Raw genomic sequence first — 113854 nt, forward strand, 5'->3', positions numbered from 1 at the left:
GGTCTCGCTGGCGCTGAACAGCAGCAAAGATGCAGAGACGAAGCAGCTGGCTTAAGCTTTTCATTATTCCCGGATGGCGACGTAAACGTCTTATCCGGGCTACTTGTCCGCAGACGACGGTAAACCCGTAGCCCGGCTAAGCGCAGCGCGAGCCGGGGATATGGCAGAATTGCGACGACGATCTTATTCGGGTAACAGGATCAAAAAGGCCGGTAAGCATGGCTAACCGGCCTTTTTATCCTCAACCGATGCTAATCGTGGCGGGGATAATCAGGGCTATTGATCCACGCGTGATCCTCTTCCCAGGTAAACATCCATTTGCGATCCGGGCCGGCCATCACGTTCAGATAGTAGCTGTCATATCCGGCAATCGCCGCCACCGGATGATAGCCGCGCGGCACCATGACCACATCGTGGTTGTAGGGAGCCATGCATGCATCAAGGCTGCGGTCATCGGTATAGACGCGCTGGAAGGCAAAACCCTGCGGCGGATCGAAACGGTGATAGTAGGTCTCTTCCAGCTGGGTTTCCTGTCCCGGCAGCGCCGTGTCGTGCTTGTGCGACGGCCATGAGCTGGTCGCCCCTTCGTCGGTGTAAACCTCCACCACCAGCAGGCAGTCCGCCTGCGCGCTATCCGGCAGAATATTGTGCACCAGCCGCTGGTTACGCCCTTTACCGCGATGCTCTACGCCCACGTCCTGCGGGGAGATAACCCGTGCAGGGAAGGTTCCTTTACCCGGGGCGCTGCATACGGCCAGCTCGAGGTCTGAATCCGCAGTCACTTCGACTTTATCCTGCGGCGGCACGTAGACTGACCAGGGCGGCGTCCGCTCAAACGGCGACATACGCTGGCCGAGGTTCGGAAAATCCGCCTGCGTGGTTTTTACCGAAGCCAGGCCGGCAACCAGCACCAGGCACAGTTCGCGATCGCCGCTTTCCAGGGTGACGGTTTGCCCTTTCTTTAACATCCAGACATCAAAACCAATGTACTTCCACCCCGCGCTCTGCGGGGTGATGTGCTGAATCTGCCCTTCTTTTTTTGCTTTAGCCAGTAAAGACATGGCGCTCTCCTTCGCCGATTAGCCTAACGTCGGCATACTGAATTCAGATACGGTTTGCTGACCCTGCGGCCAGCGGACGGTGGCGGTTTTCATACGCGTATAGAAGCGCACGCCGTCCGGGCCATGGACGTTCAGTGCGCCGAATACGGAGCGTTTCCAGCCGCCAAAGCTATGGAAGGCCATGGGAACGGGTACCGGTACGTTGACCCCAACCATTCCGGCCTGGACATCATGGACAAATTCTCGCGCGGTGTGGCCGTTGCTGGTAAAGACGGCGCTACCGTTGCCGAACTCATGGCTGTTCACCAGCTCCAGCGCGCTGTGGTAATCCGCCACGCGAACAATCCCCAGCACCGGGCCAAAAATCTCTTCGCGCCAGATAGTCATCTCCGGCGTGACGTTGTCGAACAGCGTTCCGCCGACATAGTATCCCTCTTCAAACCCGGGCACCTGCGGCTTGCGTCCGTCAACCACCAGCGTCGCCCCCTCGCTGACCCCTTTATCAATATATCCCAGCACTTTTTTCTGATGGGTATCGGAGACGACCGGCCCCATTTCGTTCTCTTCTTTTCCGCGCATACAGCCCGGCCCAACCTTCAGGGATTCCACCAGCGGCTTCAGGCGCGCAATCAGTTTATCCGCCGTTTCATCACCCACGGCGACCACCACCGGCAGCGCCATGCAGCGCTCGCCCGCCGAGCCGAACGCGCCGCCCATAATGGCATTCACGGTGGCATCAAGATCGGCATCCGGCATCACAATCGCGTGGTTTTTCGCCGCGCCAAACGCCTGTACCCGCTTGCCATAAGCGCTGGCGGTTTTATAAATATGCTCCGCCACGCCGGAAGATCCGACAAAGCTTACCGCCGCGATCCGCGGGTCCCGGTATAGCTGCTCGGCATCTTCGTTGCTGCAGTGCACGACGTTAAAGACGCCATCCGGCAGACCCGCTTGTTTCAGCAATTCCGCCAAACGCACCGCGGCAGTAGGCGCCAGCGCTGGCGGCTTCAGGACAAAGCTGTTGCCGCAGGCCAGCGCCAGCGGGAACATCCACATCGGTACCATCGCCGGGAAGTTGAACGGCGTAATGCCCGCCACCACGCCCAGCGGCTGCATCAGAGAATAGCTATCAACGCCGGTGCCGACATCCGATGAGAACTCCCCTTTGATCAGGTGCGGAATACCGCAGGCAAACTCAACGACTTCCATGCCGCGCGTCAGCTCCCCCATCGCGTCGGAAAACACTTTACCGTGTTCGCTGACGATAATCCCCGCCAGCTCTTCAGCGTGCTGTTCCAGTAACATTTTAAAATTGAACATCACGCGGGCGCGGCGCAGCGGCGTGGTGCGCGACCAGCTTTCAAAAGCATCACGCGCCACCTGAATGGCGTCAGAGACTTCCTGCGCGGTCGATAACGTGACTTCGCTGACCACTTTGCCCGTCGCGGGGTCGAAAACCGGCATTGTTTTGCTGCTGCCGCTGGTAACGGTTTTCCCGCCAATAAAGTTTCCTGTGATAGTCATGCTCTCGCCTCATCTGTATGGGGTATCGGGGGCCAACGCAGTACGGCCCATTACTGGATCTGCTGTGCTGTAACCGTAGTAAAATGAAATTAATATTTCAATATTGATAGCTAGTGAAATTCTATTTTGGTGATGATGGTCGCAATTTCGTGTAAGAAATTGCCGGCTTGCGGACTAAAGCACGATAAAAAGAGTTGAGATTTAGCACCACCTGCAACCCGTGCTCTTTAAAACGCAGCAGAAAAATATTTTGCGAGTCGGCTCAAAAAATCACCATTTCATACATTGCTAATTTTGGAATAAATGTTTTGACTATGAGGCATTCGAACGAATCCGATCCCTACATTTCTGGAGAGTCAAAATGGCTATTGCATCGCAACGTTTCTGCATCAACCGCAAGATCGCCCCGTCACTCAGCATTGAGGCCTTTTTCCGGCTGGTGAACAGCCTGGGGTTGAACAAAGTCGAGCTACGTAACGACCTCCCCAGCGGAAAAGTAACCGACGACCTGAGCCACCAGCAGGTGCGAGAGCTGGCTGACCGCTACCATATTGAGATCCTCACTATCAATGCGGTCTACCCCTTCAACTGCCGCACCGCAGAGGTTCGTAGCCTGACGGAGTCATTGCTGAAAGAAGCCAAAGCCGTTGGCGCCAAATCGCTGGTGCTGTGCCCGCTGAACGATGGTACCGAGGTTCCGGCGAGCGAAACCCTTAACGCCCTGCGTGACCTGGCGCCGCTATTCGCCTTCTACGGTATTCAGGGGCTGGTGGAGCCGCTCGGTTTCCCGCAGAGCTCGCTCCGCTCCTCGGCGCAGGCGCAAACGCTGATCCACGACGCGCGGGTGCCGTTTAAGCTGCTGATAGATACCTTCCATCATCATCTTTATCCGCAGGCGGAGCAGGAGTTTAACCAGGTGGATATCGGCGAAATCGGTCTGGTCCATCTTTCCGGCGTAGAGGATACCCGCCCGCGCGAAGCCCTTACCGACAATGAGCGCATCATGCTGAGCGCAAAAGACCAGCTGCAAAGCTGCGAGCAGGTCAAAAACCTGGAGGCGCGCGGCTATCAGGGCGTGTATGCGTTCGAACCCTTCGCGCCGGAATTGGCAAACTGGAGCGAAGACGATATCCGCCGCGAAATCGAACAGAGCATCGCGTTAATTCAGCGCCACTGCGCCTGACGTGAATAAGCGAAGGTGCGCGTGATTTCCCTCCTTTTGCTATCAGGTTGCCTATACTCGCAGCAGGATAAATGGAGAAATCGCTCATGAGCTCACCTCTGCTGATTGCACGCACGCTGGATAAACAGCTGCATTTACTGCCCGCTATGGCCAACCGCCACGGCTTGATTACCGGCGCCACGGGGACCGGTAAAACCGTCACTCTGCAAAAGCTGGCGGAGTCTTTCTCGGAAATCGGCGTTCCGGTATTTATGGCCGATGTGAAAGGCGACCTCACCGGTATCGCCGAGTCGGGCCAAAGTTCGGAAAAGCTGCAGGCGCGTCTGGAAAAAATCGGCGCAACGGACTGGCAGCCGCACGCCAATCCGGTGGTGCTATGGGATATTTTTGGCGAAAAAGGCCACCCGGTTCGCGCCACGGTTTCCGATCTCGGGCCGCTGCTGCTGGCTCGCCTGCTCAACCTCAATGAGGTTCAGTCCGGGGTGCTGAATATCATCTTCCGTATCGCCGACGATCGCGGGCTGCTGCTGCTCGACTTTAAAGACCTGCGCGCTATAACCCAATACATTGGCGACAACGCCAAAGCGTTTCAGAACCAGTACGGCAACATCAGCAGCGCCTCCGTTGGGGCGATTCAGCGCGGATTATTAACCCTGGAGCAGCAGGGCGCGGAGCACTTTTTCGGCGAACCTATGCTCGATATCCAGGACTGGATGCGCGTCGACGCTGAGGGTAAAGGGGTGATTAATATCCTGAGCGCCGAAAAGCTTTACCAGATGCCGAAGCTGTACGCCGCCAGCTTGCTGTGGATGCTCTCCGAGCTTTACGAACGCCTGCCGGAGGCCGGTGACCAGGAGAAGCCAAAGCTGGTCTTTTTCTTTGATGAAGCGCATCTGCTGTTTAACGATGCGCCGCAGGTGCTGCTGGATAAAATCGAGCAGGTCATTCGCCTGATTCGTTCTAAAGCCGTCGGGGTCTATTTTGTTTCACAAAACCCGGCGGACATTCCCGATGCGGTTCTCGGTCAGCTGGGTAATCGCGTGCAGCACGCCCTGCGCGCCTTCACGCCGAAAGACCAAAAAGCGGTAAAAACCGCCGCGCAGACCATGCGCGCGAATCCCGCGTTCAGTACCGAACAGGCGATCCAGGAGCTGGGCACCGGCGAGGCGCTGATCTCCTTTCTTGATGAGAAAGGCAGCCCTTCGATAGTGGAACGCGCGATGGTTATCGCCCCCTGCTCGCGTATGGGGCCGGTCACCGATGACGAACGTAACGGGCTGCTTAACCACTCGGCGCTGTACGGAAAATATGAAGAAGAGATCGACCGTGAATCGGCCTTTGAAATGCTGCAACAGGGCGTTCAGAGCACAACGGAGCAGCAGCAATCACCGCCCGCAAAAGGCCAGCAAAACGGCGATGACGACGGTCTGCTCGGCGGGCTCAAAGACATTCTGTTCGGCACCACCGGGCCGCGCGGCGGCAAACGCGACGGCATTGTGCAAACGGCGGCCAGGAGCGCGGTGCGTCAGGTCACCAACCAGATAGTCAGGGGAATGCTGGGAAGCTTACTTGGCGGGCGGAAACGCTAAAAAAAGCCCCCTTTCTGACTTCAGGAAGGGGGCGCGTGACGTCAGGTTTTACGCATCATCAGCCAGAGGCTCAGCAAGAAGAAGCTGGCGCTCGGCAACAGCGCGCCGATAATCGGCGGAATGCCGTACACCAGGGTGAGCGGGCCGAAAATCTGGTCCAGCACGTAGAAGATAAAGCCGAAGCTGATCCCGGTCACCACTCTGACGCCCATCGGTACGCTACGCAGCGGGCCGAAGATAAACGACAGCGCCATCAGCATCATCACCGCCACCGACAGCGGCTGGAAGATTTTGCTCCACATATTGAGCTGATAGCGGCCCGGATCCTGACCGCTGGACTTCAGATAGGTAACATAGTTGTGCAGGCCGCTGATGGACAGCGCGTCCGGGTCCAGCGCCACCACGCCGAGCTTGTCCGGCGTCAGGTTGGTCTTCCAGGTCCCGCTGACCGTCTGCGTTCCGGTGACCTGTTTCGGGTCAGTCAGGTTGGATTCATCCACCTGCGACAGTCGCCAGAGCTTATTCTCGGTGTCGAACTTTGCCGAAGCGGCATAGCGAACGGACTGCAAGCGGCGCTGGTCGTTAAAGGCGTAAATGCTCACCCCGCCCAGCTCATCGTTGCCTTTTACCCGCTCGATATACACAAAGTTATGGCCGTCTTTCGCCCATAGCCCCTGCTGAGTGGAAAGCAGCGAACCGCCGTACATCTGCTGAGCACGATAGTTACGCGCCATCTGCTCGCCCTGCGGGGCAACCCACTCGCCCATCGCCATGGTCAGCAGCACCAGCGGAATCGCGGTTTTCATCACCGACAGCGCCACCTGCAAACGGGTAAAGCCGGAAGCCTGCATCACCACCAGTTCGCTGCGCTGCGCCAGCATCCCCAGCCCCAGCAGCGCGCCGAGCAGCGCCGCCATCGGGAAGAAGATTTGGATATCTTTCGGCACGCTGAGAATCGTGTAGATTCCGGCCCCCAGCGCATCATAGTTGCCCTGCCCGGCCTTTTTCAGCTGGTCGACAAACTTGATGATGCCCGAGAGGGAAACCAGCATGAACAGGGTCATCATGATGGTATTGAAAATCGTCTTACCGATATAACGGTCAAGTACCCCAAACGCCTGCATCACGCCGCTCCTTTGTTAAAACGGGCACGGAAGCGGCGCATCGGCACCGTATCCCACAGGTTCAACAGCACGGCCAACGCGAAATAGAGCAGGTTTACCGCCCACATCCAGACCATCGGATCCATTTTGCCTTTACCGCCGCTCGATTTAATCGACGTTTGCAGCAGGAAGAACACCAGATAGAGCAGCATCGCCGGCAGCATCGACAGCACGCGGCCCTGGCGCGGGTTCACCACGCTGAGCGGCACCACCATCAGGGCCATGATGAACACCGTTGCCACCAGCGTGAAGCGCCAGTGCAGCTCCGCCCGGGCGCGATCGGTATCGGTATGCCACAGGGTGCGCATATCCATCTGCTCGGTATCGTTCGGGTCGGAAGCCACCGCCTGATGGCCGACTATCGCCTGATAGTTTTTGAAGTCGGTAATGCGGAAGTCGCGCAGCATCGCGGTGCCTTCAAAGCGGGTGCCCTGATTCATGGTCACCACCTGCGAGCCGTCTTTACGCAGCGAGAGCTCGCCGGTATCCGCGACCACCACCGACGGGCGCGCGTTGCCTCGCGGCCGCAGCTGAGCAAGGAAAACGTCGCTGAAGCGGTTGCCGTTGACGTTCTCAATAAACAGCACCGCGCTGCCGTCGCTGGCCTGCTGGAACTGGCCCTGAGCCAGCGCCGCCATGCCGGGGTTCGCTTTCGCTTCCGCCAGCACTTCATCCTGGTGACGAGAAGACCAGGGGCCGGCCCACATCACGTTGACCGCCGCGACGACGCCCGTAAAGAGCGCCAGGATCATGGCGGCTTTCACCAGCACGGCTTTACTCAGGCCGCAGGCGTGCATCACCGTAATTTCGCTTTCGGTATACAGTTTGCCCAGCGTCATCAGCAGCCCGAGGAATAAACTCAGGGGCAGAATAAGCTGCGCCATTTCAGGTACGCCCAGCCCTAACAGCGAGAGCACCAGATTTGTCGGGATATCGCCATCAACAGCCGCGCCGAGGATCCTGACCAGTTTCTGACAAAAGAAAATGAGCAGCAGGATGAATAGGATCGCCAACTGGCTTTTCAGCGTCTCACGAACCAGATATCTTATGATTATCACTATAAATACGCCCGTAAAAACCCGTTTTATTGCAGGAAAATTGCTTGTTTCATGGCTTAAACGTCATTTATTCTCTTTGGTCGTCGAAAACATCGCTAAGATTAAATGACTCGCTGGTTCTGCGTATCAGGATCTTTTCTGACGAACCAAGGCCGTAATAACGTTAAGATTAACACGAAGTCACCACAACAGCGGACATGAGTTACGAAAGCTTTCAATTTCTATACTCTATGGATTTCGAGTTGCAGGCAGGCGGCAAGACTGTGAAGCCCCGGAGCTTACATCAGGTAAGTGACAGGGGTGAGCAGGCGCAGCCAACGCATCTGCAACTTGAAAGACGACGAGTATATCTGTAGCCACCACTGTTGTCTTTAAGATTCAGGAGCATAGTGCATGGAGTTCAGTGTAAAAAGCGGTAGCCCGGAGAAGCAGCGGAGCGCCTGTATCGTGGTCGGCGTCTTTGAACCACGTCGCCTCTCCCCCATCGCCGAACAGCTTGATAAAATTAGCGACGGTTATATCAGCGCCCTGCTGCGTCGCGGCGAGCTGGAAGGCAAACCTGGCCAGACTTTATTGCTGCACCATGTGCCGAACATTCTGTCAGAGCGCATTCTGCTTATTGGTTGCGGCAAAGAGCGCGAGCTGGATGAACGTCAGTACAAGCAGGTCATTCAGAAAACAATCAATACGCTGAATGATACCGGCTCAATGGAAGCCGTCTGCTTCCTGACCGAGCTGCACGTCAAAGGCCGCAATAACTACTGGAAAGTGCGTCAGGCGGTCGAGACCGCCAAAGAGACGCTGTACAGCTTTGACCAGTTGAAAACCAACAAAAGCGAGCCGCGTCGCCCGCTGCGTAAAATGGTCTTCAACGTCCCAACCCGTCGCGAGCTGACCAGCGGCGAACGCGCTATTCAGCACGGTCTGGCGATTGGTGCCGGCATCAAAGCGGCGAAAGATCTCGGCAATATGCCGCCAAACATCTGTAATGCCGCCTATCTGGCCTCTCAGGCGCGCCAGCTGGCCGATACCTACAGTAAGAACGTCATTACCCGCGTTATCGGCGAACAGCAGATGAAAGAGCTGGGAATGAACTCTTATCTGGCGGTCGGCAACGGTTCGCAAAATGAATCGCTGATGTCGGTTATCGAATATAAAGGCAACCCGGCGGAAGACGCGCGCCCTATCGTGCTGGTGGGTAAAGGTCTGACCTTTGACTCCGGCGGCATCTCCATCAAGCCTTCCGAAGGCATGGACGAGATGAAATACGACATGTGCGGCGCGGCGGCGGTGTACGGCGTGATGCGTATGGTTGCCGAACTTCAGCTACCGCTGAACGTTGTCGGCGTGCTGGCCGGATGTGAAAACATGCCGGGCGGCCGCGCCTATCGTCCAGGCGACGTGTTGACCACGATGTCCGGGCAAACGGTGGAAGTGCTGAACACCGATGCCGAAGGGCGTCTGGTGCTGTGCGATGTGCTGACCTACGTTGAGCGCTTCGAGCCGGAAACCGTTATCGACGTGGCCACGCTGACCGGCGCCTGCGTGATTGCGCTGGGCCATCACATCACCGGTCTGATGTCGAACCACAACCCGCTGGCCCACGAGCTGATCGGTGCGTCCGAACTGGCGGGCGATCGCGCATGGCGTCTGCCGCTCGGCGACGAGTTCCAGGAGCAGCTGGAGTCTAACTTTGCGGATATGGCCAATATCGGCGGCCGTCCCGGCGGGGCGATTACCGCGGGCTGCTTCCTGGCGCGCTTTACCCGCAAGTACAACTGGGCGCACCTGGATATCGCCGGTACCGCGTGGCGTTCCGGGAAAGCCAAAGGCGCGACCGGTCGTCCGGTGGCGATGCTGTCGCAGTTCCTGCTCAACCGCGCCGGATTTACCGGCGAAGAGTAATTGCCGTCTGATGCCCGGCGGCGTTACGCTTGCCGGGCCAACGAAAAGATGCCGTTTATAGGCCGGGTCAGCGTAGCGCCGCCCGGCTTAAGCATTTAAAGTCACCACAAGAAGCCCCATATATGAAAAACGCAACGTTCTATCTTCTGGACAATGATACGCAACAAGACGGCCTGAGCGCCGTTGAACAACTGGTGTGTGACATTGCCGCAGAACGTTGGCGCAGCGGCAAGCGGGTACTCATCGCCTGTGAAGATGAGCAGCAGGCCATTCGTCTGGACGAAGCGCTCTGGGCTCGACCCGCGGAAAGTTTCGTTCCGCATAATCTGGCGGGAGAAGGTCCGCGCGGCGGCGCGCCGGTGGAGATTGCCTGGCCGCAAAAGCGCAACAGCAGCCCGCGGGATATTCTGATTAGCCTGCGGCTAAACTTTGCAGATTTTGCCACCGCTTTCACAGAAGTGATAGACTTCGTCCCTTATGAAGATTCTTTGAAACAACTGGCGCGCGAACGCTATAAAGCGTACCGCATGGCTGGTTTCAACCTGAACACGGCAACCTGGAAATAATGGAAAAGACATACAACCCCCAAGATATCGAACAGCCGCTTTACGAGCACTGGGAAAAGCAGGGCTATTTCAAACCCAATGGCGACGAAAGCCAGGAAAGTTTCTGCATCATGATCCCGCCGCCGAACGTCACCGGCAGTTTGCATATGGGTCATGCCTTCCAGCAAACCATCATGGATACCATGATTCGCTACCAGCGCATGCAGGGTAAAAACACCCTGTGGCAGGCCGGTACCGACCACGCGGGTATCGCTACCCAGATGGTGGTTGAGCGTAAGATTGCCGCCGAAGAAGGTAAAACCCGCCACGACTACGGTCGCGACGCCTTTATCGATAAAATCTGGCAGTGGAAAGCGGAATCCGGCGGCACCATTACCCGTCAGATGCGCCGCCTGGGCAACTCCGTGGACTGGGAGCGCGAGCGCTTCACCATGGACGAAGGCCTGTCCAACGCCGTAAAAGAAGTCTTTGTCCGCCTGTACAAAGAAGATCTGATCTACCGCGGCAAGCGCCTGGTCAACTGGGACCCGAAACTGCGCACCGCCATCTCCGATCTGGAAGTGGAAAACCGCGAGTCTAAAGGCTCGATGTGGCATATCCGCTATCCGCTGGCCGACGGCGCGAAAACCGCTGACGGTAAAGATTATCTGGTCGTCGCCACCACCCGTCCGGAGACCGTGCTGGGCGATACCGGCGTGGCCGTTAACCCGGAAGATCCGCGCTATAAAGACCTTATCGGCAAATTCGTGATCCTGCCGCTGGTTGACCGCCGCATTCCGATTGTGGGCGATGAACACGCCGATATGGAAAAGGGCACCGGCTGCGTGAAGATCACCCCGGCACACGACTTTAACGACTATGAAGTGGGCAAGCGTCATGCGCTGCCGATGATCAACATCCTGACCTTTGACGGCGACATCCGCGAAACCGCGGAAGTTTACGACACCAAAGGCAACGAGTCCGATGTCTACTCAAACGCCATCCCGGCGGAGTTCCAGAAGCTGGAGCGCTTTGCCGCGCGTAAAGCGGTGGTTGCCGCTATCGACGCCCTGGGCCTGCTGGACGAGATTAAACCGCACGATCTGACCGTTCCGTACGGCGACCGCGGCGGCGTGGTAATTGAGCCGATGCTGACCGACCAGTGGTACGTCCGCGCCGACGTGCTGGCTAAACCGGCGGTTGAAGCGGTGGAGAACGGCGACATCCAGTTCGTGCCGAAGCAGTACGAAAACATGTACTTCTCCTGGATGCGCGATATTCAGGACTGGTGTATCTCCCGCCAGCTGTGGTGGGGTCACCGCATCCCGGCATGGTACGACAACGACGGCAACGTCTACGTTGGCCGCACCGAAGACGAAGTGCGTCAGGAAAATAACCTGGGCGCCGACGTGGCGCTGCGCCAGGACGAAGACGTTCTCGATACCTGGTTCTCCTCCGCGCTGTGGACCTTCTCCACCCTCGGCTGGCCGGAAAACACCGATGCCCTGCGTCAGTTCCACCCGACCAGCGTGATGGTTTCCGGCTTCGACATCATCTTCTTCTGGATTGCCCGCATGATCATGATGACCATGCACTTCATCAAAGATGAAAACGGCAAGCCGCAGGTGCCGTTTAAAACCGTCTATATGACCGGTTTGATCCGCGATGACGAAGGCCAGAAGATGTCCAAATCGAAGGGCAACGTTATCGACCCGCTGGATATGGTCGACGGCATTTCCCTGCCGGAGCTGCTGGAAAAACGCACCGGTAACATGATGCAGCCGCAGCTGGCGGAAAAAATCGCTAAACGCACCGAGAAGCAGTTCCCGAACGGCATTGAGCCGCACGGTACCGACGCCCTGCGCTTTACCCTGGCGGCGCTGGCCTCTACCGGCCGCGATATCAACTGGGATATGAAGCGTCTGGAAGGTTACCGTAACTTCTGCAACAAGCTGTGGAACGCCAGCCGCTTTGTGCTGATGAATACCGAAGATCAGGATTGCGGCTTTAACGGCGGCGAGATGACCCTGTCGCTGGCGGACCGCTGGATCCTGGCGGAATTCAACCAGACCATCAAAGCCTACCGCGAGGCGCTCGACGGCTTCCGCTTCGATATTGCCGCAGGCATTCTGTACGAGTTCACCTGGAACCAGTTCTGCGACTGGTATCTGGAGCTAACCAAGCCGGTAATGAACGGCGGTTCCGAGTCTGAGCTGCGCGGCACCCGTCACACGCTGGTGACCGTTCTGGAAGGTCTGCTGCGCCTGGCGCACCCGATTATTCCGTTCATCACCGAGACCATCTGGCAGCGCGTGAAGGTCATTTGCGGTATCACTGCCGATACCATCATGCTGCAGCCGTTCCCGCAGTACGATGCGTCTCAGGTTGACGAAGCGGCGCTGGCCGATACCGAATGGCTGAAGCAGGCGATCGTCGCCGTGCGTAACATCCGTGCGGAAATGAACATCGCCCCAGGCAAGCCGCTGGAGCTGCTGCTGCGCGGCTGCAGCGAAGCCGCGATTCGTCGCGTGAACGACAACCGCAGCTTCCTGCTGAACCTGGCGCGTCTGGAGAGCATCACCGTACTGCCTGCCGATGATAAAGGTCCGGTTTCCGTGACCAAAATTATCGACGGCGCCGAGCTGCTGATCCCGATGGCTGGCCTCATCAATAAAGAAGATGAGCTGGCGCGCCTCGCTAAAGAGGTGACCAAAATCGAAGGCGAGATTGGCCGCATCGAAAGCAAACTCTCCAACGAAGGCTTTGTGGCGCGCGCGCCGGAAGCGGTGATCGCCAAAGAGCGTGAGAAGCTGGAAGGTTACGCGGAAGCAAAAGCGAAGCTGATTGAGCAGCAGGCGATTATCGCCGCGCTGTAATTCACTCGCCCCTTATCCATTCGGATAAGGGGCGTTTTCTGTGAAAGATCCTCGCTTGCACTCTCCCCTCCCGCAGTGTTATTAACAACATTATCCGTCATTATTTTGCAATGAGTCTTCACATGAATACGAGCGCAACCCTACCGCTAACCCTGCGCCGCATCACGGCTAATGATAATCCGGCGATTGCCGCTGTTATCCGCCAGGTCTCCGCTGAATATGGTCTGACCGCCGACAAAGGCTATACGGTAGCCGATCCGAATCTGGATGAACTCTATGAGCTTTATAGCCAGCCGGGTTCCGCCTATTGGGTCGTTGAGCAGAATGGTGAAGTGGTGGGCGGCGGCGGCGTGGCACCGCTCTCCTGCAGCGAGCCCGATATCTGCGAACTACAAAAAATGTATTTTATGACCTCCGCGCGCGGCCAGGGGCTGGCGAAAAAGCTGGCGCTGATGGCCCTTGATTACGCCCGCGAGCAGGGATTCAAACGCTGCTATCTGGAAACCACCGCCTTCCTGAAAGAAGCGGTCGGTTTATATGAGCACCTCGGCTTCGAGCATATTGCTGAGCCGCTGGGCTGCACCGGCCATGTTGACTGCGAAGTCAGGATGTTGAAAGTGCTGTAGCGCCCGCAAAACGGCGACGTTGATTAATCGAAAAAATGCATGGTTTTCATGCAAAAAGAGCGTTATTCACCGCACGTTTTCGCTAATACACTCTTCGAGCATTGGATCTTTTCGCCTGCCGCCGCGGCAGGCTTTGCTCAGGATAGAACATCATGAAAAAACTCCCCCTCCTGCTCACCGGCGGCCTGCTGCTTGCCGGCATGGCTTCCTGCGTTAACGCCGGCGAACTTGCTGGCAATACCGAAGGCGCTCAGGTCATTCGCGTGGAAAAAACCCGGGGCCGTATCGATGCGCTCAACGATATCGTTTATAGCCAGGTAAAAAGCACCGTCGCCGTTCGTCAGCTGCATATGTCTTTACTGGTACCGCGTAACGGCGATCTGAAACCGGCAATCATCTATTTCCCCGGCGGCGGTTTCACCAGCGCGACCTGGAATAAGTTTATCGAGATGCGTATGGCGCTGGCGGCGGCGGGATTCGTCGTCGCGGCGGCGGAATACCGTACGGTTCCCGACACCTTCCCGGCCCCGGTTATCGATGGTAAAGCCGCCGTACGCTATCTGCGCGAACATGCCGCGGAATACGGTATAGACCCGTCGCGTATTGGCGTGCTGGGGGATTCCGCAGGCGGCTATATGGCGCAGATGCTGGCGCTCACCAACGGCGACAAAATGCTCGATCGTGGCGATAACCTGGCGCAATCCTCGGACGTGCAGGCCGCCGCCACGCTGTACGGTATTTCGAACCTGTTGAATATCGGCGAAGGTTTTCCGCAGGCGATTCAAAAAGTGCACCAGTCGCCGGCGGTCACTGAAGCACTGCTGGTACACGGTAGCGCCTTTCGCGACTGGCCGGGAGCGACGATTGACAGCGATCCGCAAAAAGCCCTGGCGGCCAGCCCGATGGGCCATATCAGCGGTAAAAAGCCGCCGTTTTTAATTATGCACGGCAGCGCCGACACCCTGGTTTCACCGGTACAAAGTCAACAGCTCTATCGCGCGCTGAAAAAGGAGGGCAACCCGGCCGATTACGTGTTGCTGGCGGGCGCGGAGCACGGCGATGACAGCTGGTATCAGAAGCCGGTTATTGAACGGGTGGTGAACTGGTTTAAAGCGACCCTCGGCGCGCCCAAAGCCGCCGCGACGGCAGAGAAAGACAAAAACGCCAATCTGTAATGCATCGTCAGGCCGCTGCGGTGAAGCGGCGGCCTGACGTTCAGGCGGGCACGCCGCTGTGAAAACGAAACTCCGCTTCAGGCGCGTTAATAAGCGCCGCTTCCGCTTCGCCAAGCTGGCGCACGCGTTCGCTGATATCGTCCTGGGCGATTCTCTGCGCCAGGTCCAGATAGTCCTGATAGTGGCGCGCTTCGGAACGCAGCAGCGACAGATAAAACTTCTGCAGATCGTCATCCAGCCATGGCGCCAGCGCGGCAAAACGCTCGCAGGAGCGGGCTTCAATATAGGCTCCGCAGATGAGTTTATCGATCAGCATGACCGGTTCGTGAGAACGCACTTCCCGGCGCAGCCCGCGGGCATAGTTGCTGGCGGTGATTTTGACGTACGGGATTTCGCGGGAAAGCATGATTTCCCTCACCTGCCAGAAGTGATGCAGCTCCTCTTTGATCAGCAGAATCATGCTGTCGAGTAGCTGACGTCCCCAGGGATCGTCGGTCTGCGGCATGGCGCTTTTATTTATCTGCTTATGCAGCGCGACGAAATCCGGCTCCGGCCCCCAGCGGTAGGTGAAGTCCTCATACGGCTTCAGGCAGGCCAGCAGCTCATCCGCGTCCGCTTTATCCGCGACGTATCGACGCACCAGCAGCATAGCGTTTTGCGCCGCTTTCAGCTCGCACACCATATGGTCGGTCAACAGCAGCGGGAGGTTTTCCGGTTTACGGGCTTCATCAATCCACGCCTGAGGAGTTGGGCAATGCAGAAAGCTTAAAATCGGGGCGAGTATTTGCGGGTAATCCATTAAAATTCCTTGCTATACGGCGGCATATCGCACCGCCGTATACCTCTGCTACTTAGTGGCGAACGCCGTCGTCGTCTTCATCAACCAGATCTTCGTCGTCGTCACCTTCTTCGTCTTCCCCGTTCGGATCTTCGTAGTAGGTGCCCCAGCCGTCGTACTCGACGTCGTATTTTTCCGCCAGGGTCATCAGCTGCTCAACCTGGGCGTCAATCAGCTCGGCATTCAGCGCGGATTCGCTGAGGATATCGCAGCAAATCACGGTATCGCCCTCTTCGACTTCCAGCTCTTCCGGCTCAGTCACTTCGTAGCCCAGCTTGAAGGCCTCGACCGCCACTTTCTCCAGCGTTTCGAAATCATCGGCAGAGAGATGATGCTCAATGGTGTACAGCGCGTCAGGATCGCTGCCGTCTTCGAGCAGCTCTTCAATAATCAGGCGCGTTTCTTCACGCTGTTCTTCCAGTAATTCCGGGTTTGCCATGGCTCGTTCCTCATAATGTGTCGCGGATGCTTCTATTGTCACATACCGCCGTGATTGCCTCCACCTTCTGAGCGAAAGATTTATGACACGGGGTTGCAAATGAATATTCATACATATAAAGTGAATTTTAATTCAACAAATGGCTTGAGCCATGTGAGGGAACCATGTCCGCGTTTTATCAGAAGCATTTTTTAAAGTTGCTCGATTTTACCCCCGCCGAAATCACCGCTCTGCTTGAGCTGGCGGCCAGGCTTAAAGCTGATAAGAAAAACAATATTGAAATTCAGCATCTCACCGGCAAAAACATCGCGCTCATCTTCGAAAAAGACTCTACCCGCACCCGATGCTCTTTCGAAGTTGCCGCATTTGACCAGGGCGCTCGCGTCACCTGGCTCGGCCCCAGCGGCAGCCAGATTGGCCATAAAGAGTCGATTAAAGACACCGCCCGCGTGCTGGGGCGCATGTACGACGGTATTCAATATCGCGGCCACGGCCAGGAAGTGGTTGAAACCCTGGCCGAGTATGCCGGCGTTCCGGTATGGAACGGCCTGACCAACGAATTCCACCCCACCCAGCTGCTGGCGGACTTACTGACCATGCAGGAGCATCTGCCAGGCAAAGCCTTTAATCAGATGACCCTGGTCTACGCCGGCGACGCGCGGAATAATATGGGCAACTCCATGCTCGAAGCCGCCGCGTTGACCGGGCTGGATCTGCGTCTGGTCGCGCCAACCGCCTGCTGGCCGGAAGAGAAGCTGGTCGAGCAGTGCCGGGCGCTGGCGCAGAAAAACGGCGGCAATATTACGCTGACCGAAGATATTGCGGCGGGCGTGAAGGGCGCGGACTTTATCTATACCGACGTCTGGGTATCGATGGGCGAAGCCAAAGAGAAGTGGGCGGAGCGTATCGCGCTGCTGCGCGGGTATCAGGTAAATAGCGAGATGATGGCGCTGACCGGCAATCCGCAGGTGAAATTCCTCCACTGCCTGCCCGCGTTCCACGACGACCAGACCACGCTCGGCAAACAGATGGCGGCGGAGTACGGCCTGCACGGTGGTATGGAAGTGACCGACGAGGTATTTGAATCCGCGGCGAGCATCGTTTTCGACCAGGCGGAAAACCGCATGCATACCATCAAAGCGGTGATGGTGGCGACGCTGGGTAAGTAAGCGTTCTCGCGATATTCCCCCGGATTGCGCTGCGCTTATCCGGGCTACCCGCCCCCAAACCGCGCGGATCTGTAGCCCGGGCAAGGCGCCAGCCGCAGCCCGGGGTATTTTTTACGCCATCAGCATCTTCACTACCGCTTTGCGCACCTTCGCCGGCGTGCCCACGGCGCACAGCGGCTTATGCACTTCACCGGGATAGAACACCACAAAGTCGCCTTCGCTGAGGATGACGGTTTTTTCCTGCGCCCCCTCCGCCAGGAAAGCGATGTCTTTCTCCGCCAGCCAGTCGATATCCGGCGCGCCGGCAGGGAGAACGCTAAAGGTCATTCCTTCCTGGCCTTTCAGTACAATCTGGATATCCAGGTAGCGGGCGTGATACTCGGCGCGGCGGTCGGCCATCGGCTCGGTGGTATCTTCGGAAATGAGATAGAACAGGTTGTTGCCGTCAATATCATGTTTACCCAGCGGCGTCGCGTCGGTGACATGCGCTTTAACATGTTCGATCGCCTCACGCAGAGACGCCGGCAACCCGCTTTGCAGATGGTGAATATTTCCAACGATCATAATAGCCCTCAAATATAAAACAGCTTTTCATTTCGCGTTTATACCCCCCATCCGACTGCCATACCACCTCTTTTTGCGGGTTTTTTGCGTTAACGCATGATTCCCCAGGCAAACGTTTACCTGTTTGTGGATTAATCGCTTGATCCGAAATATGAGCTGCGTATAATGCCACCCGTTTTGCCGGGAGGAATTATGGTTCAGTGTGTACGACATCGCGTCTTACCGCGTCTGAAAACAGACGCTGGCCTGCCGTTTTTTCTTTCCGTTGCATCCGTATTCGTAAAGCCCCTTATTTAAGGGGCTTTTTTTTTGCCCAGGCGTCAGGAGATAAACATGGCTAACCCGCTATATCAAAAACATATCATTTCCATAAACGATCTCAGCCGCGAAGACCTTGAACTGGTACTGGCAACCGCAGCAAAACTCAAAGCCAATCCGCAGCCGGAGCTGCTCAAGCATAAAGTGATCGCCAGCTGCTTTTTTGAAGCGTCGACCCGCACCCGCCTGTCGTTTGAGACCTCCATGCACCGCCTGGGCGCCAGCGTGGTCGGTTTCTCAGACAGCAGCAACACCTCGCTGGGCAAAAAAGGCGAAACCCTGGCCGATACCATCTCGGTCATCAGCACCTATGTCGATGCCATCGTCATGCGCCACCCGCAGGAGGGTGCGGCGCGTCTGGCGACCGAGTTCTCCGGCGGTATTCCGGTACTCAACGCCGGCGACGGCGCGAACCAGCATCCGACGCAGACCCTGCTGGATCTGTTCACCATTCAGGAGACCCAGGGTCGTCTGGAAAATCTTAACGTGGCGATGGTGGGTGACCTGAAATATGGCCGCACCGTCCACTCCCTGACCCAGGCGCTGGCGAAATTTAACGGCAACCGCTTCTACTTTATCGCCCCGGACGCGCTGGCCATGCCGCAGTACATCCTCGACATGCTCGATGAAAAAGGCATTGCCTGGAGCCTGCATAGCGCCATTGAAGAGGTGATGGAAGAGGTGGACATTCTGTATATGACCCGCGTGCAGAAAGAGCGTCTCGACCCGTCGGAATATGCCAACGTGAAGGCGCAGTTCGTCCTGCGCGCCGCCGACCTGGAAGGCGCACGCGCGAACATGAAGGTGCTGCATCCGCTGCCGCGCATTGATGAAATCACCACCGACGTCGATAAAACGCCGCACGCCTGGTACTTCCAGCAGGCGGGCAACGGCATCTTCGCGCGCCAGGCGTTACTGGCGCTGGTACTGAATAGCGATCTGGCACTGTAAGGGGAAAAGAGATGACACACGACAATAAATTACAGGTAGAAGCCATCAAACGTGGCACCGTTATCGACCATATCCCGGCGCAGGTCGGCTTTAAGCTGCTGACCCTGTTCAAACTGACCGAAACGGATCAGCGCATCACCATCGGCCTGAACCTGCCGTCAGGTGAAATGGGCCGCAAAGACTTGATCAAAATTGAGAACACCTTCCTGACCGACGAGCAGGTCAACCAGCTCTCCCTGTACGCGCCGCAGGCCACGGTAAACCGCATTGATGAGTATGAAGTCGTCGGTAAATCCCGACCGAATCTGCCGGACCGTATTAACAACGTGCTGGTATGCCCGAACAGCAACTGTATTAGCCACGCCGAGCCGGTATCCTCCAGCTTTGCGGTGAAGAAACGCGAAAACGATATCGCGCTGAAGTGCAAATATTGTGAAAAAGAATTTTCACATCATGTCGTGCTGGCAAATTAAATTCGCCAGCTTTTATCCGGAGCAGCCCCATAAACGGGACTGCTCCTGAACGATAATTTAAATCATCCGCACGGCCGTCAACTCACTGACCTCGGGTCAGATAATCAACATTCATCAATTTCTCATCAACACGTCTCATGATTAAAAATAACAAACAATGAGATTAATCATTAAATATCACTGCTATTGAACCTGAATTTTTCCCTTCATACACTCCAGTGCGTTTTCTATTTTTTTAATCAATGTTCACAGGATGAATTATGAAAGTGAAAAAAATATCGTTATATACAGCAACATTATTATTTACCTCCTCAGCATTGGCTCACGGCTATGTGGAATCGCCGCCAAGTCGGGCGTACCAATGTCATTTAGGGAAAAACACCGACTGCGGTTCGGTGCAGTGGGAACCGCAAAGCGTCGAGCAAGCGAGCGGTTTTCCTGAAGGGGCAATGCCGCCTGATGGTAAACTGGCCAGCGCGGGTAAAAGCAACTTCTCGCAGCTGGATAGCCAGAGCCCGACTCGCTGGGCGAAAACCACGATAAAGAGCGGTAAAAATAATTTCGTCTGGCACCATTCTGCGCCGCATAGAACGACTAACTGGCGTTATTACATTACCAAACAGAACTGGGATCAAAATAAGCCGCTGACGCGCAGCGATTTTGAAACTAAGCCATTTTGTCAAATCGACGGAAATGGCGCGACGCCGGCTGTACAGGTCACGCACTCCTGTAATGTACCCGATCGCACCGGCTATCAGGTTATTTATGCCGTCTGGGAAATTGCCGATACGGCAAATAGTTTTTATCAGGCCATTGACGTTGATTTCGGCGGCTCCAGCGATGAAACGGAGAATGAATCCCTCTGGACTACGCAGCTTGCAGGCCAGCTTAGCGGGAAAGATCTCCATGCGGGAGATAAAGTCATTGCCCATTTCTTTAACGCGAGCGGTGAAGTTCATTCTCTGCAAACGGAATTGACCATCTCCAGCGAAGCGCAAGGAAAAAGCAGCCAGTGGTCTTACGATCTGGCTGAAGCTATTAATACCGCGCACCAGGGCAAGCTGCGCGCCGGGGTAAAAGGGAGTGATGGCAACATTACCCCCCTCCACGGCGTTAACCAGGTGTATGTGCCAAAAGACAGCACCGTTCAAAGCGTTACGCTGACCTACGCCGAGTCGCAGTCAGACGATATCGTGGAAGAATCCCTGAGCGTCGCCAACGTTAACGCAACCAAAATCGCCAACGGGAAAGCGACGGTGACGTTCAACGCCACGGCCAGCGGCAAAATGCATCTCACCGCCACCGTCAACGACCATGCGGGCACGCAGAAAGGGAGCATTCAGCAGACGATAGATAATCGCTCCCTGACGGTATCTATTCCGCTGACCAACGTTCAGGCAGGTCATCATATGCTGCGCTACTCTGCCAGCAATGCGCAGGGCGCCACCCTCAGCCAGGGGGTCATTGACCTGATGCTGGAAGAGAGTACGGTTCAGCCGGATCCGACGCCTGCGCCTGCGCCTGCGGGAAACTACGACTATACCTTCCCGGATAACCTGAAAAGCTATAAGGCGGGAACGAAAGTCATGCAGCCTAAAAACGGCAAAGTGTACCAATGTCGCCCGTTCCCCTACAGCGGCTACTGCGTGCAGTGGAGCCAGTACGCCACTCAGTTCGAACCGGGCACAGGTTCTGACTGGGCCATGGCATGGACGGAAGTCACCCACTAACTTCATCCTTCAGGCTCACGCCTTATGCGGATAGCGCGCTGCGTTATCCGCTTTTCTCCTTCGCAAAATGCGGCCTGCTTAATGATAAAGCAGCCAGCACTCTTTATAATGACCCACGCCAGTCAGATTACATTCACATATTTCAGGAGAACTCATGTCTAAAACTATCGCGACGGAAAATGCGCCAGCAGCCATCGGCCCGTATGTTCAGGGCGTCGATCTGGGTAACATGATCATCACTTCCGGCCAGATCCCGGTAGACCCGAAAACCGGTAGCGTGCCGGAAGATGTCGCCGCTCAGGCGCGTCAGTCTCTGGAGAACGTGAAAGCTATCGTCGAAGCCGCGGGCCTGAAAGTGGGCGATATCGTTAAAACCACCGTTTTCGTCAAAGACCTCAACGATTTCGCCACCGTTAACGCCACCTATGAAGCCTTCTTCACCGAGCACAACGCCACCTTCCCGGCGCGCTCCTGCGTGGAAGTGGCGCGTCTGCCGAAAGACGTAAAAATTGAGATTGAAGCGATCGCCATTCGTCGCTAATCGTAGACAGTATGAACAAAGGCAGCCCGGGGCTGCCTTTGTTGTTTCTGCACGTAAAGCGCCTCGCTCACTGCCAGCCGTAGCGGCGGCTGTAGAAGCCTTTGACCATCTGGGTTAGCGTCATATAGCCTGCAAGGATCGCAATCAGCCATGGGAAGTAGCTGAGCGGCAGCGCCTGAAGCTGCAGGTAGCCCGCCAGCGGCGAGAACGGCAGCGCAATCCCCACTACCATCACCAGCAGCGTCATCACGATCAGCGGCCAGGCCGCGCGGCTCTGGATAAACGGGATCCGCCGCGTGCGGATCATATGCACGATCAGCGTCTGCGACAGCAGGCCCACCACAAACCAGCCGGACTGGAACAGGGTCTGATGTTCCGGCGTATTGGCGTGGAATACCCACCACATCAGGCAGAACGTCAGAATATCGAATATCGAACTGATCGGCCCAAAGAAGACCATAAAGCGTCCGAGATCCGCCGGGTTCCAGCGCTGCGGTTTACGGATCTGCTCATCGTCAACGTTATCAAACGGAATGGCGACCTGGGATACATCGTACAGCAGATTCTGGATCAGCAGATGCAGCGGCAGCATCGGCAGGAACGGCAGGAAGGCGCTGGCCACCAGCACGCTGAACACGTTGCCGAAGTTGGAGCTGGCGGTCATTTTGATGTATTTGAGCATATTGGCGAAGGTCCGGCGGCCTTCAATAACCCCCTCTTCCAGCACCATCAGGCTCTTCTCCAGCAGGATGATATCCGCCGCCTCGCGGGCGATATCCACCGCGCCGTCGACGGAAATACCGATATCCGCCGCGCGCAGCGCCGGGGCGTCGTTAATGCCGTCGCCCATAAATCCCACTACGTGTCCTTCGCGTTTCAGCAGAGTCACGATACGCTCTTTGTGCAGCGGCGCCAGGCGCGCAAACAGGGTGGTACGTTTTGCCAGCTCGGCCAGTTCATCATCGCTCAGCGCTTCAACCTGGCTGCCGATCACCACGTCACCCGCGTCCAGCCCGACTTCATGACAGACTTTCGCCGCCACCAGCTCGCTGTCTCCGGTCAGGATTTTGACCGTAATACCGCTGGCCTTCAGCGCTTTCAGCGCCGGGGCTGTGGTCTCTTTAGGCGGATCCAGAAAGGCGATATAGCCTTCAAGGATCAGGTCGGATTCATCCGCGCGCTGGTAGTCGCCTTCGCGGGCGGGCAGGTACTTCGTCGCCACCGCCACCACGCGCAGTCCCTGACGGTTGAGGGTGTCGGTTACGCGACGGATGCGCCGCAGCATGGTGTCGTCCAGCGGTACGATGTCGCCGTTATAGCGCACCTGGGTCGAGACGTTGAGGATCTCCTGCAGCGCCCCCTTGCAGATCAGCTGATGGACGTTGTCCTGCTCCTGCACCACCACCGACATGCGGCGACGCTCAAAATCGAACGGGATCTCATCGACTTTCTGCCAGCGTTCCGCCAGCCCGCGCGCTGACTCCAGCTCGACGCCCTCAAGCACCGCGGTATCGAGCAGATTCTTCAGCCCGGTCTGATAGTGGCTGTTAAGCCATGCCGTATGCAGCACGCGTTCGCTCACCTTGCCGGAGACATCGGTGTGGTTCTCCAGCACGATTTTATCCTGCGTCAGGGTGCCGGTTTTATCGGTGCACAGGATGTCCATCGCGCCAAAGTTCTGTATCGCGTCGAGGTGCTTGACGATCACTTTCTGTTTCGACAGCTTCACCGCCCCGCGCGCCAGGGTCGAGGTGACGATCATCGGCAGCATTTCCGGGGTCAGGCCCACCGCGACGGAGAGCGCGAACAGCGCCGCCTCCCACCAGTCGCCTTTGGTATAGCCGTTAATCAGCAGCACAACCGGCGTCATCACCAGCATAAAGCGGATCAGCAGCATGCTGACCCGGCTGATGCCTTTCTGAAAGGCGTTCGGCTCGCTTTCCTGCTCGCTGACGCGGCCAGCCAGCTGGCCAAACCAGGTGCCGCCGCCGGTGGCGAAAACAATCGCCTGCGCCGAACCGCTGACCACGTTGGTGCCCATAAAGCACAGGGTGTCGCACTCCAGCGGGTTTGCCTGCAGCGGGTCGCGGGTGCGGGCCACTTTTTCGACCGGCAGCGATTCACCGGTCAGCGAGGCCTGAGCGACAAACAGGTCGCGCGCCTGAATGACGCGCAGGTCTGCCGGAATCATGTCTCCCGCCGATAGCTTGACGATATCTCCCGGCACCAGCTGGTCGATGGGCAGCTCGCACCAGCGGCTCTCGCCCTGCTCGTTCACCACCCGCAGGACCGTCGCGGTGTTGCTGACCATCGCCTTCAGGGCGTCCGCCGCTTTGGTCGAGCGGGCTTCCTGAATAAAGTTCAGCAGCGTGGAGATCCCCACCATCAGGGCGATAACCGCGGCGGCAAACAGATCTTCCGTTGAGTAGGAGACGATACCCAGAACGGTCAGCAGCAGGTTGAAGGGGTTGCGGTAGCAGCTCCAAAGATGCACCCACCACGGCGACGGCTTCTGCGCCGGGATCTGATTTTCGCCATACTGCGCGATTTTCTGCGCCACTTCGCCCGCATTAAGCCCTTCCGGATGGCTGGCGAAGGCGCGCCAGATTTCATTCTCATCCATTGCCGCCACGTCCAGGCACTGCTTGCCGAGGGAGTCCGGGATCGGCGCGCTCGCCAGATTGCGGGCATCGGGTAGCGGATCGCGTTGTACTAAACGACGCGGTAAATGACGGCCAAGCTGGGCAAACAGCTGGCGGGTAAAATTTTTAAACATAAACAGTCCCTCCGCGCTCGCGCGAGCGAACGCAGGCTACCGACAGGCGCGAGTCAACCTTACCTGTCAGGCATGTTATTTTTATGGCAGGGACGTCAAAGACATCGCTGCTTTACGCTTCCGGTAAAGCAGCGCTACGCAGATTTACCGGAAAATAAGGGGGCTCCATCGAGGATGAGGAGTGGGATCGGGGTCCATAAAATCTCCGGTAAATGAATACAAACGGCGCGAATTATACCGTCGCCGATAATCTATTTGTGGCTATTATGGCGATAATACCCCCGGGCAACTAAACCAGACGTAAACCAGACTTTGCTCATTGTGGTTTCGTTGAGTAGCATTAGGCTCACTTTAAGCGGACCACAACGAGAACCCTGCATGCAAAACCGGCTGACCATCAAAGATATCGCACGCTTAAGCGGCGTCGGGAAATCGACGGTATCGCGCGTGCTTAACAACGAAAGCGGCGTCAGCGAACGCACGCGTGAGCGCGTTGAAGCGGTGATGCAGCAGCACGGGTTTTCGCCCTCACGTTCCGCCAGGGCGATGCGCGGCCAGAGCGATAAAGTGGTGGCGATCATCGTCACCCGTCTGGATTCGCTGTCGGAAAACCTCGCCGTACAGACCATGCTTCCCGCCTTTTACGCTCAGGGCTACGATCCGATTATGATGGAGAGCCAGTTCTCCCCGGCGCTGGTCGAGGAGCATCTCGGCATGCTCGCCCGGCGCAATATCGACGGCGTGGTGCTGTTTGGTTTCACCGGCATCCATGAAGAGATGCTCACCCCGTGGCGAGAGACGCTGGTGCTGCTGGCCCGCGACGCGCCGGGCATCGCCTCCGTCTGCTATGACGATGAAGGTTCGATCAGGATGTTGATGCAGCGCCTGTACGATCGCGGGCATCGCCACATCAGTTTCCTCGGCGTGCCGCACAGCGACATCACCACCGGGCAGCGCCGCCACCAGGCCTACCTCGATTTCTGCCAGAAAAAACACCTCACGCCCCTCGCCGCGCTGCCGGGCCTGGGCATGAAGCAGGGCTACGAAAACGTCGCCGGCGTGCTGTCGGCTGAAACCAGCGCGCTGGTCTGCGCCACCGATACCCTCGCGCTGGGAGCCAGCAAATATCTCCAGCAGCAGGGAATCGATCGTCTCCAGCTCGCCAGCGTCGGCAGCACGCCGCTGATGAAGTTTCTCCACCCGGAGATCCTGACGGTCGATCCCGGCTACGCCGAGTCCGGACGCCAGGCGGCGCAGCAGCTGATCGAGCAGATCGCCGGAAACCGTGAACCCCGTCAAATCGTGATTCCCGCCGTACTGAATTAAGCCTGTCTTAACGATTTATGTGATCTTCGCCGGGTTTCGGGAACGTTCCCATTTTGCAATTCAAGCGGAGCGAGTAGGATCCAATGCAAGTTAAATGCAACCTCTCCCCTCGGTCATGAGGCCTCATCATGAGTAAAGTGAATCAGCAGGACATCGATAAACTTATCGAACTGGTGGGCGGGCGCGACAATATCGCCACCGTCAGCCACTGTATTACCCGTCTGCGCTTTGTGCTGAATAATCCAGCCATTGCCAAACCGAAAGAAATTGAACAGCTCCGCATGGTGAAGGGCTGCTTTACCAACGCCGGTCAGTTCCAGGTGGTGATCGGTACCGAGGTTGGCGACTACTATAAAGCGCTGCTGGCGACCACCGGCCAGGCCAGCGCCGATAAAGAACAAGCCAAGAAAGCCGCGCGGCAGAATATGAAGTGGCATGAACAGCTCATTTCACACTTCGCGGAGATCTTCTTCCCGCTGCTGCCTGCGCTGATCAGCGGCGGCCTGATCTTAGGCTTCCGCAACGTGATCGGCGATCTGCCGATGAGCAACGGCCAGACGCTGGCGCAGATGCACCCGTCGCTGAAAACCCTTTATGACTTCCTGTGGCTGATTGGCGAGGCGATCTTCTTCTACCTGCCGGTGGGTATCTGCTGGTCCGCGGTAAAGAAAATGGGCGGCACGCCAATCCTCGGCATCGTGCTGGGCGTTACGTTAGTTTCTCCGCAGCTGATGAATGCCTACCTGCTGGGCCAGCAGGTGCCGGAAGTATGGAACTTCGGCCTGTTCACCATTGAGAAAGTCGGCTACCAGGCGCAGGTGATCCCGGCCTTGATGGCGGGGCTGGCGCTCGGCTTTATCGAAACGCGGCTGAAACGCATCGTGCCTGACTACCTCTATCTGGTGATCGTGCCGGTCTGTTCACTGATCCTGGCGGTCTTTCTCGCCCACGCTTTTATCGGCCCGGTTGGCCGCATGATTGGCGACGGCGTGGCCTGGGCCGTGCGTCATCTGTTAACCGGCAGCTTCGCGCCGATTGGCGCCGCGCTGTTCGGCTTCCTGTACGCGCCGCTGGTGATTACCGGGGTCCATCAGACCACGCTCGCCATCGATATGCAGATGATTCAAAGCATGGGCGGTACGCCGGTCTGGCCGCTGATCGCGCTGTCCAACATCGCCCAGGCATCGGCGGTAGTGGGCATCATCATCGCCAGCCGTAAACAGAACGAACGCGAAATCTCCGTTCCGGCGGCCATTTCCGCCTACCTCGGCGTGACGGAACCGGCCATGTACGGTATCAACCTGAAATACCGCTTCCCGATGCTCTGCGCGATGGTCGGTTCCGGTCTTGCCGGGCTGCTGTGCGGCCTGAACGGCGTGATGGCCAACGGTATCGGCGTCGGCGGCCTGCCGGGCATCCTCTCTATCCAGCCAACCTACTGGCAGGTTTACACGCTGGCGATGGCTATCGCCGTGGTCGTGCCGATTGTCCTGACAACGGTTGTTTACCAGCGCAAATTCCGCCAGGGCACCTTACAGATTGTCTGACGTCTTATTTTCGGGGCGCGCTGTCGCCCCCTTTTTTGTAGCAGGAACGCAAGTATGAATACCCTTCCCCTCTGGTGGCAAAACGGCGTTATTTATCAAATCTATCCGAAGAGTTTCCAGGACACCACCGGGACCGGCACCGGCGATTTGCGCGGCGTGACCTCCCGCCTCGACTATCTGCAAAAGCTCGGCGTTGACGCTCTCTGGCTGACGCCGTTTTACGTCTCGCCGCAGGTGGATAACGGCTACGATGTGGCCAACTATACCGCTATCGATCCCGCCTACGGCACGCTCGACGATTTCGACGAGCTGGTGGCCCAGGTGAAGGCGCGAGGAATTCGTATCGTGCTGGATATGGTGCTGAACCACACGTCGACCGAGCACGCCTGGTTCCGCGAAGCGCTCAACAAAGAGAGCCCGTATCGTCAGTTCTATATCTGGCGCGACGGCGAACCGACCACGCCGCCGAACAACTGGCAATCTAAGTTTGGCGGCAACGCCTGGCAGTGGCACGCCGAAAGCGAGCAGTACTATCTGCATCTGTTCGCCGTCGAGCAGGCGGATCTGAACTGGGAAAATCCGGCGGTGCGCGCGGAGCTGAAAAAAGTCTGCGAGTTCTGGGCCGATCGCGGCGTCGACGGCCTGCGCCTCGACGTGGTCAATTTGATCTCCAAAGACCAGACCTTCCCGTCCGATACCGCGGGCGACGGCCGGCGCTTCTATACCGACGGTCCGCGAGCGCACGAATTTTTGCAGGAGATGAGCCGCGATGCCTTTACCCCGCGCAACCTGATGACGGTCGGCGAAATGTCCTCCACCACGCTTGAGCATTGCCAGAAGTACGCGGCGCTCGACGGCAGCGAGCTATCGATGACCTTTAACTTCCACCATCTGAAGGTGGACTACCCCGGCGGCGAGAAGTGGACGCTGGCGCGCCCGGATTTTGTGGCCTTGAAATCTCTGTTCAGGCACTGGCAGCAGGGGATGCACAATCGCGCGTGGAACGCGCTGTTCTGGTGTAATCACGACCAGCCGCGCATCGTCTCCCGCTTCGGCGACGAGGGGGAGTATCGCGTCCCGGCGGCGAAAATGCTGGCGATGGTGCTGCACGGCATGCAGGGCACGCCCTATATCTATCAGGGCGAAGAGATTGGCATGACCAACCCGCACTTTACGCGCATCACCGATTATCGCGACGTTGAGAGCCACAACATGTTTATCGAACGCGCGGCGCAGGGCCGGGATGCGGATGAACTGTTGGCGATTCTGGCCAGCAAATCGCGCGATAACAGCCGCACGCCCATGCAGTGGAACAGCGGTGAGGGCGGCGGATTCACCGCCGGCGAGCCGTGGATTGCGCTGTGCGATAACTATCGCGAGATTAACGCCGAGGCGGCGCTGGCGGACCCGGAATCGGTGTTTTATGCCTATCAGCAGCTGATTACGCTGCGCAAGAGCACGCCGGTGCTGACCTGGGGCGACTATCAGGATCTGCTGCCGGAACATCCGTCGCTGTGGTGCTATCGCCGTCAGTGGCAGGGGCAAACCCTGGTGATCGTGGCGAACCTGAGCCGCGAATTCCAGCGCTGGCAGCCGGAAGCGATGAGCGGCGACTGGCGGATGCTGATGAGCAACTACGCGGAGGCGGCGAACCGCCCTGCCGATATGACCCTGCGTCCGTTTGAAGCGGTATGGTGGCTGCAGGAGTAACCCACGGCTTACGCTGAGAGTCCCGGGTCGCGCTGCGCTTACCCGGGCTACAGGTTCACCATCTTCTGCGAGCCGGTAGCCCGGACAGGCGCGTCAAGCGCCGCCTCCGGGAATATGCTTTAAATACGATCGGCCGCAGACAGCGTCGCGCTGGCTTCCGGCTGCGCGGACGCCTGCTCTTCTTTCGCCTTCAGGCGATCCCATGCCCGGAAGAACGGATAGTAGATCACCAGCGAGATCGCCAGGTTCACCACCTGCAGCACCGCGCCGGAAATGTGCCCTCCCGTCGCCAGATAGCCGCTCATAAAAATAGGCGTGGTAAACGGCAGCGCAATCCCCGCTGGCTTCATCACCAGCCCGGTGGCCATCGCGGTATACGAGACAATCACCAGCAGGACCGGCGTCAAAATAAACGGCAGGAAGAAGTACGGGTTCATCACCAGCGGAATGCCGAATACCATCGGCTCGCTGATATTGAACAGCGCTCCCGGCGCGGCAATTTTCCCCAGCTGTTTCATCTGCTGGCTACGGCTGCGCAGCAGCATAAAAATCACCAGCCCTAACAGCGCTCCGGTACCGCCGGGCGCAATCCACAGGTCATAAAACTGCTGGGTGATGATATGCGGGATCGGCAGCCCATTCTGAAACGCTTCCAGGTTTTCCGACATATTCGACAGCCAGACCGGGCGAATAAACACCAGCACAATGGTGTCGCCGTGCAGCCCCAGGGTCCACAGGATACCAATCAGGATCACCGAGATAATCATCCCCGGCAGCGAACCGCCGACGTGCGACATGGGAATACCGATAAGGGTGGTAATCATGCTATTGATATCGCCGAACGGCGAAGCTTCAACGATCAGGCGCAGCGCCAGCACCACGGCCAGCACGCAGAAGCCGGGGATCAGGGCGAGAAAAGATTTCGCCACCGCGGGCGGTACGCCCTCCGGCATGCGGATCACCAGATTACGGCTGGCCACCAGGCGGTAGATCTCCGTGGAAAGCAGCGAAATCACAATCGCCACAAACAGCCCCTGGCTGCCAATCATCCCCACCGGCAGCACGCCTTTGACAAGCTGCGCCGCCGAACCGTCTGCCGGCGTAAAGAGCGTCACCTGGGGGATCGTCATCACAAACGCCACCAGCGACATCGCCCCGGCGCTGAGCGGGTCCAGGGTGCGATATTTTTCCGCCAGCCGGTAGGTAATGCCGAACGCGGAGAGCAGCGCCATGATGTCATAGGTCGCTTTGACCGGGTACAGCATCTTATCGCGCCAGGCATCGCCAAACACGCTGGTCATCATCTCACCGTAGCCGGGAATCGGCAGGTAGGCGAATATCAGGAAAAACGAGCCAATCAGCATAAACGGCATATTGAGAATAATGCCGTCGCGTACCGACAGGACATGCTTCTGACCGCCGATTTTCAGCGCGGCGGGCATGACATAGCGTTCAATAAATGAAGTACGAGACATAGTGGTATCCCCGAAGGCGGAAAAGTTTAGTTAAACTGCGTTAACCAGGGGCGGTTGATGGTTAACACCTCATCAAGCAGCGCCCGGGCATCGGTCACATTCCCGACCAGCGGGTTACTCACCAGCGCCAGCAGCGCGCTATCCCGGCAGCCGTGGACCGCGGCCTCAATCGTCAAGCGCTCGAAGGCTTTCACCTGTTGCGTCAGACCGTTCATGATCGGCGGCAGCGCGCCAAAGGCCAGCGGTCGTGCGCCCTGCGCGTCAATAATGCTGTTAATTTCCACCACCGCATCATCATCGAAGCCGTGAATCGCGCCGTTATTGCGGGTGTTGACGACCATCTCTTTGCCAAGATTGTTGTAGATGGCGTTAATCAGCTCCACCGCCACTTCGGAGTAGTACGCCCCGCCGCGGAAGCTCAGCTGTTCGGGCTTTTCATCCAGCTCGGGCCGGGCATAGATATCAAACAGCTCCTGTTCCACCTTCATCACCTGTTCCGCGCGGGTGCCTTTGGTTTTGGCCGCCTCAATCTCTTCCGCCAGCATCGCCGGCGTCAGCCAGAAATAGCGATGATAGGGACAGGGGATGGCCTTCAGGGCCCGCAGAAACTCCGCCGGCCACGGCAGCGATTGAATATTGTTCATCGAGAGCGATTGACCGTCACACAGCATGTCGATGACCTTACTGGTCACCTCTTCCCGCCCCTGCATCACCTTGTGTACCCAGACCATATGATTCAGCCCGGCGAAGCTCAGCCGGACCTCCTCTTCTTTTGCGTCCAGCATTCCGGCAATCATGTGCTGCATATTGATGGGCACGTTGCACAGGCCGATGATTTTCGCGCTGCTGTAGCGGCTCACCGCCTCCGTCACGATCCCTGCCGGATTGGTAAAATTAAGGATAAAGGCGTCGGGCGCCAGCGCTTCCACCTTGCGGGCAACCTGTAAAATCACCGGAATCGTGCGCAGCGCTTTGGCAAAGCCGCCGACGCCGGTGGTTTCCTGACCCAGCAGATGGTACTTCAGCCCCAACCGCTCATCCGCCGCCCGCGCCGCCAGCTGCCCAACCCGCAGCTGGGTCAGCACGAATTGAGCGCCGCGAATGGCCTCATCGAGGCCGAAATGCACGCTGACCTTCACCTGTACAAGGCCATGGCGCTTTAGCATACGCTGGGTCAGCGCGGCGATAATCGCCACTTTCTCGCGCCCGGCTTCGACATCCACCAGCGCCAGTTCCGTGACCGGAATCTGCTGATGGCGAAGGATAATGCCTTCGATAAGTTCCGGCGTATAGCTGCTGCCGCCGCCGATGACGGCAATTTTCAATGTTTGCATAGTGGCCTCATTTTTGGCGTACAGATCCCCGCGCAAGGCCGCAGCGGCGTTGCGAAATGAACGCGTTGATGGGAAAGGGTTAGGAGTTCAGCAGAGCGAGCGCTTTATCGAGGACGGCGGCCCCGCGCATCATGCCGTAATCCGCCATGTCGATCACCGCCACGGCTTTCCCGTGCGGTGCAGCAAGCTCCGTCAATCGGGCCGCTTCATACTTCACCTGAGGCCCCAGTAAGATCACGTCGGCATTGGGCAACTCGCGCTCAAACTCGGCGACGGGTACGGCGTAAATCTCCAGCCCCAGCGCGCGCTGCTGCGCCTCGGCCTTCATTTTGTTAACCAGCATGCTGGTGGACATTCCGGCGGCGCAGCACAGGACGATACGTGGCATAATTCCTCCCAATGGATTTGGCGTAAGCGAGCGCTAAACAGACACCATCGACTATAAGACGAGGTGCCGGTATGGGTGAAGGCTATATGAAAATTTTTTTCACGTACGTGATCGGAGCGTTATTTTTCACCTCTTTACTCCGGCATAAAAGAGAAATTGGCAATAATCTCAGGCATTGTGCGTGGTTGCGTGGTATAAAAAGCCCTCATTAATTGAAAAATATTTTCAATCAGGCGGTGGCGGAGAAAGAGGCTGAAAGCATGGATATCGTAGGACAGTTACAGGAAGGCATGACTCGCTTTAGCGCTCAGGAATCAAGAGTCGCGGCATTTATTCTGCAGAATTTAAGTTTTACCGCCAGCGCTTCGATTGATGAACTGGCGGTGCGCGCTGGCGTGAGCGCAGCCACAATTACCCGCTTTGCCCGCTCCGTCGGCTGCGAGGATATTCGTGATTTGCGAAAGCAGCTGGCGCAGGCTTGCGAACGTCGTACCAGCTGGCTTAACGAGGAGAGCGCCGCGCTGCCCGCCGCGTGGCGCGACAAATTAAGCCTGATTAGCACACATCTTGAGCAGCAGCTGGTGAGCACGCCCGAATCAACGCTGCAAAAGCTGCGCACGCGCCTGCAAAATGCCCGCGCCGTACACTGTTTCGCCCTCGGCGCACAGGACATCGCGCTGGCGACGCTGCTTCAGCACCAGCTGCTCTCCATCGGGATCGTGATGAATCTCTGCCAGGACAGCGCCCTGATGCGGATGATCGCCAGTACCCTCAGCGACGATCATCTCCTGCTGGTGCTGGCAACCGGCGAGGCCGACGCGATTTTGCAGGGCGCGACCCTGCTGGCCCGGGTACAGGAAGCGACAATTTTCGCCCTCACCCCCGCCAACCACGCGTTGAGCAATATGGCCTCCGCGCTGCTGCCCCTGCCTGAGAATGCTCAGGCCGCGCGTTACGCCCTGCTGCTGCTGGTTGACCTGCTTAACGACGCGCTGCTCGCCTGACGTTATTCCTTTCGGGCCTGAATTTCCTGCGTTCAGGCCCCATTTTTGCTTATTTTATAAGCGGATAAATTTACATTAAGCGCAAGCGCCCATCATTCCTGCTCTCCTCTTTTTACTTTGTTCTGCATCAATAAAATTGCAAACATCTTTGATGCAAAGCACTACATATAGAACTTAAAATGCATTCCGGCCCCACATATTGTATTAATAGTCTATTATATCACCACTCCCATCGTACTCAGGCGGTGATGGGATGTGGATAAAAAGGGCCAGGATCGGAGGGAAACGGCGGCAGCTACAGCGCCCCGGGACTTCGGTTGACCTTCCGCCTCTGTGGATAACCTGTTCTGTAAAAAATTATGGAGTGATCATGACACCGCATGTGATGAAACGCGATGGCTGTAAAGTGCCGTTCAAGTCAGAGCGCATTAATGAAGCAATTCTACGTGCAGCTAAAGCAGCGGGAGTCGATGACGCAGACTATTGCGCCACCGTCGCAGAAGTCGTTAGCCAGCAAATGCAGGGCCGCGCCCAGGTGGATATCAGCGAGATCCAGACCGCCGTTGAGAACCAGCTGATGTCCGGTCCCTACAAGCAGCTGGCGCGCGCCTACATTGAATATCGCCACGACCGCGATAGCCAACGTGAAAAGCGCGGTCGTCTGAACCAGGAAATTCGCGGCCTGGTTGAGCAGACCAACTCGGCGTTACTCAACGAGAACGCCAACAAAGACAGTAAAGTCATCCCTACCCAGCGCGATCTGCTGGCGGGCATCGTCGCCAAGCACTACGCGCGCCAGCACCTGCTGCCGCATGACGTGGTCATGGCCCACGAGCGCGGCGTGATCCACTATCACGATCTCGACTACTCCCCGTTCTTCCCGATGTTCAACTGTATGCTGATCGATCTTAAAGGCATGCTGACCCAGGGATTTAAAATGGGCAACGCCGAGATTGAGCCGCCGAAGTCGATCTCTACCGCTACCGCGGTAACGGCGCAGATTATCGCTCAGGTCGCCAGCCATATTTATGGCGGTACGACCATCAACCGCATCGACGAAGTGCTGGCGCCGTTTGTTACCGAAAGCTTCAATAAGCACCGTAAAATTGCCGAAGAGTGGCACATCCCCGACGCCGAAGGCTACGCCCGTTCCCGCACCGAGAAAGAGTGCTACGACGCCTTCCAGTCGCTGGAATATGAAGTGAACACCCTGCATACCGCCAACGGTCAAACGCCGTTCGTGACCTTCGGTTTCGGCCTCGGCACCAGCTGGGAATCGCGTCTGATTCAGCAGTCCATTCTGCGCAACCGCATTGCGGGGCTCGGTAAAAACCGTAAAACGGCGGTATTCCCGAAGCTGGTCTTCGCCATTCGCGACGGCCTGAACCACAAGTTCGGCGATGCGAACTACGACATTAAACAGCTGGCGCTGGAGTGCGCGAGCAAGCGCATGTATCCGGATATTCTTAACTACGATCAGGTCGTGAAGGTGACCGGCTCGTTCAAAACCCCGATGGGCTGCCGCAGCTTCCTCGGCGTGTGGGAAAACGAGGACGGCGAACAGGTGCACGATGGCCGCAACAACCTCGGCGTTATCAGCCTCAACCTGCCGCGCATCGCGCTGGAAGCCCGTGGCGACGAGACTGAGTTCTGGAAACTTCTCGACGAACGCCTGCAGCTGGCGCGTAAAGCGCTGATGACCCGCATCGCCCGCCTGGAAGGGGTGAAGGCTCGCGTGGCGCCGATTCTGTATATGGAAGGCGCCTGCGGCGTGCGTCTGAAAGCGGACGACGATGTCTCTGAGATTTTCAAAAACGGCCGCGCGTCGATTTCGCTGGGCTATATCGGCATTCATGAAACCATCAACGCGCTGTTCGGCAACAAGCATATGTACGATAGCGCAGCGCTGCGTGAGAAAGGCGTCGCCATCGTTCAGCGCCTGCGCGAAGCGGTAGACCAGTGGAAAGACGAGACGGGCTACGGCTTTAGCCTGTACAGCACGCCGAGCGAAAACCTCTGCGACCGCTTCTGCCGTCTGGATACCGCTGAGTTCGGCGTGATCGAAGGCGTAACCGATAAAGGGTATTACACCAACAGCTTCCACCTTGACGTAGAGAAGAAGGTAAACCCGTACGATAAAATCGATTTTGAAGCGCCTTACCCGCCGCTGGCTAACGGAGGCTTTATTTGCTACGGCGAGTACCCGAATATTCAGCACAACCTGAGAGCGCTGGAAGACGTGTGGGATTACAGCTATCAGCACGTGCCCTATTACGGAACCAATACGCCGATCGACGAATGCTACGAGTGCGGCTTTACCGGTGAGTTCGAATGCACCAGCAAAGGCTTCACCTGCCCGAAATGCGGCAACCACGATGCCTCCCGCGTGTCGGTAACCCGCCGCGTGTGCGGATATCTCGGGAGCCCGGACGCCCGTCCGTTCAACGCCGGCAAGCAGGAAGAAGTGAAGCGCCGGGTTAAGCACCTGGGCAACGGGCAGATCGGTTAATTCCGTGTGGTTTAGCCCCTCCCCTAATCCTCTCCCCTGCCGGGAGAGGGGACCGGCCCCGTAGCCGTTTGGCCACTAAGGAGCCGTTCCCGGATCGCGGCGCAAAGCGCCTTATCCGGGCTACAACCGCGTATGCGGCTTTTCGTAGCCCGGCCGAGCGCAGCGACGCCGGGAGCCGTTCCCTTTACAAATGCAAAGCCCCTCCGTTTTCGCAAAGCAATTCGCGTCAGAGCAAGGCGGCAAACGAGGGAATCCCCGGGAGCGTACATTAAGTACGTGACTGGGGTGAGCGAGCGCAGCCAACGCGGCTATGGCGTTAATTGAGAAGCGAAAAATGAATTACCATCAATATTACCCGGTAGATATCGTTAACGGTCCGGGCACTCGCTGCACCCTGTTCGTTTCCGGCTGCGTTCACGAGTGCCCCGGCTGCTACAACAAAAGCACCTGGCGGCTAAACTCCGGCATGCCGTTCACCGCCGAGATGGCCGACCGCATTATTGCTGACCTCAACGATACCCGCGTTAAGCGCCAGGGGATCACGCTTTCCGGCGGCGACCCGCTGCACCCGCAGAACGTCCCGGAGATCCTTAAGCTGGTGCAGCGCGTTCGCGCCGAGTGCCCCGGCAAAGATATCTGGGTGTGGACCGGCTACAAGCTGGACGAACTTAACGCCGCGCAGATGCAGGTGGTGGATCTCATCAACGTGCTGGTTGATGGCAAATTTGTGCAGGACTTAAAAGACCCGGCGCTAATCTGGCGCGGCAGCAGCAACCAGGTTGTACATCATTTGCGTTAATACCAGCATGGCGTTCATCAGTTAATTTTCACCAGACCACCTTTAATCACCAGCATCCCGCCGCCGTCAACGGTCTGGGTGGCACTGGCTTTGCTGGTCAGAGTAGCCTTAGCTTCCTGGCTGATGGTTGCCGCTTTCTGGGTCAGTGAGGATTTGGCTTCACTGGCGATGCTGGCGGCATCCAGCTTCATGCTGCCTGACGCGCTGGCGTTAAGACCCGCCCCACTCTTTATGTCCAGGGTTTTGCCGCTCTCCAGGGTGAGCGTGCCGCTGACCTTAATCGTCAGATTACCGTCAACATTGAGCGTGTAGTTGCCTTTTACCTTATGCGTCTCATTACCGTCGATGGCGTGTTCCTGATCGCCCTTCACCGTTACGCTGCGTTTCTCTTTCACCTCCAGCATGTCGCTGCCCTTGTCGATTTTCACCGTGCGACTGCCCTTTTTCAGGGTGACGGTTTCGTTGCCCTCTTCGATGGTGCGGGTACGATCGTTTTTGACGCTGTGAATTTCATCGTGGCTAATCCTGGTGTGACTGTCGTTCAGTATGTTGAGCTGGAAGTCCTTTTGCGCCTGCATCGCCAGCAGCTCGGCATCTTTTTTGTCATCGAAGCGCAGTTCGTTGAAGCCTTTTTCGCTGCGGGTTTTAATACCGGACTGGGTTTGATTCGCCGGTAGCGCATACGGCAGAGCATTCGCGCCGTTGTACACACAGCCGGTAATGAGCGGCTTATCCGGGTCGCCGTCGATAAAGCTCACCACCACTTCCTGGCCGATACGCGGGATAAACTGCGCGCCAAAACCGTTGCCGCTCCAGGCGGTAGCAACCCGCAGCCAGCAGGAGCTGGTCTCATCGTTTTTGCCTTCCCGATCCCACGGAAACTGCACCTTTACCCGTCCGAGCTTGTCGGTCCAGTTTTCTTCTCCGTTTTTGCCAACCACCGTTGCGGTTTGCGTAGGCATAAACGGCTTTGGCGTGGCGTACCGTGGTTGATACGGCGTGGCTTTCGGGATAGCGGTAAAGCGGTTGCGATAGCGTTCACCGTCATATTCATGGCTGACGGCGGTGATGAGCCAGTCGATATTTAATGCTTTGTCGTCATGATCGGCAAGGGTAAACCAGTGCCCTGCCATCAGCGCTGCGCAGTCGCTTTCGGCGATAAGCTGTTTCGGCTGCTCAGATTGATCATTGCCGGGGTGCGCCCCCTGCGCGATGGCCTGTAAACGCAGCTCTACCTGGCGAATTATCCCGGTTTCCCGGGCGCCGCTTGATATTGCCTGATACTTCACCTTTTTGCCGCCAGAAATGGCCGGGAAGGCGCTATTATCATCCGCCAGCACCAGCGTGTGCTTGCCTTCTTTATGGGTGAAGAACCAGAAGATCCCCTCCTGCTCCAGCAGCCGTGAGACAAAATTGAAGTCGCTTTCGTTATATTGCAGGCAGTATTCGCGTTTTTGGGGTTGGGTTTTGAGCTGGAATGTGTAGTCGCTAAATCCGGCATCCTTAAACACTTTCGCGACGATCTCCTGCGCGCTGAGGTTCTGGAAAACGCGGTTGTTGTTGCCGAGCGTCAGCCACCACAGCCACGGGCGCAGCACAAACTGATAGCGGACAGCGTTGCCGTTTGCCGGAAGCAGGCGCGCTTCGGCGATCAGCCCGTCGTAGTCAGCGCTGTTTATGGCGGCGGTAAGATGGGCCGCCAGCGTGGTATTAAGGGTTAACGGCGCAGAGGCGGTAGCGGCGATGGTCGCGGTGGTCAGGCCGTTAAGTTGCGATTCGGTGCGCGCGGTCGCGGCGGTGAGGCCGTTTAAGGTTGGAGCGATGAGTTTTATTATGGTGGTTTCGGGCATAGGAAACTCCTTTTCAGCAGCAGCGCTAACGCCGGTCAGCCTGATGATAAACATCATCACCATCGCACCGACCTATGGCGATCGCAGGAACGATAACCTACTCATCCTCGACCTGATACCCGGCGCTACGTAGCTTGATTTTATAGCGGTATAATTTACCGGAAAGGCAGGCGGTGCGAAGCTTCCACCCTCAGCTACCTTTTTTATTCGTCGCCATATCCCAAACGGAAGAGACGTTGCCTTCTTTCTGACTATCCGATTTCTGAGCGCTGATTTCCCATTTAATTTTGGTAAAGTTCAGCGACATTGTTTCGACCGGCTTGCCGCCGGAACCGCCGCTAACGCTCAGATGTGAGATAACGACATTCGTCAGGGTATATATGATGAATGGCAGCATTTTACCGTTATCATTACGGCACAACGTCAGCACAGCTTCTTTAATCATTTTCCCGCTACAGCAGTACTCATTGAGCTTTGGCGTCGCGAGATCGACAAACTTGGTCAACGACATTTCACCGACATGCGCCCGCCCTGAGGTGCGTTCATTATTACTGACGTCGTTGGTGACCGGCATCGCCACGTTATGGCTGAAGGTCATGATCTCAAGCTGTTTTTCAAATCCTTTGGCCTGACTTTCACCTTCGATATTGTCGAGCTTTAAAAAAATCACATCCATGGGTTACTCCTTATCAATCAGACGGCAACCGGTAGCGGCAATTCCGCCATCAGCCGAATCGCACCGTTTTTTTTCACATTCCCGTTATTTTTACGCACATTGAACTAATACAATAACTTTAATGCTAAGCGTCTTCGCCTATATTCATCCTTTCTTATTACGAGAATATTCGTAGCGCTACTTATATCGCCATACTATCCAAATGGTATTTTTACGGCGACCATAAGCAATATAAAAGACACAACCACAAATAAATATCAATCAAATTATTCGCTGCCAATCACCGAGTGAAAATTGATAAAAATCAAATTAAAAACAAGTAATTAATCAAAATCAATTAGATGTAAAGCAACCAATCAAAATATACATCGATGAAAACCTCTCGCTGATATTAACGCTTTAACAGGTTAAATTATAAATAGTGATGTGAATCAAAAAACGCATCTGCTTTATTTATTACTTTGGTTATGTAGTATCTGTTCAAACTAATAAACGGGCACTTAAGGTTATAAAGGCGCATCAGTTTATTCCGCGAGTCATCGTCCGCCGACTATGGCGGCAACTGGGGGTATTACCATGAGCTGTCCCGGAGTTTGTACCGGCGCATTATTGCAGTGTTCATTTGGCATCGCGCCTGGCACGCTGAACATACTGCCCACAAGCCGCACCCTCGTCAGCAACATGCCGATGGCGAATATTATGGATAACAAACCGTTTGTGAATATTATGCCGTTCGGGATGTGCAGCAGTATTGCCAATCCGACGGTTGCCGCCGCCACCGCCGCGGCGCTCGGTGTGCTGACGCCGATGCCCTGTATTCCGACAACGCCCGCGCCGTGGGCGCCGGGTTCGCCAACGGTGCTGGTGGGAAATATGCCCGCCCTCACCGCCCAGTCGAAGTTAATCTGCATATGGGGCGGGGTAATTCAAATTAGTTTTCCGGGACAGGTGACGACGGTCGTGGCATGATTTTGTGAACGGTGACAGATGCATAAAACGTGGCGAAGGGCCGTACGGTAAAAATCAAAACCGGCTGACGCACTCCATGGCCACCGTTTTAAACTCAGCAAAACTGCGGGTGGCGGCAAGGCGGGCCATTGCCCGTTCGCGCAGGAATGTGACGAAAATATCGTAGATGGCCATTGCCTCTTCATACTCGCTTTTACTGATGGCGAGCAGGAAGATGATATGCGCGGTTTCATCGCCCCAGGCGATACCGTGCGGGGCGATGACCGTATAGACCACGGTCTTTTTCGCCAGCAGGCCGAGGGCGTGAGGCAGCGCGATCCCGTCGCCGAGCATGGTGCTGACGATAGCCTCACGCTCCACCACCGACCCATGAAACTCCGCTCCGACAAACCCCTCCTGCTGCAGCTGCTGGCACAGCGTGGCAAACAGCGCCTGCTGATCCATCGGGGTATCTATCACCTGGAAGTGGGCCTCATCAAAATATTTATTCAGCATCCAGGGACGCGTGCGGTCCACCAGCACCAGCTTGCCGATTTGGTCGAGCTGGTAGTCGGTAGGAAACGGCGCAATGGTGACCACCGGCTTCTCTTTCTCGCTGATGCGCACGGTGGAAATAACAAAATCTTCCGCGATCTCTTCCCGCTGTTCATATTCGCGTTGCGAAAGGGTGGCGGCAATTTCCAGCTGCGGATACTTACGCTGCAGGATGGCTTCAATCATCCGCACCATCGCGTTGCTGGTATCGCAGACCAGCAGCACCTGCGGCTGACGCTGATAGCCGATATTGTAATGGCGCTCCAGCCCGACGCCGATATGCAGCACCAGAAAGCCGATCTCGTTTTCGCTGATGGCGTAGGGAGTATATTTCCCCCAGCTCGATACCGCCGCCAGGGTCATGTCCCACGCCATGGGGTAGTGCTGTTTGATATTTTCCAGAAGCGGGTTGGGGATCATTATCTGGTAGCGCACGCGGGTGATCATGGTCTTAATATGGGTCAGTAAATCCGCATGCAGCTGGGCATCGTCCAGCAGATTGTAGTTATATTGCTGATTGATATAGCGCAGGATGTAGTTCACCAGCGCTTCATCGTCGTCGGCGCTGATGGTGCCCGGATCGACGTCCTGCACCTGGCGGGCGGCAAGGTGGACGCACAGCCACTCTTCTTCCGCCGGAGCAAGCAGTTTGCCCGCCAGCTGCTGCATCGTGTTTGCCAGCTCGCGTGCGGCGTCGCGTACGTTTTGCGCCACATCCTCGGCGCTAAAATCCGCCAGCGGATACCCTTCGCTCACGCGGCGCACGGCAACCGCGCCGTACAGGCAGATAAAGCGCTCCCCGGCGTCCGTCAGCCGCACGTGATGGCGGGTTAACGTCTCCTGCAGCACGCCGGCCAGCAGCGTCGGTACGCTGGCGTCAAACGCCTCTTCGCCAATAAGCGGGTTAAGCGGCCCCTGCTGGCTCAGCTCCCACAGCAGATCGGTCAGGCAGGCGCGAATGGAGACCTCGCTGCCGAACAGCTTCATGCCGTGGCGCGGCCGGGTCTCGAGGGTGAGCTGATAACGCTGAAAACGCTCGCGTACGTCAACCATATCGCCCTGTAAGGTGGCGCGGCTGACGAACCACGTATCGGCCAGATCCTCCAGCTTGATAGAAAACGCGGAAGTTAAAAAGCGCACCAGCAAAAAGTGGATGCGATCCGCCGCGGTTCGCGGGATATGCTGCGCTTTCGGCGCGCTCTCTTCCAGCGTCTGATAGCGCGTCGGATCGTGAATCACCAGCTGATAGCCGCTGCCGCGGCTGAGGATAAACTGCGCGCCGTAGTGCAGCAGCAGCGCGTTCAGCGCGGTGATGTCCGCGCGTACCGTGCGAGTAGAAACCGACAGCCGCTGCGCCAGCTCCTCCTGCGGCAGCGTTTCGTTTTGCAACAGAGTAAACAGCTGCGCTAAACGTTGATGGGGAAATCGCATGTCAGTTCCTTTTTCTTACGGCTCAGGGTTGAGCGGATATCACCATCTGCGACGGGCTGCCAACCGGGGTGTAGTCCGGAGAGAACGTCAGCCTGCCATCCTTCGGCGCGACGCGAAAGCGGGTGATGTTGTCGCTACGCTGGTTCATGACGTACAGCCACTGCCCCTGACTGTCCAGCGTCAGCGTGCGCGGATAGTCGCCGCGGGTCCAGATATCGTCCTGGTGGCTCAGGCTGCCGTCAGCCAGCACCGTAAAGTGGGCGATACTGTTATGCAGTCGGTTGGCGACGTACAGCTGCTTGCCGTCGCGGCTCAGGACCAGGCCGGCGGCAAAGCTGGTGCCCTTATACTCTGCAGGCAGCGCCGAGACCGTTTTCCCCTCGCGCAGCAGGCCGCTTTGCTTATCGAGATGATAAAAAGTGAGCGTCGACGCCTCTTCGTTAATCAACCATAGTCCGTCACCCTGCGGCGTAAACACAAAGTGGCGCGGTCCGGCGCCGGGAGATGAGGCCGCGATAAACGGCGGATCGTTCGGCGTCAGCTTCCCTGTGGCGCTATCCAGCCGGTACTGATAGATCCGGTCCAGGCCGAGATCGGTGGAGTAAACGAATTTACCGCTGGGATCGGCGGCGATCATATGGGCGTGGGGGCCGTTATGATCGCTAATGGCAAAACTGCCTTCGACGGCTGCCGCCGGGCGTTCCGCGCCCGCAGATCCTTGATCCTGACGCACATCCACCGCCTCGCCCAGGTTACCATCTTCTTTCACCGGCAGCACGGCGATACTGCCGCTGACGTAGTTTGCCACCAGCAGATGACGTCCATCGGGGGTCAGGGAGAGATAAACCGGCCCGGCGCCGCCGGAAGCGACCTGATTCAGCTCGCTCAGTTCACCGTTGCTGCCGATGCGCCACGCCTGCACCACTCCCTTTTCCACTTCGCTGGCGCCGTACAGGGTTTTGCCATCCGCCGAGACGGTAAGCTGGGCCAGGTCAGGCAGCGTCCCGACCAGCGTTTTATCGCGCAGCGCCCCGGTCTGGCTATCGACGGTAAAGCGATATAGCCCTTCGCCATTGGGGTTGTAGGTGCCGACCCAGGCGTACTGGGTTTGCGCAGCGGCGCCGGCGGCGAGCAGAGAGAGTGAAGCAACAAGCAGGTGACGAGCGGTTGGCATGGTGACTCCTTGATGGTTCGGTGGCGGTTTCCCTTCGCCCTAACCCTCTCCCCGTTGGGGAGAGGGCCGGGTGAGGGATAATCGGCGCTATTTTACTAACTGTTTGGTGATCGAAAGCAGCTGACGCACGTCCGCCGGGCGGGTGTGACCGCTGGCTTTATCAATAATCGAACTGTAGATATGCGGGATAATTTTACTTACCCCTGCGTCCAGCGCGATCTGCAGGATCTCGCCGTAGTTTTCCAGATCGATCCCGCCGGTGGGCTCCAGCCAGAAATCATGACGGGCGCAGGCCTCGGCCACCGCAATAAACTCGTCGCGATGCTTCAGCCCGCCCATCGGGAAATATTTAATCGAACTGCCGCCCATATCTTTCAGCAGCGCAATCGCCGTTTCCAGCGGTACGATGCCGTCCGGCGCGCCGCTGCTGAGCGGGCCGGTGGAGATCTTCACCATTCCCGGCGTACCGGTTGGCGACACCAGGCCGTTAACCACGGTTTCGTTCTGCCCCAGCAGCGCGCGGCTGGTCGCCACGCCGGTAAATACCTGATTGACGTGCTGCGGCTGCACCTGACGCGAAATTTCGCTGACCATCGCCGACTGGTTCGGGTCGCCCGCGCCCAGTCCCACGGAGAGCGCGTTATCAATCCGCTGCGCGTATTCACGCATATCGGCAACCGCGCTGGCGACGTCCGGGTAATTTTTGGAGAGCACGCCCACCAGTACATGACCTTCCGCCGCCTCATAAATCTCGCTGGCGTTCTCTTTGCTCCCCGCCAGCACGTTCAGGCAGACGCGGTCACGATAAAAATTAGGGGTCAGTTTCATGCGTTTTTCTCCTTGTTCAAAACTTCTGCGATGCGACGGGAGACAATCTCCAGCTGCTGCGCGTTCACGCTGCGGACATCGGCTTCAATAATGCCTTCATTTGCTTTATAGCCACGGAAGTAGATGGCGTATTCGCCCTGCTTCAGCGCATTGACCAGATCGCCGGTATCGACGCCGGTCACCGCTTCATCAAACTTGATCTCCGCCCGCGCGATATCGCGGCCGGCGCTGTCCCAGACCACGCGCGCGGTGACGCCATCGAGCGTATTGAGCTGCTGAATAAACGGCGTCATCTTCGCCACCATCTCTTCACCGCTCTCTTTGCGCGCCGTCAGATAGTGCTCAATGGCGCAGGTCAGGCCGAGGATCCCCTCTTTGCCCACCTTCATCGCCCGGCCAATGCCGTTCGACTGACGTTTAACCCACTCAACGTATTGGGTTTTGCCAATCACCAGCCCGCTGGTCGGCCCTTCGATCGCCTTCGCGCCGCTATAAATCACCAGATCCGCGCCGGCGCGATAGTAGGCCTGGAGGTCTTCCTCCGCCGCCGCGTCGACAATCAGCGGCAGATTATGGCTCTGCGCCACCGCTGCCGCCTGCGCCACGTTGAGCATGCTTTTCTGCACGCAGTGGTGGGATTTGATATACAGAATGGCCGCGGTGCGCGGGGTAATGGCCGCCGCCAGCTGCCCGGCGGAACATTCATTGGCGTAGCCCGCTTCCACCAGCCTACCGCCGCCCAGCGCCACCATGGTGCCCACCGGCGCGCCAAAATTGACGTTATGACCCTTAGGCAGCACGATTTCGTTGTTTTCAATCGGCGTCACGTGCAGGTTTTCCAGCAGCCAGTCGCTGTCTTTTACCAGCACCGCCGCCACCGACTGGGCGATGCCCGCCGAGGCGCAGGAGACGACGGTCGCCCCTTCCACGTCCAGCAGCTTCGCAATATACGCGCCGGTTTTATTGACCAGATCTTTCATCTCGAAGTACTGGTTCATCCCCGCCATCGCGGCATCCACCACTTCCGGCCGCGGCGTGGAGACGCCGAGAATGGTCATACGACCGGAGGTATTAATCACCTGTTTTAAATCATATTTCTCAAAAATCGAAGGCATTTTCCGCGCTCCCTTGTTCGGTCAGATAGCCCTTGCCCGCGCGAACGGCGGCAAGCGGCAGCAGAATCTTGTCGGTCTGAAGGCTCTCTTTTTCCGCATCCACCAGCACCGTTGGCGTCTGCGCGAGGGTAAACAGCGTCAGGTCGGCGTCGTAACCCACTTCCAGCCGCCCTTTGTGGCTAAGACGCAGGCCTTCAGCGGCGTTAGCGGTCACGCAGTCAATGACCTGCGGCAGCGACATGCCAATGGCGAGGAATTTCGACATCACCAGCGCCAGCGAGCGCACCGGGCCGTCGATACGGTTGCGGCAGTAAATATCGGAGCTGATGGTGTGCGGCAGAATGCCCATAGCAATCGCCCGCCGCGCCACCTCGAAGCTGAAGCTGGCGGTGCCGTGGCCGATATCAAGGCGCACGCCGCGCTGTAGCGCGCGGGAAATCGAGCTTTTCAGCTCGCCGGACGGCGTCAGGATACGATTGGGTTTACCGTTGTAGCAGTGGGTAATGATGTCGCCGGAGGTGAGCAGGTCGGCGATCTCATCCAGGTCGGGCGGATTGTTGCCGATATGCACCATCAGCGGCAGGCCGCCGTTTTCCTGCTGAATCGCCTTTGCGCGCGCCAGCGGCGTAATGCCGTTTTCCCCCACCACGCTGCTGCTCATCCGCGCCTTCAGGCCGACGATAAAGTTCGGGTAGCGATTGACCGCCTGCATCACCGCCTCCGCGTCGATATTCGCCATATTGGCCAGTTCATTCTGGGCAATCAGCCCGACGCGGGAGATGTTAAGCAGGGCGTAAACTTCGGTCGCGGCTTTGCGGGTCAGCTGGTAGAAATCATCCACGTCGTCCGCGCCGGTGCTGCCCGCGTCAATCACGGTGGTCACGCCGGTAGCAACCCCCACGCTGTCCGGCTCATCATGGTAAATCGGCGAGTTCGGATAGCAGTGAACGTGAGAGTCAATCCAGCCTGCGCTGACGTAATAGCGACCGTCCAGCTCAAGGGTTTTGCGCGCAGGCGCGCTAATCACGCCAAGCGCCGCGATTTTACCGTCCCGGATGGCGATATCGGTCAGGGTATCGTCGACGAGGCGCGCACGGCGCAGGAGTAAATCAAACATATCTCTCTCCTGTTAACGCGGGCGCCGAGGCGCCCGCAGGACTTAACTAATCGCCACCGGGAAGATTGACCCAAGAAGCATGGCGCCAAGGATCGCGCCGCCGGTGATAGGCTTCTGCCAGATGTAGAACAGCAGCGCGCCCGCCAGGGAACCGATGCCGATAGGAATAGAAGCGGTCATGGCGCTGAGGATAATCAACGGTCCGAGGAAACGGCCTGAGGCGTTACCGGCCCCCATCATGACGTCCGCACCGTAGGTGGAATCGCTCTGGTTGATGGTGAATTTACGCGCCAGGATGATGATGTAGCCAATCGCGAGGCCCAGCACCAGGCCGGTGACCAGCGAGGCGGCAAAGTTGGCGACCGGGAAAACAAAGCCCGCGCCGAGCAGCAGCGCCGGAACGCCTAAGCCGACGCCGGTCTGAATCGCCCCGCCGATATCCAGAATCCCCACCAGCGAGCCTTCGATAATACGCGCGAACAGGAAGCTGGCGCCGAACGCCGCTACCGCGCCGTAGGCTCCGGTATCAATTCCCGCTTTCAGCATCGCCACGAAGGCGACTTCGTTAAACGCGCCGATGCCGTAGAGGTAGTACATATGCGTCCCGGCAAAGACGCCGGCGGAGAGCAGGCCAACAAAGATCGGGAACGACCAGTCGGCATACCAAAAACCTTTATTTTGTTCCATGAGAGGCTCCTGTTATTTACCGCTGAGCGAGTTGTGGATCAGTTCCAGCCAGTTCGGCACGGTCAGATGGAAGGATTCAATCATCTTCATGTCGAAACCGCGGAAGAAGCCGCTCAGAACGAACAGCGCGACGATCGCCACCATCATCACCTTGGTGACGCGGTGCCAGCCGCTCTCTTCAACGCCTTTCCCGATCAGGATGCCCAGCACCAGGCCCGGAACGGCGTTACCCATAATCAGCTGCGCCGCGCCGCCGAAAATCGTCGCCCAGAAGCCCGATTTTTTACCGGCATCAATCGCCGCCAGCCAGAAGATGACCGGCATCACCGTATTCACCAGCAGGTTTGCCGCCGGAACCAGCACTTTTACCGCCGTCACCTGCAGCGCTTCCGGTACAGAAGAGGCGGTGAGGTTGAGGAAAGCGACCACGATCATGCCGATAATGCCGCAGGCGATGGCCATCTTTTTCGGATCGTGCAGCGTCTCGCCGACGTTGCGGTTTTTAATCATCAGCGCTGCCGCCCCCCAGTTGGGGATAATGCGGTGGTCAACGTCCTGAGTGAAGGAGCCTGCCGCGACGGAAGAGGCCCAGGCGTTGAAGAAGAAGCCCAGGCCAAATGAGAAGTGGGAAGCCGGATCGCCTTCACATGAATTCAGCTCGCCCAAGGTACGAAACGCCCCCATCCCCTGCGTGGTGGGCGCATGAAACATGCGTGCCGCTCCGGCGCCTACGCCGACGCCAACCAGGCCGCCGATGATGAGCGATTTTATTAAAATTATCAGGAACATAGTCTGACCCTTTGGTGAAAATCAGGTTTGCGTGACGAAATCCACTTTATCGAGATTAATGGCGGTCACGGTGACGGTGACCTTCAGCTCCACGCTGTAGGTTCGTCGCTCACGGCGCAAAAAGAAGAATAAAAAGGCCTCTTTCCGTACCGCTTCACGCGCATGAACAACCTCCACGTCCTGTGGTTCAATACGCAGTAAGATGTGCGGCGACGTTTTCATCACCGCCGCCTGGACATGGTTCAGGGCATCGGCAAAAGCGCGCGTTTTGCTCTCGCCTTTGCCGGTTACGCTCACCGTGGTGGTGAATTGCTCTTTCATGCTCACGCGCCGTACTTCTTCTTCCAGGCCTCAACCAGGCGTTCACCCAGCTCTTCTTTATCCATAAAGCCGAAGCCCAGTACGTTGTAGCCTTCGTTGATCGCGGTGACGCCTTCATCAACGGAACGCATGCCATATTTCGCCTTGTAGCCGTGCTTATTCTGCGCGGTGATAGCCCCTGCGCCGCCGCTGCCGCAGAAAGAGATACCGAAGGTGGCGTTTTCCGCCTTCATCATGTCGCCCAGCTTCATATCCGCGGCAACGCCCGGCACGACCACGGCGCGAGCGCCGGCTTTTTCCGCACCTGCGGCAACTTTTTGTCCTTTACCCAGGCGATCGCCAATAACAACGGTGATTTGTTCCATTTGTGTGCTCCTTACAGGTTATCTTTCGCGACTTCGAAGTGGACGGACAGCAGCCAGGCTTCTTCATCTGGCAGATTGCCGAACTGCGCGACCACTTCGCGGGCCAGCATCATTGAATCTTCTGAGATCTCTTCGAACAGACTGGCATCCACTTCCGGCAGCGGCTCGCCGCTGATTGACCGATGGGCCATCGCCCGAACGTGGGAAGTCAGCATTTGCTCCTGAACGTCGTTGGGGACGATGTTGCGGCGGCTTAATAGTGCGAAAACCTGCTGCAGCATCTTGTCGGCCAGCTGTTCGGTTAGCGTGGCCTGCTCCTCTGGGACGTGTGTTACCGCTCCGTTATTCACTTGAATTACCCCGTTGATGTCTCTGGGGATAACACTAATGCCGGGGGCAAAGAGTTTGTAGCGAGTTGTTTTCCACTTCGAAGTGGAAAGGAAGAAGGCAGGCGTGATCTATTTCACATAGTTATTGTGGATGTATTCGCCCCAACCAATTCTCGTGATGAACATCACAAGATCATCGGTGTCACGGTGGCGAAAACCGGCATGCAGGAAAAGCGAAAAATGTGACGGTGATGGAGTTTTGAATTAACAGAATGTGGGAGGCATCGGCTGACGCCTCCCCACAAAGAGAAATTAACGGTACTTCTTATGGTATGTATTGCGGGTGGTTTTAAACTCTTCCGCTGCGGCCTGGGCTTCTTTGACTTTGCCTTCATCAGCCAGCTTCAGCGCGCCGTCAATCTGGCCGATCAGCACATCGAAACCGTGACGATAGTCTTTCATTTCCGCACTGTCCGCCGCTTTACCTTCCAGCTTCGGCGGCGTCTCTTTCTGGGCGTCAACCGCCGCTGTGCGCATCTTATTCAGCGCCGCTTTCAGCTCGCCGGCATCTGAAGTTTTCTGCACCACTTGCAGGTTCTCAGCAAGGGTATCCATGTCTTCGCCCAGATCGGCGAAAGCCGATGCCGAACCAAGCGCAAAAGCCGATACGGCCAGCATCGCTAACAGTTTTTTACGCATTGCTCACTTCCTTTTTTATTATTAAGCACACAAGTGTTATTGCCCGGCGATCTTCATCTCCGGCAGCAGTACGGAACCGCACTGAATGTTGCTGCGCGTTTCGATATCGTCGCCGATGGTCACGATATTACGCCACATATCTTTCAGATTTCCTGCAATGGTTATCTCACTGACCGGATACTGAATTTCGCCGTTTTCTACCCAGAAGCCGGATGCGCCGCGTGAGTAGTCGCCGGTGACGCCGCTTACACCCTGCCCCATCAGTTCCGTGACGACAAGACCGGTCCCCATCTCTTTAAGCAACTTTGCAAAACTCAGGCCGCGGCCGTTGATCCGCCAGTTGTGAATACCGCCCGCGTGGCCGGTGCTCTTCAGCCCCAGCTTACGCGCCGAGTAGTTGGTCAGCAGCCACTGGGTCAGTACGCCGTCTTTAATGATATCCCGGCGTTCCGTACGGACGCCTTCGCTATCAAACGGCGTCGAAGCCAGACCTTTCAGCAGGTGAGGATGCTCTTCAATGGTCAGCCAGTCCGGCAGGATCTGGCTACCCAGCGCATCAAGCAGGAAGGTGGATTTACGGTAAACCGAACCGCCGGCGATCGCCCCGACCAGATGGCCAAACAGACCGGTAGCGACTTCGTTGGCGAAAATCACCGGCGCTTTCATCGTCGATAGCTTACGCGGGGCCAGGCGCGACAGGGTGCGGCGGGCGCACTCTTCGCCAACCCACTCCGGCGATTGCAGGTCGTCTATCGCCCGTCCGATGGTATAAGCGTAATCGCGCTCCATATCGCCATTCTCTTCGGCAATCACGCAGCTGGAGAGCGAGTGGCGGGTAGAGCAGTAGCTCTGCAGCATGCCGTGGCTGTTGCCGAACACTTTAATGCCGTAGTGGCTGTTAAAGCTGCCGCCTTCGGTATTGCTGATGCGTTTATCGGCTTTTAGCGCCGCCTGTTCAGCGCGGGAGGCCAGCTCGATGGCTTCATCCGGGGAAACTTCCGCCGGATGGAACAGGTCAAGATCCGGGGCTTCAAAAGCCAGCAGTTCTTTATCCGCCACGCCCGCGCACGGGTCCGGCGAGGTATAGCGGGCGATATCCAGCGCCGCCTGCACCGTGCGGGCAATAGCCTGCGGGCTGAGATCGGTCGAAGACGCGCTGCCTTTGCGATTCTGGTGATAAACGGTGATGCCGAGAGCACCATCGCTGTTGAATTCTACGTTCTCCACTTCGCCGTAGCGGGTGCTCACGCCGATACCGGTAGTTTTACTGACGGAGACTTCCGCGCCGTCGGATTTGCCTGCCGCCAGTTCCAGCGCCGTGGTCACGGCCTCTTCCAGCGTCTTACGCTGTTGTGCAACTTGAGAGATGACTTTCATCGCTAATGCCATAATGTAAGAAGGAGTTAACTGAAGTCTAACAGAGAACCGTTTTTCAGTGCGCGCCTTAACTGGTAACATTAGTCTCTTTTTTAAGGAGCCTGAGATGACAAAGCAGCCCGAAGACTGGCTCGACGACGTCCCTGGTGATGACGTCGAAGATGAAGACGATGAAATTATCTGGGTCAGTAAAAGTGAAATTAAGCGTGACGCCGAAGAACTGAAGCGTCTTGGCGCGGAAATGGTCGAGCTGGGTAAAAACGCGCTCGATAAAATCCCGCTGGATACCGACCTGCGCGACGCGATTGAACTCGCCCAGCGTATCAAGAAAGAAGGCCGCCGCCGCCAGATGCAGCTGATTGGTAAAATGCTGCGCAGCCGCGACGTCGAGCCGATTCGTCAGGCGCTGGACAAGCTGAAGAACCGCCACAACCAGCAGGTTGCGCTGTTCCATAAGCTTGAGCAGATCCGCGATCGTCTGATTGATAATGGTGATGATGCCGTGGCTGAAGTGCTGAACCTGTGGCCAGATGCCGATCGTCAGCAGCTGCGTTCGCTGATCCGCAACGCCAAAAAAGAGAAAGAAGGCAACAAGCCGCCGAAGTCCGCGCGTCTTATCTTCCAGTACCTGCGTGAACTGGCCGAAAGCGAAGGCTAATTCTGTATGACTCCCCGGATTACGGCTATTGCCCGATCCGGGCGACCCACTCCCTCGAACGCAATGCCATGGACAATGGTCAATTCGAATTTTCCCTGCATTTAAATCGGTTTTAATTTTTCATTTTCATTCCATTTCGTGCTTATATTTAACTTTTATTTCACAAAAAAGCCGTTCCATTGCAATCCGGCTGGCAATCTCCCCTCGCCATCAACGCCAATGCCATCAACACAACCTGTTAACTTTATTATATAAAACTATATAACCCTGCCTTTAGGGCGCTGACTTTATCAGCAGTTTGCTTATCTTTGATCCACCTCTCAAAACGGTTTTGATATTTCATACATCATAATAATGAAAAATAAATTTCATTAAAGTACGAGAACCGAAACGGTGCGTGCGCGTATTTTTGGCCAGTGAGTTCTGTTCATTAAAACCTGGCGTCTGCAGGCTTTCCTCAGCAGAAAGTCGACAAAATCATCCGCACCGCCGCAGGTGAATCGCCCAGCGGAGGCCATCGTCCGGCAAGAAGCAGGAATTCACTTTTCACGAAAGGGGCTAACCCGGCGGTCGGTTATTTACCGCCGACCGGAGCCAGATTTTAGAGAGTCGACAGCTATCATCATGGAGAAAAATATGACTACTGTACCAAGGCTGAAATATTTCGTTGATGGTCAATGGCGCGTATCGCAGACCGAACGCTATATGGACGTCTATAACCCAAGTACCGGGGAAGTCATGGCTCAGGCCCCCTGCTGCACCGAGCAAGAAGTGCTGGATGCCGTTGCCGCGGCGCGCAAAGCCTTTCCGGCGTGGTCAGATACGCCGGCCATTAAACGCTCGCAAATTATGTTCCGCGTTCGCGAATTATTAATCCAGCATCAGGACCGCTTAACCGAGCTGGTGGCAAAAGAAAACGGTAAAGCCTGGGGCGACGCCCAGGGCGATGTATTAAAAGCGAAAGAAGGTACCGAGCTTGCCTGCTCGATTCCCACTCTCATGGCCGGTGAAAACCTGATGGACGCCTCTGCCGGGATCGACACCAACCTTTATCGTGAGCCAATTGGCGTGTTCGCCGGTATTGTGCCGTTTAACTTCCCGGCAATGATCCCGATGGGATGGATGGCGCCATTATGCGTCGCCTCCGGTAATACCATGGTGATTAAAGCGGCCAGTATGACGCCGATGACCTGTATGGAAATCACCAAACTCTATCAGGAAGCAGGTGTGCCGGATGGGGTGATTAACGTCGTGACCTGCTCACGCAATGAAGCCGATATCTTGCTGACCCACCCGGACGTCAACGGCGTCTCCTTCGTCGGCTCAACCTCCGTGGGTCTGCACGTTTACTCCAAAGCCGCCGCTCACGGCAAGCGCGTTCAGGCGCTGTGCGAAGCGAAAAACCATGCCCTGGTGCTGGCCGATGCGCCAATTAACCGTACCGCAGCGGGGATTATCAACGCCGCGTTTGGCTGCGCGGGCGAACGCTGCATGGCGCTGCCGGTTGTCGTGGTGCAGGAAGAGATCGCTGATAAGCTGATTGCCGCCGTCGTCGAGAAAGCCAAACAGCTGAAAATCGGCCCCGGCTATCTGCGCGATACCGATATGGGTCCGGTGATTTCTAAAGATCATAAGCAATCGGTCATCAACTGGATTAATAAAGGCATTGAGGAGGGGGCAAAGCTGGTGCTCGATGGTCGTGCTATTCAGGTGCCGGGCCAGGAAAATGGCTTCTACGTCGGGCCAACCATCCTGGATCGCGTAACCGAAGAGATGAGCGTCGGCACGCAGGAAATTTTCGGGCCGGTGCTGTGCTTTAAGCGGGTCAAAACCTTCGAGGAAGGTCTGCAACTTATGAACAATAACCCGTTTGCCAACGGCTCGGTTATTTTCACCCAAAGCGGCTACTACGCCCGCGAATTCCAGAAACGCACCCACGGCGGCATGGTCGGTATCAACGTCGGTATCCCGGTGCCGGTCGGCGTATTCCCGTTCTCAGGCCATAAGCAGTCCTTCTTCGGCGACCTGCACTGCCTGGGCAAAGACGGCGTCCGTTTCTACACCGAATCAAAATGCGTGACCTCGCGCTGGTTTGATGAAGAGGAAGCGAAACGCGAAAAAGTCGACTCCTGGGACGGTACGATTTAAACGCCGCTAATACCCCAAATAATTCAAGTTGCAGTCAACGCACCAGCCGCTCGAAGTATGACGGTCAACTCCCTCCAGATATTGCTTAGGCAATATCTGGAGCATTAATTCGATTTTTTTACTCTGCACGTGTCGCTGAATCGTAAATGACGAATGCACACTAAAAAAATCCTTAATATTAAATGGAGTTTCCTATGACCCAGGCCTTCTCAATTCCTCGCAGTATTATTTATGGCGAAAATGCTTTAGAACATCTTTCCACGCTGAGCGGCAAAAAAGCCGCGTTAGTCACTGGCGGAAGTTCCATGAAGCGTTTTGGCTTTCTGGATAAAGCCGTCAGCGAACTTAATAAAGCGGGTATGGAGTGCATTATTATCGATAATGTCGAACCCAATCCGTCCATTAAAACCGTCTGGCGCGGCGCAAAAGCGATGCAGGCTTTTGAACCGGACTGGATAGTGGCGATTGGCGGCGGCTCCGCGCTTGATGCCGCAAAAGTAATGTGGTGTTTCTACGAGCATCCGCAGCTGAAGTTCGAGGATATTCTCCCGGTCGGTTCCATGCCGGCGCTACGCAATAAAGCCCGATTTGTGGCGATCCCTTCCACCAGCGGCAGCGCCTCTGAGATCACCGCATTTTCGGTGATCACCGACACGGCAAATCATATCAAATACCCGATTGTTGCCGCCGATCTGGTACCGGATATCGCCATTCTCGACCCCACCATTCCGGCAAAAATGCCGCCGCACGTTACCGTTCATACCGGAATGGACGTTCTGACCCACGCCATTGAAGCCTATGTCTCCACCGCGGCCAACTCGTTTACTGACCCCTATGCGGTAGAAGCGATTCGGCTGGTGTTTACGTATCTGGAAATCGCCTGGCGCTCACCTGATGATTTAAACGCCCGCATGCATATGCACAATGCTTCTGCGCTGGCGGGAATCGCCTTCACCAACGCCTCGCTGGGGTTAGTTCATTCAATGGCGCATAAGATTGGCGGCGAGTTTGGTATTACCCACGGTCTGGCAAACGCGATTATGCTGCCTTATATCATTCAATATAATGCGAAGTTCACCAAAAAATATCGTCAGCTGGAAGCGGCGTTAGGCATCAAAAACCTGATTGAAGCGATCAACGCGCTGAATCAACGTCTGGGCGTGCCGAAAACGCTAAGCCAGTGCGGCGAAGTTGAAATCAATGAAATCACCTTTGTGAACGTCCTCGACAGAATGAGTCACCATGCCGTTGACGATCCCTGCACATTAACGAATCCTAACTATCCGTCCGTTCAGGATGTCAAAGGGCTCTATACCAAAGCGTTCTACGGCGCTTGATAACCTCCCCGCTGCGTTTTTTTTAAACGATAAAGCCGCTTCAACCAGGGCCGCCTGGGCCACTAAAGCCCGGCGGCCCTGTCGTTTCTAAAGGCTTCATCATAGCCGTAGCCAGTAATAGCTGAATCGTTAAAGCTAAAATCATCCTGATTCACATTTTTTTAGCAACAACTTTTATAATTACTTAAAAAAAGCGATTTAAATCTCATTTAAAAATATAAAAACGGCCGTTTTCTCACCAGGTGAGACACTTCACATTTTCATAATCCACTTACAACTAAATTTCCTGCATCAGCAACACAATCGATTCAGCAAAAGGGTTAAAAAATGAAAAAAACATTAGCTTTAACAGCAATTGCCATGCTTGTTTCTGGGCCAGTAGTCGCGAAAACATGGGTGCTGACAAGCGCTGAAAGCGGCATGGATAAAGGAAACTGGCAGATAACCAGCGACCAGCTGAAGATAAAAGATCATAACTTCAGCATTGAGCAAAAAGTCCTTCACGGCGGGAAACAGGAAGGCAGCAAAATCCTCGTAATCCACAGCAAAGACGGCCTGACGATTACCCTGAGCCCGACTCGCGGCATGAATCTGCTGAAAATCGAAGGTTTTGGTTCACGGATGGGCTGGGACTCACCGGTAAAAGAGGTGGTCAACCCGGCCTTTATTAACCTCGAAAGCCGCAACGGGCTGGGCTGGCTGGAAGGCTTCAATGAAATGATGGTGCGCTGCGGCTATGAATGGACCGGCCACCCGGTAACCGCAGACGGACAGATTTATACCCTGCACGGCAAGGTCGGCAACACGCCGGCTTCACAGGTGGAAGTGGAAGTCGCGGACACCGCGCCGTATGAAATTCGCGTTCGCGGGCTGGTGAAGGAGAGCACGTTTAAGAAAGCGGATCTGCAGACCATGACCGAGCTGCGCTATGTACCCGGCAGCAACAGCTTCAGCCTGCACGATGTCTTAACCAACCATGCTGACTATCCGCATGACTATCAGATTATCTATCACAGCAACTTTGGCAAGCCGATCCTCGAAGAGGGGGCCCGCTTTATGGCGCCGATCGCCAGCATCAGCCCGTTCAATGACTACGCCAAAGCCGGCTTAAAAACCTGGCAAACCTACGCCGGTCCAACCAAAGATTTCGATGAAATGGTGTTTAACATGCAGCCGCTGGCGGACGAAAATCATCAAACGCTGGCCGCGGTGGTCAACAAAGCCGGCGACAAAGGGGCATCGATTCAGTTTGATACCCGCCAGCTGCCGGTGCTGACGCTGTGGAAAAACACCGATACCGAGAAACAGGGTTACGTGACCGGTATTGAGCCGGGTACCAGCTACGCCTATCCGGTAACCATCGAGCGCGAGCAAAAACGCGTTAAGCAGCTTCAGCCCGGGGCAAGCACCCAGTTTGATCTGACCTATACGCTGCTGCACAGCAGCGAGCAGGTTGCCGACGTGGAGAAGAAAATCGCTGCCATTCAGGGCGATACCAAAGTAGCGGAAGACGAAACGCCTATCGCGAAGGAGTAGCGTAAGCTTTGAGCCCATCCCGGGTTGCGGCGTAACGCCTGACCCGGGCTACCGGCCCGCAGACGGCGCTGAACCCGTAGCCCGGCTAAGCGCAGCGCGAGCCGGGAGAAAACGGAGGTGGCATTGCGGGCTGCTTCCCGGAGGCGGCGCTTGACGCGCCTTGTCCGGACTACCGGCCCGCAGACGACGGTAAACCCGTAGCCCGGCTAAGCGCAGCGCGAGCCGGGAGAACAGCGGAGGTGACATTGCGCGCTGCTTCCCGGAGGCGGCGCTTGACGCGCCTTGTCCGGGCTACAAAACCTTGACCGCGCCAGCCTGCTCCATGACCACCAAACGCAAATCCTGCGCAAAGCGCTGGTACTGCGCCTCATTAATCGGCTGCGGATAGCTCAACACGATCAGTTCATGATCGGCGATGCCTTGATGATAGGTCGGATGGCGATGCGCCCAGGGATTCGCGCAAAAGCCCATGGTTTGATAAAAGCGCAGGCGCTTATGGGCAACTTCGCTGGTCAGCGGATCGATTTCCAGAACGGTCAGCGGCGCGCGCTGAAGTATTTCAGCTAACAGCCGCTTGCCGTAGCCGCGCGATCGCAAGGTATCGTCGATGGCCAGATGTTCAACGTAGCGATAGTCAGCAAACCGCCAGCAGCCGCTCAGGCCAATAAACTGGCCATCATCGAACCAGGCTTCCAGTTCATAATGCGGATTATCAAGCGCCTGCTGCTTAGCCTCGGCTTCACGCTGCTCGTGCCACGGGAAGGCCCTGCCGTACAGCGCATCAAGCGCGGGAAAATGCGCGGAATCGGTAGAGGTCACTCTTTCTGAATTCAACATGAACCCTCCTGGCCACAAAAACTATCCGCCCTCACGCGGAGAGCGGATAAACGAGGAGAATAGCCTACTCGGCCGCCTCGGCTTTTTTCGCCAGCTTATCGAGCAGCTTCTGATGAATGCCGCCAAATCCACCGTTGCTCATCACCAGAATGTGGTCGCCAGGATGGGCGGTTTTAACAATCATATCCACCAGCGCATCGACATCGGCGCTCCAGTGTGCAGGCTGTACGCAAGCGTCAGCCACTTCAGCAACCTGCCACGGGATATGCTGCGGCTGCAGCAGGAAGACCTCGTCCGCGCGACCGAGAGACGGCGCCAGGTCGTCTTTGCAAATGCCCATTTTCATGGTGTTAGAACGGGGTTCAAGCACGGCAAGAATACGCGCGGTACCGCCAACTTTGCCGCGTAGCGCCTGCAGGGTCGCCAGAATCGCCGTCGGGTGGTGGGCGAAATCATCGTATACGGTCACGCCGTTGGCTTCGCCGCGCAGCTCCAGACGGCGGCGGGCGTTGATAAAGCTGCCCAGCGCGTTGGCCGCATCGGCAGGCAGCACGCCGACATGCCGGGCGGCGGCGATGGCCATCAGGCCGTTATGCATATTATGCTCGCCGACCAGCGCCCACTTCACTTCGCCGACTTTCTCGCCGTCCAGCCACACTTCCCAGGAGGAAGCATCGGTGGTGAGCTTTTTCGCCTGCCAGTGCCCCTGTTCGCCAACCAGCTCCTGCTCGCTCCAGCAGCCCATCGACATCGTCTGCTTCAAATTGATGTCGTTCTCCGGCAGGATAATCTTGCCTTTGCCCGGCACAATACGCACCAGATGATGAAATTGCTTCTGAATAGCTTTTAGATCGTCAAAGATGTCCGCGTGGTCGAATTCAAGGTTATTGAGAATCAACGTGCGCGGGCAGTAATGAACAAATTTGGAACGTTTATCGAAGAAAGCGCAGTCGTATTCATCGGCTTCAATCACGAAGAACGGGCTGTCGCCGAGGCGCGCGGAAACATCGAAGTTGCCCGGAACGCCGCCGATAACAAAGCCCGGCTTGTAGCCGCAGGCTTCGAGGATCCAGGTCGCCATGCCGGCAGTGGTGGTTTTCCCGTGCGTTCCGGCAACCGCCAGCACCCAGCGATCGCGCAGCACGAAATCGTGCAGCCACTGCGGACCGGACATGTAAGGGATATTATTTTCCAGCACCGCTTCCACGCACGGGTTTCCGCGCGTCATTGCGTTACCGATGATCACCAGGTCCGGCTGCGGATCCAGCTGGCTGGCATCATATCCTTGAATTAACTCAATTCCCTGGTTTTCCAGCAGGGTACTCATTGGCGGATAGACGTTCGCATCCGACCCCGTTACCTCATGACCGAGGGAACGCGCCAGCATCGCCAGCCCCCCCATAAACGTGCCACAGATTCCTAAAATATGAATGCGCATTCGTCATTTCCTTCTCTTATCTGAAGCACAGTTTACCGGGATGTTGGGGGGGAAAGAAATGCATTTCAGGCGAATCCGTATTTTGCTGGCGCGATTCACCAGTGCGAACTTTTTTTATTCTTTGTTAAGATTGTTATGTTCGTTTTACTTCACATAAACATGCAGGGAACGGGTTATGAAAACGTTAGGTGAATTTATTGTCGAAAAGCAGCACGAGTTCTCTCACGCAACCGGCGAGCTTACTGCTTTGTTGTCGGCGATAAAGTTAGGCGCCAAGATCATCCACCGCGATATCAACAAGGCCGGCCTGGTCGATATCCTGGGTGCCAGCGGTGCTGAAAACGTTCAGGGCGAGGTTCAGCAAAAACTCGACCTGTTTGCCAATGAAAAGTTGAAAGCCGCACTGCGAGCACGCGATATTGTTGCCGGGATCGCCTCTGAAGAAGAAGATGAGATCGTCGTCTTTGAAGGATGCGAACACGCCAAATACGTGGTGCTGATGGACCCGCTGGATGGATCTTCTAACATCGACGTTAACGTCTCTGTTGGCACGATCTTCTCTATTTACCGCCGCGTCACGCCGGTGGGCACCCCCGTTACCGAAGAAGATTTCCTGCAACCGGGCAACCGACAGGTCGCTGCGGGCTATGTGGTGTATGGCTCCTCGACGATGCTGGTTTACACCACCGGCTGCGGCGTCCACGCCTTTACCTATGACCCCTCCCTTGGCGTCTTCTGCCTGTGTCAGGAGCGCATGCGCTTCCCGGAAAAAGGCAACACCTACTCGATTAACGAAGGTAACTACATTAAGTTCCCGATGGGTGTGAAGAAGTACATTAAGCACTGCCAGGAAGAAGATAAAGAGACCCAGCGCCCGTATACCTCACGCTACATCGGCTCTCTGGTGGCGGATTTCCACCGCAACCTGCTTAAAGGCGGCATCTATCTCTATCCGAGCACCGCCAGCCACCCGGACGGTAAACTGCGTCTGCTGTACGAATGCAACCCAATGGCGTTCCTTGCGGAACAGGCGGGCGGTAAGGCCAGCGATGGTAAAGAGCGTATTCTGGATATCATCCCGGAAAGCCTGCATCAGCGCCGTTCTTTCTTCGTCGGCAACAACCATATGGTTGAAGACGTCGAAAACTTTATTAAAGAGTTCCCGGACGCGTAACCCGCCTCTTCCCCTCCCGCCTTACGGGAGGGGAAATCCTTCAGTCAGTGCCCCACCCTTGTCACCGGCGAACTCTGCCGATTCTCCCACAGCACCGTCAGGCCGCGCTGCAGCGCGATAAAGATGAACAGCAGGATACCGATAGCGATCTTGGTCCACCATGAACTCAGCGTACCGTCGAAGTTGATGTAGGTTTGAATCAGCCCCTGAATGGCGACGCCAAACAGCGTGCCGAGAACCGTCCCCACCCCACCGCTCAACAGCGTACCGCCGATAACCACCGATGCAATCGCGTCCAGTTCAACGCCAACGCCCGCCAGCGCATAGCCCGCCTGGGTATAGATGGAGAAAACGATCCCCGCCAGCGTCGCCAGCCCGGTAGAGAGCATATAAATGCGGATCGTCGTGCTCCGCGTGGAAATCCCCATCAGGTTCGCCGAAGTCGCATTACCGCCGATGGCATAAACCTGATTGCCAAAGCGGGTGCGGTGGGCCATAAAAATTCCGCCGATCACCACCAGCAGCATCAACAGCCCCATCGCGCTCAGACGCCCGCCGCCGGGGATGGTCCATGCCAGTCCTGACAGCGCGTCATACACCGGATGATTAATGGGAATCGACTCTTCCGAGACCAGGTAGCTGACGCCGCGCAGGAAAAACATCCCGGCGAGGGTGATGATAAACGCCGGGATCTTCAGCGCATCAATAAGCAGGCCCATAAACGCGCCAAAGGCGCAGCCCATCACCAGCACCAGCGGAAACGCCACCAGCGGCGAAATCCCCCAGAAACCGATCGCTTTAGCGAGAAATACGCCGGTAAAGGCGATCACCGACCCGACCGACAGATCGATCCCGCCGGAGAGGATCACGAAGGTCATGCCGACGGCGATGATCCCAAGAAAGGCATTGTCGGTCAGGATATTGCAGATCACCCGCGTCGAGGCAAAGCCGGGAAACTGGGTCAGGCAGTAAAGGTATCCCAGTACGAAGACCGCGAGGGTAATCATTAACGGTAAATTACGTTTTATCATGGCCGCGCATCCCCTTCAGTATGCTGATAAAGCGCGGCGACTGGACGATCAGTACGCACAGCACCACCACCGCTTTGACTACCTGATTAAGCTCCGGCGGGAATCCTGACAGCAGGATCCCGGTATTCATCCCCTGGATAATCAGCGCCCCGACGACCGAGAGCAGCAGGTTAAAACGCCCGCCCATCAGCGAGCCGCCGCCGATAACCACCGCCAGGATGGCGTCCAGCTCCAGCCATAGCCCGGCATTATTGGCATCCGCGCCGCGAATATCCGCCGCAACGATAATGCCGGCAATCGCCGCGCAAACGCCGCTCAGCACGTAGGCCAACATCACGACGATGCGGGTATTTACCCCGGCGTTTTTCGCCGCACGAATGTTAATCCCCACCGCTTCGATAAACATCCCCAGCGCGGTTTTGCGGGTAAACAGCCAGAACAGCGCCAGCGTCACGATGGCGATTATCACCGGCGTCGGGAACAGCAGTAGCGATCCGCTGCCGAGCCACGCCAGATGCGGAGAGTCAAAGGTGACGATCTGCCCGGAAGTGATCAGCTGCGCCACGCCGCGTCCGGCGACCATCAGGATCAGCGTGGCGACGAACGGCTGGATCTTCAGCACCGCCACCAGAATGCCGTTCCACAGCCCGGCCAGCGCGCCGGCCCCCAGCGATGCGAGCAGCACAACCGTCAGGCTGTGCCCCGCCACGGTCATTGACGCCGCCGTTGCGCCGGCAATCGCCATCACCGCTCCGACGGAGAGGTCAATCCCGCCGGTGGCGATAACCAGCGTCATGCCAATCGCCAGCAGCGCCACCGGCGCGGCGCGGTTCAAAATATCTATCGGGCTGCCGAACAGTCGCCCGTCCTGGAGCACGATCTGGTAGAAATGCGGGGCGACCAGGCTGTCAACGACCAGCACCAGCAGCAGCGCAATAATTTGCGGCATCCCTTTTGGCCAGTTAAAGCGCCGTTTCGGCTGGCCGGTTTTCGGAACAGATTGAGGCATCATCGGTTACTCCTTATGCCGCAATAGCGTTCATGATCGCCGGCACGGAGAGCTCGCTCAGAGCCAGCTCCGCCACCTGCTGGCGATCGCGCATGATAATCACCCGATCGGCGTAACCCACCAGCTCTTCCAGCTCTGAAGAAATGACCAGCAGCGCCAGACCATCGGCGCACAGGGTTTCAATCAGGCGGATGATTTCAGCGTGGGCGCCAACGTCAATACCGCGAGTCGGTTCATCAAGGATCAAGAACTGCGGCTTCGTCAGCAGCCATCGGGAGAGCAGCACCTTCTGCTGATTACCGCCGGAGAGAAATTCGATCGGCTGTTCAGCGCTGGGGGTACGAATACCCAGTTGGCGAATGAAACGTTCGGCAATCTCATTTTGTTCGCGCCGACCAATCGGCCGCAGCCAGCCGCGCTGCGCCTGTAGCGCGAGAACGATATTTTCCCGCACCGAGGCGGCGGCGATAATGCCGTCGGTTTTACGATCTTCCGGACAGAAGCCGATCCCGAGGCAGGATGCCTGATGCGGCGAGCGCAGGGTTTGCGGCTTGCCTTTGATCCACGCTTTGCCGCTGTCGGCGGGTTTAATGCCGAAGATTACCTCCGCCGTTTCCGTACGTCCCGAGCCTAACAGCCCCGCCAGGCCGACGATTTCACCGGGACGGACCTGCAGACTAAACGGTGCGATGGTGCCTTTTTTGCCAAAATCTTCGAAGGCGGCCACCGGCTTATCGCTCAGCAGGGTGCGGCCCGCGCGCTGCAGGGCGTTATGCTCCAGCTCACGGCCCAGCATCATCTTCACCAGTTCAATTTGCGGCAGCTCGCGGGTTTCCCGGCAGCCGACAAAACCGCCGTTACGCAGCACGGTGATGCGATCGCTGACGGCATACACCTGGTCGAGGAAGTGGGTGACGAAAATCAGGCTGACCCCGCTATCGCGCAGCTGGCGCATCAGGGTAAAGAGCATTTCCACCTCCTGGGTATCCAGGCTGGCGGTCGGTTCATCAAGAATTAACACTTTTGCTGACAGGTCGATCGCCCGGCAGATCGCGACAATCTGCTGCATCGCCACCGAAAAGCGGTTCAGCGGTTCACGGACATCAAGAGAAAAACCGTAGGACGCCATCAGCGCGGTGGCGCGCTTTTCCATCTCTTTACGCCGCAGCAGGCCAAAGCGTCTGGGCTCGCGGCCGATAAACAGATTGTCCGCCACCGACATATTAGGCAGCAGGTTCACTTCCTGATAGACGGTGCCGATCCCCAGCTGCTGGGCGTGAGCGGTATTTTTCGGCGCGATCTCCCGCCCTTCCAGCCAGATGGCCCCGCGATCGGCATGATAGACACCGGTCAGCGCTTTGATCAGGGTGGATTTACCCGCGCCGTTTTCGCCTAACAGAGCCATGATTTCGCCCCGGCGCAGGCTAAAATTAACGTTATCCAGCGCCTTCACGCCGGGGAAAAATTTGCTAAGCCCTTCAGTACGAAGGATTTCCTGATGTAATTCGCCGTTCATGCTCTCCCCCCTCACCTTTGCCCTCTCCCCGATGGGAGGAGAGGGAAATCAGCCGCGCTTTAGCGACCGGGGACATCCCGGAGGCGGCGGTGAACCTGTCATTCGGCTACTCAGTAGCCCATATTTTTCTTCTTCTCTAACTCTTCTTTCGCCGTATCCGGCAGGTAGAGGGTCGATTTGGTGATGGTGACTTTTTCAGGCAGGGTGCCGTCTTTTTTGTATTTCTCCAGCGCATCGAACGCCGGACCGGCCATATTCGGCGTCAGTTCGACGCTGGCATTGGCCTCGCCGGCCATCATCGCTTTATAGATATCCGGCACGCCGTCGATAGAGCCGGTGAGGATATCTTTGCCCGGCTTCAGCCCGGCCTCTTTAATCGCCTGAATGGCGCCAATCACCATGTCGTCGTTATGGGCGTAAACCATGCAGATGTTCTTGCCGTTGTTTTCCGCTTTGATAAAGCTCTCCATGACTTCTTTGCCCTTGCTGCGGGTAAAATCGCCGGACTGGGAGCGGATAATTTTGATATTAGAGGCTTTAGAAATGGCCTCAGCGAAGCCTTTCTTGCGGTCAATCGCCACGCTGGCCCCTACGGTGCCCTGCAGTTCAACAACGTTACACGGCTTACCGTCGACGGTTTTGACCAGCCACTCGCCGATCAGCTGGCCTTCCAGCACGTTGTTCGCGGTAACGGTGGTCATGTAGAGATCTTTGTCTTTAACATCAATTGAGCGGTCGAGCAGGAATACCGGGATTTTGGCCTCTTTCGCTTCTTTCAGTACCGGCTCCCAGCCGGTCGCCACGACCGGCGCGATGAAGATGGCATCGACGCCCTGAGCGATAAAGGAGCGTACGGCTTTAATCTGGTTTTCCTGTTTTTGTTGCGCGTCGGCAATCTTCAGAGTGATGCCGCGCTTCGCGGCCTCCTCTTTCGCGACGTTAGTTTCGGCCGCACGCCAGCCGGATTCAGAACCGACCTGCGAAAAACCTACGGTAAGAGGGGCAGCCATGACCATAGACGACATAGCTGCGGAAACTGCTGTGACAAGAAGTAAGCGCTTCCACATAAGAGGATCCTCGTAGGGTTATTGTTGGTTAAAGCCTCACCTGCGGACAAACTATAGACAATCGGAGATGTAACTGAATGCGTTACATCACACTTCAAAAAAGTTAATTAGATGTTAATCGGCGGCCATCTCACCAGCGGAGAGCCGGTGAGGCTTCGCGAGCCGCGCGAGCTTCGCCGTTTATGACGAAATTTTGCACACTTTGAGATATCAAGCATATGCAATGAAAACGGTTACATAATTTTATTCAGTATGCGGCTATGTTTATGGATTTTCAGGCTGTCTTACGCTGAAAAATTCAGACTCCACCCACCCGTTCTGGGGAAAAAGAAGCGAAGACATTCGATGTGAGTTGGCTATAATACCGGGCACTTGTTTGCCATACATTTTAAAGGAAACAGACATGAGCTTACTCAACGTACCTGCGGGCAAAGATCTGCCGGAAGACATCTACGTCGTGATCGAGATCCCGGCGAACGCAGATCCTATCAAATACGAAGTCGACAAAGAGAGCGGTGCACTGTTCGTTGACCGTTTCATGTCCACGGCAATGTTCTATCCGTGCAACTACGGCTACATCAACCACACCCTGTCCCTGGACGGCGACCCGGTTGACGTTCTGGTCCCAACGCCGTACCCGCTGGAGCCAGGTTCAGTCATCCGCTGCCGTCCGGTTGGCGTGCTGAAAATGACCGACGAATCCGGTGAAGATGCGAAACTGGTTGCGGTACCGCACACCAAGCTGAGCAAAGAGTACGATCACATTAAAGATGTGAACGACCTGCCGGAACTGCTGAAAGCGCAGATCACCCACTTCTTCGAGCACTATAAAGACCTCGAAGCGGGCAAATGGGTTAAGGTTGACGGCTGGGACAACGCTGAAGCGGCGAAAGCTGAAATCGTGGCTTCCTTCGAGCGCGCTAAGAAGTAATTCAGCCGCACTCAGGTTCGCAAAAACACCGCCTCCGGGCGGTGTTTTTTTGGCCGTTGATCCATGCCCGAGCCGGCGACAGCACCCAACGCCACAAAAAACAACGCCACCCGAAGGTGGCGTTATCGTTATTAATACTGGTCTTTATCCAACCAGTTGCCGCTTTCTATCAGCGTGAAGCCCTCAACGGGGCGCTGATAGACATACATCCAGGCGCTACCGTAGGGCGTCTGGATCAGGTGACGAGCATACTCGCCGCCTTTGGTACGCAGCGCATCCAATTCAGCCAGCGTCGATGCGTCAATACGATAGACCTCACCATGTACCGTGCCATCGCCGGGCACCGCGCCTGGATAGTGGCCCAGGCTGTACAGTTGATAATCATTGACACTATGATCGCCCAGCCACTGAGCGTTGGTCATCCAGTGGCTGTTGCCTTGTTTGCGTCGTAAACTGCCGTAAACAAATATTCGCATTGCTAAAACTCAAACTGATAGAGCAAATCGAGAGCCTGGTCTACGCCAGACACAGCTTCCATATATAGCTTAGGCATCAGGCGATAGCGTAACGTCAACGTCGCCAGGGAGTCAAAGATCCCTACCCCATATTTTACCTGCAGACCCGGCAGTACATAGCCGCTGACCACCACCTGGGAGGAGTCGCCCACTCCCTCGGTATCCAGCGCCAGATTGCTTACGCCAAACGTCTCGCCGATTTTACCCACAACCTGACCACTTTGTGCAACCCCCATACCAATAAGCATTGAAGTCATGGCTGCGCTATCGCTCTGTCCGCTGCCTAAACCCTGCCCGCGTAGCAGGTAAGAGAGCGCTTCCTGCTGCGACATCGCCGGATCGGAGAAAATCTCCGCTTTCGGCTGATCGGCCGAGCCGGTCACGCGAACGCCGGCGATAACGTCGTCCTCGGTGGCGTCCGGATTACGAATGGCTTCGATGTTCAGCAGCGGCTGATCCGGCGGACCGGAGAACAGCAGCTCGCCTTTACGCACGATCAGATCCTGGCCGTAGGCATGGAAACGCCCTTCCGGGATGTTGATCTGCCCGTTGAGCCCCAGCCCCTGTTTGTCCTGCGCCACTTTCAAATCGCCGGTCAGACGCGCTTTCAGACCAAAGGCGTCGAGACGAACGTTGTTGCCCACGTGAATCGTTAGATTGCTGTTGATAGGGATACCGGCGCTCTGCTGCTTAATCGGCTGCAGATTTTTATCCAGCATCACTTCGTCAGATGAGACCCCAACGGCGCTTTCCGGCACTTCGTTGACGACGATTCGCGCCCAGGGCACATCAACGCTGCCATCCAGGTTAAACAGGCTTGGCGTGGCGGTAAAGACCACGTCCGGCGACACATCCAGGCGCACCATCGGCGGCACGGTTATCCGCACCCGGCTGCCCTTCGCCGCAATCTGCGCGCGCCAGTTGTCAATCTGCGTCCAGTCGGCGTTGCCGCTGAGCGCAATCTGTCCCTGGCGAGTGTTCACCGTCCCCTGCAGGGTCGAACGGGTACCGGTAAAATTCATCGCCAGCTGGCTCGGCTGCATATCAAACGGCATAAAGTTACCGTCAATATCCACGCCGTTCAGCTGCATCTGACCGAAAAGCTGCGGGCTCTGGACGTTACCGCCCAGCGTCAGACGCGCGTTCAGTCTCCCTTCCGCCTTTTCACCGCGCGAGAAGATAGGGTTGATCATCGCCAGCGAGAAGTTGCTGATATTGACGTTACCGCCCAGATTGCGTCGGCCCTGGGGATCGGTGACCTGCACCTGCCCGTCCAGCTGGCCATTGTTGGTCAGGCGAATCAGCCAGCCCAGCTGGGCGCGGTTATTGTGCAGATCGGCCGTGAGGTTCAGGGTATCGAAAGCCACCGGCAGCGGCGCGTCGTTGACCGTCTGCGTCACCTTCACGTTACGCCCGCTCAGGGTGACCTTACCCTGCGGCAGCCCCTCTTTGGTGGTGTCCCAGCTCACATCGGCATTACCGCTAAACACGCCGCTGGCCTGGGTCGCTTCCGGCATAAAGGGCTTGAGCATCGCGAGATCGAAACGGTTGAGGTTCACCACCGCGCGCCCGCTCGCGCCGGCGTCGATGGTCTGCGGTACGCACAGCTCGGCGTTCGGGTTAGTCCAGCAGTGCGGGCCGATGCTGATTTTCTGCTCAAGGTTGCGGTAATCCAGCGCGATATCACGCGTCAGCGCCACCGGCCCCACCGGGGTCTGGAAACGGGTATTGCTCAGCGTGCCTTTCCAGCGCTCCGCTTTGCGGTCAAAGCTCCCCGCCAGCGAAAGCTGCCCGGAGACCGGATCGCCCTGCACCCGCAGCTGCAGGTCGTGCTGCTTCTCATTGCCCTTCGCATTGAGCTGCACCAGGCTGATATTCACGCCCGGCTGGCTAATACGGTCAACGCGTACGTCAAGGTTACCGCCAATCTGGTCGGTGGATTTCACATCGCCCTTCACGTTCACCTGAGCCACCGACAGCTCCTGCCAGCGCAGCGCCCGGGCGGTGATATCCGCCAGCAGCTGCGGCGCGTCGACGGTGCCGCGAACCTTCACCAGCCCTTTCGCCGTCCCGCCCAGGCCCGGCAGGGCGTTATCCAGATGCGGCGCATCAATGGTGGCGTCGAGGTTAAGGTCTTTGACCCCCAGCTCGCCTTTCACGTCGGCGCTGTTAGGGCCTAAAGCCAGATGCAGGCCGGGGATTTTCCACTGCATATAGCTGTTGCCCTGCAGCGATCCGCTTACATCGACTTTGTTTTGCTTCACGTTACCGGTAATTTTCAGCTCCGGCACCGACATCTGCCAGCTGCCGCCGTACAGGCTGCCCTGGGTCTTAATCAGACCGTTGAGCTTCGACGGCCAGTCCGGGACCTCTTTAGCGGTGTTGATACCGTCAAGCGTCAGTTCGCCGCGCCAGCTGATCGCCTGCTGCCAGTCGAGCAGCGCCTTCAGTTCGGTTTTCCCTTCGAGGGCGGCGACGGTGAGCTTATCGAGATTTACCTGCTGCTCGTTGCCCTTCGCGTTCAGGTTAATCTTCGCTGGCGGCAGCGACTGCCCTTTCACCGCGGTGCTAAAGGCCAGGGTGTAGTCGGTCATCTTGCCGTTAAATTTCAGCAGAAGATCGTCAGCCTGATACGCTTTCTCGCCGGTAAACGGCCAGTAGAGCTGCTTGCTTTTCACCTCCATATCCAGCGGCAGGCCGGCCTCAGCCAGCTGCGTTTCGGCGCGCAGCGTCATCGCGACTGGACCATTCAGATCGACGCCGACCGTGAGCTTTTTACGCACTTCGCCGCCCACTTTTAGCTGCACTTTCTCGCCCTTCAGGGGGTCAATATTCAGCGTACCGTTGAGGGTGATATCGACCGGCCAGTTATCCTGCAGCTGCGCGTTACCGGAAGCCGTGACTTTCCCCTGGTCGGAGTCCACGTCCAACGCGTCCAGCTTCATCTGCCCATCGATGCTGCTGACTTTAAGCAGCAGATTGTAGATGGTTATATCGGTATCGCCGGTGAGACGCAGCTGCTCGCCGCGGAACGCCTGAATATTAAGATTCAACGGCAGATGGACGTCAGTCATTTCCGGCAGCACCGGTTTCGAGAACAGCTCTTTCATCGTCTCGCCGAGCGGCTTTTCTTCCGGCTGCGGGTTGTCAATTTTCGGCTCGACAACCTGCTCCTGAGCCACCTTCGCCACCTTCGGCAGCGCGATGAGCAACCCCTGCAGCGAGGTCGGCGTCAGGGTGAGGTTTTTCTCCTGCCAGTTAAGCCCCGTGGAAAAGTCGCGCACCGAGACGGCGGTATCGTCAATTTTTACGTTGACGTTATGCAGCGCCACCCGGCTCAGGGTGACGGGATAAGGCGTGGAGAGATTCAGCGGCCCGCTCTCTTCTTCTTCAACCGGCGCCGCTGGCGGCATCTTGCTGGTATCGATCGCCACATAGATATCGCGCAGGGAGATATCGTTGACGCACAGGCTGCTGTCCCACAGGCAGCGCAGCTTAACGCCCAGATGGAACTGGCCGGCGGTGACCGCCACGCCCGGCTGCTCAAAGCGCACGTTCTCCAGCGTCAGATCGCGCCAGCCGCCGGTGGCTTTACCGATTTCCAGCCCCGGGACCCAGCGATCGGCGGCTTTGATAACCAGATGCAGGCCGGTCGTCGTCCCCACCAGGAATCCTACCGTCCCCAGCAGCAGCAGCAGAAAAATCAGTACGCCGAGGCTTATCTTCTTCCATAAACTCATAATTCAGGCCCCAGACCGATGTAAAACTGTAAACCGTGCTCTTCTTTGTCGCCGATCGGTCTGGCGATATCCAGCTTGATTGGCCCAACCGGAGACTGCCAGCGCACGCCGAGGCCGGCGCCGGTTTTAAAGTTGCTTTCGCGGATATCGCTTACCGCTTCGCCGCTATCGACGAACACCGCGCCCCACCACTTGCCGCTCACGTTGTACTGATACTCCAGCGAGCCGGTAGCCAGCTTCGAGGCCCCCATCAGTTTGCCGTCGTCATCTTTTGGCGAGATAGATTTGTATTTATAACCGCGAATGCTGCGGTCGCCGCCGGCGAAGAAACGCAGATCCGGCGGGACTTTGCTGAAGTTATCGGCCTCAATCCAGCCGAGGTTGCCGCGCACCACGAAGCGGTGGCGGTCATAAAGGGTGCGGATCCAGACGTCCTGCGCCTGCATCACAATAAAGTTAATATCCGAGCCCCACATGGTGTTGGAGTAGTCCACCGAATAGCGCTGCGAATCGCCCCAGGTCGGCATCAGGCCGCCGCGCGAACGGGTACGGTTCACCGACACGCCGGGATAGATCAGCATGGTGGTGTTGGTGACGTTGGCCTGGGTAAAGTGGTCAAGGCTCCAGCGCAGGTTCAGCGCGCGCTGCCAGCCGCTCGACATCTCCCAGTAGCGCGAAACGGCCAGGGTAGTGGAGTCAGATTTGGTATCGTTGAGATCCGTACGTTTAAAGCCGCCCTGCATCAGGTAGTACTGCTCCAGGGGGCTTTTTAACAGCGGTACCTTGTAGCTGAAATCAAGCTGCTGTTCAGGGGCGGAAAGGCTGAGGCTGGAAGTGAGGCTGTGGCCGTAGGAGTTCATCCACGGCTTTCTCCAGGTGCCTTTGACGCGCGGCCCGACGTCGGTTGAGTAGCCAACCCCGGTTTCCACGGTGTTCTCTTTACGCGGAGAGACCACGCCCTGCAAAGGCAGCACTTTCGTCTGGCGGGACTTGTCAAACTGCGGCGCCACCACGACGGAGCTAAACCAGCCGGTTGCCGCCAGGCGGCGGTTAAGTTCGGCTAAATCCTGCGAGGTGTAGTAGTCGCCCTGCTTAAACGGCACCAGGTTTTGCAGATATTCGTCGCGAATTTGCGAGCCTTCAAAAGTGACCGGGCCAAAGCGGTAGCGCTCGCCGCTGTTGTAGTCGATATCCCAGAAGGCCTGATGCCGGTCGAGGGAAACGCCAAGCTGGCTTTTATTAAACTCGCTGTCAAAGTAGCCCTTACGCAGCGCAACCCGGGTCAGAGAGCTTTTAAAACTGTCATAATCACCGTGATTGAGGACCGTGCCGATCGCCGGGCGCGTGTTTAGCAAATCCAGATAGTCGCGATCGGTTCGGGCGCCGCCGCGTAAAATCACGTCAGTGCCGCCAATGCGCACCGGTTCGCCGGGCGTGACTTTGGCGATCAGCACCTGACGCCCCCTCGCCGGCGGCGGACGTAAATCAAAATCAATCGTGGGTTCGTAGTAGCCCAGCGCTTTCAGTCCTTCGCGGATAGCATCATCAACGCGCGCGCGAAAGCGCCGGTCCGGCGTGACTTCATCGCTCTGGATCGTAGAGAGTTGGGCGCGGACGTTTTTTTCCAGTTCCCCGGATAGTCCCTCAACCTGCAAACGCACGCTCGCTGCGCTGGCGACCCCGCTGACCAGCAAAACGCTGGCGATACATAACTGGCGGATTTGTAGCACTTTTTCTCCTGAATATCCTTGTTTCCCCCCGAAGGAAACGAAAGTGCCGCTCCACGGCTTAACAAAACCCTAACAACTAAGGGTTGAAAAATAGACGTTATCCCAAATAATTCTTATGTTTAAATCTAGACGTATTAAGCGCGTTTATTGTGTTCAAAGACACGCTTGGTTACAACCTTAACCACATTTTCTGTTTTGAGAGGCCCACCGTGAGTCTATTTGATAAAACGCATCTTGTCGCCCAAGCGGACGCGCTGCCGGGACGCAACACGCCGATGCCGGTGGCTACGCTCCACGCCGTCAATGGTCACTCGATGACCAACGTTCCCGCAGGAATGGAAGTCGCTCTGTTCGCCATGGGCTGCTTCTGGGGCGTTGAACGCCTGTTCTGGCAGCTGCCCGGCGTTTATAGCACCGCCGCCGGCTATACCGGCGGCTATACGCCCAACCCGACCTACCGCGAAGTCTGCAGCGGCGAGACCGGCCATGCTGAAGCCGTGCGCGTGGTCTACGATCCGCAGGTTATCAGCTATGAGCAGCTGCTCCAGGTATTCTGGGAAAATCACGACCCGGCGCAGGGCATGCAGCAGGGTAACGACCGCGGAACGCAGTATCGCTCCGCGATTTATCCACTAACGCCTGAGCAGAGCGAGGCGGCGAAGGCCAGCCTGGCGCGTTTCCAGGCGGCAATGAATGAAGCCAACGACCCGCGCACTATCACAACCGAGATCGCGACGGCGAAGCCGTTCTACTATGCGGAAGACGATCATCAGCAGTATCTGCATAAAAATCCCTACGGATACTGCGGCATTGGCGGAATTGGGGTTTGTTTGCCGCCGCAGGCCTGATGCGGCTGCACCGTAGGGCAGGCCGCCGGATTGAATAATTTACGCTCTGGCGGCTTTACAGTACCTTACGCTATACTACGCCGTGCTATCGCCGGTCCAGAGCCTTCGGACCGGCTTTTTGTGAATTCCACTTAGCGTTATCCACTTCCCTTCCGAGGATCTGATCTCAACGGTCAGATAAGATATGTTAAACAGTATTTTAGTAATACTTTGTCTGATAGCCGTCAGTGCGTTCTTTTCGATATCGGAAATCTCGCTGGCCGCATCACGTAAAATCAAACTCAAGCTGCTGGCCGATGACGGCAACATCAACGCTCAACGCGTGCTGAAGATGCAGGAAAACCCCGGGATGTTCTTTACCGTGGTGCAAATCGGCCTCAACGCGGTAGCGATTCTCGGCGGTATCGTCGGCGATGCGGCATTTTCGCCGGCGTTTAATAGCCTCTTTAGCCGCTATATATCCCCGGAGCTCTCCGAGCAGCTGAGCTTTATTATCTCCTTTACCCTGGTCACCAGCCTGTTCATTCTGTTTGCTGACCTGACTCCGAAACGCATCGGTATGATCGCGCCTGAAGCCGTCGCTTTACGCATCATCAACCCGATGCGCTTCTGCCTGTTTCTCTTCCGCCCGCTGGTGTGGTTGTTTAACGGCATGGCAAACAATATCTTCCGCCTGTTCAAAATTCCGATGGTGCGTAAAGACGACATTACCTCCGATGATATTTACGCCGTGGTGGAAGCCGGCGCGCTGGCAGGGGTGCTGCGTAAGCAGGAGCATGAGCTGATTGAGAACGTATTCGAACTGGAATCGCGCACCGTGCCTTCATCGATGACCTCGCGTGAAAACGTCATCTGGTTCGATCTTCACGAAGATGAACAGAGCCTGAAGAATAAGGTCGCGGAGCATCCGCACTCCAAGTTCCTGGTCTGTAATGAAGATATCGACCACATCATCGGCTACGTTGACTCCAAAGACCTGCTGAACCGCGTGCTGGCAAACCAGAGTCTGGTGCTGACCGGCGGCGTGCAGATTCGCAATACGCTGATTGTCCCGGATACCCTGACGCTGTCTGAAGCGCTGGAAAGCTTTAAAACCGCCGGTGAAGACTTCGCCGTGATCATGAACGAATATGCGCTGGTGGTCGGGATTATCACCCTGAACGACGTGATGACCACCCTGATGGGCGACCTCGTCGGCCAGGGGCTGGAAGAGCAGATCGTCGCGCGCGATGAAAACTCCTGGCTCATTGACGGCGGAACGCCGATCGACGACGTGATGCGGGTGCTGGATATCGATGATTTCCCGCAGTCCGGCAATTACGAGACCATCGGCGGCTTTATGATGTTTATGCTGCGTAAAATTCCCAAGCGCACCGACGCGGTGAAATTCTCCGGCTATAAGTTCGAAGTGGTGGATATCGACAACTACCGCATCGATCAGCTGCTGGTGACCCGTATCGACAATAAGCCGACGGTGCTGGTGCCCAAGCTGCCGGACGCGGCCAACAGTGATAAAGAGTCAGCGTAAAACCGTTGACGAACCGACAAGGCGGATGAAAATCCGCCTTTTTTATTGCCCGAATGTGAGGCTGCTCACGCCCCTCGGGCAATAGCAGATTTTTACTGCTCCACAGCGAAACGTTCATGACTCCCCTCTGCGCAAAAAGGTAACTTTGCTCGCGTCTACACGATCATATTCCTGAATAAAGGAAGCGAGGGTTACCATGATAGAATCAAATAAAAACTACTATATAAGCTGTCTGTTCTTCCTGTTCTTCTTTATTGGCTGGGGATGCTGCTATCCTTATTTATCATTGTGGTTAACGGAAACCATCGGCATTAATTACACTGACGTCGGTCTGGTTTATTCCTTTACCGCGATTATTGCCGTTTGCGTTCAACCACTATTCGGTTTTATATCCGACAGGCTGGTCTATCGTAAAAACCTGATGTGGCTGCTGGCCATCATTATTACCCTCTTTGCCCCCTACTGGATCTACGTCTTTGCCCCATTATTAAAAGTTAACGTTTTTCTCGGGGCGCTGGCGGGCGGCATCTATATTGGCATGGCCTATGGCGCAGGCTGCGGTATTTGCGAAGCTTACATTGATAAAGTCAGCCGCGCTTCCGGTTTTGAGTTTGGTCGCGCCAGAATGTTTGGCGGCATTGGCGCGGCTATCGGCACCTTCGCGGCAGGCAAGCTCTACGGGATCGACCAGAACATGATTTTCTGGCTGGCCAGCGGTGCCGGCGTATGCCTGCTGGTCATTGTCTGGAAAATGCAGATTAGCGCGAATAAACAAGGCGCGATACACAGCAGTAAAGCCTCGCCGGTCACCCTGAGCGACGCCACCTCGCTGCTGAAAATGAAGAAATTCTGGTTCTTCGCGATCTACACGATCGGCGTCGGCGCGGTATATGAAACCTACGACCAGCAGTTCGCCATCTATTACAGCCACTTCTTTGAGAGCAAAGCGCGCGGCGCGGAAGTCTTCGGCTATTTAACCACAGGTCAGATTTTCCTTGATGCGGTCGTGATGTTTTTCGCCCCATGGTTCGTGAATAAAATCGGCCCGAAAAATGCTCTGCTGTACTGCGGAATGATCATGAGTCTGCGCATTATCGGCTCGGCCTGGGCTATGGGTCCGGTGTCCATTAGCCTGATTAAACTGCTGCACGGTTTTGAGAGCTCGGTATTACTCGTCGCCGCGCTGAAATATATTACGGCCAACTTCAACCCGCTGCTTTCGGCCACGGTTTATTTAATCGGCTTCCAGTTTTCGAAAAGCTTTAGCTCTATTTTCCTTTCTACCGGCATCGGTCATATGTACCAGAGCATGGGCTTTACCAGCAGCTATATCGTGCTCGGCGGTATCGCCCTGTGCTTTACGCTGATTTCATTTATTACGCTGGACAAAGCGCGCGCTTTTGCCCCGCAGCCGGCGCCCGCGCATTAATTTAAGGAGGTAACCTGTATGTCTGATTTATTTTATGGCGTGGCCTATTACGATGAATATATGCCGGAAGATCGGCTGGCGAAAGATATCGCCTTAATGCAGGAAACGGGCATTAACGTGGTGCGGATTGCCGAATCGACCTGGAGTACGCTGGAGCCCCGGGAGAGCGAATATAACTTCTACCATATCGACCGGGTGCTGAATGCCATGCATAAAGCGGGGATCGCGGTGATTATCGGCACGCCAACCTACGCCGTCCCGGCCTGGCTGGCGGCGAAGCACCCGGATATTCTGGTCACTACCGTCAACGGGCAGCAAAAATATGGCCCGCGCCAGATTATGGATATCGTCAACCCGACCTTTCGCCGCTATGCCGAAAAGATTATCCGTACGCTAATGGCGCACGTGCAGCACCATCCGGCGATTATTGGCTGGCAGTTGGATAACGAAACCAAGCATTACGATAATATCGGCCGCCATATGCAGGAGGGTTTTGTACGCAGCCTGCGGGAAAAATACCCCGATCTTGACCGGTTGAATAACGATTTTGGTCTGGACTACTGGAGCAACCGCATCGATAGCTGGCAGGATTTTCCGCCGGTCGAAAACACTATCAACGCCAGCCTCGCCTGCGCGTTCTCCCGCTACCAGCGCCAGCAGGTGACGGAGTATCTCGCCTGGCAGGCGGAGATCGTGCGCGAATATGCCCAGCCGCATCAGTTCGTCACCCACAACTTCGATTTTGAATGGCGCGGCTACTCCTACGGCGTGCAGCCGCGAGTTGACCATTTTGCGGCGGCGCAGACGCTGGATATTGCCGGTGTCGATATCTATCACCCGAGCCAGAAACACCTGACCGGGCGAGAAATCGCGTTTGGCGGCGCCATTACGCGTTCGCTAAAGCAGGGTAAGAATTACTTCGTGCTGGAAACCCAGGCGCAGGGCTTTGCCCAGTGGACACCTTATCCGGGCCAGCTGCGCCTGCAGGCTTTTAGCCACGTGGCATCGGGGGCGGCAATGGTCTCTTACTGGCACTGGCATTCGATTCATAACGCGTTCGAGACCTACTGGAAGGGGCTGTTAAGCCACGACTTCTCGCGCAACGCGACCTGGCAGGAGGCCACCACTATCGGGGCTGACTTTGCCCGCCTGTCGCCGCAGCTGGCGGAGCTGAAGGCAGAAAACGACGTCGCGCTGCTGATAAGCAATGAGGCGATGGACGCCCTTAACCAGTTCCGTCCCGGCGACGCGCAGGGCAATATTTATAACGATATTTTCCGCCGCTTCCACGATGCGCTGTACGACCACAATATCAGCCTCGATATTATCCACGACGTTAACGAGGAAACCGCGCGCTACCGCGCGCTGATCGTACCCGGACTCTACGCCGCCGATGATGGCCTGCTGACGCGCATCAACCGCTATATCGAGCAGGGCGGCAGAGCGCTGATCGGCTTTAAATCGGGCTTTAGCGATGAAAACGTGAAGGTGCGCAGCGGCGCGCAGCCGGGAATTTTGCGCGAGAGCTGCGGCGTGAGCTACAGTCAATTCACCCTGCCGGAAGAAACCACGGTAAGCGCCTGCAGCGCGGACATTGATTGCCGTCAAGACAATCAGGCCGAGCTGTGGATGGAGCTGCTGACGCCGGACGCCGGTACCCGTACGCTACTGCGCTATCAGCATCCGGCATGGGGCGACTATGCCGCCGCCACCGAGGCGGATTACGCTCAGGGTCGGGCCATTTACGTTGGCTTCCTGCCGCAGAAAACGCTGATTAGCCAGCTGTTCGATCGGCTGACCGCAGGACTGGATCTGCGTTCACGTACATCGGCCTACCGCTATCCGCTGGTGGTCAAAAAGATGCGCAACCGAAACGGCAACAGCATCCACTTCCTGTTCAACTACTCCGGCGAACCGCAGGCGTTTATCAGCGAGACATCGGGCAACGCGCTGTTGAGCGGGGAAAAAGTTAGCTGCGGCCAGCCGTTGCGCCTCAAAGCATGGGAATTTACTATCATCGAAAGTTAAGCGGGCGGCGGCGCTCGGGCGGGAGAAACGATGGAACTGGATATCAATGAGCTACTGAACTTCTCGCCATTGATGAAGACCTTTACCTTCAACGCCTGGGTCGTCGCCGGCTTTACCCCCATCACCCGCGGCTCAAAGCTGGACTACTACATAAACCGCCCGCAGGGGATGAAAGGTTACATCATCAATCTGACGCTGCGCGGCCAGGCGCGCGCGAAAGCGGGAGACGGCTCCCTTCTGTGTCGTGAAAACGATCTGCTGCTCTTCCCGCCCGGCGTTCCCCACCATTACGGACGGGATGAACACAGCGAATACTGGGATCATTTATGGATCTACTTCATCCCCCGGCCCTACTGGATAGACTGGCTAAAATGGGATCAAACGACCCACGGCATTGGTAAAACCACGGTCAACGATCCTGAGCAGCTGCAGAGTCTGCGCGATCTGTTCTATGAAGTTATCCGCCACCACTCCGCTTCCGCCCCGCTGTCGGAGGCGCTGGCGATGAATGCGCTGGAGCGCCTGATCCTGAACTGCTTTCAGCGACAGCCCATCAGCAACCGCCACGCCCACGACCCGCGGATTAACGCCGTGTGCGACTATCTTAACGAACATATTGCCCAGGAGATGAAGATCGAGACCCTGGCGGCGATGGTTTTTCTCTCCCCTTCGCGGCTGGCGCATTTATTCAAAAATGAGCTGGGGCAAACGGTTTACGCCTGGCGCGAGGCGCAGCGCATCAACCGCGCGAGGTGGCTGATCCAGAGCACCTCCCTGCCGCTTAACAAAATCGCCCTGTCGGTAGGTTACGGAGACCCGGTCTATTTCACGCGCATTTTCCGTAAACATAACGGCATTCCCCCGGGCGAGTACCGTAAACGCTATGCGGAAATGAAGGGATAGGTCCAGAAACATCAACGGCTCCCTTAGGGAGCCGCCTTTTTACCGTGTAGTCATACCTCTTTTCAGGCTATGCCATCTCTGTTTGCAGACGGCTCACCTGACGGTTGACTTCAGACATCACTGACAAATGCAGCTTGTCCTTAACCTTCGGGATAAGGATTTTGCCCTTATCAAACTCAAAAGCGCCAACGTCCTTGATATACAAACGTCCACGGAACAGGATCTTCACGTACTTCGCTACTTGTAGCGGGTTGTAGCGTTGGAAAATTTTCATTGTTGTCTCCTGCCAGGGTTACGCTCCTGTGGTGCCACAGTTAGCCCACGTACCGGAATCGCAAATTTTAATGCCCTGAAACTATAGTCCAGAATCTGAGTGATACCCAGTTTGTATAAGTTTATTTACCTTATGATGACAATAATTCAGAGTTTTCGTTTCAGGCATCCGATGAAGGTAGTATAAGTCGCCGATTTTAGACGGAATTGTGCGTCAACACGCAAACTGGCACCATCATTGCGGGTAATGCCCATAAATCGCACTTATGATTAAAGCAGACCAAGTGGTCGGATCACCTGCACAGATAATAAAAGGAAACACCATGACCCTACGTAGATTACTGGCCGTTTCATGTCTCCTGTTCCCGCTGATGGCGTCGGCGCATAACTTTGTCGATGGTCAGCGCGTTGCGCCGGTCGGCGTCGCGGATCGGGGGGAGCTGGTACTGAACAACGATAAGTTTAGCTATAAAAGCTGGAATAGCGCGCAGCTGGTGGGGAAAGTGCGCGTCGTGCAGCATATTGCCGGGCGCTCGTCGGCAAAAGAAAAAAACGCGACCCTGATTGAAGCGATTAAAAGCGCGAAGCTCCCGCACGATCGCTATCAAACCACCACTATCGTCAATACCGATGACGCTATCCCGGGTTCAGGCATGTTTGTCCGCAGCAGTATTGAGAGCAACAAGCAGCTCTACCCCTGGTCGCAGTTTATCGTCGACAGCAACGGTGTGGTCCGCAAAGCGTGGCAGCTTAATGAAGAGAGTTCGGCCATCGTGGTGCTGGATAAAGACGGCCGCGTACAGTGGGCTAAAGACGGCGCGCTTAGCCAGGAAGAGGTGCAGCAGGTGGTTGTCCTGCTGCACAAGCTGCTCAATAAATAGAGACCCGGAAGCCGGGGTTGAGGAACGATTCACGCGGCGTGTAATCAAGGGTACGCCCCTGCCAGTCGTGAACGTGCGCCCCGGCGGCGCTGGCGACCGCATGACCGGCCGCGGTGTCCCAGGTGGAGGTCGGCCCGAAGCGCGGATAAAGCTGGGCCTGCCCTTCGGCGACCAGACAGAACTTCAGCGACGAACCGATTGAGGTGGTCTGGTGTTCGCCAAGCTGCTCCAGATACTCCTGCAGCTCCGGGTCATTGCCGTGGGAGCGGCTAATCACCACCAGCGGCGGACGCGCATCGCGGACCTGAATCTGCTTGCGAACGCCGCACTCCTCTTTCCACGCTTTGCCCTTTTCCGCGCTGTACATCACCTTCATCACCGGCGCGTAGACCACGCCAAGGATCGGCTTCCCGTTTTCAATCAAGGCGATATTGACGGTAAACTCGCCGTTGCGCTTGATAAATTCTTTGGTGCCGTCCAGCGGGTCCACCAGCCAGTAGCGCTGCCAGTGCTGGCGCACCTCCCAGGCCGGCGTGTCCTCTTCCGACAGAACCGGAATATCGGGCGTCAGCGCCAGCAGGCCGCTGATAATCACCTTGTGCGCCGCAATATCCGCGGCCGTGACCGGAGAATCGTCCTTCTTGCTGGCAACGTCCATCGGCTGTTTTCCATCGTAAACTTCCATGATGGCATCGCCCGCGTTCCGTGCTAGCTGACATACTTGTTCTAACATTCTCCACCTCGTCTGGTTACAGTGGCGTTAACTCGTTGTTTTATTTATATCGCATCATTGTGAGTTCCGCTATCTGTGATAACGATGGCGGTTTCCTTCACCGCTTTTCTGGCATGATTCACATTTCTGTAAGCAACAGAATGTAAATACATTTTCTTCTGTGCCATTGCTCATAAAAAAGGACGCCACTGATGATTAAGTTTAGCGCAACGCTGCTGGCCACGCTGATCGCCGCCAGCGTAAATGCGGCGACGGTCGATTTGCGGATCATGGAAACCACCGATCTGCACAGTAATATGATGGACTTTGACTATTACAAAGACAGCGCCACGGAAAAATTTGGCCTGGTGCGCACCGCAACCCTGATTGAGAAAGCGCGCCAGGAAGCCAAAAACAGCGTGCTGGTCGATAACGGCGACGTTATTCAGGGCAGCCCGCTGGGCGACTATATGGCGGCGAAGGGACTGAAAAAAGGTGATGTTCACCCGGTCTACAAGGCGATGAATACCCTGGATTATGTCGTAGGTAACCTCGGCAACCACGAGTTTAACTACGGGCTCGACTTCCTGCACAAAGCGCTGGCCGGGGCAAAATTCCCCTACGTGAACGCCAATATTATTGACGCCAAAACCGGCCAACCGATGTTTACGCCTTATCTGATTCAGGATACCCAGGTACAGGATAGCGACGGCAAAACGCAGACCCTGCGCATTGGCTATATCGGCTTCGTACCGCCGCAGATTATGACCTGGGATAAAGCCAATCTCAGCGGCAAAGTCACCGTCAACGACATTACCGCCACCGCGCGCAAGTTTGTCCCGGAAATGCGTGAGAAAGGCGCGGACGTGGTGGTGGTCATTGCCCACTCCGGCCTTTCCGCCGACCCGTATCAGGCGATGGCGGAGAACTCCGTTTACTATTTAAGCCAGGTGCCTGGGGTCGATGCCATTATGTTCGGCCACGCGCACGCCGTCTTCCCGAGCAAAGATTTTGCCGGTATCAAAGGCGCAGATATCGCGAAAGGTACGCTGAACGGCGTACCGGCAGTGATGCCGGGCATGTGGGGCGATCACCTTGGGGTGGTCGATCTGGTTCTGAACAACGACAGCGGTAAATGGCAGGTCAGCGCAGCGAAAGCCGAAGCGCGGCCGATCTACGACTCGGTGGCGAAGAAATCGCTGGCGGCAGAAGACAGCAACATGGTGGCGGTACTAAAAGCCGACCATGACGCCACCCGCGAGTTTGTCGGCAAACCGATTGGTCAATCCTCGGACAATATGTACAGCTATCTGGCGCTGGTGCAGGACGATCCGACCGTGCAGGTGGTCAATATGGCCCAGAAGGCCTACGTTGAGCACTATATTCAGGGCGACCCGGATCTGGCGAAGCTGCCGGTACTCTCCGCCGCCGCGCCGTTTAAAGTCGGCGGACGCAAAAATGACCCCGCCAGCTTTGTTGAAGTGGAAAAAGGGCAGCTCACCTTCCGCAACGCCGCCGACCTCTACCTGTATCCCAACACCCTGGTGGTGATGAAAGTCAGCGGTAAAGAGGTTAAAGAGTGGCTGGAGTGCTCCGCCGGGCAGTTCAATCAGATTGATCCCGGCAGCAGCAAGCCGCAGTCGCTGATTAACTGGGACGGCTTTCGCACCTACAACTTCGATGTCATCGATGGCGTGAACTACCAGATCGATATCACCCAGCCGGCGCGCTATGACGGCGAATGTCAACCCGTTAATCCGCAGGCCGAGCGAATTAAAAACCTGACCTTTAACGGCAAGCCAATCGATCCGAACGCCACTTTCCTCGTCGCGACCAATAACTACCGCGCTTACGGCGGTAAATTCCAGGGCACCGGTGAGGATCATATCGCGTTCGCCTCGCCGGATGAAAACCGCTCGGTGCTGGCGGCGTGGATTGGCGCGGAGTCGAAGAAAAACGGCGAGATCCATCCGGCGGCGGATAACAACTGGCGCCTGGCGCCGATCCACAGCACCGTACCGCTGGATATTCGCTTTGAAACCTCACCGGGCGATAAGGCCGCGGCGTTTATCAAAGAGAAAGCGCAATACCCGATGCGCCAGGTGGCTACCGACGATATCGGCTTTGCCATTTATCAGCTGGATTTGAGTAAATAATTGCCGGTTCCCCGGTTGTGCTGCGCTTACCGGGGCTATCCTGACATCCTCCTCAGGCTACCTGTTCGTGGTTCGCCAGAACCGCGGGCAGGTTCAGCTCAATCCAGTCCGCCAGCGCCGCCACCTTCTCGCTCACCTGCTCACCGAGCGGAGTCAGACTATATTCAACGTGCGGCGGTACCACCGGGTACGACACGCGGTTAAGAAAGCCATCCTGCTCCAACGCCTGGAGCGACTGGGCCAGCATCTTTTCGCTGACGCCGCCGATCTTACGCCGCAGATCGCTAAACCGATGGGTGCCATCGCGCAGGGACACCAAAATCAGTACGCCCCAGCGGCTGGTCACGTGCTTGAGCACTTCCCTCGAGGGGCACTGTTCGGCAAACAGGTTGCCGTTGCGTAGCTGCTCGCTCAGCGTCAGATTCGCCATATTCATACTTACCTTTTTGTACGTACTTACTAAAAGTTAGTTAAGGTGTTAGCTTACCACAACTGCCAATGAACACGAAGGAGAAGACCTATGATCGCAATTACCGGCGCAACCGGCCAGCTTGGCCAGCACGTCCTGGAAAATCTGTTAACTACCGTCCCCGCAGGCCAGGTTGTGGCTATCGTGCGCAACCCGGCGAAGGCTGAATCGCTGAGCCAAAAGGGCGTAGTGGTTCGTCAGGCCGACTACAGCGATGAAGCCGCGCTGACCGCCGCCCTGCAGGGCGTGGACAAACTGCTGCTGATCTCGTCCAGCGAAGTTGGCCAGCGCGCCGTCCAGCACCGCAACGTGATTAACGCGGCGAAAGCCGCCGGCGTGAAATTTATCGCCTACACCAGCCTGCTGCACGCCGATACCTCCCCGCTGGGGCTGGCGGATGAGCATATCGCCACCGAGAAAATGCTCGCCGACTCCGGCATTGCGTATGCCCTGCTGCGCAACGGCTGGTACACCGAAAACTACCTTGCCAGCGCGCCGCCGTCGATTGAGCATGGCGTATTTATCGGCGCGGCCGGTAACGGCAAAATCGCCTCCGCCACCCGCGCGGACTACGCCGCCGCCGCCGCTCGCGTTATCGCCGAAGAGGGCCATGCCGGAAAAGTGTACGAGCTGGCGGGCGATGAAGCGTGGACCCTCAGCGAACTTGCCGCTGAGCTGAGCAAACAAAGCGGTAAAAACGTGGTGTATCAAAACCTCAGCGAAGCCGACTTCGCCGCCGCGCTGAAGGGCGTAGGCCTGCCCGCTGGCCTGGCTGACATGCTGGCGGATTCTGATACCGGCGCGTCCAAAGGCGGTCTGTTCGACGATAGCCGCACCCTGAGCGCGCTGATTGGCCGCCCGACCACCACCCTCGCTGATAGCATCAAAGGCATCCTGTAAAAGTTACAGGCTGGTTAATTTTTGTAGCATCCCGGCGGGCCATCCTCAATAATGCACGGATATCCGTCGGGAGTTATCGCATGCAAGGCGTACCAGAACAGTTCAGTGATGAAAGAGACAGCGCGCGCTTTCGCCATCTGGCGCAGCTGCCCGGCGTTGAGCTGTACCATGCCCATATCTCCCGCTACGCCTTTGAACCGCACACCCATGAAGCCTTTGGTATCGGCGCGATAGAGCTCGGCGCCGAGCGTTTTCGCTATCGCGGCAGCCAGCACGTGGCTTCGGTCAACTCTATCGTCACCATGAATCCCGATGAACTGCACACCGGCGAGGCGGAGACCGCCGACGGCTGGCGCTATCGGATGATTTATCTCGACCCGGATACGCTGGAAGAGGTGACCGGCGTGCGCCACTGGTGGTTCAGCGAGGTGGTGCGTCAGGATCCCCTGCGCTCCCGGCAAATCGGCAATCTCATCTACGGCCTGTGGCATACTGACGATCCGCTGGCGCAGCAGGGTCTGCTGCTGGATTTGATCGATACCTTCCGCCCGTTTGCCCATCACGCCGCTGCGCTGCCCGAAGCCCGCCACCGCTTCGAGCGGGTGCGCGACTATCTGCACGATAACTATATGCGTACGGTGACCCTCGATGAGCTGGCGCAGGTGGCGGCGCTGAGCCCGTACCATTTCCAGCGCCAGTTCAAAGCGCACTTCCACGTTACGCCGCACCAGATGCTGATGGCGATTCGCCTGTGGCGCGCTAAAGCGTTTCTCACCCACGGCATGCCCGCCGCCGACGTCGCTCTCGCCGCCGGGCTGACCGACCAGTCGCACCTGACCCGCGCGTTCACCCGCCGCTACGGCATTACGCCGGTGCGTTATCAAAAGCAGGTTCTCCCGCGCTAATGCGCAACCTCATACAATATTCCCGCTTTTGGCTCGCCTACACTGTTGCCAACGAAAAGAGTAATGGAAGGCGTGATGATTAGTGGTGTGCTGTACGCCCTGCTGGCAGGGCTGATGTGGGGATTGATATTCGTGGGTCCTTTACTGGTGCCGGAATACCCGGCGGTTTTACAGTCGATGGGGCGCTATCTGGCGCTGGGGCTGATCGCCCTGCCGCTGGCCTGGCTGGGCCGCGCGCGGCTGCGCCAGCTCACCGGGAAAGACTGGTGGACGGCGCTGGGGCTGACCATGATGGGCAACTTAATCTATTACGTCTGCCTGGCCAGCGCGATTCAGCGTACCGGCGCGCCGGTATCGACGATGATCATCGGCACCCTGCCGGTCGTGCTGCCGGTTTTCGCCAACCTGCTCTATAGCCAGCGCGACGGTAAGCTGCCGTGGCGACGCCTGTTCCCGGCGCTGGTCTGTATTGCCCTCGGCCTGACGTGCGTCAATATCGCCGAGCTGCATCAGGGCTTACCCGATTTCAGCCCGTGGCGCTACGGCTCCGGTATCGCGCTGGCGCTGATCTCGGTGGTGTGCTGGGCCTGGTACGCGCTGCGCAACGCCCGCTGGCTGCGGGAAAATCCGGATAAACCGCCGATGATGTGGGCCACCGCGCAGGCGCTGGTGACCCTGCCGGTATCCTTGGCCGGATACCTTATCGCCTGCGGGTGGCTGCACGGCCAGCACGCGGACTTTCCGCTCCCCTTCGGCCCGCGCCCGGCGGTGTTTGTCACCCTGATGCTGGCGATCGCTATTTTCTGTTCATGGGTCGGCGCGTGGTGCTGGAACGTTGCCAGCCAGCGTCTGCCAACGGTGATCCTCGGGCCGCTGATCGTCTTCGAAACCCTTGCCGGACTGCTGTATACCTTTATTCTGCGCCAGAGCCTGCCCCCGCTTCTCACCTTCAGCGGTATCCTGCTGCTGGTGCTCGGCGTGGTGTCCGCCGTGCGTGCCCGCCCGGAAAAGCCCGCGCTGCAGGAGCTGGTCAGCGAGAAAAAATAGCCTGGTATCCTAAAGGGGTATTCCCAGGAACATAAGATGCATTTAAAATACAACTTATATTCTTGATGACGAGGTAACTGCTATGGCTTTCCGTGACCAACCTTTAGGCGAGCTGGCGCTGACGATTCCGCGCGCCTCCGCGCTGTTCCGTCAATACGATATGGACTACTGCTGCGGCGGCAAACAGACGCTGGAGCGCGCGGCATCTCGCAAAGAGCTGGACGTCGCGGTGATTGAAGCCGAGCTGGCCAAACTGGCGGAAGAGCCGGTAGAGCGCGACTGGCGGGCTGCGCCCTATGCGGAAATCATCGATCACATTATCGTTCGCTATCACGACCGGCATCGCGAGCAGCTGCCGGAGCTGATTTTACAGGCCACTAAAGTCGAGCGCGTTCACGCCGACAAACCCAACGTTCCGAAAGGCTTAACCAAGTACCTGACCATGCTGCACCAGGAGCTTTCCAGCCATATGATGAAAGAGGAGCAGATTCTGTTCCCGATGATCAAACAGGGCATGGGAACGCAGGCCGGCGGTCCTATCAGCGTCATGGAAAGCGAGCATGATGAAGCGGGCGAGCTGCTGGAGGTGATTAAGCACATCACGCAGAACGTGACGCCGCCGGCGGAAGCCTGCACTACATGGAAAGCGATGTACAACGGCATCAACGAGCTGATTGATGACCTGATGGAGCACATCAGCCTTGAAAATAACGTACTGTTCCCGCGTGCCCTCGCCGGAAAGTAAATAAAAAGGCGCCCGCAGGCGCCCTCGACATTGTCAGTCTTATTGGCCACCCCGGGTGGCCTTTTTTATGACGGACCGTTGCAAGCAACGTTAAAAACCGCTGCCGAAGATTTTTTATTTCGCCAGGCGCTTCTTGCCGGCAAACAGCCAGCCCGCGCCGAGCAGCACAAACCACAGCGGGGTCACCATCAGCGCTTCGCGGGTATCGGCTTCCAGCGTCAGCAGGACCAGCACAAAGACGAAGAATGCCATGCACACCCAGCACATCAGTTTGCCCAGCGGCATCTTATATTTGGACTGCTCATGCAGCTGCGGACGCTTTCTGCGATAGGCCAGATACGAGCACAGGATAATCGTCCAGACGAACATAAACAGGATCGCCGACACCGTGGTAATCATGGTAAACGCCGCGATCACGCTTGGATTGACCATCAGCATGACCACGCCGCCCAGCAGACACATACAGGAGAAGGTCAGGCCTTTCGCCGGTACCGCGCGCTTCGACAGCTTGGCGAACATTTTCGGCGCCTGTCCGTCCTGCGCCAGACCGAACAGCATACGGCTGGTGGAGAACACGCCGCTGTTAGCGGAAGAGGCCGCCGAGGTCAGCACCACGAAGTTGATCAGGCTTGCCGCCGCCGGCAGCCCGACCAGCACAAACAGCTCAACGAACGGACTCTTTGACGGCACGACGGAGCTCCACGGCGTCACTGACATAATCACGATCAGCGCAAAGACGTAGAACATAATGATGCGGATTGGAATCGAGTTAATCGCCCGCGGCAGGGATTTCTCAGGATCTTTCGTTTCCGCCGCCGTGGTTCCCACCAGTTCGATGCCCACAAAGGCGAAGACCGCTATCTGGAAGCCGGCAAAGAATCCGCTGATGCCTTTCGGGAACCAGCCGCCGTCATTCCACAGATGGGCGAAAGAGGCTTCTACGCCGGTCGGTGACTGGAAGTGCATCATCACCATCACCAGGCCGACGACAATCAGCGCCACGATAGCGACGATTTTGATCATCGCAAACCAGAACTCCATCTCGCCGAACATCTTCACGGTGGCGAGGTTAAGGCCCAGCAGCAGCAGGATGACCGCCAGCGAGGCGACCCAGTCGGAGAGTCCCGGGAACCAGAACTGCGCGTAGGCGGTGATCGCCACCACGTCCGCCATCCCGGTTACCACCCAGCAGAACCAGTAGGTCCAGCCGGTAAAATAGCCTGCCCAGGGGCCCAGCAGGTCGGCGGCAAAATCGCTGAACGACTTGTATTCGAGATTCGACAGCAGCAGTTCGCCCATGGCGCGCATGACGAAAAACAGCATAAAGCCGATGATCATATAAACAAAAATAATTGACGGCCCGGCAAGGCTGATGGTTTTGCCTGAGCCCATAAACAGCCCGGTGCCAATCGCACCACCGATAGCAATAAGCTGAATATGCCGGTTAGTGAGATTTCGCCGCAGCGATTGTTCAGTCGGAGCCTGTTCGTCGGCAGCGACTTTTACCTGATCTACCATGTGATTTTTTCCTGTTGTACCTGTCTGTGTTGTTCGGGCTCTACTGGCCCTTCATTCGTATTAACCCCGGAACGAGGGTTTATCGATATTAGGTAAGAATCGGAGGGATGAATACTATGATTTAGATATAATGTTAATTTTATGTTTAAAGTGAGTGTTATATCACTCCGGTTACGCGAAACAGCTCACAAAAATACACCCATTAAGCAGATATGCAATATAAAGCTCCACCAAACGCTCAACTTAAGGGTTTTACACTATTTAAAGCGGCTCCCTCCCCCATACGGGAGAGGAAGCACCTGCTGTTTAGATAATATCCAGCAGTTCAACTTCAAAAATCAGGGTGCTGAACGGAGGAATGGATGCGCCCGCGCCGCGCTCGCCGTAGGCCAGGCTGTGCGGAATCGTCAGTTCCCATTTGGAACCCACCGGCATCAGGGTCAGCGCTTCAATCCAGCCGCCGATCACTCCGGTCACCGGGAATTCAGCCGGTTCGCCGCGCGCAACGGAGCTATCGAAGACGGTGCCGTCGATCAGCTTGCCGGTGTAGTGAACGCGAACGCGGTCAGTACGCGCCGGGATCGGGCCTTCGCCCTGGGTCAGAACGCGGAACTGCAGGCCAGACTCGGTGCTGTTCACGCCTTCGCGCTCGCGGTTTTCTTCCAGGTATTTCTCGCCATCCGCGGCCATTTCCTGGAAACGCTCGCGACGCACGGCGTCAGCGCGTTCGTGGATTTCGCGCAGCGCGCGGTGAACGGCTTCCACCGGCACCTGCGGCTGTTGACCTTCCAGCGCGTCAGCAATACCCGCGACCAGCGCTTCCGGCAGCAGCCCCTGCAGGCCAGATTCGCTCAGCTGTTGTCCAACCTGCAAGCCGATACCGTAACTTGCCTGTGCTTCGATCGTGTCAAAAGTTGGGGTTGCCATCTTTGTTCCTTTTTTGGTGGGGATTCTCATGCTCCCGGGCCTTCAAATTGCGAAAGGCGGCGAGCGGAGAAAAGAGGTGGGAAGCATATCAGCCATAGCACGACGGGTAAAACTTTGTCGCCTGGATGATGACAAATCTAAGGGAAACAGAAACAATAGAGAGATAAGGTTAACCTCACGAAACATAGCTTTGTCTCGTCCTTCAGGAAGTTAGCCATCTATACTCTAGAGAGAGCAGGATAAAAATATGCGGAGCAGGAGGAAAGCCATGCCCGGGCGCTTTGAACTGACATCTACCCTGGCGAAGATCTGGCACGCCCCGGATCATTTTCGCCTCATGGATCCGCTACCGCCGATGCACCGCCGCGGCATCATTGCCGGGGCGCTGCTGGTAATTATCGGCGTTCTGCTCCCTTCCGAGGATAACAGCAGCCCGGTTCAGGCCAGCCGCGAGGCGAATCTCAACCTGCAATCCCAGTCGCAGCCCTCTTCCGGCAATCAGGCGGTCCCGCTGCCGCCCATCACCAACACGCCGCCGGTCAACGATGCCGATCAGGTGGCGCCGGTCGCACCGGAGCCGATTCAGGATGAGCAGCCGGATCAGCCGCAGCAGCAGACCGCATCTCAGCCTTATCAGGAACCGCAGTCGACTCCCGGCATCGAGCAGCAGTGGCGGACCTACCGTATTGAATCGGGGAAAACTCTCGCGCAGCTGTTCCGCGACCACAACCTGCCGCCGACCGACGTTTACGCCATGGCCCAGGTGGAAGGCGCCGGTAAACCGCTAAGCTCACTGCAGACCGGGCAGACGGTCCAGATCCGTCAGAACGCCAGCGGCGTGGTCACCGGGCTGACTATCGATACTGGCGGCGGCCAGCAGGTGCTGTTTACCCGCCAGTCGAACGGCAGCTTTATTCGCGTCCGTTAGGCCTCACGGCCGGGTAGCTTACCCGGCCTGCTGTGGCGATTTCCCGGATGTTGTCCCCGGCTTATTCACCCACCAGATCCCGGCGCACACCAGCGCCAGCGCAACCGCATATTTCAGTTCAAGAATATTCTCGCCGAGGAAGATGGCCGACAGTACGGTGCCGGCGACCGGGACCACAAAGTTGAACGGCGCAATCATGCTCACCCGGTTATGCTTGAGCAGCACGCTCCATAGCGCAAAAGCGATGGAAGAGAGCAGCGTCAAATAAGCCAGAACCAGCGCAGCAGCGGCGCTGTGAACCTCAAGGGTGCCGCCGGTCAGATAGCCGCCGCCGACCAGTACCAGACCGCCAAACGCCAACTGCCAGCCGGTCATCACCGTCGGGTCAACCGTCTGCGAAATGCGCTTCCCGTACAGCGTCGCCGCCGACAGGATAAACGCCGCCAGCACCACAAAGCCGTCACCCTGCCAGACAAAGCTAAAATCGCTCAATGAACGATTAACGTTCACCAGCATCACGCCGGCAAAGCCGACAATACAGCCGATGGCTTTGTTGTAGCTCAGCCTGTCATTCTGATAGATAAAGTGCGCCAGCAGAACGCTGAAGAAGGTACCGGTGGCGTTCATAATCGATCCCTTCACGCCGGTGGTAAACGCCAGGCCAACGTAGAAGAAAACGTACTGGATAGAGGTTTGCGTGACGCCCAGTATCGCCAGCTGCCCGCACTGACGGGGATTCAAGCGGGCAATCGGCTTACGCTGCGCCAGCGCGAAGAGCAGCAGCAGCGCGCCGGCAAACAGAAAGCGATAGCCAGCAAAGACGATTTTAGACGGCACATCATCAGTGGCAATCTGAAACAGTTCATAGCCGCTTTTAATCGCGGGATAGGAGCTTCCCCACAGCAGACAGCAGAGGGTTGCGCAGGCATAAGCCACTTTCTTGCGGGAAAAAATCGAGGGTGCGTCCATTCACTTCACCAGAAATAAAATAGTGTTTTATTTTATTATCCAGAAAGTTGCTAAGAATAGCCACCATACCAGGAAAAGATTCGACAAAGACAGAAAAGCAAAACGCCGGCACAAGGCCGGCGTCTCGACGTGAGTTGAGTAAAAAATTACTCAGCTACAACGTTAACAACCAGTTTAGCGAAAACTTCGCTGTGAACCTGGAAGTCCACTTCGTGCTCACCGGTGGTGCGCAGAACGCCGTTCGGCAGACGAACTTCGCTCTTAGCAACGGCAACGCCAGCTGCAGTTACAGCGTCAGCGATGTCGCGAGTACCGATGGAACCGAACAGTTTACCTTCGTCGCCAGATTTAGACGCGATGGTAACGGTGCCCAGTGCGTTGATTGCTTCAGCACGTGCGTTAGCAGCGCCCAGAACTTCGGCCAGTTTGGCTTCCAGTTCAGCACGGCGTGCTTCGAAGAATTCAACGTTTTTCTTGGTAGCAGGAACAGCTTTACCCTGTGGTACCAGGAAGTTACGAGCATAGCCCGCTTTAACGTTAACCTGATCACCCAGGCTACCCAGGTTTGCTACTTTATCAAGCAGAATAACTTGCATTACCTTATCCTCTCAAAGTCGTATTAATGGACCGTGACCGATTACTGATGACGATCAGTGTACGGCAGCAGGGACAGGTAGCGAGCGCGTTTGATAGCGCGTGCCAGCTGACGCTGATATTTTGCACGGGTACCGGTGATACGGCTCGGGACAATCTTACCGCTTTCGGTGATGTAGTTTTTCAGCGTAGCGATATCTTTATAGTCGATCTCTTGAACGCCTTCCGCGGTGAAACGGCAGAACTTGCGACGACGGAAATAACGTGCCATATGGCTAGTCTCCAGAATCTATCAATTCAATCTGCTCGGCATGCAGAACCATTTTGCTCAAGCCGTTCTTTGCCTTGTGGCAAGAGATGAACCCTCGAACGATTACTGCGCTACCGACCGTTATACTGTGAGTAATGGCCTGGTTCTGGTGTCCGCTAATTATCACGGGCATCTGGCACCATGCCTGCCGGTGAAAACCGGCTTCCTCCTGCACTGAACGATGCTCAAGCACGAACTGGCAGTGTGGAATTCCTGACGGGCTGACCTTACGAAGTGGAGTCCTGCATACAATGCCGGACAGCTCCAGACGGTTGGTCATCAGGATTACTCTTCAGAATCCCCAGCTTCAGAATCATCTGCGGTTTCGTTGGCGAAATCTTCGCGACGCTCACGGCGCTCGTCTTTCGCTTTAACCATCGGAGATGCTTCGGTAACAGCGTGCTTAGTACGCATTACCATGCTGCGGATAACGGCGTCGTTGAAGCGGAAGTTAGTTTCCAGCTCATCGATCGCTTCCTGCGGCGCTTCAACGTTCAGCAGAACGTAGTGAGCTTTGTGCAGTTTGTTGATCGGATAAGCCAGCTGACGGCGGCCCCAGTCTTCCAGACGGTGGATCGTACCTTCTGCTGCAGTGATTGCACCAGTGTAACGTTCGATCATGCCCGGAACCTGTTCGCTCTGGTCAGGATGGACCATAAAAACGATTTCGTAATGACGCATCGAATTGCTCCTTACGGATTATTCAGCCTCCTGTCTGGGTCAGCCGCGGCCCATGGAGGCAAGGAACGTGTTAAAGGGCGGCTGAAAAATTGACGCGTCATAATACGGGCGAGCGGGGTTTAAGACAAGTAAATTGTGCAAATAATTCGCACTAAGCGCGAAGTGGCCTTAAGCCAGTGATTTAAAATTAATCAACGACGGAAGCGACAATTTTTTGAACAACTGCATCAGAAATGGTCGCGATACGCCAGACAGGCAGAGATTACACTTAGATCAGAAGCAATCCATACCCCAGGGAAGCGGGTGAACGTCAGGAGCGTCATAAGGAGGTAGGTGATGAAATACATCCTCATAACCATGATGGCAGCGCTTTTGTTGAGCGCCAACGCGCTGGCTGCTATTAAAATCGATGCCCGCCAGGCCCGCAACATGGACGATGTGCAGAGCCTCGGCGTTATCTATATCAACCACAACATCGCCACCGAGCAGGAAGCCGACCAGGCGCTTAGCCAGCAGAGCGATGCTCAGGGAGCGAAGTACTTCCAGCCGATCCTCATTCATGAACCGGGAAGCGACGGCGCCATTCACGCCAGTGCCGCCATTTACCGCTAGTTTTCCCGGATCGTTGGCTTCTTCCCGTTGCAGGGGGAAGCCAACGATGGCATTGCCCGGCGGTCATACCCGCACAATCGCGCCTTAATGCAATTGAGAATTATTTTTTCTCGTGACTTATCAGCGCCAGCGTAACCTGATTTAATCACTCTTTAACCGCATGATTATCCGGAGTGCTTCATGGTTCCGCGTTTTGCCACGCTAAGCCGTATCCCAAAAGGGGTTTGGGTTCTTGGCGGCGTTAGCCTGCTGATGGATGTTTCCTCGGAAATGATCCACAGCCTGCTCCCTCTATTTATGGCCACCACGCTGGGAGCCAGCGTCATTGTTATCGGCATTATCGAAGGCGTCGCGGAAGCCACCGCGCTGATACTGAAGGTGTTTTCCGGCGTCATCAGCGATTATGTCGGCAAACGTAAAGGGCTGGCGCTGCTCGGCTATGGCCTAGGTGCGCTGAGCAAGCCTCTTTTCGCCATCGCGCCCACCTCAGGCGTAGTGTTTAGCGCCCGGATGATCGACCGCGTGGGCAAAGGGATACGCGGCGCGCCGCGGGATGCGCTGGTCGCCGACGTCACACCGCCGGAAATTCGCGGAGCCGCCTACGGGCTGCGCCAGTCGCTGGATACCATCGGCGCTTTTCTGGGGCCGCTGCTTGCCGTCGCGCTGATGTTTCTCTGGGATAACGATTTCCAGTCTATTTTTTGGGTCGCGGCGATCCCCGCCGTTCTCTCTATCGCTTTACTGGGCTTTGGATTAAAAGAGCCCAGGACGGCGGTCGTCCAGAAACGCACTAACCCCCTGCGCCGCGAGAATCTCAAGAAGCTTTCCGCTGCCTACTGGTGGGTGGTGGCTATCGGCTCGATTTTTACCCTTGCCCGCTTCAGCGAAGCCTTTCTGGTCCTGCGCGCCCAGCAGATGGCGATCCCGCTGTTCGCTATTCCGCTGGTGATGGTCGCCATGAATCTGGTTTACAGCCTGACCGCCTATCCATTCGGGAAACTATCGGACAGCATGAGCCACAGCAAAATGCTGCAGTGGGGCCTGCTGGTGCTGATCGCCGCCGATATCGTGCTGGCGCTCAGCAGCCACTGGAGCACGCTTTTAGCCGGCGTCGCGCTGTGGGGTATTCATATGGGCATGACGCAGGGTCTGCTGGCGGCGATGGTGGCGCACACCGCCCCGCCTGAACTGCGCGGAACAGCGTTCGGGATGTTCAACCTAATGAGCGGCATCGCCCTGCTGCTGGCCAGCGCAGGTGCGGGCGTGCTGTGGGAAGTTCTGGGCGCCGCCTCGACGTTTTACGCCGGCGCGATAATCTGCGTTGTGACGCTGGTTAGTATGCGCTGCATGCCGTCGGCTTATCAGCAAAACTAAAAATGGCTCCGGAGCAGACCGGTTGATTCATCATAAAGATGAAATGCTCCGGAGCACCTGTTTCACTTTTGCCCGTAATAGGCATCTGGCCCGTGCTTGCGCATAAAATGTTTATCCATCAGCCAGCTATCGATGGGCTTCAGCTGCGGGTTGATCGCGCGAGCAATCCACGCCATCCGCGCCACCTCTTCCATCACCACCGCGTTATGCACCGCATCGTGCGCATCCTTGCCCCAGGCAAAAGGCCCATGCTGATAGACCACGATGCCCGGCGTATGCAGCGGCTCAACGTCACCCAGCGTTTCGATAATCACGTGGCCCGTGTTCAGCTCATAAGCCTCCGCCACTTCCTGCGCGCTTAACGCCCGGGTGCAGGGAATGTCGCCAAAGAAGTAGTCCGCGTGGGTCGTCCCCAGCGCGGGAATGGCCAGACCCGCCTGCGCCCAGGCCGTCGCGTGCGTCGAGTGGGTATGCACCACGCCGCCAAGGCTCGGATAGCGGCGATACAGCGCCAGATGCGTGGCGGTATCGGAAGAAGGACGATAGCGTCCTTCCACCACGTTCCCCTCGAGATCCACGACCACCATATCGTCCGCTTTCATGGTCTCGTAGGCGACGCCGCTGGGCTTAATCGCCACCAGCCCGCGTTCGCGGTCGATAGCGCTGACGTTACCCCAGGTAAAAGTGACCAGGCCGTAGCGCGGTAAATCCATATTGGCGTCGAAAACCTGCCGTTTCAGCGTTTGCATTATGCCACCTCCAGCAGACCGGCGCTGGCCATCCGCGCCTTCACCCAATCGCGCGCTTTCGCGACCTCGGCGGCCGGATCGTCGGTCGTTTCGCTCCACATTTCAATTAGATACGGGCCGCAGTAGCCCGTCTGCTTGAGCGTTTCGAAACAACGTTCAAAATCGACGACGCCTTCGCCGAACGGCACGTTTTTAAATACGCCGGGTTTCGTGTCTTTTATGTGCACCGCCACGATATGCCCCATCCCGGCCTGAAGCTCCATCTGTACGTCATTATCCCAGGCGGAAAGGTTGCCGATGTCCGGATAGAGCTGGAACCACGGATTATTCAGGTAGTGGGCGTAGCCCAGCGCCTTGCTGATCGAGTTCATCAGCGGGTAGTCCATAATTTCCATCGCCAGCGTTACCTGCGCGCGGCTGGCCATTTCAACGCTCTCTTTTAGCCCATCGCGGAAACGACGGCGCGTCTCGTTATTGGCTTCCTGGTAGTAGACGTCGTAGCCCGCCAGCTGGATTACGCGAATCCCCACATCCTGCGCCAGCCGAATCGCTTTGCGCATAATCTCCAGGCCCTGCGCCCGTACCGCGTCGTCTTCGCTACCGAGCGGGAAGCGCCGATGGGCGCTCAGGCACATTGAGGGCACGCGCACCCCGGTTTCCGCAATCGCGTTAACCAGCGCGAAGCGCTGCTCCCGGCTCCAGTCGAGCCGGGCCAGGCGGTCGTCAGTTTCATCGACCGACATTTCGACGAAATCAAAACCGAGCGCCTTAGCCAGCCGCAGACGTTCCAGCCAGCACTCCCCGGCGGGGAGCGCTTTTTCATAGATGCCGAGCGGAATAGGTTTCGACTGCATAGCCGCTCCTTAGCCCCACAGCTGGGCGATCGAACGTTTAAACTGCCGCGCGGCTTCCACCGGGGAAGCGGCGTCGCGAATGCTGCGACCGGCGATAAAGACGTGGATCGGAATCCCCTGGAACAGCGGCAAATCCTCCAGCGCCAGGCCGCCGGTGACGGTGACTTTAAAGCCCATCCCGGACAGGCGTTTGATCGCGCTGATATCCGCCTCGCCCCACGCTACGCCGGCGGCCTGGGCATCGCGGCTGCGGTGATAAACCACCTGCTGAACGCCCGCTTCACGCCACTCCTGCGCCTGCTCCCAGGTCCAGTAGCCGGTCAGTTCGATCTGGACGTCGCCGTTGAACTCTTTCGCCACGTCCAGCGCGCCTTTGGTGGTGTTGATGTCCGCGCAGCAGATCACGGTGACCCAGTCAGCGTTGGCTTCAAAGCACATGCGGGAGAGAATTTTACCGGCATCGGCGATTTTGGCGTCCGCCAGCACGATTTTGTTGGGATAGAGCGCCTTCAGGTCGCGAACGGCGCGTACGCCCTCAGCCACGCAGAGAATGGTACCGACTTCAATAATGTCCACTTCATCGGCAATCAGGCGCGTCGTTTCATACGCGGAAGACATAGATTGGTTATCGAGCGCAACCTGCAACATAGGTAATGACATTTTGGTGTTCCTTTTAAACGGCCGCTGCCGTAGCGTTATCAATTAATTCCAGAACTTCCTGCGCGGAGCGGCAGGCGCGTAAACGGTCAAAATTGGCTTCATCTTCAAACAGGTTGACGATCTGCATGATGCCGACTTCCTGATGGGTATTGGCATCCACGGCCGCCATGGTGATCAGGATGTCGACCGGGTCGTTATCCTCATGATTGAAAACCAGCGGCGTTTTCAGCGTAACCAGCGCAAAGCCCGTTTTCTTCACCCCCTCTTCCGGCCGACCGTGCGGCATCGCCAGACCGGGAGCAATCACAAAATAAGGGCCGTGCTGAGCAACGCCATCCAGAATGGCCTGGTAGTAGCGCGGCTCCACGACATCCGCCTTCACCAGTAAATCCACGCTCAGCTTGACGGCTTCCTGCCAGGTGCTGGCGTCGGCCTGTAAAAGGATGGAGTTGTTCTCCACCAGCGAATCACGTAATTTCATTTGGCGTCCTTACTTCACATCCTGCGGGAAGTGCGCTTTGATCACCTCCAGCAGTTTCGGGCCAAAATCCGCAGGCGAGAGCATGTTGCGCACGCCAACCACGTATTTGTTGCCGGAGACGCTAATCTCACCGGCGATATGGGTGGAGGCGATGATGATGTCCGCGCCGTTGAGTTCACTTTTGTATTCCCCCACCGCGCAGCTGTTTACCGTGTGATCGATATTTGACTGGGTCAAAAACTGGTCCACCTTCATCTTCATGATCATGGAACTGCCTTGCCCGTTGCCACATACAGCCAGAATACGTACGGTCATAGTCAAAACTCCTTATTGAGCAGAAGCATCTGCCAGTTGTTTTTCCGCGTCCTCTTCAGCGCGCAGCGTGCGCCCTGCGAAGAACATATAAGCCAGTGCGATAATGATAATGACGGCCATAAACGCGATACCGATGGAGGCGAAGCCCTGCATCATCGGCGGCGCCAGAATTGACCAGTCCGCCATGCCCATCCAGGCGCTCATGCCGGTCAGCTTCACCGCCCAGACGCAGCCAAAGATTTCGATCATGCCCATCACCAGACAAATCTTGAGCGCCGCGCGCCAGCCGCCAAAGTGGTTAGCAAAGACGCCGATGGTGGCGTTCGAGAAAAACATCGGGATAAAGCCCGGAATAATCAGAATGGAAGAGCCGAAGCCGACCAGAATACCGACGGCGATCAGCTGACCGATGGTGCCCCACATAAAGCCCCAGACGACGGCGTTTGGCGCAAAGCTATAGATCGCCGCACAGTCAATGGCCAGTACGGCGCCGGGAATCAGGCGCTGGGAGATACCGTTGAACGCCTCGGAAAGTTCGGCGACGAACATGCGCACGCCCTGGGTGATAATGAAAATCGCGACGGCGAACGAGAAGCCCGTTTGCAGGATATAGACCGTCCAGTGGGTGTTACCCGCCATCGCCTGTACGGTGTCGATGCCGAAGGAGAGCAGTATCGCGCCGAAGAAAATGGTCATCACGATGGCCGTGGAGACGATGTTGTCGTGAAAGATGTTCAGCCAGCCCGGCAGCTTAAGATCCTCAACGCTCTCCTCTTTTTTGCCCAGATACGGGGCGACCTTGTAAGCAATCCATGAAGCGAACTGCTGCTGGTGTCCGATGGAGAAGCCGCAGCCGTCGGTCACTTCCTGAGTCGGCTTATACATCATGTTCGAGGTAATGCCCCAATAGAGTGACACCAGTACCGCCGTACAGATGATGGTCGTCCACATCGGGTAGCCGAAGATGTAAAAAGAGACGGCAATCAGCCCCGCCTGCTGGAACATGATGTGCCCGGTCAGCATGATGGTGCGAATACCGGTAATACGCCGCAGCAGGACATAACAGATATTCAGCGCCAGGGCTAACAGTACGGCATAGCCCACCCAGCTGTAGGCGTCGCCCATGCGTTCGATCGTGGCCATCATTGACGCGTAGGTATCGGAGATAGCGCCGTTAATGCCGTAAACCTCAGACATTTTCGCCACGACCGGCTTAAACGTGCTGGTCAGAATGCCGGAGCCGGCCTGCAGCAGCATAAAACCGATAATGGTTTTAATCGTCCCTTTAACAATAACGCTGGCGCTTTTGCGCAGCAGGATATAGCCCAGGCAGGTCACAATACCCAGCAGCAGCGGGGCGTTGGTCATAACCTGGTTAAAGAACACGGTAAAGATGTGGTAGAGAATCTCCATAACACACTCCAGAAGGTGGACGCTCTGAACGCACGCTACGCCCAGGTTGGTTGTTGCGATCACTCTAATAATCAAAAATAATCACAACAAGATTATATTTGATTTAATGTGACGCACGCCGCAAATAATCACACAATCCGCCATCGTATTAATTCTCATTTCTACAAACTGTGAAATAGTATATTTAAATCAATTAAATAAAACATAACTCATGTCATAACGTCAGCCTGCCCCTCTTTTTACCCTCCACGATCCCTCTCATGAATGGCAAATTTCAGGATTGCAATCCTGAACAAACGGTGCCAGTATTCGTCAAAACAAATCACATTGTGATTACTTTTGATAATATGTGAGGGAAAAACAAATGAGTAAAGTACAAACCATCACCCGCGAATCATGGATCCTGAACACTTTTCCGGAGTGGGGTAGCTGGCTGAACGAAGAAATTGAACAAGAGCAGGTTGCGCCGGGCACCTTTGCCATGTGGTGGTTGGGCTGTACGGGCATCTGGCTGAAATCCGAGGGCGGAGCCAATATCTGCGTCGATTTCTGGTGCGGTACCGGCAAGCAAAGCCACGGGAACCCGCTGATGAAAACCGGTCACCAGATGCAGCGTATGGCCGGCGTGAAGAAACTCCAGCCAAACCTGCGCACCACTCCGTTTGTTCTCGATCCGTTCGCTATTCGCCAGATCGACGCCGTACTGTCCACCCACGATCATAACGATCATATTGATGTGAACGTGGCCGCCGCGGTCATGCAGAACTGCGCCGAGGACGTGCCGTTCATCGGCCCGCAAACCTGCGTCGACCTGTGGATGGGCTGGGGCGTTCCAAAAGAGCGCTGTATCGTGATGAAACCAGGGGATGTGGTTAAAATAAAGGATGTTGAAATCCACGCGCTTGACGCTTTTGACCGTACGGCCCTGATCACCTTACCCGCGGATCAAAAAGCCGCAGGCGTCCTGCCGGACGGAATGGATCAGCGCGCGGTGAACTATTTGTTCAAAACGCCGGGCGGCAACCTGTATCACAGCGGCGATTCCCACTACTCCAACTACTACGCGAAGCACGGTAACGAACACCAGATCGACGTGGCGCTGGGCTCCTATGGCGAGAACCCGCGCGGTATCACCGACAAAATGACCAGCGCCGATATCCTGCGCATGGCCGAGTCGCTGAATGCTAAAGTGGTAATCCCGTTCCATCACGATATCTGGTCAAACTTCCAGGCCGATCCGCAGGAAATCCGCGTTTTGTGGGAGATGAAAAAAGATCGTCTGCAGTATGGCTTTAAGCCTTTCATCTGGCAGGTGGGCGGAAAATTCACCTGGCCGCTGGATAAAGACAACTTCGAATACCATTATCCGCGCGGATTCGACGATTGCTTCACGATGGAACCGGACCTGCCCTTTAAGTCGTTCCTGTAAGGCTTCTCCGGCGGGACCGCCCGCCGGAAATTATCCCCGTCAGCATTAGTATTTTCACCTGATTTCAAATATCATCTTTGCTTATCACTTTTAATCGGATTTGCTCATGACGGAAGCGCAAAGACATCAAATTTTACTGGATTTGCTGGCACAAACGGGATTTGTCACCGTGGAGCAGGTGATTTCCCGGCTGGGAATTTCTCCGGCGACGGCACGACGCGATATCAACAAACTCGACGAAAGCGGCAGGCTGAAAAAAGTCCGCAACGGCGCGGAAGCCGTCAGCGAGCAGCGCCCGCGCTGGTCGCCAATGAATATTCACCAGGCGCAAAACCACGATGAGAAGGTACGGATTGCGCGTGCGGCTTCGCAGCTGGTCAACCCTGGCGAAAGCATCGTCATTAACTGCGGCTCTACCGCATTCCTGCTTGGGCAGGAGCTGTGCGGCAAACCGGTACAGATCATCACCAACTATTTGCCGCTGGCCAACTATCTGATCGATCAGGAACACGACAGCGTCATCATTATGGGCGGGCAGTATAACCGCAGCCACTCTATCACCCTGAGCCCGCAGGGCAGCGAAAACAGCCTGTATGCCGGGCACTGGATGTTCACCAGCGGCAAAGGGTTGACCGCCGAAGGGCTGTATAAAACCGATATGCTGACGGCGATGGCGGAGCAAAAAATGCTTAACGTCGTCGGCAAACTCGCGGTCCTGGTCGACAGCAGCAAAGTCGGCGAACGCGCCGGAATGCTCTTTAGCCAGGCCGGGCAAATCGACCTGGTGATTACCGGTAAACAGGCGGATGAGGCGATCCTCAAGCAGCTTGAGGATCAGGGCGTACAGGTGATTCGCGTTTAAAGGTGACGTTGAAAAAAGTCCACCGTCGCGGCTAACGCTTCCGGCGTAATGCGGTGGCGGACGCCTTTCTGCCAGAGGCAGGTTAAATTGTCGGCCAGCGCGTTTTGCTGCAGCGCCTGCTGCAGGCGGAAGGTTTCCCCCGGCGGCACGACATCATCTTCATCGCCGTGCCAGAGCAGCAGCGGACGGCTGGCCAGGGTCGCCAGCTGCTGGCTGACGTCCCACGCCACCAGCTGTTCTGCATCGAACGAAGGCGAAGGGAAAAGCGCCTGCGAGAGCGAACTGAAATAGCCTGACCCCATCAGGCAGGCTACGCTTTTCAGCTCCGGGTGGTGGGTCATAATCCCTAATGCCGTCATTCCGCCCATCGATGCGCCTGCCACCGCCAGCCTGTCGTCAGCAAGCCATCCCCGATCCCGAATCGCCTCCTGTAGTGCCGGAAATTCAATAAAATTGTTCATCAGAATCGGCCAGAAGCGCTGCATCCGCCCCTGTTCGTCTCCCCGGTAGCGCGCGCCGTGTTCCGCTGCATCAGGCATAATCACCCGAAACCCCGCCTTTGCAAGCGCAACGGCAAAATAGCTGTAGACCAGCTTAGAAGAGGTAAAACCATGATAAAAGACAATGCAAGGCAGCGCCGTATCCGCGGCGCCCTGCGGGTACGCATGGAGAACCTCCCCACCCGCAAGGTTACGCATTTCTAGTGCGATCATTTACCGTCTCCTTTCTCTCAAGTGATGTTATGTTATTACTCAAGTCGCTCGTTCGCACATGATTCATAATCTTGAGAACCAGATTACGCTTTCACGATATTTTCATTCGAAAATCGCGTACGGGATAACAATTTGGGAACATTCCCCGGAAATGACATTCAGGCTACCACTACACTATGACTAACAGGAAACGAGATATGGTTATGCGTAGGTTTGCACCGTGGTTAATGGCAATCGCTTTAACCGGCTGTAGCGCCCTACAGGGGACGCCAAAGGCGCCGCCGCCGGCAACCGCCCATCCACAAGAGATCCAGCGTAATCAGACGGCGGGTCTGCAGAAGATGGGGACGGTGAGCGTATTAATGTACGGCTCACCGATGGATGTCGAGGCTGCGCTAAAGGTCAAAGCTGAGGCGGCTAAAGCGGATTACTACGTCATCATAATGATTGATGACACCATGGTTCCGGGCCAGTGGTATTCGCAGGCAATTTTGTACCGTAAATAGCGGTCAACCTTTAAGCCAGCTTTACACTGCTTTGCATCCATTCACGTTCTTCTGTGCATAATAACGTTCGGCCAGCTGTAACCAGGCAGAACGTTAGCAACGGACTGCCCTCAGGACTATGTGAAATGGAGCTGACGATGAAACGAACTTTTACCCTACCCAGCCTGATGTTGACCACCGTCACGGCCAATACTTCCGCGCAGTCAGCGGAGTTTGCCAGCGCTGACTGCGTAACGGGCCTGAACGAAATTGGCCTGATTTGCGTTAACAACATCTCGGGCAGCCAGCAGGATGTTGAACACGCTATCGCCGTGCAGGCCGATGAGCAGGGCGCCTCCTGGTATCGCATCGTCCAGATGTACGAGGAGCAGCAGCCGGATAACTGGCGGGTACAGGCCATTCTTTATGCCTGAGGCGCCTGTCGTCCACGCCCCGTTGCCCGTAACAGTAAGTCATCCAGCGTCTGCTCATCCAGCCGCATGCCGCCGCGCGCGTCGAGCATCATACGGCACCAGGCCTCGGCCAGCGGCGGTGACGCGAAGCGTAATAGCTGCGCCCCAACGCCCAGCATATAGACCATCCGGGTAATCTCCCGCCCCTGCTCTTCCAGAGGCCGCCGTAGCCACTGCTGCAGCTGCCGCCACGTCCGATCGAAATGACGATTTTGCCCTTTCACTTCCGCGCACTCCGCCGCCAGAAGTTCGAGCGCCGCCGGCTGCTTCATCAGAACCCGCATCACGTCCAGACACATAATATTACCGGAACCTTCCCAGATGCTGTTTACCGGCATTTCACGGTACAAACGCGGTAATTCACTCTCTTCACAATAGCCTGAGCCACCCAGTACCTCCATCGCCTCGGCGACGAACGCGATCCCGGATTTGCAGACAGCAAATTTCACGGCGGGCGTGAACAGCCTTGCCCATAGCGCTTCCTGCACATCGTCGCGCCTGTCCCAGGCCCTCGCCAGGCGGAACAGAAAGGCGGTTTGCCCTTCCAGCCGCAGCGCCATCTGCCCCAGAACCTGACGCATTATCGGCTGATCGACCAGATTTTTACCAAATGCCTGACGCTGCAGAGCATGGTATAGCGCTACCGAATAGGCCCGGCGCATCAGCGCATGGCTACCCAGCGCGCAGTCAAAACGGGTCAGGCCGCCCATTTTGAGAATTTGCCGGACGCCATCGCCCTCTTCCCCGACCAGCCAGCCGCAGGCATTGAAAAACTCGACTTCGCTGCTGGCGTTCGCGCGGTTACCTAATTTATCTTTCAGCCTTTCCAGATGTACGCCGTTACGCTGTCCATCCGGCAACAGGCGCGGAACAAAAAAGCAGGAGAGGCCCGCCGGCGCCTGAGCCAGCACCAGATGAGCATCGCTCTGCGGTACCGAGAAAAACCATTTATGACCGATCAGATGATAAAAGCCTTCTGCGCTTTTCTCCGCTCGCGTCGTGTTGCTCAGGACATCGGACCCGCCCTGCTTTTCCGTCATCCCCATCCCGATAAGCAGCCCGCGTTTCTGATTACCCGGCACAAGGTGCGGATCGTAGCGATCGCTTAATAGCGGCGATAGCCAGTCGCTAAAAGTCTCGGGTAAGGAGCGCTGCAGCAATGGAATAGCGGCAAAGGTCATGGTAGTGGGGCACAGGGTGCCCGCCTCGACCTGCGCATGCAGCATAAAGCGGGCAGCGCGGGCAACGAAGGCACCTTCGCGAGCCTCTTCCTGCCAGGCAAGATTATGTACCCGGTTAGCGCACAGCCCCTGCATCAGTAAATGCCAGGCGGGATGGAAACGCACATCGTCAAGACGCGATCCCGTTGCGTCATAGCGCAGCAGTTCCGGCGGATTGCTGTTGGCCAGGCGCCCCAGTTCCAGCGATTCGGCCGTCCCCAGCTGTTGGCCAATGCTCGCCAGCAGATCGCCATCCCAGCCCGCGCCTTCGCGGATGACGGCTTCACGCAGGGCGGTATCGGACAGGAATAAGTTACTGTTACATAGCGGCGAGGGTTGATTAAATACGGTATGAGTTTGCCAGTGCATTATGTTTCCCTCCTTCAATGGCTCTATCCATAAGTATGGACAACGGCGCACTTTCCGTCAGAGAACTCTGTTATAAAGTTCTCTCACAATCAGAAAGGGAATTTCATGATTCATTTAATTATTGAAGATCGGCAAAATGCGCCGAACTATATTCCGCTTATCCACCACCATCTTCCTCATCTCGCGATGAGGGCTATCAAACAGAACCTGAACGCTTCCGGTTACGTCACCTCATTTGATGAAAACAAAATCTGCGATGACATTCTGGAAGAGCAGAATCCTATTGGAAGTTTTCTTAATCTCATCAAAGTATTAAAGAATCGAGGTGCGCAGCTTAAATTCATCGAGCAAACGGGAGATGAACCGGGAGAGGAATTACCCTTGAGCCAGGTCCTGAACTATGTTGAAAGAGGTCTCGACATTGCCCGTCGGATAGAGCGAGAAGGCGGTCAGAACTAAAGAAGATAAGCCATTCCAGAGAATGGCTTATTTGGAAAGAAGAGATTAGCTGCGCTGGCGTACCGCTTCAAACAGGCAAATACCGGTGGCGACCGATACGTTCAGCGACGACACGCTACCGGCCATCGGGATGCTGATCAACTCGTCGCAGTGCTCCCGGGTCAGGCGGCGCATGCCTTCGCCTTCCGCCCCCATGACCAGCGCCAGCGATCCGGTCATTTTGCTCTGGAACAGCGTGTGATCGGCCTCACCGGCGGTGCCGACGATCCAGACGTTCTCTTCCTGCAGCAGACGCATGGTACGCGCCAGGTTGGTGACGCGGATCAGCGGGACGTTTTCCGCCGCGCCGCAGGCCACTTTTTTCGCCGTGGCATTCAGCTGCGCAGAACGGTCTTTGGGGACAATCACCGCATGCACGCCAGCGGCGTCAGCGCTACGTAAACAGGCGCCAAGGTTGTGCGGATCGGTCACGCCGTCGAGGATCAAAAAGAACGGCTGATCGAGAGAGGCGATCAGATCCGGCAGATCGTTCTCCTGATACTGACGTCCGGGCTTCACGCGGGCAATAATTCCCTGATGAACGGCGCCTTCGCTTTTCTCATCCAGAAACTGGCGGCTGGCGACCTGAATCACCACGCCCTGCGCTTCCAGGGCATGGATCAGCGGCATAAGGCGCTTATCCTCACGGCCTTTCAGAATAAAGACTTCCTGAAAACGTTCAGGAGCGCGCTCCAGCAGTGCCTGCACCGCGTGGATGCCGTAAATCATTTCACTCATTTATCTACTCGTTTAGGTTCTGTTATTCGTTCCCTTCCCCCCGCCACGATGTCGGGAGGCGCGGGGGTAAAGGGAATCGCACTACTCAGCGATATTCTTTTTCTTCGCCGCGCGCTTGGCTTTGGTCGCTGCGGCTATCTTCTGGGTTTTCTCCGACGGCTTTTTCGCTTTCTTCTCGCCTTTTGGCTGAGCGGCTTTCGGCTGAGACTGACCTTTCTGTTTGCGGAATGCGCTATCCGGCTCGAAGTTTACCTGCTTGCCCGCCTGACGGCGACGTCCGGAAGATTTACCTGCGCCGCCTTTCTTCGCTTTTTCACGCTCGGTCTTACCGACGTTGCGCGGCGCGCGCTCGCTGGAGATAAGCGAGAAGTCAATTTTACGCTCGTCCATGTTGACCGCTTCAACGCGCACTTCCACGCGATCGCCCAGTCGATAGGTCTGGCCGCCGGATTCACCAATCAGACGCTGCCCGACCTGATCGAAGCGGTAGTAGTCGTTATCGAGGGAAGAGACGTGCACCAGACCATCAATAAACAGCTCATCCAGACGGACGAAGAAACCAAAGCCGGTCACGCTGGCAATCACGCCCTTAAAGACGTTACCCACCTGATCCAGCATGAAATCACACTTCAGCCAGTCCGAAACATCGCGCGTCGCTTCATCAGCACGACGCTCGGTCATCGAACAGTGCGCCCCCAGCTGCAGCATCTCGTCCATGCTGTAGTGCCAGCCGCCGGTCTCGGTGCTATTGCCTTTATGTCCCTGCTCTTTCGCCAGTAAATACTTGATCGCGCGATGCAGCGAAAGGTCAGGATAGCGGCGAATCGGCGAGGTGAAATGGGCATAGGATTGCAGCGCCAGACCAAAGTGACCGCGGTTTTCCGGATCGTATATCGCCTGTTTCATCGACCGCAGCAGCATAGTTTGCAGCATCTCTGCATCCGGACGATCGGCGATAGAGGTCAGTAATTCCGCATAGTCGCGCGGCTCCGGCTTGTTGCCGCCAGGCAGCTCAAGCCCCAGCTCCGCGAGCACCGAACGGAATGCGGTAATCGCTTCCGTACTCGGTTTGTCATGGATACGGAACAGCGCCGGTTCCTCGGCCTTCTCAACGAAGCGCGCAGCGGAGATGTTCGCCAGGATCATGCACTCTTCAATCAGCTTGTGCGCGTCGTTACGCTGGGTCTGCTCAATACGTTCAATACGGCGTTCAGCATTAAAGATGAATTTAGCTTCTTCACTCTCAAATGAGATACCGCCGCGCTCTTCACGCGCGCCGTCCAGCACTTTGTAGAGGTTATGCAGCTCTTCAATATGCTTAACCAGCGGCGCGTACTGCTCACGCAGATCCTGGTCGCCCTGCAGCATATGCCAGACTTTGGTATAGGTCAGACGGGCATGGGAGCTCATCACCGCTTCGTAGAATTTGAAGCCGGTCAGGCGCCCCTTGGCCGAAATCGTCATTTCACAAACCATACAGAGCCTGTCGACCTGAGGATTCAGTGAACACAGGCCGTTAGAGAGCACTTCAGGCAGCATCGGAACCACCTGAGACGGGAAGTAGACCGACGTACCGCGGCTGCGCGCTTCGCCATCCAGCGGCGTACCCGGGCGCACGTAGTAGCTCACATCGGCGATCGCCACCCACAGACGCCAGCCACCGCCGCGTTTCTTCTCGCAGTACACGGCATCATCAAAGTCACGGGCGTCTTCGCCATCAATGGTGACCAGCGGCAGGCTACGTAAATCAACGCGCCCTTGTTTCGCCTCTTCCGGTACCTGTTCTTTCAGGCCGGCCACCTGTTTTTCGACCGCTGGCGGCCAGACGTAGGGAATTTCATGGGTGCGCAGGGCCATATCGACCGCCATGCCGGTACCCATATTGTCGCCGAGGACCTCAACGATCTTGCCGACCGCTTTGGTGCGGCGGGTTGGGCGCTGGGTCAGCTCAACCACCACCACAAACCCCATCCGCGCGCCCATGATCTGTTCCGGGGGGATCAGGATATCGAAGCTCAGGCGGCTGTCATCCGGCACCACGAAGCCAACGCCCGCATCGGTAAAGTAGCGGCCCACAATCTGGCCCGTTTTTGGCACCAGTACGCGGACAATACGCGCTTCGCGACGGCCTTTACGGTCGGCGCCCAGCGGCTGCGCCAGCACCTGATCGCCGTGAATACAGGTTTTCATCTGCTCGGACGACAGATACAGGTCATCTTTACGGCCTTCAACGCGCAGGAAGCCATAACCATCGCGATGACCGATAACGGTCCCTTTCAGCAGGTCAAGACGTTCCGGCAACGCATAGCACTGACGACGCGTAAAGACCAGCTGACCATCGCGTTCCATTGCGCGCAGTCTGCGGCGCAATGCTTCTTGTTGTTCTTCGCCTTCAATATTCAGCTCTATTGCCAGCTCATCTCGGCTAGCCGGTTTTTCGCGTTTTGCTAAATGATCGAGGATAAATTCCCGGCTCGGGATTGGATTAGCGTATTTTTCAGATTCGCGGTCCAGGAAAGGATCTTGTGACATGTCGGTTCCTCCGTTGTCATCTCCAGTGAAGTTTACGTCACTCCACCAGCAATAATTTATAAAGCGGTTGATTCTTTTCAACCAAATCGGCCAGCGTGTAGTTATCCAGTTCCTTGAGAAAACTTTGCGCGGCTTCAGCAAGCGCCTGTTTCAGACGACAGGCGGGCGTAATATGGCAAAATTCGCTGCTGCAGTTGACCAACGAGAGCGGCTCCAGATCGCGAACAACATCACCCACGCGAATCATATTTGCCGGTTTCCCCAGACGAATTCCCCCGTTTTTTCCCCGTACCGCCGTCACGTACCCCACGCGACTTAGCTGATTGATTATTTTAACCATATGATTACGGGAAACGCCGTAAACCTCCGTCACTTCGGAGATGCTGGTCATTCTTCCATCCGGTAGCGACGCCATATAAATCAGCGCGCGTAATCCGTAATCAGTGAAACTCGTTAACTGCACAATCAACCTCAGGGAAAAGAAAAACAGAGTGCGTCGGTAGACAATTACTATTGATGATAAACCAGCCAGCGCTCAGGCCGCTAATTTATTTAAATGGGGCGGGCGAACAGCAAAAACAAGAGGCGCCTTAACGGCGCCCCTGGAGATCGTTATGCGTCGAACGGATCGCGCAAAATCATCGTCTCGGTACGGTCAGGACCGGTAGAGATAATATCAACCGGTACGCCGGTCAGCTCTTCAATGCGTGCGATGTAGTTCAGCGCTGCCTGCGGCAGACCGCTGCGCTCTTTCACGCCAAAGGTGGTTTCAGACCAGCCCGGCATGGTTTCGTAAATCGGCTCGATGCCTTCCCAGTTGTCAGCAGCCAGCGGAGTGGTCGTCACTTCGCGGCCATCCGGCATCCGGTAGGCTACGCAGATTTTAACTTCTTTCAGGCCGTCCAGGACGTCCAGCTTAGTCAGGCAGAAACCGGACAGGGAGTTAATCTGCACCGCGCGGCGCACCGCTACGGCATCCAGCCAGCCGGTACGACGACGACGGCCGGTGGTAGCGCCAAACTCGTTACCCTGCTTGCACAGGAACTCGCCGGTTTCATCAAACAGCTCAGTCGGGAACGGACCCGCGCCTACGCGAGTGGAGTAGGCTTTGATGATACCCAGAACGTAGTCTACATAACGCGGCCCCAGACCGGAGCCGGTCGCCACGCCACCTGCGGTGGTGTTGGAAGAGGTTACGTACGGATAGGTACCGTGGTCGATATCGAGCAGCGTACCCTGTGCGCCTTCAAACATGACGAAATCGCCACGCTTGCGCGCCTGGTCAAGCAGATCGGAAACGTCAACAACCATCGCGGTCAGGATGTCGGCAATCGCCATGACGTCATCGAGAACCTTCTGGTAGTCAACCGCTTCAGCTTTGTAGAAATTCACCAGCTGGAAGTTGTGATATTCCATCACTTCTTTCAGTTTCTCAGCGAAGGTGGCTTTATCAAACAGATCGCCAACGCGCAGACCGCGGCGAGCCACTTTATCTTCGTAAGCCGGGCCGATACCGCGACCGGTCGTACCGATAGCTTTCGCGCCGCGCGCTTTTTCACGCGCAACATCCAGCGCAACGTGATATTCGAGGATAAGCGGGCACGCTTCAGAAAGCAGCAGACGCTCGCGGACAGGGATACCACGGTCTTCCAGACCTTTCATCTCTTTCATCAGCGCAGCCGGAGAAAGCACGACACCGTTACCGATGATGCTGGTGACATTCTCGCGAAGAATACCTGATGGAATGAGATGGAGGACGGTTTTTTCACCGTTGATTACGAGAGTATGGCCGGCGTTGTGACCGCCCTGATAGCGCACAACATATTTAGCCCGTTCAGTCAGGAGATCGACGATCTTCCCTTTACCTTCGTCACCCCATTGGGTGCCCAGTACGACGACGTTGTTACCCATTTTTCAAAATCACCGTTTGCTTAAAAATGGATTCTACCATCGCTTTTTCAGAGTTACAGCACTTTTTGCACTCAAAAGGCGGGAAATTAGTCTACTTTACGCTCAGCCAATCGTTTTCCTCAACATGTAGTAGATGACGATACCGGCAACCACAAGACCTCCGCCAAACCGGCGTAATAAATTATCCGGTAATTGGCTCATCGTGGCGACCATTCGACGCCACGCGCGCGGATAAAGCAATGGCCCAAGCCCTTCAAGTACTAAAACCAGCGCCAGTGCCAGCCAGATTGTTGAGTTCATTATTCACCTTTATTTAAGTACAGCCACCGTCGCTCACCCCTGTGAGTCGTTGCTCAATTCATATTCTCCGGTATTTCATCATTGTTATGAACCGGCTTTATGAAACAAAATACATAACCCATTGGCGAACCCAAATCCGCTGCGAACATTGTAAAAAAGGCGCCTCAACGGGCGCCTTTTTGCTTACTCATTGCTTATCAGCGGGTCGCTGACGTGGGTGATTTCATATAGCGGAAGAAATCGCTGTCCGGGCTGAGAACCATTACATCCTGATTGCTCTGGAAGCTGTTCTCATACGCACGCAGGCTACGGATAAAGGCATAGAAGCCTGGATCCTGGCTGAATGCATCAGCAAACAGTTTCGCCGATTCAGCATCGCCTTCACCGCGCAGAATACGCCCCTGACGCTCGGCTTCCGCCAGCGTTTTGGTCACTTCATAATCCGCGGTCGCGCGCAGTTTTTCAGCTTCTTCCTGACCCTGTGAACGGTGACGACGCGCTACCGCTTCACGCTCGGCGCGCATACGGTTGTAGATCGCTTCAGACACTTCGGCAGGCAGGTTGATCTGTTTAATACGCACGTCGACGACTTCAATACCCAGCGCCGCCATACTGTTCGGGTTGATCACCTGAACCTTACCGTTCGTTTCTGCTTCAACACGCTCCGCCGCTTTAGCAATCGCGTCATCGGCAGCCGGCGTACTGACTTCATCTTCTGTGCCCGCAGAACCTGAGTTCAGCGCATCGCGGACTTCCAGGGTCAGACGGCCGCGGGAGTCGGTCACGATGTCTTTCACATCCAGACGGCCAATTTCAGAACGTAGACGGTCAGAGAATTTACGCTTCAGCAGCACCTCGGCCTGGGAAACGTCACCGCCGCCGGTTGCCAGGTAGTAACGGCTAAAGTCGCTGATGCGCCACTTGATGTAAGAGTCAACAATCAGGTCCTTCTTCTCTTTGGTAACAAAGCGGTCGGCCTGGTTGTCCATCGTCTGGATACGCGCATCAAGCATCTTCACGGATTCAATAAAAGGAATCTTGAAGTGAAGGCCAGGCGCGTACACCAGCGGTTTGTTTTCATCGTCGCGCAGAACTTTACCAAAACGCAGCGTGATGCCGCGCTCGCCCTCTTTGACCACAAAGATGGACATGTAGAGCACCACCAGCACGATGACAATTATCGCGATAACAGATTTACGCATCGTTATTCCCCCTGACGCTGGTAGTCGTTACGCTGCGCGTTGGCGCGGCGTTGGTCCATAATGGTGCCTCCCGTAGAGGTAGAAGCGTTACTGGCGCTGTTTGAGCTGGCTGCAGGCGGCAGACGCAGCAGATCGCTTGCGCCACTGCTATCGCTCTTTGCCGCCGGCGCGCCGGCGCCTTTCAGCATCTGATCCAGAGGCAGAACCATCAGGTTGCTCCCCTTATCGTTAACCAGCACTTTGCGCGTATGGCTCAGCACTTTTTCCATGGTTTCGATATACAGACGCTCGCGGGTAATTTCCGGAGCCGCTTTATACTCAGGCAGAATTTTTGCAAAACGAGCCACTTCACCCTGCGCTTCAAGAACGGTCTGGGTCTTATAGGCGCGAGCCTCTTCAAGGATACGCTGCGCCTGACCGTTAGCCCGCGGCTGGACTTCGTTGGTGTAAGCTTCCGCTTCACGAATGTACTGCTGTTCGTTTTCACGCGCGGCAATCGCATCATCAAACGCGGCTTTTACTTCCTCCGGCGGACGCGCCGTCTGGAAGTTGACGTCGAGCAGGGTGATACCCATGTTGTACGGACGAATGGTCTCTTCCAGCTCGCGCTGGGTATCGCTACGAATGACGGTACGTCCTTCGGTCAGGATACGGTCCATGGTGTATTTACCGATCACGCCACGCAGGGCGCTGTCGGTGGCCTGACGCAGGCTGTCGTCCGCGCTGGTGACGCTAAACAGATAGCGTTCCGGATCGGTCACGCGGTACTGCACGTTCATCTCAACGCGCACGACGTTTTCGTCAGACGTCAGCATGACGCCGGAAGCCGCCAGTTCGCGGACCGACTCAACGTTAACCGCCTGAACGTTATCAATGAAAGTAGGTTTCCAGTTAAGGCCAGGCTCAACCAGATGGCTAAATTTACCAAAGCGAGTGACGACGCCACGTTCAGCTTCTTTAATGGTATAGAAACCGCTGGCTGCCCAGATAATAACCGCAGCGGCGGCAACGATGCCGACGATACGTCCGCCCATTGGCCCGCGAGGTCCCTGAGAGCCGCTACCGCCGCCCAGTCCACCTTTTCCGCCACCCAGGCCGCCAAGTTTTTTACTTAGCTTACGGAAGATATCATCCAGATCGGGAGGTCCCTGCTCGCGACCGCCTTTGTTGCCATTTCCCCCAGAGTTGCCGCCTTGGTTATTGCTGCTTCCCCACGGGTCGCGGTCCTGTCCGTTATTACCGGGCTGATTCCACGCCATGTATATGCTCCATATTTGTTTTTGATATCCCCACAGGGGTCAATATCTTCAGGCAAGCTGCAAGGTCAAATCACGTATTCAACCAGCGCTGGCTCTTGTTTACAGAGGCGACGCCAGTCAACGATCGGCATGCGCACCTGCAGACCAACGCTACCGTCATCCTCCATCCACTCTTTCTCTATCGCCTGAAGCTGATAGAACCGGCTTCTCAACCGACCTTCCTGCGGTGGCAGGCGCAGCGTGTGCTGGGCCACTTCACCAGAAAGCCGTTCCGTCAAAGCCTGAAAAAGCAGCGGTACGCCAACCCCGGTCTGGGCGGAAAGCCAGACCCGAATCGGTTTATTTTCTTCATCCCGATCGATACGCGGCTCAAAATCATCCAGCATGTCGATTTTATTCATGACCAGCAGCGCCGGGATCTCATCAGCTTCGATTTCCGCGAGCACCGTATTAACTGCGTCAATATTTTCCTGCACGCGCACATCGGCCGCATCAATGATATGCAGCAACAGCGTCGCCTGGCGCGTCTCCTGGAGCGTCGCTTTAAACGCGGCCACCAGATCGTGCGGCAGGTGGCGAATAAAGCCTACGGTATCCGCCAGGACGGTTTCGCCGACATCAGGGACATCAATCCGGCGCAGCGTTGGATCCAGAGTGGCGAACAGCTGGTTCGCAGCATAGACCTCGGCTTCGGTTATCTGGTTGAACAACGTGGATTTACCGGCGTTGGTATAACCGACCAGCGACACGGTTGGGATATCGGCTTTGGCGCGTGACCGCCGTCCCTGCTCACGCTGTTTTTCAACTTTTTCCAGTCGCGCCAGGATCTGCATAATACGATTACGCAGCAAGCGGCGGTCAGTTTCGAGCTGGGTTTCCCCCGGGCCGCGCAAACCAATCCCGCCTTTCTGTCTTTCAAGGTGGGTCCAGCCGCGAACGAGGCGAGTCGCCATGTGGCGCAGCTGCGCCAGCTCGACCTGCAGTTTCCCTTCGTGGGTACGCGCTCGCTGGGCAAAAATATCTAAAATCAGGCCGGTACGATCGATAACCCGACATTCGCATAAGCGCTCCAGGTTTCGTTCCTGTGCCGGACTCAGGGCATGATCGAAGAGCACGACCGATGCACCGGT

At 56.6% G+C, this 113854-nt stretch carries 108 protein-coding genes (2 of these 108 only partly in view); 47 read left to right on the forward strand and 61 right to left on the reverse strand.

Annotation, left to right across the window (positions count from 1 at the left end; translation table 11 throughout):
• Window positions 1-55, forward strand: the end of a protein-coding gene (locus F8562_RS13775; RefSeq protein ID WP_004098142.1) for a MurR/RpiR family transcriptional regulator. It extends 803 nt beyond the left edge of the window; the window shows 55 of its 858 coding nt (coding positions 804-858); the start codon falls outside the window, past its left edge; the stop codon is at window positions 53-55.
• Window positions 56-251: 196 nt separating this feature from the next.
• Here the strand turns inward: F8562_RS13775 and iolB are convergent, their stop codons facing one another.
• Window positions 252-1061, reverse strand: a complete 810-nt coding sequence (gene iolB / locus F8562_RS13780; protein WP_014227680.1) for a 5-deoxy-glucuronate isomerase — start codon at window positions 1059-1061, stop codon at window positions 252-254.
• A gap of 18 nt (window positions 1062-1079) precedes the next feature.
• Window positions 1080-2585, reverse strand: a complete 1506-nt coding sequence (locus F8562_RS13785) for a CoA-acylating methylmalonate-semialdehyde dehydrogenase (RefSeq protein ID WP_094909398.1) — start codon at window positions 2583-2585, stop codon at window positions 1080-1082.
• A 361-nt stretch (window positions 2586-2946) separates the two neighbouring features.
• Between F8562_RS13785 and F8562_RS13790 the strand changes: the two genes are divergently transcribed.
• Together F8562_RS13790 and F8562_RS13795 are read left to right on the forward strand one after the other, a co-directional pair.
• The gene (locus F8562_RS13790) at window positions 2947-3768 is read left to right on the forward strand and encodes a TIM barrel protein (protein WP_014837225.1); all 822 of its coding nucleotides are present in this window, start codon (window positions 2947-2949) and stop codon (window positions 3766-3768) included.
• Window positions 3769-3854: 86 nt separating this feature from the next.
• Window positions 3855-5357, forward strand: coding sequence for a helicase HerA-like C-terminal domain-containing protein (locus tag F8562_RS13795; protein WP_014227677.1), 1503 nt, complete (start codon window positions 3855-3857; stop codon window positions 5355-5357).
• Between the two features lie 41 nt (window positions 5358-5398).
• Here F8562_RS13795 and lptG read toward each other — a convergent pair whose 3' ends face one another.
• Entirely contained in the window at window positions 5399-6481 is a 1083-nt protein-coding gene (gene lptG / locus F8562_RS13800) for an LPS export ABC transporter permease LptG (RefSeq protein WP_014227676.1), read from the reverse strand.
• Window positions 6481-7578: an LPS export ABC transporter permease LptF gene (lptF, locus tag F8562_RS13805; RefSeq protein ID WP_004098132.1), complete on the reverse strand. Its 1098-nt coding sequence runs from the start codon at window positions 7576-7578 to the stop codon at window positions 6481-6483. The genes lptG and lptF overlap by 1 nt, the downstream gene beginning before the upstream one ends.
• Before the next feature lie 393 nt (window positions 7579-7971).
• Between lptF and pepA the strand changes: the two genes are divergently transcribed.
• From pepA to F8562_RS13830, 5 genes are all read left to right on the forward strand, one after another.
• Window positions 7972-9483, forward strand: coding sequence for a leucyl aminopeptidase (gene pepA / locus F8562_RS13810; RefSeq protein WP_014837224.1), 1512 nt, complete (start codon window positions 7972-7974; stop codon window positions 9481-9483).
• Window positions 9484-9605: 122 nt separating this feature from the next.
• A complete protein-coding gene (gene holC, locus F8562_RS13815) occupies window positions 9606-10049 on the forward strand; it encodes a DNA polymerase III subunit chi (RefSeq protein ID WP_004098129.1) in 444 nt (147 codons plus the stop codon).
• Window positions 10049-12904, forward strand: a complete 2856-nt coding sequence (locus F8562_RS13820; protein ID WP_004098127.1) for a valine--tRNA ligase — start codon at window positions 10049-10051, stop codon at window positions 12902-12904. Before holC ends, F8562_RS13820 begins: the two co-directional genes overlap by 1 nt.
• A gap of 122 nt (window positions 12905-13026) precedes the next feature.
• Complete coding sequence (locus tag F8562_RS13825) at window positions 13027-13530, forward strand: GNAT family N-acetyltransferase (RefSeq protein WP_004098126.1); 504 nt, start codon at window positions 13027-13029, stop codon at window positions 13528-13530.
• 152 nt (window positions 13531-13682) lie between these two features.
• Window positions 13683-14705, forward strand: a complete 1023-nt coding sequence (locus tag F8562_RS13830) for an alpha/beta hydrolase (protein ID WP_014837223.1) — start codon at window positions 13683-13685, stop codon at window positions 14703-14705.
• 40 nt (window positions 14706-14745) lie between these two features.
• On the opposite strand, the gene miaE is transcribed toward F8562_RS13830, so the two are convergent.
• Both miaE and rraB read right to left on the reverse strand, forming a co-directional pair.
• Window positions 14746-15504, reverse strand: a complete 759-nt coding sequence (gene miaE, locus F8562_RS13835) for a tRNA isopentenyl-2-thiomethyl-A-37 hydroxylase MiaE (protein ID WP_014227673.1) — start codon at window positions 15502-15504, stop codon at window positions 14746-14748.
• 52 nt (window positions 15505-15556) lie between these two features.
• On the reverse strand, window positions 15557-15982 hold the full coding sequence (gene rraB, locus F8562_RS13840) for a ribonuclease E inhibitor RraB (RefSeq protein WP_004098122.1): 426 nt from the start codon (window positions 15980-15982) through the stop codon (window positions 15557-15559).
• A 99-nt stretch (window positions 15983-16081) separates the two neighbouring features.
• Here rraB and argL point away from each other — a divergent pair, with 99 nt between their 5' ends.
• Together argL and argF are read left to right on the forward strand one after the other, a co-directional pair.
• The gene (gene argL, locus F8562_RS29775; protein WP_370798676.1) at window positions 16082-16177 is read left to right on the forward strand and encodes a putative translational regulatory protein ArgL; all 96 of its coding nucleotides are present in this window, start codon (window positions 16082-16084) and stop codon (window positions 16175-16177) included.
• A complete protein-coding gene (gene argF, locus F8562_RS13845; protein WP_014227672.1) occupies window positions 16147-17151 on the forward strand; it encodes an ornithine carbamoyltransferase in 1005 nt (334 codons plus the stop codon). Before argL ends, argF begins: the two co-directional genes overlap by 31 nt.
• 111 nt (window positions 17152-17262) lie before the next feature.
• Here argF and F8562_RS13850 read toward each other — a convergent pair whose 3' ends face one another.
• Window positions 17263-17715, reverse strand: coding sequence for a YhcH/YjgK/YiaL family protein (locus F8562_RS13850; RefSeq protein ID WP_014227671.1), 453 nt, complete (start codon window positions 17713-17715; stop codon window positions 17263-17265).
• Window positions 17716-17907: 192 nt separating this feature from the next.
• Between F8562_RS13850 and F8562_RS13860 the strand changes: the two genes are divergently transcribed.
• The 5 genes from F8562_RS13860 to ridA all read left to right on the forward strand — a co-directional run bounded on the left by F8562_RS13860 (window position 17908) and on the right by ridA (window position 21728).
• Entirely contained in the window at window positions 17908-18012 is a 105-nt protein-coding gene (locus tag F8562_RS13860; protein WP_072351778.1) for a pyrBI operon leader peptide, read from the forward strand.
• A 36-nt stretch (window positions 18013-18048) separates the two neighbouring features.
• The gene (pyrB, locus tag F8562_RS13870) at window positions 18049-18984 is read left to right on the forward strand and encodes an aspartate carbamoyltransferase (RefSeq protein ID WP_014227670.1); all 936 of its coding nucleotides are present in this window, start codon (window positions 18049-18051) and stop codon (window positions 18982-18984) included.
• A gap of 11 nt (window positions 18985-18995) precedes the next feature.
• Complete coding sequence (pyrI, locus tag F8562_RS13875) at window positions 18996-19457, forward strand: aspartate carbamoyltransferase regulatory subunit (RefSeq protein ID WP_004098115.1); 462 nt, start codon at window positions 18996-18998, stop codon at window positions 19455-19457.
• A 260-nt stretch (window positions 19458-19717) separates the two neighbouring features.
• Window positions 19718-21187, forward strand: a complete 1470-nt coding sequence (gbpA, locus tag F8562_RS13880; RefSeq protein ID WP_085520309.1) for an N-acetylglucosamine-binding protein GbpA — start codon at window positions 19718-19720, stop codon at window positions 21185-21187.
• Between the two features lie 154 nt (window positions 21188-21341).
• Complete coding sequence (gene ridA / locus F8562_RS13885) at window positions 21342-21728, forward strand: 2-iminobutanoate/2-iminopropanoate deaminase (protein ID WP_009652347.1); 387 nt, start codon at window positions 21342-21344, stop codon at window positions 21726-21728.
• A 67-nt stretch (window positions 21729-21795) separates the two neighbouring features.
• On the opposite strand, the gene mgtA is transcribed toward ridA, so the two are convergent.
• Together mgtA and mgtL are read right to left on the reverse strand one after the other, a co-directional pair.
• The gene (gene mgtA / locus F8562_RS13890; protein ID WP_014837221.1) at window positions 21796-24504 is read right to left on the reverse strand and encodes a magnesium-translocating P-type ATPase; all 2709 of its coding nucleotides are present in this window, start codon (window positions 24502-24504) and stop codon (window positions 21796-21798) included.
• Window positions 24505-24648: 144 nt separating this feature from the next.
• Entirely contained in the window at window positions 24649-24702 is a 54-nt protein-coding gene (gene mgtL, locus F8562_RS29780; protein ID WP_219620490.1) for a mgtA regulatory leader peptide MgtL, read from the reverse strand.
• 180 nt (window positions 24703-24882) lie between these two features.
• Here mgtL and treR point away from each other — a divergent pair, with 180 nt between their 5' ends.
• The 3 genes from treR (at window position 24883) to treC (ending at window position 29087) form a co-directional block, all read left to right on the forward strand.
• On the forward strand, window positions 24883-25830 hold the full coding sequence (gene treR / locus F8562_RS13895; protein WP_014227667.1) for a trehalose operon repressor TreR: 948 nt from the start codon (window positions 24883-24885) through the stop codon (window positions 25828-25830).
• Between the two features lie 128 nt (window positions 25831-25958).
• Window positions 25959-27377, forward strand: coding sequence for a PTS trehalose transporter subunit IIBC (gene treB / locus F8562_RS13900; protein WP_014837219.1), 1419 nt, complete (start codon window positions 25959-25961; stop codon window positions 27375-27377).
• Window positions 27378-27431: 54 nt separating this feature from the next.
• Window positions 27432-29087, forward strand: coding sequence for an alpha,alpha-phosphotrehalase (gene treC / locus F8562_RS13905; RefSeq protein WP_014837218.1), 1656 nt, complete (start codon window positions 27432-27434; stop codon window positions 29085-29087).
• Between the two features lie 119 nt (window positions 29088-29206).
• On the opposite strand, the gene celB is transcribed toward treC, so the two are convergent.
• From celB to F8562_RS13920, 3 genes are all read right to left on the reverse strand, one after another.
• Complete coding sequence (celB, locus tag F8562_RS13910) at window positions 29207-30562, reverse strand: PTS cellobiose transporter subunit IIC (protein WP_094909397.1); 1356 nt, start codon at window positions 30560-30562, stop codon at window positions 29207-29209.
• 26 nt (window positions 30563-30588) lie between these two features.
• Entirely contained in the window at window positions 30589-31896 is a 1308-nt protein-coding gene (locus tag F8562_RS13915) for a 6-phospho-beta-glucosidase (protein ID WP_014837217.1), read from the reverse strand.
• Between the two features lie 79 nt (window positions 31897-31975).
• Entirely contained in the window at window positions 31976-32284 is a 309-nt protein-coding gene (locus F8562_RS13920; RefSeq protein WP_014227662.1) for a PTS sugar transporter subunit IIB, read from the reverse strand.
• A 260-nt stretch (window positions 32285-32544) separates the two neighbouring features.
• On the opposite strand from F8562_RS13920, the gene F8562_RS13925 reads away from it, so the two are divergent.
• The 3 genes from F8562_RS13925 (at window position 32545) to nrdG (ending at window position 36596) form a co-directional block, all read left to right on the forward strand.
• A complete protein-coding gene (locus F8562_RS13925; RefSeq protein WP_032695179.1) occupies window positions 32545-33288 on the forward strand; it encodes a MurR/RpiR family transcriptional regulator in 744 nt (247 codons plus the stop codon).
• 370 nt (window positions 33289-33658) lie between these two features.
• Window positions 33659-35797, forward strand: coding sequence for an anaerobic ribonucleoside-triphosphate reductase (nrdD, locus tag F8562_RS13930; protein WP_032747666.1), 2139 nt, complete (start codon window positions 33659-33661; stop codon window positions 35795-35797).
• Window positions 35798-36131: 334 nt separating this feature from the next.
• The gene (gene nrdG, locus F8562_RS13935) at window positions 36132-36596 is read left to right on the forward strand and encodes an anaerobic ribonucleoside-triphosphate reductase-activating protein (RefSeq protein ID WP_014227659.1); all 465 of its coding nucleotides are present in this window, start codon (window positions 36132-36134) and stop codon (window positions 36594-36596) included.
• Window positions 36597-36613: 17 nt separating this feature from the next.
• Here nrdG and F8562_RS13940 read toward each other — a convergent pair whose 3' ends face one another.
• Complete coding sequence (locus F8562_RS13940) at window positions 36614-38446, reverse strand: type VI secretion system Vgr family protein (RefSeq protein ID WP_094909401.1); 1833 nt, start codon at window positions 38444-38446, stop codon at window positions 36614-36616.
• A 190-nt stretch (window positions 38447-38636) separates the two neighbouring features.
• Window positions 38637-39122: an Hcp family type VI secretion system effector gene (locus F8562_RS13950; protein WP_014227657.1), complete on the reverse strand. Its 486-nt coding sequence runs from the start codon at window positions 39120-39122 to the stop codon at window positions 38637-38639.
• A 576-nt stretch (window positions 39123-39698) separates the two neighbouring features.
• Here F8562_RS13950 and F8562_RS13955 point away from each other — a divergent pair.
• On the forward strand, window positions 39699-40091 hold the full coding sequence (locus F8562_RS13955; protein ID WP_042933953.1) for a DUF4280 domain-containing protein: 393 nt from the start codon (window positions 39699-39701) through the stop codon (window positions 40089-40091).
• Window positions 40092-40145: 54 nt separating this feature from the next.
• Here the strand turns inward: F8562_RS13955 and F8562_RS13960 are convergent, their stop codons facing one another.
• The 12 genes from F8562_RS13960 to pmbA all read right to left on the reverse strand — a co-directional run bounded on the left by F8562_RS13960 (window position 40146) and on the right by pmbA (window position 50869).
• Window positions 40146-42056 carry a BglG family transcription antiterminator gene (locus tag F8562_RS13960; RefSeq protein ID WP_014837213.1) on the reverse strand — a complete coding sequence of 637 codons (1911 nt, stop codon included), beginning with the start codon at window positions 42054-42056 and terminating at the stop codon, window positions 40146-40148.
• A gap of 22 nt (window positions 42057-42078) precedes the next feature.
• A complete protein-coding gene (locus F8562_RS13965) occupies window positions 42079-43230 on the reverse strand; it encodes a lactonase family protein (RefSeq protein ID WP_089046403.1) in 1152 nt (383 codons plus the stop codon).
• 87 nt (window positions 43231-43317) lie between these two features.
• Window positions 43318-44058: a 2-dehydro-3-deoxy-phosphogluconate aldolase gene (gene dagF / locus F8562_RS13970; RefSeq protein WP_014227653.1), complete on the reverse strand. Its 741-nt coding sequence runs from the start codon at window positions 44056-44058 to the stop codon at window positions 43318-43320.
• The gene (locus F8562_RS13975) at window positions 44055-45173 is read right to left on the reverse strand and encodes a DgaE family pyridoxal phosphate-dependent ammonia lyase (protein ID WP_014227652.1); all 1119 of its coding nucleotides are present in this window, start codon (window positions 45171-45173) and stop codon (window positions 44055-44057) included. Before F8562_RS13975 ends, dagF begins: the two co-directional genes overlap by 4 nt.
• Window positions 45157-46290, reverse strand: a complete 1134-nt coding sequence (locus F8562_RS13980; RefSeq protein WP_014837212.1) for an amidohydrolase/deacetylase family metallohydrolase — start codon at window positions 46288-46290, stop codon at window positions 45157-45159. Before F8562_RS13980 ends, F8562_RS13975 begins: the two co-directional genes overlap by 17 nt.
• Window positions 46291-46332: 42 nt before the next feature.
• A complete protein-coding gene (locus tag F8562_RS13985; RefSeq protein WP_004098076.1) occupies window positions 46333-46977 on the reverse strand; it encodes a DUF4310 family protein in 645 nt (214 codons plus the stop codon).
• Between the two features lie 12 nt (window positions 46978-46989).
• Window positions 46990-47766 carry a DUF4311 domain-containing protein gene (locus F8562_RS13990; protein WP_004098075.1) on the reverse strand — a complete coding sequence of 259 codons (777 nt, stop codon included), beginning with the start codon at window positions 47764-47766 and terminating at the stop codon, window positions 46990-46992.
• Between the two features lie 21 nt (window positions 47767-47787).
• Window positions 47788-48087: a DUF4312 family protein gene (locus F8562_RS13995; RefSeq protein ID WP_004098073.1), complete on the reverse strand. Its 300-nt coding sequence runs from the start codon at window positions 48085-48087 to the stop codon at window positions 47788-47790.
• Between the two features lie 2 nt (window positions 48088-48089).
• Window positions 48090-48452 carry an SFCGS family glycine-rich protein gene (locus F8562_RS14000; protein WP_004098072.1) on the reverse strand — a complete coding sequence of 121 codons (363 nt, stop codon included), beginning with the start codon at window positions 48450-48452 and terminating at the stop codon, window positions 48090-48092.
• A gap of 11 nt (window positions 48453-48463) precedes the next feature.
• Window positions 48464-48802 (reverse strand): PRD domain-containing protein, encoded by a 339-nt coding sequence (locus F8562_RS14005; RefSeq protein ID WP_004098070.1) that lies wholly within the window; start codon window positions 48800-48802, stop codon window positions 48464-48466.
• A 291-nt stretch (window positions 48803-49093) separates the two neighbouring features.
• Window positions 49094-49480: a cytochrome b562 gene (cybC, locus tag F8562_RS14010; RefSeq protein ID WP_009652340.1), complete on the reverse strand. Its 387-nt coding sequence runs from the start codon at window positions 49478-49480 to the stop codon at window positions 49094-49096.
• Window positions 49481-49516: 36 nt separating this feature from the next.
• Window positions 49517-50869, reverse strand: a complete 1353-nt coding sequence (pmbA, locus tag F8562_RS14015; protein WP_004098067.1) for a metalloprotease PmbA — start codon at window positions 50867-50869, stop codon at window positions 49517-49519.
• 94 nt (window positions 50870-50963) lie between these two features.
• Here pmbA and yjgA point away from each other — a divergent pair, with 94 nt between their 5' ends.
• The 4 genes from yjgA to F8562_RS14035 all read left to right on the forward strand — a co-directional run bounded on the left by yjgA (window position 50964) and on the right by F8562_RS14035 (window position 56536).
• Window positions 50964-51515: a ribosome biogenesis factor YjgA gene (gene yjgA, locus F8562_RS14020; protein WP_004098062.1), complete on the forward strand. Its 552-nt coding sequence runs from the start codon at window positions 50964-50966 to the stop codon at window positions 51513-51515.
• A 636-nt stretch (window positions 51516-52151) separates the two neighbouring features.
• Complete coding sequence (locus F8562_RS14025) at window positions 52152-53663, forward strand: CoA-acylating methylmalonate-semialdehyde dehydrogenase (protein ID WP_004098061.1); 1512 nt, start codon at window positions 52152-52154, stop codon at window positions 53661-53663.
• 194 nt (window positions 53664-53857) lie between these two features.
• Window positions 53858-55000, forward strand: coding sequence for an iron-containing alcohol dehydrogenase (locus F8562_RS14030; RefSeq protein WP_014837210.1), 1143 nt, complete (start codon window positions 53858-53860; stop codon window positions 54998-55000).
• Between the two features lie 327 nt (window positions 55001-55327).
• A complete protein-coding gene (locus F8562_RS14035; RefSeq protein ID WP_014227648.1) occupies window positions 55328-56536 on the forward strand; it encodes an aldose 1-epimerase family protein in 1209 nt (402 codons plus the stop codon).
• 291 nt (window positions 56537-56827) lie between these two features.
• Here F8562_RS14035 and F8562_RS14045 read toward each other — a convergent pair whose 3' ends face one another.
• Both F8562_RS14045 and mpl read right to left on the reverse strand, forming a co-directional pair.
• The gene (locus F8562_RS14045) at window positions 56828-57373 is read right to left on the reverse strand and encodes a GNAT family N-acetyltransferase (RefSeq protein WP_014227647.1); all 546 of its coding nucleotides are present in this window, start codon (window positions 57371-57373) and stop codon (window positions 56828-56830) included.
• A 64-nt stretch (window positions 57374-57437) separates the two neighbouring features.
• Window positions 57438-58811 (reverse strand): UDP-N-acetylmuramate:L-alanyl-gamma-D-glutamyl-meso-diaminopimelate ligase, encoded by a 1374-nt coding sequence (gene mpl, locus F8562_RS14050; protein WP_014227646.1) that lies wholly within the window; start codon window positions 58809-58811, stop codon window positions 57438-57440.
• Window positions 58812-58986: 175 nt separating this feature from the next.
• Here mpl and fbp point away from each other — a divergent pair, with 175 nt between their 5' ends.
• The gene (fbp, locus tag F8562_RS14055) at window positions 58987-59985 is read left to right on the forward strand and encodes a class 1 fructose-bisphosphatase (protein WP_004098053.1); all 999 of its coding nucleotides are present in this window, start codon (window positions 58987-58989) and stop codon (window positions 59983-59985) included.
• A gap of 44 nt (window positions 59986-60029) precedes the next feature.
• On the opposite strand, the gene yjfF is transcribed toward fbp, so the two are convergent.
• From yjfF to ytfQ, 4 genes are all read right to left on the reverse strand, one after another.
• The gene (yjfF, locus tag F8562_RS14060; protein ID WP_004098052.1) at window positions 60030-61016 is read right to left on the reverse strand and encodes a galactofuranose ABC transporter, permease protein YjfF; all 987 of its coding nucleotides are present in this window, start codon (window positions 61014-61016) and stop codon (window positions 60030-60032) included.
• A complete protein-coding gene (gene ytfT / locus F8562_RS14065; protein ID WP_014837207.1) occupies window positions 61003-62028 on the reverse strand; it encodes a galactofuranose ABC transporter, ATP-binding protein YtfT in 1026 nt (341 codons plus the stop codon). The genes yjfF and ytfT overlap by 14 nt, the downstream gene beginning before the upstream one ends.
• Before the next feature lie 10 nt (window positions 62029-62038).
• Window positions 62039-63541: a galactofuranose ABC transporter, ATP-binding protein YtfR gene (gene ytfR, locus F8562_RS14070; protein WP_014837206.1), complete on the reverse strand. Its 1503-nt coding sequence runs from the start codon at window positions 63539-63541 to the stop codon at window positions 62039-62041.
• 110 nt (window positions 63542-63651) lie between these two features.
• Entirely contained in the window at window positions 63652-64608 is a 957-nt protein-coding gene (gene ytfQ / locus F8562_RS14075) for a galactofuranose ABC transporter, galactofuranose-binding protein YtfQ (RefSeq protein ID WP_004098043.1), read from the reverse strand.
• 403 nt (window positions 64609-65011) lie between these two features.
• On the opposite strand from ytfQ, the gene ppa reads away from it, so the two are divergent.
• Window positions 65012-65539: an inorganic diphosphatase gene (gene ppa, locus F8562_RS14080; RefSeq protein WP_004098041.1), complete on the forward strand. Its 528-nt coding sequence runs from the start codon at window positions 65012-65014 to the stop codon at window positions 65537-65539.
• Window positions 65540-65670: 131 nt separating this feature from the next.
• On the opposite strand, the gene F8562_RS14085 is transcribed toward ppa, so the two are convergent.
• Genes F8562_RS14085 through tamA form a run of 3 tightly spaced genes read right to left on the reverse strand, consistent with a single transcriptional unit; the run spans window position 65671 to window position 71524 of the window.
• Complete coding sequence (locus tag F8562_RS14085; protein WP_004098039.1) at window positions 65671-66015, reverse strand: gamma-glutamylcyclotransferase; 345 nt, start codon at window positions 66013-66015, stop codon at window positions 65671-65673.
• 2 nt (window positions 66016-66017) lie between these two features.
• Window positions 66018-69794, reverse strand: coding sequence for an autotransporter assembly complex protein TamB (gene tamB, locus F8562_RS14090; RefSeq protein ID WP_014227643.1), 3777 nt, complete (start codon window positions 69792-69794; stop codon window positions 66018-66020).
• On the reverse strand, window positions 69791-71524 hold the full coding sequence (tamA, locus tag F8562_RS14095; RefSeq protein WP_014227642.1) for an autotransporter assembly complex protein TamA: 1734 nt from the start codon (window positions 71522-71524) through the stop codon (window positions 69791-69793). Before tamA ends, tamB begins: the two co-directional genes overlap by 4 nt.
• A 209-nt stretch (window positions 71525-71733) precedes the next feature.
• Between tamA and msrA the strand changes: the two genes are divergently transcribed.
• The 5 genes from msrA (at window position 71734) to araC (ending at window position 78260) form a co-directional block, all read left to right on the forward strand.
• Window positions 71734-72372, forward strand: coding sequence for a peptide-methionine (S)-S-oxide reductase MsrA (gene msrA, locus F8562_RS14100; RefSeq protein ID WP_014227641.1), 639 nt, complete (start codon window positions 71734-71736; stop codon window positions 72370-72372).
• Between the two features lie 184 nt (window positions 72373-72556).
• A complete protein-coding gene (locus F8562_RS14105; RefSeq protein ID WP_014837205.1) occupies window positions 72557-73900 on the forward strand; it encodes a hemolysin family protein in 1344 nt (447 codons plus the stop codon).
• Window positions 73901-74096: 196 nt separating this feature from the next.
• Window positions 74097-75329 (forward strand): oligosaccharide MFS transporter, encoded by a 1233-nt coding sequence (locus F8562_RS14110; protein WP_014837204.1) that lies wholly within the window; start codon window positions 74097-74099, stop codon window positions 75327-75329.
• An 18-nt stretch (window positions 75330-75347) separates the two neighbouring features.
• Window positions 75348-77357 (forward strand): beta-galactosidase, encoded by a 2010-nt coding sequence (locus F8562_RS14115; RefSeq protein WP_014837203.1) that lies wholly within the window; start codon window positions 75348-75350, stop codon window positions 77355-77357.
• A 30-nt stretch (window positions 77358-77387) separates the two neighbouring features.
• Window positions 77388-78260, forward strand: coding sequence for an arabinose operon transcriptional regulator AraC (araC, locus tag F8562_RS14120; protein WP_004098024.1), 873 nt, complete (start codon window positions 77388-77390; stop codon window positions 78258-78260).
• A 67-nt stretch (window positions 78261-78327) separates the two neighbouring features.
• On the opposite strand, the gene F8562_RS14125 is transcribed toward araC, so the two are convergent.
• Window positions 78328-78534 (reverse strand): DUF1107 domain-containing protein, encoded by a 207-nt coding sequence (locus F8562_RS14125; RefSeq protein WP_004098023.1) that lies wholly within the window; start codon window positions 78532-78534, stop codon window positions 78328-78330.
• 322 nt (window positions 78535-78856) lie between these two features.
• On the opposite strand from F8562_RS14125, the gene F8562_RS14130 reads away from it, so the two are divergent.
• On the forward strand, window positions 78857-79414 hold the full coding sequence (locus F8562_RS14130) for a YtfJ family protein (protein WP_014837202.1): 558 nt from the start codon (window positions 78857-78859) through the stop codon (window positions 79412-79414).
• Here F8562_RS14130 and cysQ read toward each other — a convergent pair.
• A complete protein-coding gene (gene cysQ, locus F8562_RS14135) occupies window positions 79404-80147 on the reverse strand; it encodes a 3'(2'),5'-bisphosphate nucleotidase CysQ (protein ID WP_042933950.1) in 744 nt (247 codons plus the stop codon). The genes F8562_RS14130 and cysQ overlap by 11 nt on opposite strands.
• A gap of 191 nt (window positions 80148-80338) precedes the next feature.
• Here cysQ and F8562_RS14140 point away from each other — a divergent pair, with 191 nt between their 5' ends.
• Window positions 80339-82282 (forward strand): bifunctional 2',3'-cyclic-nucleotide 2'-phosphodiesterase/3'-nucleotidase, encoded by a 1944-nt coding sequence (locus tag F8562_RS14140; RefSeq protein ID WP_014837200.1) that lies wholly within the window; start codon window positions 80339-80341, stop codon window positions 82280-82282.
• A gap of 52 nt (window positions 82283-82334) precedes the next feature.
• On the opposite strand, the gene F8562_RS14145 is transcribed toward F8562_RS14140, so the two are convergent.
• Entirely contained in the window at window positions 82335-82712 is a 378-nt protein-coding gene (locus F8562_RS14145; RefSeq protein WP_004098015.1) for a winged helix-turn-helix transcriptional regulator, read from the reverse strand.
• A 90-nt stretch (window positions 82713-82802) separates the two neighbouring features.
• On the opposite strand from F8562_RS14145, the gene F8562_RS14150 reads away from it, so the two are divergent.
• The 4 genes from F8562_RS14150 (at window position 82803) to ytfE (ending at window position 86348) form a co-directional block, all read left to right on the forward strand.
• Complete coding sequence (locus F8562_RS14150) at window positions 82803-83651, forward strand: SDR family oxidoreductase (protein WP_014837199.1); 849 nt, start codon at window positions 82803-82805, stop codon at window positions 83649-83651.
• Between the two features lie 80 nt (window positions 83652-83731).
• Window positions 83732-84556, forward strand: coding sequence for an AraC family transcriptional regulator (locus tag F8562_RS14155; RefSeq protein ID WP_004098011.1), 825 nt, complete (start codon window positions 83732-83734; stop codon window positions 84554-84556).
• A gap of 75 nt (window positions 84557-84631) precedes the next feature.
• Window positions 84632-85603 carry a DMT family transporter gene (locus tag F8562_RS14160; protein ID WP_014227631.1) on the forward strand — a complete coding sequence of 324 codons (972 nt, stop codon included), beginning with the start codon at window positions 84632-84634 and terminating at the stop codon, window positions 85601-85603.
• Window positions 85604-85685: 82 nt separating this feature from the next.
• Window positions 85686-86348 carry an iron-sulfur cluster repair protein YtfE gene (gene ytfE, locus F8562_RS14165; protein WP_014227630.1) on the forward strand — a complete coding sequence of 221 codons (663 nt, stop codon included), beginning with the start codon at window positions 85686-85688 and terminating at the stop codon, window positions 86346-86348.
• Between the two features lie 114 nt (window positions 86349-86462).
• On the opposite strand, the gene cycA is transcribed toward ytfE, so the two are convergent.
• Both cycA and fklB read right to left on the reverse strand, forming a co-directional pair.
• Window positions 86463-87866 (reverse strand): D-serine/D-alanine/glycine transporter, encoded by a 1404-nt coding sequence (cycA, locus tag F8562_RS14170; RefSeq protein ID WP_004128150.1) that lies wholly within the window; start codon window positions 87864-87866, stop codon window positions 86463-86465.
• Window positions 87867-88172: 306 nt separating this feature from the next.
• Window positions 88173-88793 carry an FKBP-type peptidyl-prolyl cis-trans isomerase gene (gene fklB / locus F8562_RS14175; RefSeq protein WP_004871077.1) on the reverse strand — a complete coding sequence of 207 codons (621 nt, stop codon included), beginning with the start codon at window positions 88791-88793 and terminating at the stop codon, window positions 88173-88175.
• A 268-nt stretch (window positions 88794-89061) separates the two neighbouring features.
• Between fklB and F8562_RS14185 the strand changes: the two genes are divergently transcribed.
• Window positions 89062-89721: a LysM-like peptidoglycan-binding domain-containing protein gene (locus F8562_RS14185; RefSeq protein WP_004098005.1), complete on the forward strand. Its 660-nt coding sequence runs from the start codon at window positions 89062-89064 to the stop codon at window positions 89719-89721.
• An 18-nt stretch (window positions 89722-89739) separates the two neighbouring features.
• On the opposite strand, the gene F8562_RS14190 is transcribed toward F8562_RS14185, so the two are convergent.
• The 5 genes from F8562_RS14190 to rpsF form a co-directional block, all read right to left on the reverse strand.
• Window positions 89740-90690, reverse strand: coding sequence for a DMT family transporter (locus F8562_RS14190; RefSeq protein ID WP_009652306.1), 951 nt, complete (start codon window positions 90688-90690; stop codon window positions 89740-89742).
• Window positions 90691-90836: 146 nt separating this feature from the next.
• On the reverse strand, window positions 90837-91286 hold the full coding sequence (gene rplI, locus F8562_RS14195) for a 50S ribosomal protein L9 (RefSeq protein ID WP_004098003.1): 450 nt from the start codon (window positions 91284-91286) through the stop codon (window positions 90837-90839).
• Window positions 91287-91327: 41 nt separating this feature from the next.
• Complete coding sequence (gene rpsR / locus F8562_RS14200) at window positions 91328-91555, reverse strand: 30S ribosomal protein S18 (RefSeq protein ID WP_000135199.1); 228 nt, start codon at window positions 91553-91555, stop codon at window positions 91328-91330.
• 4 nt (window positions 91556-91559) lie between these two features.
• On the reverse strand, window positions 91560-91874 hold the full coding sequence (gene priB, locus F8562_RS14205) for a primosomal replication protein N (protein WP_004098002.1): 315 nt from the start codon (window positions 91872-91874) through the stop codon (window positions 91560-91562).
• Window positions 91875-91879: 5 nt separating this feature from the next.
• Window positions 91880-92275, reverse strand: coding sequence for a 30S ribosomal protein S6 (rpsF, locus tag F8562_RS14210; RefSeq protein ID WP_004098001.1), 396 nt, complete (start codon window positions 92273-92275; stop codon window positions 91880-91882).
• A 336-nt stretch (window positions 92276-92611) separates the two neighbouring features.
• Between rpsF and F8562_RS14215 the strand changes: the two genes are divergently transcribed.
• Together F8562_RS14215 and F8562_RS14220 are read left to right on the forward strand one after the other, a co-directional pair.
• A complete protein-coding gene (locus F8562_RS14215) occupies window positions 92612-92887 on the forward strand; it encodes a DUF1471 domain-containing protein (RefSeq protein ID WP_004098000.1) in 276 nt (91 codons plus the stop codon).
• Window positions 92888-93067: 180 nt separating this feature from the next.
• Window positions 93068-94261 (forward strand): MFS transporter, encoded by a 1194-nt coding sequence (locus F8562_RS14220; protein WP_014837196.1) that lies wholly within the window; start codon window positions 93068-93070, stop codon window positions 94259-94261.
• A gap of 62 nt (window positions 94262-94323) precedes the next feature.
• Here F8562_RS14220 and F8562_RS14225 read toward each other — a convergent pair whose 3' ends face one another.
• The 6 genes from F8562_RS14225 to ulaA are packed head-to-tail and all read right to left on the reverse strand — an operon-like array spanning window position 94324 to window position 98733.
• A complete protein-coding gene (locus F8562_RS14225) occupies window positions 94324-95010 on the reverse strand; it encodes an L-ribulose-5-phosphate 4-epimerase (protein ID WP_004097998.1) in 687 nt (228 codons plus the stop codon).
• Window positions 95010-95864 (reverse strand): L-ribulose-5-phosphate 3-epimerase, encoded by an 855-nt coding sequence (locus F8562_RS14230; protein WP_014837195.1) that lies wholly within the window; start codon window positions 95862-95864, stop codon window positions 95010-95012. Before F8562_RS14230 ends, F8562_RS14225 begins: the two co-directional genes overlap by 1 nt.
• A 9-nt stretch (window positions 95865-95873) precedes the next feature.
• Window positions 95874-96524 carry a 3-keto-L-gulonate-6-phosphate decarboxylase UlaD gene (locus tag F8562_RS14235; RefSeq protein ID WP_009652369.1) on the reverse strand — a complete coding sequence of 217 codons (651 nt, stop codon included), beginning with the start codon at window positions 96522-96524 and terminating at the stop codon, window positions 95874-95876.
• 13 nt (window positions 96525-96537) lie between these two features.
• Entirely contained in the window at window positions 96538-97005 is a 468-nt protein-coding gene (ulaC, locus tag F8562_RS14240) for a PTS ascorbate transporter subunit IIA (RefSeq protein ID WP_004097995.1), read from the reverse strand.
• A 9-nt stretch (window positions 97006-97014) separates the two neighbouring features.
• The gene (gene ulaB / locus F8562_RS14245) at window positions 97015-97320 is read right to left on the reverse strand and encodes a PTS ascorbate transporter subunit IIB (RefSeq protein ID WP_004109091.1); all 306 of its coding nucleotides are present in this window, start codon (window positions 97318-97320) and stop codon (window positions 97015-97017) included.
• A 12-nt stretch (window positions 97321-97332) separates the two neighbouring features.
• Window positions 97333-98733, reverse strand: a complete 1401-nt coding sequence (gene ulaA, locus F8562_RS14250) for a PTS ascorbate transporter subunit IIC (protein WP_004097992.1) — start codon at window positions 98731-98733, stop codon at window positions 97333-97335.
• 364 nt (window positions 98734-99097) lie between these two features.
• Between ulaA and ulaG the strand changes: the two genes are divergently transcribed.
• Both ulaG and ulaR read left to right on the forward strand, forming a co-directional pair.
• The gene (gene ulaG / locus F8562_RS14255) at window positions 99098-100162 is read left to right on the forward strand and encodes an L-ascorbate 6-phosphate lactonase (RefSeq protein ID WP_004097991.1); all 1065 of its coding nucleotides are present in this window, start codon (window positions 99098-99100) and stop codon (window positions 100160-100162) included.
• A gap of 106 nt (window positions 100163-100268) precedes the next feature.
• Window positions 100269-101024 (forward strand): HTH-type transcriptional regulator UlaR, encoded by a 756-nt coding sequence (gene ulaR / locus F8562_RS14260; RefSeq protein WP_014837194.1) that lies wholly within the window; start codon window positions 100269-100271, stop codon window positions 101022-101024.
• Here the strand turns inward: ulaR and yjfP are convergent.
• Complete coding sequence (yjfP, locus tag F8562_RS14265) at window positions 101021-101737, reverse strand: esterase (protein WP_014837193.1); 717 nt, start codon at window positions 101735-101737, stop codon at window positions 101021-101023. The genes ulaR and yjfP overlap by 4 nt on opposite strands.
• Before the next feature lie 197 nt (window positions 101738-101934).
• Between yjfP and bsmA the strand changes: the two genes are divergently transcribed.
• Window positions 101935-102243, forward strand: a complete 309-nt coding sequence (gene bsmA / locus F8562_RS14270; RefSeq protein ID WP_014837192.1) for a biofilm peroxide resistance protein BsmA — start codon at window positions 101935-101937, stop codon at window positions 102241-102243.
• 137 nt (window positions 102244-102380) lie between these two features.
• Window positions 102381-102656 carry a DUF1471 family protease activator YjfN gene (gene yjfN, locus F8562_RS14275; RefSeq protein WP_014227626.1) on the forward strand — a complete coding sequence of 92 codons (276 nt, stop codon included), beginning with the start codon at window positions 102381-102383 and terminating at the stop codon, window positions 102654-102656.
• Here the strand turns inward: yjfN and F8562_RS14280 are convergent.
• Window positions 102647-104284: an isovaleryl-CoA dehydrogenase gene (locus F8562_RS14280; RefSeq protein ID WP_014837191.1), complete on the reverse strand. Its 1638-nt coding sequence runs from the start codon at window positions 104282-104284 to the stop codon at window positions 102647-102649. The genes yjfN and F8562_RS14280 overlap by 10 nt on opposite strands.
• A 105-nt stretch (window positions 104285-104389) precedes the next feature.
• Here F8562_RS14280 and F8562_RS14285 point away from each other — a divergent pair, with 105 nt between their 5' ends.
• Complete coding sequence (locus tag F8562_RS14285) at window positions 104390-104743, forward strand: hypothetical protein (protein ID WP_014837190.1); 354 nt, start codon at window positions 104390-104392, stop codon at window positions 104741-104743.
• A 45-nt stretch (window positions 104744-104788) separates the two neighbouring features.
• Here the strand turns inward: F8562_RS14285 and rlmB are convergent, their stop codons facing one another.
• The 8 genes from rlmB to hflX form a co-directional block, all read right to left on the reverse strand.
• Window positions 104789-105520 carry a 23S rRNA (guanosine(2251)-2'-O)-methyltransferase RlmB gene (gene rlmB / locus F8562_RS14290; protein ID WP_004109129.1) on the reverse strand — a complete coding sequence of 244 codons (732 nt, stop codon included), beginning with the start codon at window positions 105518-105520 and terminating at the stop codon, window positions 104789-104791.
• An 81-nt stretch (window positions 105521-105601) separates the two neighbouring features.
• Window positions 105602-108052, reverse strand: coding sequence for a ribonuclease R (rnr, locus tag F8562_RS14295; protein ID WP_004097981.1), 2451 nt, complete (start codon window positions 108050-108052; stop codon window positions 105602-105604).
• Between the two features lie 37 nt (window positions 108053-108089).
• Window positions 108090-108515, reverse strand: coding sequence for a nitric oxide-sensing transcriptional repressor NsrR (gene nsrR, locus F8562_RS14300; RefSeq protein ID WP_004097980.1), 426 nt, complete (start codon window positions 108513-108515; stop codon window positions 108090-108092).
• A gap of 149 nt (window positions 108516-108664) precedes the next feature.
• Window positions 108665-109963, reverse strand: coding sequence for an adenylosuccinate synthase (locus F8562_RS14305; protein ID WP_004097979.1), 1299 nt, complete (start codon window positions 109961-109963; stop codon window positions 108665-108667).
• 102 nt (window positions 109964-110065) lie between these two features.
• Window positions 110066-110263, reverse strand: coding sequence for a DUF2065 domain-containing protein (locus F8562_RS14310; protein WP_004097978.1), 198 nt, complete (start codon window positions 110261-110263; stop codon window positions 110066-110068).
• Between the two features lie 197 nt (window positions 110264-110460).
• The gene (gene hflC, locus F8562_RS14315; RefSeq protein ID WP_004097977.1) at window positions 110461-111465 is read right to left on the reverse strand and encodes a protease modulator HflC; all 1005 of its coding nucleotides are present in this window, start codon (window positions 111463-111465) and stop codon (window positions 110461-110463) included.
• A gap of 2 nt (window positions 111466-111467) precedes the next feature.
• A complete protein-coding gene (gene hflK / locus F8562_RS14320) occupies window positions 111468-112724 on the reverse strand; it encodes an FtsH protease activity modulator HflK (protein WP_014227623.1) in 1257 nt (418 codons plus the stop codon).
• A gap of 65 nt (window positions 112725-112789) precedes the next feature.
• On the reverse strand, window positions 112790-113854 hold the 3' portion of the coding sequence (gene hflX / locus F8562_RS14325) for a ribosome rescue GTPase HflX (protein ID WP_004097973.1). It continues 216 nt past the right edge of the window; only the last 1065 of its 1281 coding nucleotides appear in the window; its start codon lies off the right edge, out of view; its stop codon occupies window positions 112790-112792.

It is taken from the genome of Klebsiella sp. RCJ4 (assembly GCF_009025755.1).
Taxonomy (GTDB): Bacteria; Pseudomonadota; Gammaproteobacteria; order Enterobacterales; family Enterobacteriaceae; genus Klebsiella; species Klebsiella michiganensis.

Excerpts from the sequence above, each read along its gene's own strand:
- araC (WP_004098024.1), top strand. The coding sequence starts at position 77,388 with ATGGAACTGGATATCAATGAGCTACTGAACTTCTCGCCATTGATGAAG.
- F8562_RS14115 (WP_014837203.1), top strand. The coding sequence starts at position 75,348 with ATGTCTGATTTATTTTATGGCGTGGCCTATTACGATGAATATATGCCG.
- F8562_RS14030 (WP_014837210.1), top strand. The coding sequence starts at position 53,858 with ATGACCCAGGCCTTCTCAATTCCTCGCAGTATTATTTATGGCGAAAAT.
- treC (WP_014837218.1), top strand. The coding sequence starts at position 27,432 with ATGAATACCCTTCCCCTCTGGTGGCAAAACGGCGTTATTTATCAAATC.
- argF (WP_014227672.1), top strand. The coding sequence starts at position 16,147 with ATGTCCGCGTTTTATCAGAAGCATTTTTTAAAGTTGCTCGATTTTACC.
- argL (WP_370798676.1), top strand. The coding sequence starts at position 16,082 with ATGAATATTCATACATATAAAGTGAATTTTAATTCAACAAATGGCTTG.
- F8562_RS13920 (WP_014227662.1), bottom strand. The coding sequence starts at position 32,284 with ATGCCACGTATCGTCCTGTGCTGCGCCGCCGGAATGTCCACCAGCATG.
- F8562_RS14140 (WP_014837200.1), top strand. The coding sequence starts at position 80,339 with ATGATTAAGTTTAGCGCAACGCTGCTGGCCACGCTGATCGCCGCCAGC.
- nrdD (WP_032747666.1), top strand. The coding sequence starts at position 33,659 with ATGACACCGCATGTGATGAAACGCGATGGCTGTAAAGTGCCGTTCAAG.
- F8562_RS13820 (WP_004098127.1), top strand. The coding sequence starts at position 10,049 with ATGGAAAAGACATACAACCCCCAAGATATCGAACAGCCGCTTTACGAG.
- rpsR (WP_000135199.1), bottom strand. The coding sequence starts at position 91,555 with ATGGCACGTTATTTCCGTCGTCGCAAGTTCTGCCGTTTCACCGCGGAA.
- ytfR (WP_014837206.1), bottom strand. The coding sequence starts at position 63,541 with ATGAACGGCGAATTACATCAGGAAATCCTTCGTACTGAAGGGCTTAGC.
- F8562_RS14150 (WP_014837199.1), top strand. The coding sequence starts at position 82,803 with ATGATCGCAATTACCGGCGCAACCGGCCAGCTTGGCCAGCACGTCCTG.
- F8562_RS13795 (WP_014227677.1), top strand. The coding sequence starts at position 3,855 with ATGAGCTCACCTCTGCTGATTGCACGCACGCTGGATAAACAGCTGCAT.
- miaE (WP_014227673.1), bottom strand. The coding sequence starts at position 15,504 with ATGGATTACCCGCAAATACTCGCCCCGATTTTAAGCTTTCTGCATTGC.
- rpsF (WP_004098001.1), bottom strand. The coding sequence starts at position 92,275 with ATGCGTCATTACGAAATCGTTTTTATGGTCCATCCTGACCAGAGCGAA.
- F8562_RS13990 (WP_004098075.1), bottom strand. The coding sequence starts at position 47,766 with ATGTTCCTGATAATTTTAATAAAATCGCTCATCATCGGCGGCCTGGTT.
- F8562_RS13860 (WP_072351778.1), top strand. The coding sequence starts at position 17,908 with ATGGTTCAGTGTGTACGACATCGCGTCTTACCGCGTCTGAAAACAGAC.
- lptG (WP_014227676.1), bottom strand. The coding sequence starts at position 6,481 with ATGCAGGCGTTTGGGGTACTTGACCGTTATATCGGTAAGACGATTTTC.
- ulaB (WP_004109091.1), bottom strand. The coding sequence starts at position 97,320 with ATGACCGTACGTATTCTGGCTGTATGTGGCAACGGGCAAGGCAGTTCC.
- mgtA (WP_014837221.1), bottom strand. The coding sequence starts at position 24,504 with ATGTTTAAAAATTTTACCCGCCAGCTGTTTGCCCAGCTTGGCCGTCAT.
- treR (WP_014227667.1), top strand. The coding sequence starts at position 24,883 with ATGCAAAACCGGCTGACCATCAAAGATATCGCACGCTTAAGCGGCGTC.
- yjfF (WP_004098052.1), bottom strand. The coding sequence starts at position 61,016 with ATGATAAAACGTAATTTACCGTTAATGATTACCCTCGCGGTCTTCGTA.
- F8562_RS14220 (WP_014837196.1), top strand. The coding sequence starts at position 93,068 with ATGGTTCCGCGTTTTGCCACGCTAAGCCGTATCCCAAAAGGGGTTTGG.
- F8562_RS14085 (WP_004098039.1), bottom strand. The coding sequence starts at position 66,015 with ATGCGAATATTTGTTTACGGCAGTTTACGACGCAAACAAGGCAACAGC.
- F8562_RS14215 (WP_004098000.1), top strand. The coding sequence starts at position 92,612 with ATGAAATACATCCTCATAACCATGATGGCAGCGCTTTTGTTGAGCGCC.
- rraB (WP_004098122.1), bottom strand. The coding sequence starts at position 15,982 with ATGGCAAACCCGGAATTACTGGAAGAACAGCGTGAAGAAACGCGCCTG.
- rnr (WP_004097981.1), bottom strand. The coding sequence starts at position 108,052 with ATGTCACAAGATCCTTTCCTGGACCGCGAATCTGAAAAATACGCTAAT.
- treB (WP_014837219.1), top strand. The coding sequence starts at position 25,959 with ATGAGTAAAGTGAATCAGCAGGACATCGATAAACTTATCGAACTGGTG.
- pyrI (WP_004098115.1), top strand. The coding sequence starts at position 18,996 with ATGACACACGACAATAAATTACAGGTAGAAGCCATCAAACGTGGCACC.
- nrdG (WP_014227659.1), top strand. The coding sequence starts at position 36,132 with ATGAATTACCATCAATATTACCCGGTAGATATCGTTAACGGTCCGGGC.
- F8562_RS13980 (WP_014837212.1), bottom strand. The coding sequence starts at position 46,290 with ATGTTTGATTTACTCCTGCGCCGTGCGCGCCTCGTCGACGATACCCTG.
- tamB (WP_014227643.1), bottom strand. The coding sequence starts at position 69,794 with ATGAGTTTATGGAAGAAGATAAGCCTCGGCGTACTGATTTTTCTGCTG.
- ulaC (WP_004097995.1), bottom strand. The coding sequence starts at position 97,005 with ATGAAATTACGTGATTCGCTGGTGGAGAACAACTCCATCCTTTTACAG.
- ppa (WP_004098041.1), top strand. The coding sequence starts at position 65,012 with ATGAGCTTACTCAACGTACCTGCGGGCAAAGATCTGCCGGAAGACATC.
- cysQ (WP_042933950.1), bottom strand. The coding sequence starts at position 80,147 with ATGTTAGAACAAGTATGTCAGCTAGCACGGAACGCGGGCGATGCCATC.
- F8562_RS13965 (WP_089046403.1), bottom strand. The coding sequence starts at position 43,230 with ATGCCAACCGCTCGTCACCTGCTTGTTGCTTCACTCTCTCTGCTCGCC.
- F8562_RS13915 (WP_014837217.1), bottom strand. The coding sequence starts at position 31,896 with ATGCAAACATTGAAAATTGCCGTCATCGGCGGCGGCAGCAGCTATACG.
- yjgA (WP_004098062.1), top strand. The coding sequence starts at position 50,964 with ATGACAAAGCAGCCCGAAGACTGGCTCGACGACGTCCCTGGTGATGAC.
- priB (WP_004098002.1), bottom strand. The coding sequence starts at position 91,874 with ATGACCAACCGTCTGGAGCTGTCCGGCATTGTATGCAGGACTCCACTT.
- F8562_RS14045 (WP_014227647.1), bottom strand. The coding sequence starts at position 57,373 with ATGTTGAATTCAGAAAGAGTGACCTCTACCGATTCCGCGCATTTTCCC.
- F8562_RS13790 (WP_014837225.1), top strand. The coding sequence starts at position 2,947 with ATGGCTATTGCATCGCAACGTTTCTGCATCAACCGCAAGATCGCCCCG.
- cycA (WP_004128150.1), bottom strand. The coding sequence starts at position 87,866 with ATGGTAGATCAGGTAAAAGTCGCTGCCGACGAACAGGCTCCGACTGAA.
- iolB (WP_014227680.1), bottom strand. The coding sequence starts at position 1,061 with ATGTCTTTACTGGCTAAAGCAAAAAAAGAAGGGCAGATTCAGCACATC.
- gbpA (WP_085520309.1), top strand. The coding sequence starts at position 19,718 with ATGAAAGTGAAAAAAATATCGTTATATACAGCAACATTATTATTTACC.
- mpl (WP_014227646.1), bottom strand. The coding sequence starts at position 58,811 with ATGCGCATTCATATTTTAGGAATCTGTGGCACGTTTATGGGGGGGCTG.
- F8562_RS14310 (WP_004097978.1), bottom strand. The coding sequence starts at position 110,263 with ATGAACTCAACAATCTGGCTGGCACTGGCGCTGGTTTTAGTACTTGAA.
- F8562_RS13950 (WP_014227657.1), bottom strand. The coding sequence starts at position 39,122 with ATGGATGTGATTTTTTTAAAGCTCGACAATATCGAAGGTGAAAGTCAG.
- F8562_RS14160 (WP_014227631.1), top strand. The coding sequence starts at position 84,632 with ATGATTAGTGGTGTGCTGTACGCCCTGCTGGCAGGGCTGATGTGGGGA.
- F8562_RS14190 (WP_009652306.1), bottom strand. The coding sequence starts at position 90,690 with ATGGACGCACCCTCGATTTTTTCCCGCAAGAAAGTGGCTTATGCCTGC.
- F8562_RS14235 (WP_009652369.1), bottom strand. The coding sequence starts at position 96,524 with ATGTCATTACCTATGTTGCAGGTTGCGCTCGATAACCAATCTATGTCT.
- ulaR (WP_014837194.1), top strand. The coding sequence starts at position 100,269 with ATGACGGAAGCGCAAAGACATCAAATTTTACTGGATTTGCTGGCACAA.
- rplI (WP_004098003.1), bottom strand. The coding sequence starts at position 91,286 with ATGCAAGTTATTCTGCTTGATAAAGTAGCAAACCTGGGTAGCCTGGGT.
- pyrB (WP_014227670.1), top strand. The coding sequence starts at position 18,049 with ATGGCTAACCCGCTATATCAAAAACATATCATTTCCATAAACGATCTC.
- F8562_RS13955 (WP_042933953.1), top strand. The coding sequence starts at position 39,699 with ATGAGCTGTCCCGGAGTTTGTACCGGCGCATTATTGCAGTGTTCATTT.
- bsmA (WP_014837192.1), top strand. The coding sequence starts at position 101,935 with ATGGTTATGCGTAGGTTTGCACCGTGGTTAATGGCAATCGCTTTAACC.
- F8562_RS14230 (WP_014837195.1), bottom strand. The coding sequence starts at position 95,864 with ATGCAGTCGAAACCTATTCCGCTCGGCATCTATGAAAAAGCGCTCCCC.
- F8562_RS14025 (WP_004098061.1), top strand. The coding sequence starts at position 52,152 with ATGACTACTGTACCAAGGCTGAAATATTTCGTTGATGGTCAATGGCGC.
- ytfQ (WP_004098043.1), bottom strand. The coding sequence starts at position 64,608 with ATGTGGAAGCGCTTACTTCTTGTCACAGCAGTTTCCGCAGCTATGTCG.
- yjfP (WP_014837193.1), bottom strand. The coding sequence starts at position 101,737 with ATGATCGCACTAGAAATGCGTAACCTTGCGGGTGGGGAGGTTCTCCAT.
- F8562_RS13975 (WP_014227652.1), bottom strand. The coding sequence starts at position 45,173 with ATGCCTTCGATTTTTGAGAAATATGATTTAAAACAGGTGATTAATACC.
- F8562_RS13825 (WP_004098126.1), top strand. The coding sequence starts at position 13,027 with ATGAATACGAGCGCAACCCTACCGCTAACCCTGCGCCGCATCACGGCT.
- F8562_RS13960 (WP_014837213.1), bottom strand. The coding sequence starts at position 42,056 with ATGCGATTTCCCCATCAACGTTTAGCGCAGCTGTTTACTCTGTTGCAA.
- hflC (WP_004097977.1), bottom strand. The coding sequence starts at position 111,465 with ATGCGTAAATCTGTTATCGCGATAATTGTCATCGTGCTGGTGGTGCTC.
- yjfN (WP_014227626.1), top strand. The coding sequence starts at position 102,381 with ATGAAACGAACTTTTACCCTACCCAGCCTGATGTTGACCACCGTCACG.
- fbp (WP_004098053.1), top strand. The coding sequence starts at position 58,987 with ATGAAAACGTTAGGTGAATTTATTGTCGAAAAGCAGCACGAGTTCTCT.
- holC (WP_004098129.1), top strand. The coding sequence starts at position 9,606 with ATGAAAAACGCAACGTTCTATCTTCTGGACAATGATACGCAACAAGAC.
- celB (WP_094909397.1), bottom strand. The coding sequence starts at position 30,562 with ATGTCTCGTACTTCATTTATTGAACGCTATGTCATGCCCGCCGCGCTG.
- fklB (WP_004871077.1), bottom strand. The coding sequence starts at position 88,793 with ATGGCAACCCCAACTTTTGACACGATCGAAGCACAGGCAAGTTACGGT.
- F8562_RS13830 (WP_014837223.1), top strand. The coding sequence starts at position 13,683 with ATGAAAAAACTCCCCCTCCTGCTCACCGGCGGCCTGCTGCTTGCCGGC.
- F8562_RS14305 (WP_004097979.1), bottom strand. The coding sequence starts at position 109,963 with ATGGGTAACAACGTCGTCGTACTGGGCACCCAATGGGGTGACGAAGGT.
- F8562_RS14000 (WP_004098072.1), bottom strand. The coding sequence starts at position 48,452 with ATGGAACAAATCACCGTTGTTATTGGCGATCGCCTGGGTAAAGGACAA.
- F8562_RS13925 (WP_032695179.1), top strand. The coding sequence starts at position 32,545 with ATGGATATCGTAGGACAGTTACAGGAAGGCATGACTCGCTTTAGCGCT.
- F8562_RS14155 (WP_004098011.1), top strand. The coding sequence starts at position 83,732 with ATGCAAGGCGTACCAGAACAGTTCAGTGATGAAAGAGACAGCGCGCGC.
- dagF (WP_014227653.1), bottom strand. The coding sequence starts at position 44,058 with ATGAAACTGACCCCTAATTTTTATCGTGACCGCGTCTGCCTGAACGTG.
- F8562_RS14185 (WP_004098005.1), top strand. The coding sequence starts at position 89,062 with ATGCCCGGGCGCTTTGAACTGACATCTACCCTGGCGAAGATCTGGCAC.
- rlmB (WP_004109129.1), bottom strand. The coding sequence starts at position 105,520 with ATGAGTGAAATGATTTACGGCATCCACGCGGTGCAGGCACTGCTGGAG.
- hflK (WP_014227623.1), bottom strand. The coding sequence starts at position 112,724 with ATGGCGTGGAATCAGCCCGGTAATAACGGACAGGACCGCGACCCGTGG.
- F8562_RS14145 (WP_004098015.1), bottom strand. The coding sequence starts at position 82,712 with ATGGCGAATCTGACGCTGAGCGAGCAGCTACGCAACGGCAACCTGTTT.
- ridA (WP_009652347.1), top strand. The coding sequence starts at position 21,342 with ATGTCTAAAACTATCGCGACGGAAAATGCGCCAGCAGCCATCGGCCCG.
- F8562_RS14110 (WP_014837204.1), top strand. The coding sequence starts at position 74,097 with ATGATAGAATCAAATAAAAACTACTATATAAGCTGTCTGTTCTTCCTG.
- pmbA (WP_004098067.1), bottom strand. The coding sequence starts at position 50,869 with ATGGCATTAGCGATGAAAGTCATCTCTCAAGTTGCACAACAGCGTAAG.
- F8562_RS14105 (WP_014837205.1), top strand. The coding sequence starts at position 72,557 with ATGTTAAACAGTATTTTAGTAATACTTTGTCTGATAGCCGTCAGTGCG.
- F8562_RS14125 (WP_004098023.1), bottom strand. The coding sequence starts at position 78,534 with ATGAAAATTTTCCAACGCTACAACCCGCTACAAGTAGCGAAGTACGTG.
- F8562_RS13850 (WP_014227671.1), bottom strand. The coding sequence starts at position 17,715 with ATGATCGTTGGAAATATTCACCATCTGCAAAGCGGGTTGCCGGCGTCT.
- ulaA (WP_004097992.1), bottom strand. The coding sequence starts at position 98,733 with ATGGAGATTCTCTACCACATCTTTACCGTGTTCTTTAACCAGGTTATG.
- pepA (WP_014837224.1), top strand. The coding sequence starts at position 7,972 with ATGGAGTTCAGTGTAAAAAGCGGTAGCCCGGAGAAGCAGCGGAGCGCC.
- F8562_RS13785 (WP_094909398.1), bottom strand. The coding sequence starts at position 2,585 with ATGACTATCACAGGAAACTTTATTGGCGGGAAAACCGTTACCAGCGGC.
- F8562_RS14280 (WP_014837191.1), bottom strand. The coding sequence starts at position 104,284 with ATGCACTGGCAAACTCATACCGTATTTAATCAACCCTCGCCGCTATGT.
- F8562_RS13940 (WP_094909401.1), bottom strand. The coding sequence starts at position 38,446 with ATGCCCGAAACCACCATAATAAAACTCATCGCTCCAACCTTAAACGGC.
- ytfT (WP_014837207.1), bottom strand. The coding sequence starts at position 62,028 with ATGATGCCTCAATCTGTTCCGAAAACCGGCCAGCCGAAACGGCGCTTT.
- F8562_RS14035 (WP_014227648.1), top strand. The coding sequence starts at position 55,328 with ATGAAAAAAACATTAGCTTTAACAGCAATTGCCATGCTTGTTTCTGGG.
- F8562_RS14225 (WP_004097998.1), bottom strand. The coding sequence starts at position 95,010 with ATGCAAACGCTGAAACGGCAGGTTTTCGACGCCAATATGGATTTACCG.
- ytfE (WP_014227630.1), top strand. The coding sequence starts at position 85,686 with ATGGCTTTCCGTGACCAACCTTTAGGCGAGCTGGCGCTGACGATTCCG.
- F8562_RS14130 (WP_014837202.1), top strand. The coding sequence starts at position 78,857 with ATGACCCTACGTAGATTACTGGCCGTTTCATGTCTCCTGTTCCCGCTG.
- ulaG (WP_004097991.1), top strand. The coding sequence starts at position 99,098 with ATGAGTAAAGTACAAACCATCACCCGCGAATCATGGATCCTGAACACT.
- F8562_RS13995 (WP_004098073.1), bottom strand. The coding sequence starts at position 48,087 with ATGAAAGAGCAATTCACCACCACGGTGAGCGTAACCGGCAAAGGCGAG.
- cybC (WP_009652340.1), bottom strand. The coding sequence starts at position 49,480 with ATGCGTAAAAAACTGTTAGCGATGCTGGCCGTATCGGCTTTTGCGCTT.
- F8562_RS14285 (WP_014837190.1), top strand. The coding sequence starts at position 104,390 with ATGATTCATTTAATTATTGAAGATCGGCAAAATGCGCCGAACTATATT.
- F8562_RS13985 (WP_004098076.1), bottom strand. The coding sequence starts at position 46,977 with ATGGAACAAAATAAAGGTTTTTGGTATGCCGACTGGTCGTTCCCGATC.